Annotated in this window: 106 protein-coding genes and 1 tRNA gene (2 of these 107 only partly in view); 51 read left to right on the forward strand and 56 right to left on the reverse strand. The window is 64.0% G+C overall.

Features of this window, described 5'->3' with window-relative positions; translation table 11 throughout:
* The 10 genes from PanNE5_RS10175 to PanNE5_RS10220 all read right to left on the reverse strand — a co-directional run.
* Positions 1-215, reverse strand: partial view of a hypothetical protein gene (locus PanNE5_RS10175; protein ID WP_017231513.1) — the 5' portion only. Its footprint begins 265 nt before the window's first position; the window shows 215 of its 480 coding nt (coding positions 1-215); the start codon lies at positions 213-215; its stop codon lies off the left edge, out of view.
* Positions 216-234: 19 nt separating this feature from the next.
* Entirely contained in the window at positions 235-1170 is a 936-nt protein-coding gene (locus PanNE5_RS10180) for a carbohydrate kinase family protein (protein ID WP_017231512.1), read from the reverse strand.
* A 178-nt stretch (positions 1171-1348) separates the two neighbouring features.
* A complete protein-coding gene (gene tpx, locus PanNE5_RS10185; protein ID WP_017231511.1) occupies positions 1349-1849 on the reverse strand; it encodes a thiol peroxidase in 501 nt (166 codons plus the stop codon).
* Between the two features lie 32 nt (positions 1850-1881).
* Positions 1882-2850: a DUF3426 domain-containing protein gene (locus tag PanNE5_RS10190; protein WP_261939704.1), complete on the reverse strand. Its 969-nt coding sequence runs from the start codon at positions 2848-2850 to the stop codon at positions 1882-1884.
* A gap of 48 nt (positions 2851-2898) precedes the next feature.
* On the reverse strand, positions 2899-3792 hold the full coding sequence (gene prmA, locus PanNE5_RS10195; RefSeq protein ID WP_017231510.1) for a 50S ribosomal protein L11 methyltransferase: 894 nt from the start codon (positions 3790-3792) through the stop codon (positions 2899-2901).
* Positions 3793-3831: 39 nt separating this feature from the next.
* Positions 3832-5193, reverse strand: coding sequence for an acetyl-CoA carboxylase biotin carboxylase subunit (accC, locus tag PanNE5_RS10200; protein ID WP_017231509.1), 1362 nt, complete (start codon positions 5191-5193; stop codon positions 3832-3834).
* Positions 5194-5292: 99 nt separating this feature from the next.
* Positions 5293-5754 (reverse strand): acetyl-CoA carboxylase biotin carboxyl carrier protein, encoded by a 462-nt coding sequence (accB, locus tag PanNE5_RS10205; RefSeq protein WP_017231508.1) that lies wholly within the window; start codon positions 5752-5754, stop codon positions 5293-5295.
* Positions 5755-5823: 69 nt separating this feature from the next.
* Positions 5824-6270, reverse strand: a complete 447-nt coding sequence (gene aroQ, locus PanNE5_RS10210) for a type II 3-dehydroquinate dehydratase (RefSeq protein ID WP_017231507.1) — start codon at positions 6268-6270, stop codon at positions 5824-5826.
* Between the two features lie 132 nt (positions 6271-6402).
* Positions 6403-6927 carry a TlpA family protein disulfide reductase gene (locus PanNE5_RS10215; RefSeq protein ID WP_017231506.1) on the reverse strand — a complete coding sequence of 175 codons (525 nt, stop codon included), beginning with the start codon at positions 6925-6927 and terminating at the stop codon, positions 6403-6405.
* Positions 6928-7028: 101 nt separating this feature from the next.
* Complete coding sequence (locus tag PanNE5_RS10220; RefSeq protein WP_026131506.1) at positions 7029-7685, reverse strand: hypothetical protein; 657 nt, start codon at positions 7683-7685, stop codon at positions 7029-7031.
* A gap of 120 nt (positions 7686-7805) precedes the next feature.
* On the opposite strand from PanNE5_RS10220, the gene mpl reads away from it, so the two are divergent.
* The 6 genes from mpl to mtgA all read left to right on the forward strand — a co-directional run bounded on the left by mpl (position 7806) and on the right by mtgA (position 14933).
* A complete protein-coding gene (gene mpl / locus PanNE5_RS10225) occupies positions 7806-9188 on the forward strand; it encodes a UDP-N-acetylmuramate:L-alanyl-gamma-D-glutamyl-meso-diaminopimelate ligase (RefSeq protein WP_017231504.1) in 1383 nt (460 codons plus the stop codon).
* Positions 9189-9237: 49 nt separating this feature from the next.
* Positions 9238-9849, forward strand: a complete 612-nt coding sequence (locus PanNE5_RS10230) for a YqiA/YcfP family alpha/beta fold hydrolase (RefSeq protein WP_017231503.1) — start codon at positions 9238-9240, stop codon at positions 9847-9849.
* A gap of 77 nt (positions 9850-9926) precedes the next feature.
* Positions 9927-12146: a ribonuclease catalytic domain-containing protein gene (locus tag PanNE5_RS10235; protein ID WP_083902146.1), complete on the forward strand. Its 2220-nt coding sequence runs from the start codon at positions 9927-9929 to the stop codon at positions 12144-12146.
* The gene (locus PanNE5_RS10240; RefSeq protein ID WP_017231501.1) at positions 12140-13099 is read left to right on the forward strand and encodes an energy transducer TonB; all 960 of its coding nucleotides are present in this window, start codon (positions 12140-12142) and stop codon (positions 13097-13099) included. Before PanNE5_RS10235 ends, PanNE5_RS10240 begins: the two co-directional genes overlap by 7 nt.
* Before the next feature lie 212 nt (positions 13100-13311).
* The gene (gene aroE, locus PanNE5_RS10245) at positions 13312-14184 is read left to right on the forward strand and encodes a shikimate dehydrogenase (protein ID WP_261939705.1); all 873 of its coding nucleotides are present in this window, start codon (positions 13312-13314) and stop codon (positions 14182-14184) included.
* 8 nt (positions 14185-14192) lie between these two features.
* Complete coding sequence (gene mtgA / locus PanNE5_RS10250; protein WP_261939706.1) at positions 14193-14933, forward strand: monofunctional biosynthetic peptidoglycan transglycosylase; 741 nt, start codon at positions 14193-14195, stop codon at positions 14931-14933.
* A gap of 59 nt (positions 14934-14992) precedes the next feature.
* Here mtgA and PanNE5_RS10255 read toward each other — a convergent pair whose 3' ends face one another.
* Positions 14993-15868: a mechanosensitive ion channel family protein gene (locus PanNE5_RS10255; protein ID WP_017231746.1), complete on the reverse strand. Its 876-nt coding sequence runs from the start codon at positions 15866-15868 to the stop codon at positions 14993-14995.
* 178 nt (positions 15869-16046) lie between these two features.
* Between PanNE5_RS10255 and pyrF the strand changes: the two genes are divergently transcribed.
* A complete protein-coding gene (gene pyrF / locus PanNE5_RS10260) occupies positions 16047-16859 on the forward strand; it encodes an orotidine-5'-phosphate decarboxylase (RefSeq protein WP_261939707.1) in 813 nt (270 codons plus the stop codon).
* Between the two features lie 56 nt (positions 16860-16915).
* Here pyrF and PanNE5_RS10265 read toward each other — a convergent pair whose 3' ends face one another.
* From PanNE5_RS10265 to thiL, 3 genes are all read right to left on the reverse strand, one after another.
* On the reverse strand, positions 16916-17419 hold the full coding sequence (locus PanNE5_RS10265) for a CinA family protein (RefSeq protein ID WP_017231748.1): 504 nt from the start codon (positions 17417-17419) through the stop codon (positions 16916-16918).
* A gap of 132 nt (positions 17420-17551) precedes the next feature.
* Positions 17552-18073: a phosphatidylglycerophosphatase A gene (locus PanNE5_RS10270; RefSeq protein ID WP_017231749.1), complete on the reverse strand. Its 522-nt coding sequence runs from the start codon at positions 18071-18073 to the stop codon at positions 17552-17554.
* On the reverse strand, positions 18070-19071 hold the full coding sequence (thiL, locus tag PanNE5_RS10275; RefSeq protein WP_150564246.1) for a thiamine-phosphate kinase: 1002 nt from the start codon (positions 19069-19071) through the stop codon (positions 18070-18072). The genes PanNE5_RS10270 and thiL overlap by 4 nt, the downstream gene beginning before the upstream one ends.
* Positions 19072-19502: 431 nt before the next feature.
* Between thiL and PanNE5_RS10280 the strand changes: the two genes are divergently transcribed.
* The 3 genes from PanNE5_RS10280 (at position 19503) to PanNE5_RS10290 (ending at position 23050) form a co-directional block, all read left to right on the forward strand.
* Positions 19503-21806 carry an NADP-dependent malic enzyme gene (locus PanNE5_RS10280; RefSeq protein ID WP_017231751.1) on the forward strand — a complete coding sequence of 768 codons (2304 nt, stop codon included), beginning with the start codon at positions 19503-19505 and terminating at the stop codon, positions 21804-21806.
* A gap of 292 nt (positions 21807-22098) precedes the next feature.
* On the forward strand, positions 22099-22494 hold the full coding sequence (locus PanNE5_RS10285; RefSeq protein WP_261939708.1) for a ribonuclease: 396 nt from the start codon (positions 22099-22101) through the stop codon (positions 22492-22494).
* A gap of 49 nt (positions 22495-22543) precedes the next feature.
* Entirely contained in the window at positions 22544-23050 is a 507-nt protein-coding gene (locus PanNE5_RS10290) for a barstar family protein (RefSeq protein WP_410007573.1), read from the forward strand.
* Between the two features lie 167 nt (positions 23051-23217).
* Here PanNE5_RS10290 and PanNE5_RS10295 read toward each other — a convergent pair whose 3' ends face one another.
* The 4 genes from PanNE5_RS10295 to PanNE5_RS10310 form a co-directional block, all read right to left on the reverse strand.
* Complete coding sequence (locus tag PanNE5_RS10295) at positions 23218-23862, reverse strand: YidB family protein (RefSeq protein WP_017231754.1); 645 nt, start codon at positions 23860-23862, stop codon at positions 23218-23220.
* A gap of 48 nt (positions 23863-23910) precedes the next feature.
* A complete protein-coding gene (locus PanNE5_RS10300; RefSeq protein WP_261939710.1) occupies positions 23911-24648 on the reverse strand; it encodes a 16S rRNA (uracil(1498)-N(3))-methyltransferase in 738 nt (245 codons plus the stop codon).
* Positions 24649-24727: 79 nt separating this feature from the next.
* Positions 24728-25150: a VOC family protein gene (locus tag PanNE5_RS10305; RefSeq protein ID WP_017231756.1), complete on the reverse strand. Its 423-nt coding sequence runs from the start codon at positions 25148-25150 to the stop codon at positions 24728-24730.
* 161 nt (positions 25151-25311) lie between these two features.
* Positions 25312-26463, reverse strand: coding sequence for a polyamine aminopropyltransferase (locus PanNE5_RS10310; RefSeq protein ID WP_261939711.1), 1152 nt, complete (start codon positions 26461-26463; stop codon positions 25312-25314).
* Between PanNE5_RS10310 and tkt the strand changes: the two genes are divergently transcribed.
* Positions 26417-28429: a transketolase gene (gene tkt, locus PanNE5_RS10315; RefSeq protein ID WP_051060048.1), complete on the forward strand. Its 2013-nt coding sequence runs from the start codon at positions 26417-26419 to the stop codon at positions 28427-28429. The genes PanNE5_RS10310 and tkt overlap by 47 nt on opposite strands.
* Positions 28430-28457: 28 nt before the next feature.
* Positions 28458-29468, forward strand: coding sequence for a type I glyceraldehyde-3-phosphate dehydrogenase (gap, locus tag PanNE5_RS10320; protein WP_017231759.1), 1011 nt, complete (start codon positions 28458-28460; stop codon positions 29466-29468).
* Positions 29469-29766: 298 nt separating this feature from the next.
* On the opposite strand, the gene fur is transcribed toward gap, so the two are convergent.
* Positions 29767-30204, reverse strand: coding sequence for a ferric iron uptake transcriptional regulator (gene fur / locus PanNE5_RS10325; protein WP_017231760.1), 438 nt, complete (start codon positions 30202-30204; stop codon positions 29767-29769).
* 166 nt (positions 30205-30370) lie between these two features.
* Here fur and PanNE5_RS10330 point away from each other — a divergent pair, with 166 nt between their 5' ends.
* From PanNE5_RS10330 to PanNE5_RS10395, 13 genes are all read left to right on the forward strand, one after another.
* Positions 30371-31039: an outer membrane protein assembly factor BamE gene (locus PanNE5_RS10330; RefSeq protein ID WP_261939712.1), complete on the forward strand. Its 669-nt coding sequence runs from the start codon at positions 30371-30373 to the stop codon at positions 31037-31039.
* 27 nt (positions 31040-31066) lie between these two features.
* Positions 31067-31864 carry a 4-hydroxy-tetrahydrodipicolinate reductase gene (gene dapB, locus PanNE5_RS10335; protein WP_026131560.1) on the forward strand — a complete coding sequence of 266 codons (798 nt, stop codon included), beginning with the start codon at positions 31067-31069 and terminating at the stop codon, positions 31862-31864.
* Between the two features lie 49 nt (positions 31865-31913).
* Complete coding sequence (locus PanNE5_RS10340; RefSeq protein ID WP_261939713.1) at positions 31914-32075, forward strand: hypothetical protein; 162 nt, start codon at positions 31914-31916, stop codon at positions 32073-32075.
* Positions 32076-32179: 104 nt separating this feature from the next.
* Entirely contained in the window at positions 32180-34774 is a 2595-nt protein-coding gene (gene leuS, locus PanNE5_RS10345; protein WP_017231764.1) for a leucine--tRNA ligase, read from the forward strand.
* 95 nt (positions 34775-34869) lie between these two features.
* Positions 34870-35385 carry an LPS assembly lipoprotein LptE gene (gene lptE / locus PanNE5_RS10350; protein WP_017231765.1) on the forward strand — a complete coding sequence of 172 codons (516 nt, stop codon included), beginning with the start codon at positions 34870-34872 and terminating at the stop codon, positions 35383-35385.
* Positions 35386-35396: 11 nt separating this feature from the next.
* Positions 35397-36476: a DNA polymerase III subunit delta gene (gene holA / locus PanNE5_RS10355; RefSeq protein ID WP_017231766.1), complete on the forward strand. Its 1080-nt coding sequence runs from the start codon at positions 35397-35399 to the stop codon at positions 36474-36476.
* A gap of 206 nt (positions 36477-36682) precedes the next feature.
* Positions 36683-37951 carry a glutamate-5-semialdehyde dehydrogenase gene (locus tag PanNE5_RS10360; protein ID WP_017231767.1) on the forward strand — a complete coding sequence of 423 codons (1269 nt, stop codon included), beginning with the start codon at positions 36683-36685 and terminating at the stop codon, positions 37949-37951.
* A gap of 22 nt (positions 37952-37973) precedes the next feature.
* The gene (locus PanNE5_RS10365; protein ID WP_017231768.1) at positions 37974-38582 is read left to right on the forward strand and encodes a HutD family protein; all 609 of its coding nucleotides are present in this window, start codon (positions 37974-37976) and stop codon (positions 38580-38582) included.
* 225 nt (positions 38583-38807) lie between these two features.
* On the forward strand, positions 38808-39749 hold the full coding sequence (locus PanNE5_RS10370) for an AraC family transcriptional regulator (protein WP_017231769.1): 942 nt from the start codon (positions 38808-38810) through the stop codon (positions 39747-39749).
* 171 nt (positions 39750-39920) lie between these two features.
* Positions 39921-40364, forward strand: a complete 444-nt coding sequence (locus PanNE5_RS10380) for a (2Fe-2S)-binding protein (RefSeq protein WP_017231770.1) — start codon at positions 39921-39923, stop codon at positions 40362-40364.
* A gap of 16 nt (positions 40365-40380) precedes the next feature.
* Positions 40381-42639, forward strand: a complete 2259-nt coding sequence (locus PanNE5_RS10385; protein WP_410007586.1) for a molybdopterin cofactor-binding domain-containing protein — start codon at positions 40381-40383, stop codon at positions 42637-42639.
* Complete coding sequence (locus tag PanNE5_RS10390; RefSeq protein ID WP_261939714.1) at positions 42639-43649, forward strand: XdhC family protein; 1011 nt, start codon at positions 42639-42641, stop codon at positions 43647-43649. The genes PanNE5_RS10385 and PanNE5_RS10390 overlap by 1 nt, the downstream gene beginning before the upstream one ends.
* A 43-nt stretch (positions 43650-43692) precedes the next feature.
* Entirely contained in the window at positions 43693-44748 is a 1056-nt protein-coding gene (locus PanNE5_RS10395; RefSeq protein ID WP_261939715.1) for a porin, read from the forward strand.
* Between the two features lie 88 nt (positions 44749-44836).
* On the opposite strand, the gene purH is transcribed toward PanNE5_RS10395, so the two are convergent.
* The 7 genes from purH to PanNE5_RS10430 form a co-directional block, all read right to left on the reverse strand.
* Positions 44837-46402, reverse strand: a complete 1566-nt coding sequence (gene purH, locus PanNE5_RS10400; protein ID WP_017235194.1) for a bifunctional phosphoribosylaminoimidazolecarboxamide formyltransferase/IMP cyclohydrolase — start codon at positions 46400-46402, stop codon at positions 44837-44839.
* Positions 46403-46545: 143 nt separating this feature from the next.
* Entirely contained in the window at positions 46546-46779 is a 234-nt protein-coding gene (locus PanNE5_RS10405; protein WP_010803993.1) for a Fis family transcriptional regulator, read from the reverse strand.
* Entirely contained in the window at positions 46776-47804 is a 1029-nt protein-coding gene (gene dusB, locus PanNE5_RS10410) for a tRNA dihydrouridine synthase DusB (protein WP_026132199.1), read from the reverse strand. The genes PanNE5_RS10405 and dusB overlap by 4 nt, the downstream gene beginning before the upstream one ends.
* Before the next feature lie 108 nt (positions 47805-47912).
* Positions 47913-49247: a UbiH/UbiF/VisC/COQ6 family ubiquinone biosynthesis hydroxylase gene (locus PanNE5_RS10415; RefSeq protein WP_261939716.1), complete on the reverse strand. Its 1335-nt coding sequence runs from the start codon at positions 49245-49247 to the stop codon at positions 47913-47915.
* Positions 49247-50590 (reverse strand): aminopeptidase P N-terminal domain-containing protein, encoded by a 1344-nt coding sequence (locus PanNE5_RS10420; RefSeq protein ID WP_410007574.1) that lies wholly within the window; start codon positions 50588-50590, stop codon positions 49247-49249. Before PanNE5_RS10420 ends, PanNE5_RS10415 begins: the two co-directional genes overlap by 1 nt.
* 30 nt (positions 50591-50620) lie before the next feature.
* Positions 50621-51361, reverse strand: coding sequence for an N-acetylmuramate alpha-1-phosphate uridylyltransferase MurU (gene murU, locus PanNE5_RS10425; RefSeq protein ID WP_039830606.1), 741 nt, complete (start codon positions 51359-51361; stop codon positions 50621-50623).
* Positions 51362-51380: 19 nt separating this feature from the next.
* On the reverse strand, positions 51381-52466 hold the full coding sequence (locus PanNE5_RS10430; RefSeq protein WP_261939718.1) for an aminoglycoside phosphotransferase family protein: 1086 nt from the start codon (positions 52464-52466) through the stop codon (positions 51381-51383).
* A gap of 327 nt (positions 52467-52793) precedes the next feature.
* On the opposite strand from PanNE5_RS10430, the gene PanNE5_RS10435 reads away from it, so the two are divergent.
* Genes PanNE5_RS10435 through rsmA form a run of 4 tightly spaced genes read left to right on the forward strand, consistent with a single transcriptional unit; the run spans position 52794 to position 58324 of the window.
* A complete protein-coding gene (locus PanNE5_RS10435; RefSeq protein WP_261939833.1) occupies positions 52794-54989 on the forward strand; it encodes an LPS-assembly protein LptD in 2196 nt (731 codons plus the stop codon).
* Positions 54982-56349: a peptidylprolyl isomerase gene (locus PanNE5_RS10440; protein WP_017235201.1), complete on the forward strand. Its 1368-nt coding sequence runs from the start codon at positions 54982-54984 to the stop codon at positions 56347-56349. The genes PanNE5_RS10435 and PanNE5_RS10440 overlap by 8 nt, the downstream gene beginning before the upstream one ends.
* A 51-nt stretch (positions 56350-56400) precedes the next feature.
* Complete coding sequence (gene pdxA, locus PanNE5_RS10445; RefSeq protein ID WP_017235202.1) at positions 56401-57480, forward strand: 4-hydroxythreonine-4-phosphate dehydrogenase PdxA; 1080 nt, start codon at positions 56401-56403, stop codon at positions 57478-57480.
* Between the two features lie 10 nt (positions 57481-57490).
* Positions 57491-58324: a 16S rRNA (adenine(1518)-N(6)/adenine(1519)-N(6))-dimethyltransferase RsmA gene (rsmA, locus tag PanNE5_RS10450; protein WP_261939719.1), complete on the forward strand. Its 834-nt coding sequence runs from the start codon at positions 57491-57493 to the stop codon at positions 58322-58324.
* On the opposite strand, the gene PanNE5_RS10455 is transcribed toward rsmA, so the two are convergent.
* Positions 58299-59189 carry a DMT family transporter gene (locus PanNE5_RS10455; RefSeq protein ID WP_130027072.1) on the reverse strand — a complete coding sequence of 297 codons (891 nt, stop codon included), beginning with the start codon at positions 59187-59189 and terminating at the stop codon, positions 58299-58301. The genes rsmA and PanNE5_RS10455 overlap by 26 nt on opposite strands.
* A gap of 240 nt (positions 59190-59429) precedes the next feature.
* On the opposite strand from PanNE5_RS10455, the gene PanNE5_RS22945 reads away from it, so the two are divergent.
* Positions 59430-59867, forward strand: a complete 438-nt coding sequence (locus tag PanNE5_RS22945; RefSeq protein WP_017235205.1) for a rubredoxin — start codon at positions 59430-59432, stop codon at positions 59865-59867.
* 108 nt (positions 59868-59975) lie between these two features.
* Here PanNE5_RS22945 and gloA read toward each other — a convergent pair whose 3' ends face one another.
* The 16 genes from gloA to PanNE5_RS10540 form a co-directional block, all read right to left on the reverse strand.
* Positions 59976-60377: a lactoylglutathione lyase gene (gene gloA / locus PanNE5_RS10465; protein WP_261939720.1), complete on the reverse strand. Its 402-nt coding sequence runs from the start codon at positions 60375-60377 to the stop codon at positions 59976-59978.
* Between the two features lie 111 nt (positions 60378-60488).
* Entirely contained in the window at positions 60489-61367 is an 879-nt protein-coding gene (locus PanNE5_RS10470) for a M48 family metallopeptidase (RefSeq protein WP_017235207.1), read from the reverse strand.
* Between the two features lie 85 nt (positions 61368-61452).
* Complete coding sequence (locus tag PanNE5_RS10475) at positions 61453-62256, reverse strand: lysophospholipid acyltransferase family protein (RefSeq protein WP_261939721.1); 804 nt, start codon at positions 62254-62256, stop codon at positions 61453-61455.
* A gap of 91 nt (positions 62257-62347) precedes the next feature.
* The gene (gene gmhB / locus PanNE5_RS10480) at positions 62348-62941 is read right to left on the reverse strand and encodes a D-glycero-beta-D-manno-heptose 1,7-bisphosphate 7-phosphatase (protein ID WP_017235209.1); all 594 of its coding nucleotides are present in this window, start codon (positions 62939-62941) and stop codon (positions 62348-62350) included.
* 32 nt (positions 62942-62973) lie between these two features.
* On the reverse strand, positions 62974-65103 hold the full coding sequence (gene glyS / locus PanNE5_RS10485) for a glycine--tRNA ligase subunit beta (protein WP_017235210.1): 2130 nt from the start codon (positions 65101-65103) through the stop codon (positions 62974-62976).
* Positions 65100-66038 carry a glycine--tRNA ligase subunit alpha gene (gene glyQ, locus PanNE5_RS10490; RefSeq protein WP_017235211.1) on the reverse strand — a complete coding sequence of 313 codons (939 nt, stop codon included), beginning with the start codon at positions 66036-66038 and terminating at the stop codon, positions 65100-65102. Before glyQ ends, glyS begins: the two co-directional genes overlap by 4 nt.
* A 205-nt stretch (positions 66039-66243) precedes the next feature.
* Entirely contained in the window at positions 66244-67800 is a 1557-nt protein-coding gene (gene lnt, locus PanNE5_RS10495) for an apolipoprotein N-acyltransferase (RefSeq protein ID WP_261939722.1), read from the reverse strand.
* 48 nt (positions 67801-67848) lie between these two features.
* Entirely contained in the window at positions 67849-68724 is an 876-nt protein-coding gene (locus PanNE5_RS10500; RefSeq protein ID WP_017235213.1) for an HlyC/CorC family transporter, read from the reverse strand.
* 152 nt (positions 68725-68876) lie between these two features.
* Complete coding sequence (locus PanNE5_RS10505) at positions 68877-69563, reverse strand: gamma-glutamylcyclotransferase (RefSeq protein WP_017235214.1); 687 nt, start codon at positions 69561-69563, stop codon at positions 68877-68879.
* 11 nt (positions 69564-69574) lie between these two features.
* Positions 69575-70102: an rRNA maturation RNase YbeY gene (gene ybeY / locus PanNE5_RS10510; RefSeq protein WP_261939723.1), complete on the reverse strand. Its 528-nt coding sequence runs from the start codon at positions 70100-70102 to the stop codon at positions 69575-69577.
* Positions 70099-71160 (reverse strand): PhoH family protein, encoded by a 1062-nt coding sequence (locus PanNE5_RS10515; RefSeq protein WP_130027980.1) that lies wholly within the window; start codon positions 71158-71160, stop codon positions 70099-70101. Before PanNE5_RS10515 ends, ybeY begins: the two co-directional genes overlap by 4 nt.
* 120 nt (positions 71161-71280) lie before the next feature.
* The gene (miaB, locus tag PanNE5_RS10520; RefSeq protein WP_017235217.1) at positions 71281-72624 is read right to left on the reverse strand and encodes a tRNA (N6-isopentenyl adenosine(37)-C2)-methylthiotransferase MiaB; all 1344 of its coding nucleotides are present in this window, start codon (positions 72622-72624) and stop codon (positions 71281-71283) included.
* Positions 72625-72836: 212 nt separating this feature from the next.
* On the reverse strand, positions 72837-73766 hold the full coding sequence (locus tag PanNE5_RS10525; protein WP_017235218.1) for a metal ABC transporter substrate-binding protein: 930 nt from the start codon (positions 73764-73766) through the stop codon (positions 72837-72839).
* Between the two features lie 11 nt (positions 73767-73777).
* A complete protein-coding gene (locus PanNE5_RS10530) occupies positions 73778-74641 on the reverse strand; it encodes a metal ABC transporter permease (RefSeq protein WP_017235219.1) in 864 nt (287 codons plus the stop codon).
* Complete coding sequence (locus tag PanNE5_RS10535) at positions 74638-75453, reverse strand: metal ABC transporter ATP-binding protein (RefSeq protein ID WP_261939724.1); 816 nt, start codon at positions 75451-75453, stop codon at positions 74638-74640. The genes PanNE5_RS10530 and PanNE5_RS10535 overlap by 4 nt, the downstream gene beginning before the upstream one ends.
* Positions 75450-75572 (reverse strand): hypothetical protein, encoded by a 123-nt coding sequence (locus PanNE5_RS10540; RefSeq protein ID WP_017232876.1) that lies wholly within the window; start codon positions 75570-75572, stop codon positions 75450-75452. The genes PanNE5_RS10535 and PanNE5_RS10540 overlap by 4 nt, the downstream gene beginning before the upstream one ends.
* Before the next feature lie 1058 nt (positions 75573-76630).
* On the opposite strand from PanNE5_RS10540, the gene PanNE5_RS10545 reads away from it, so the two are divergent.
* Genes PanNE5_RS10545 through PanNE5_RS10560 form a run of 4 tightly spaced genes read left to right on the forward strand, consistent with a single transcriptional unit; the run spans position 76631 to position 81832 of the window.
* Positions 76631-78553 (forward strand): PrkA family serine protein kinase, encoded by a 1923-nt coding sequence (locus PanNE5_RS10545; RefSeq protein WP_261939725.1) that lies wholly within the window; start codon positions 76631-76633, stop codon positions 78551-78553.
* Between the two features lie 15 nt (positions 78554-78568).
* Positions 78569-79831 (forward strand): YeaH/YhbH family protein, encoded by a 1263-nt coding sequence (locus PanNE5_RS10550; RefSeq protein WP_017232878.1) that lies wholly within the window; start codon positions 78569-78571, stop codon positions 79829-79831.
* Between the two features lie 37 nt (positions 79832-79868).
* Positions 79869-81413 carry a SpoVR family protein gene (locus PanNE5_RS10555; protein ID WP_017232879.1) on the forward strand — a complete coding sequence of 515 codons (1545 nt, stop codon included), beginning with the start codon at positions 79869-79871 and terminating at the stop codon, positions 81411-81413.
* Positions 81413-81832 carry a VOC family protein gene (locus PanNE5_RS10560; RefSeq protein ID WP_017232880.1) on the forward strand — a complete coding sequence of 140 codons (420 nt, stop codon included), beginning with the start codon at positions 81413-81415 and terminating at the stop codon, positions 81830-81832. The genes PanNE5_RS10555 and PanNE5_RS10560 overlap by 1 nt, the downstream gene beginning before the upstream one ends.
* 13 nt (positions 81833-81845) lie before the next feature.
* On the opposite strand, the gene PanNE5_RS10565 is transcribed toward PanNE5_RS10560, so the two are convergent.
* Positions 81846-83213 carry a sensor domain-containing diguanylate cyclase gene (locus PanNE5_RS10565; RefSeq protein ID WP_017232881.1) on the reverse strand — a complete coding sequence of 456 codons (1368 nt, stop codon included), beginning with the start codon at positions 83211-83213 and terminating at the stop codon, positions 81846-81848.
* An 888-nt stretch (positions 83214-84101) separates the two neighbouring features.
* Between PanNE5_RS10565 and PanNE5_RS10570 the strand changes: the two genes are divergently transcribed.
* From PanNE5_RS10570 to PanNE5_RS23055, 7 genes are all read left to right on the forward strand, one after another.
* Positions 84102-84836 (forward strand): ABC transporter permease, encoded by a 735-nt coding sequence (locus PanNE5_RS10570; RefSeq protein WP_017232882.1) that lies wholly within the window; start codon positions 84102-84104, stop codon positions 84834-84836.
* Between the two features lie 20 nt (positions 84837-84856).
* Entirely contained in the window at positions 84857-85798 is a 942-nt protein-coding gene (locus PanNE5_RS10575) for a glycine betaine ABC transporter substrate-binding protein (RefSeq protein ID WP_017232883.1), read from the forward strand.
* Positions 85799-85846: 48 nt separating this feature from the next.
* Positions 85847-86494, forward strand: coding sequence for an ABC transporter permease (locus PanNE5_RS10580; RefSeq protein WP_017232884.1), 648 nt, complete (start codon positions 85847-85849; stop codon positions 86492-86494).
* A complete protein-coding gene (locus PanNE5_RS10585; protein WP_017232885.1) occupies positions 86491-87690 on the forward strand; it encodes a betaine/proline/choline family ABC transporter ATP-binding protein in 1200 nt (399 codons plus the stop codon). The genes PanNE5_RS10580 and PanNE5_RS10585 overlap by 4 nt, the downstream gene beginning before the upstream one ends.
* A 166-nt stretch (positions 87691-87856) precedes the next feature.
* Positions 87857-89104, forward strand: coding sequence for a mechanosensitive ion channel family protein (locus PanNE5_RS10590; protein ID WP_017232886.1), 1248 nt, complete (start codon positions 87857-87859; stop codon positions 89102-89104).
* 36 nt (positions 89105-89140) lie between these two features.
* The gene (locus PanNE5_RS10595) at positions 89141-89284 is read left to right on the forward strand and encodes a hypothetical protein (protein WP_017232887.1); all 144 of its coding nucleotides are present in this window, start codon (positions 89141-89143) and stop codon (positions 89282-89284) included.
* Between the two features lie 11 nt (positions 89285-89295).
* Complete coding sequence (locus tag PanNE5_RS23055; RefSeq protein ID WP_410007587.1) at positions 89296-89469, forward strand: hypothetical protein; 174 nt, start codon at positions 89296-89298, stop codon at positions 89467-89469.
* 48 nt (positions 89470-89517) lie between these two features.
* Here the strand turns inward: PanNE5_RS23055 and PanNE5_RS10600 are convergent, their stop codons facing one another.
* The gene (locus PanNE5_RS10600; RefSeq protein ID WP_017232888.1) at positions 89518-90642 is read right to left on the reverse strand and encodes an alkene reductase; all 1125 of its coding nucleotides are present in this window, start codon (positions 90640-90642) and stop codon (positions 89518-89520) included.
* A gap of 177 nt (positions 90643-90819) precedes the next feature.
* Positions 90820-92106, reverse strand: coding sequence for an MFS transporter (locus PanNE5_RS10605; RefSeq protein ID WP_017232889.1), 1287 nt, complete (start codon positions 92104-92106; stop codon positions 90820-90822).
* Between the two features lie 210 nt (positions 92107-92316).
* Here PanNE5_RS10605 and PanNE5_RS10610 point away from each other — a divergent pair, with 210 nt between their 5' ends.
* Entirely contained in the window at positions 92317-93084 is a 768-nt protein-coding gene (locus PanNE5_RS10610) for a TetR/AcrR family transcriptional regulator (RefSeq protein WP_261939726.1), read from the forward strand.
* Between the two features lie 60 nt (positions 93085-93144).
* On the opposite strand, the gene PanNE5_RS10615 is transcribed toward PanNE5_RS10610, so the two are convergent.
* Complete coding sequence (locus PanNE5_RS10615; RefSeq protein WP_369751557.1) at positions 93145-93741, reverse strand: helix-turn-helix domain-containing protein; 597 nt, start codon at positions 93739-93741, stop codon at positions 93145-93147.
* Between the two features lie 203 nt (positions 93742-93944).
* Between PanNE5_RS10615 and kbl the strand changes: the two genes are divergently transcribed.
* Together kbl and PanNE5_RS10625 are read left to right on the forward strand one after the other, a co-directional pair.
* The gene (gene kbl, locus PanNE5_RS10620) at positions 93945-95162 is read left to right on the forward strand and encodes a glycine C-acetyltransferase (RefSeq protein ID WP_017232892.1); all 1218 of its coding nucleotides are present in this window, start codon (positions 93945-93947) and stop codon (positions 95160-95162) included.
* A gap of 2 nt (positions 95163-95164) precedes the next feature.
* Positions 95165-96130, forward strand: a complete 966-nt coding sequence (locus PanNE5_RS10625; protein ID WP_261939727.1) for an NAD-dependent epimerase/dehydratase family protein — start codon at positions 95165-95167, stop codon at positions 96128-96130.
* 157 nt (positions 96131-96287) lie between these two features.
* On the opposite strand, the gene PanNE5_RS10630 is transcribed toward PanNE5_RS10625, so the two are convergent.
* On the reverse strand, positions 96288-96431 hold the full coding sequence (locus tag PanNE5_RS10630) for a hypothetical protein (RefSeq protein ID WP_017232894.1): 144 nt from the start codon (positions 96429-96431) through the stop codon (positions 96288-96290).
* Between the two features lie 441 nt (positions 96432-96872).
* Here PanNE5_RS10630 and PanNE5_RS10635 point away from each other — a divergent pair, with 441 nt between their 5' ends.
* Positions 96873-97757, forward strand: a complete 885-nt coding sequence (locus PanNE5_RS10635; RefSeq protein WP_261939728.1) for an outer membrane protein — start codon at positions 96873-96875, stop codon at positions 97755-97757.
* Positions 97758-97828: 71 nt separating this feature from the next.
* On the opposite strand, the gene PanNE5_RS10640 is transcribed toward PanNE5_RS10635, so the two are convergent.
* Together PanNE5_RS10640 and PanNE5_RS10645 are read right to left on the reverse strand one after the other, a co-directional pair.
* Positions 97829-99145, reverse strand: a complete 1317-nt coding sequence (locus tag PanNE5_RS10640; protein ID WP_017232896.1) for an AAA-associated domain-containing protein — start codon at positions 99143-99145, stop codon at positions 97829-97831.
* A gap of 10 nt (positions 99146-99155) precedes the next feature.
* Positions 99156-100895, reverse strand: a complete 1740-nt coding sequence (locus PanNE5_RS10645) for an ABC transporter permease (protein WP_017232897.1) — start codon at positions 100893-100895, stop codon at positions 99156-99158.
* A gap of 466 nt (positions 100896-101361) precedes the next feature.
* On the opposite strand from PanNE5_RS10645, the gene PanNE5_RS10650 reads away from it, so the two are divergent.
* Positions 101362-102963: a tetratricopeptide repeat protein gene (locus PanNE5_RS10650; protein ID WP_261939729.1), complete on the forward strand. Its 1602-nt coding sequence runs from the start codon at positions 101362-101364 to the stop codon at positions 102961-102963.
* Here the strand turns inward: PanNE5_RS10650 and PanNE5_RS10655 are convergent.
* A complete protein-coding gene (locus PanNE5_RS10655) occupies positions 102945-104018 on the reverse strand; it encodes an AI-2E family transporter (protein ID WP_017232900.1) in 1074 nt (357 codons plus the stop codon). The two genes, PanNE5_RS10650 and PanNE5_RS10655, sit on opposite strands and share 19 nt — an antisense overlap.
* On the reverse strand, positions 104005-104970 hold the full coding sequence (locus tag PanNE5_RS10660) for a LysR family transcriptional regulator (RefSeq protein ID WP_017232901.1): 966 nt from the start codon (positions 104968-104970) through the stop codon (positions 104005-104007). Before PanNE5_RS10660 ends, PanNE5_RS10655 begins: the two co-directional genes overlap by 14 nt.
* A 185-nt stretch (positions 104971-105155) precedes the next feature.
* Here PanNE5_RS10660 and PanNE5_RS10665 point away from each other — a divergent pair, with 185 nt between their 5' ends.
* Positions 105156-105935 (forward strand): TerC family protein, encoded by a 780-nt coding sequence (locus PanNE5_RS10665; protein ID WP_017232902.1) that lies wholly within the window; start codon positions 105156-105158, stop codon positions 105933-105935.
* Between the two features lie 173 nt (positions 105936-106108).
* The gene (locus tag PanNE5_RS10670) at positions 106109-106429 is read left to right on the forward strand and encodes a zf-TFIIB domain-containing protein (RefSeq protein ID WP_026131758.1); all 321 of its coding nucleotides are present in this window, start codon (positions 106109-106111) and stop codon (positions 106427-106429) included.
* Between the two features lie 112 nt (positions 106430-106541).
* Here PanNE5_RS10670 and PanNE5_RS10675 read toward each other — a convergent pair.
* From PanNE5_RS10675 to PanNE5_RS10690, 4 genes are all read right to left on the reverse strand, one after another.
* Positions 106542-106618, reverse strand: a tRNA-Met gene (locus tag PanNE5_RS10675).
* A gap of 180 nt (positions 106619-106798) precedes the next feature.
* Positions 106799-108457 (reverse strand): MFS transporter, encoded by a 1659-nt coding sequence (locus PanNE5_RS10680; protein WP_026131762.1) that lies wholly within the window; start codon positions 108455-108457, stop codon positions 106799-106801.
* Positions 108458-108628: 171 nt separating this feature from the next.
* The gene (locus tag PanNE5_RS10685; RefSeq protein ID WP_017232932.1) at positions 108629-110272 is read right to left on the reverse strand and encodes a HAMP domain-containing histidine kinase; all 1644 of its coding nucleotides are present in this window, start codon (positions 110270-110272) and stop codon (positions 108629-108631) included.
* 50 nt (positions 110273-110322) lie between these two features.
* A complete protein-coding gene (locus tag PanNE5_RS10690) occupies positions 110323-111012 on the reverse strand; it encodes a response regulator transcription factor (protein WP_017232933.1) in 690 nt (229 codons plus the stop codon).
* A gap of 202 nt (positions 111013-111214) precedes the next feature.
* Here PanNE5_RS10690 and recA point away from each other — a divergent pair, with 202 nt between their 5' ends.
* The 3 genes from recA to PanNE5_RS10705 all read left to right on the forward strand — a co-directional run.
* Entirely contained in the window at positions 111215-112279 is a 1065-nt protein-coding gene (recA, locus tag PanNE5_RS10695) for a recombinase RecA (RefSeq protein WP_261939730.1), read from the forward strand.
* 100 nt (positions 112280-112379) lie between these two features.
* Positions 112380-112925: a recombination regulator RecX gene (gene recX, locus PanNE5_RS10700; RefSeq protein WP_315973480.1), complete on the forward strand. Its 546-nt coding sequence runs from the start codon at positions 112380-112382 to the stop codon at positions 112923-112925.
* Between the two features lie 309 nt (positions 112926-113234).
* Positions 113235-113899 carry the 5' portion of a DUF2889 domain-containing protein gene (locus PanNE5_RS10705; RefSeq protein ID WP_017232936.1) on the forward strand. Its footprint extends 22 nt past the window's final position, so 665 of the gene's 687 nt are visible here — the first part of the coding sequence; it begins with the start codon at positions 113235-113237; its stop codon lies beyond the right edge, outside the window.

A 113899-nucleotide genomic window follows, 5' to 3' on the forward strand; every position in this document is an offset into this window, starting at 1 on the left:
CCCACCACGCCGAGAATCCCCGGATCGCCGTTGCTGCTATCGATCGTGACCGGGCGCACCGATTCGACGGTGCCCATGCGCACCACCTGCTCGCGTTGTGCTTGGCGGCTGTTGTAGACACTCGCGGAATTGCTCGGACCGAACGCCGTGCAGGCGGACAGGGAGAGCGACGCTGCGGCGGTGAGAATAAGGAAGGGTGTGGTCAGTCGTGCCATCGTTGTGTTTATCCTGAAATCAAACGAAGCGGTAGCCGAACGCGGCTTCATATTGCGCCTCGATCTCGGCGCGCGTCGGCGCGTAAGTCTGCGGACCTTGCTCGGCAATCTTGAGCGAACCCATCAGGCTCGCCAGACGGCCGGCGGTGGGCCAGTCGAGGCCCTTTTCGATACCGTACAGCAACCCGCCCCGGAAGGCGTCGCCGCATCCGGTGGGGTCGACGACTCGCTTGGCTTTGACGGCGGGAATGTCGTGTTGCTTGCCGCCGGCGAAGATCAGCGCGCCGTGTTCTCCGCGCGTCACGACCAGCGCCTCGACACGCGACTGGAGGTCGTCCATCGACCAGCCGGTCTTCGTGCAGAGGAGCTTGGCTTCGTAGTCGTTGACCGCGAGGTATGTGGCGAGTTCCACCATGCGACGCAGGGCCTCAGGCGAGAGCAACGGCAGGCCCTGACCCGGATCGAACAGGAACGGCACCCCGGCGGCGGCGAAGCCTTCGGCGTGAGTGAGCATGGCGTCGGGGGCGTCGGGGGCAACGATGCCGAGCGTCGCGCCGCTGACATCGGCCACGCGGTTGCGCGACGAGAACATCATCGCCCCCGGGTGGAAGGCGGTGATCTGGTTGTTGTCCAGATCGGTCGTGATCATCGCATTGGCGGTCATGCTGTCCGCGACCACGCGAACGAATTCCGTCGTCATGCCGAGCGACTGGAAGCGCTCGACGTAGGGCGCGCCATCTTCGCCGACGGTGGCCATGACGACCGGCGAGCCGCCCAGCAGATGCAGGCTGTAGCCAATGTTGCCGGCGCAGCCGCCGAAGTTGCGGCGCATCGTCGGCACGAGGAAGCTGACGTTCAGGATGTGTACCTGATCGGGCAGGATGTGCTCGCCGAAGCGGCCTTCGAACGTCATGATGTTGTCGTAGGCGAGCGAGCCGCAGATCACGGTAGTCACGGGGGAGATCCTTGCGAAAGGTAAGCGGGGCCAATCTGGGAGGGCAGACGGTTGGCCAGTCGCGCTGCCAGGTCATGCTAAAAACGGGCCGGTGCATTTGCCGCACCGGCACGGGAACTGCCATCTGGCGCGCACCGGTTTTACCGGGCGGGCCAGCGATACGCCGAGGGGCGATGGCTTACGACAACGCGGCCAGCGCGGCGTCGTAGTTCGGCTCGTTCTTGATCTCGGGCACGAGTTCGGCGTGGACGACGCGGTTATCGGCGTCGAGCACGACAACGGCACGGGCCGACACGCCGGCGAGCGGGCCGGTGGTGATTGCCACGCCGTAATGCTTGAGGAACTCGCGGCCACGCATGGTCGAGAGCGTGACCACGTTGTTCAGGCCTTCGGTCGCGCAGAAACGGCTCATGGCGAACGGCAGGTCAGCCGAGATCACGAGCACGACCGTGTTCTCGAGCTTGCCCGCGGCTTCGTTGAACTTGCGGGTCGAGGTGGCGCAGGTCGGCGTGTCGAGGCTCGGCACGATGTTGAGCACCTTGCGCTTGCCCGCGAAATCGTCGAGCGAGACGTCCTGCAACTTGGCATTGACCAGCGAAAAAGCCGGAGCGGTCTGCCCCTTTTGCGGGAACTGGCCGTCGACTTCTATGGGGTTGCCCCCGAGTGTGACTTGGGACATCAATATCTCCTAGGTTGAGTGCAACAGCGCTATCACGGATAGAACGCGAGCACCCGATAGTTACTGGCTAGCGCTGCCTGCGCCGTCAATCGTAACCGAATCGTGCGTTCGTTGTGTGGCGCCAGACCGGCGTCATGCTGCGCTGTATCGGTGACGTAGTCGCTCGCCGAAAACACGCGTCGCACGACCGGCTTGCCGTCGATGTCCGACAGCGTGAGTTCGAGCGACGGCCAGGCCACGGCATAGTCCGCTTGATTGCGCATGAACACGGTGAGCGTCATTGGCACGGCGTCGTCTGAGGCCGGGGCGCTCGCTGGCGTACCGGTTGTCGCGTCGCTCGCGTCGGTCGTGCCGGGCGCGTCGGTGACCAGCGTCACGCTCGAGATCTGAACCTTGTCCGGCTGACGCGGCGGCGCGATCGGCACATGCATCGGGCGTCCGAGCGTCGCGAACACGCCGCGCAACGCCGGCACGCGATCGACGAGTGCGGCGCGCTCGACCCACGCCCACTGGGCGATCAGACCGACGACGGCCAGCGCGATCAGCGCACGCCAGATCACGCGACCGACGCGGGGGCGACGTGCCTGTCCGGCAAGAGCAACGGACGTCGGCGAGTCGGCAGACGCGACGGAAGCTGACGACGTCATGGACGCAGTGGGCGCCACAAGAACTGTGGCATCGTCGTCATCGATGTAGCGACCCGGGCCATGTCGCATCTGCGCCAGGCTCTCGTCCGGCGTGCCCAGCAGTGCAGCGATCGCCGTGGGCGTGAGCATCTCGGGCACCGGGGGGCGTTCGGCGGGCGCGGCCTCCGCCTCGTTCTCCTCGCCGGGCGGCTCGCACAGGTAGGCATGTCCGTCGAATACTTCACGACAGTTGCCGCAGCGCACGAGACCGTCGCGCAGCTTGAGCTGATCCGCCACGACGCGAAAGACGGTATGGCAGTGAGGGCAGCGAGTAGCGAGAACGCGCGAGGACTGGGCCATGGGAGTCGAGGGCATCGGGGGATTCGAGGGCGAGGACCCGAAGACTCGGCGCGTCGTGGGCGACTAGCCGGCGGCCTGCCCGTGCAGGCAGACCCAGCCATCGTGAGCACGCCAGACCGACATCTTCATATAGGGGGCGTAGGCGGCGATCACCTCGTCCGCTTGCCGCTCCAACACGCCAGACAGCGCGAGCCGTCCGCCCGGTGCCACGCGCGATGTCAGCATCGACGCGAGCAGTTTGAGCGGATTCGACAGGATGTTGGCGACCACGATATTGAATTGACCGTCGCGCAGGTCGGCGGGCAGTCCGTATTCGACGCTCGCGTGATTGCGCTCACTGTTATAGCGGGCAGACTCGACGGCCTGCGGATCGATGTCGATACCGACGACCGGATCGGCGCCGCACTTGCGCGCCAGAATGGCCAGAATGCCCGAGCCGCAGCCGTAGTCGAGCAACGACTGACCCGCCTCAACGTGCTGTTCGAGCCACTCCATGCACAGCCGCGTGGTCGGGTGGCTGCCGGTCCCGAACGCGAGGCCCGGATCGAGTTCGAGGATAAGCGCATCGGCGTCCGGGGCGTCGTGCCACGACGGCACGACCCAGATACGCTGGCCGATCTGTATGGGCTCAAACTGCGATTGCGTCAGGCGCACCCAGTCCTGTTCTTCTACGTCGCGCAACGTGAACGCGGGCGACTCGGTGAGCCCCAATTCGTTGACGGCCGCCGCGAGCAGCACGGCGGCGTCCTGGTCTTCCCCCACCAGCGCGACCACGCGCGAGTGTTGCCACGCGGTGTCGGGCGGGGTCAGGCCCGGCTCGCCGAACATCGGTTGCTCGTCGGGCGTGTCGGCGTCCGCGTCTTCCACGGAGACCGACAGCACGCCCAGATCGAGCAGGGCGTCCGACAGGGCCTCGGCTTGGGCGCGGGCAACTTCTACGACGAGTTCGCGATACATGGCGAGTGATTTCCTGCTGATAAACGGCTGATGAACAGCTCAGTTGCCGCCGACGGCAGATTTCTGCGCCAGCTTGTGTTCCAGATAATGGATGCTCGTGCCGCCTTCGACAAACTTGGCGTCGAGCATCAGTTCCCGGTGCAGCGGAATGTTCGTCTGGATACCTTCGATCACGATTTCCGACAGCGCGACACGCATGCGACGGATGGCCTGATCGCGCGTTGCTCCGTAGGCGATCAGCTTGCCGATCATCGAATCGTAGTTCGGCGGCACGAAGTAGCCGTTATAGGCGTGCGAGTCGACGCGGATGCCAGGGCCCCCCGGCATGTGCCAGGCGGTAATGCGACCGGGCGACGGCGTGAACTTGAACGGATCTTCGGCGTTGATACGGCACTCGATCGCGTGACCCTGGAACTGGATGTCGCGCTGACGGAAGGCGAGCTTCTCGCCGGCCGCAATGCGGATCTGTTCCTGCACGATATCGACACCGGTGATCATTTCCGTGACCGGGTGTTCGACCTGCACACGCGTGTTCATTTCGATGAAGTAGAACTCACCGTTCTCGAACAGGAATTCGAACGTGCCGGCGCCGACGTAGCCCATCTTCTTGCAGGCGTCGGCGCAGCGATCGCCGATGCGCTCGATCAGGCGACGCGGAATCAGCGGGGCGGTCGCCTCTTCGATCACCTTCTGGTGACGGCGCTGCATCGAGCAGTCGCGCTCGCCCAGCCAGACGGCGTTCTTGTGCTTGTCGGCGAGGATCTGGATTTCGATATGGCGCGGGTTCTCGAGGAACTTCTCCATATAGACTTCCGGATTGCCGAAGGCGCGGCCGGCTTCTTCACGGGTCATGTTGACCGCGTTCACCAGCGCCGCTTCGGTGTGCACCACGCGCATGCCGCGACCGCCGCCGCCGCCGGCGGCCTTGATGATCACCGGATAGCCGACCTGGCGTGCAACACGCACGATTTCCTTCGGATCGTCGGGCAACGCGCCTTCCGAACCCGGCACGCACGGCACGCCGGTCTTGATCATCGTCTGCTTGGCCGAGACCTTGTCGCCCATCAGACGAATGGTGTCGGGGCGTGGGCCGATAAACGTGAAGCCCGATTGCTCGACACGTTCGGCGAAGTCGGCGTTCTCGGAGAGGAAGCCGTAACCCGGGTGGATGGCCTGGGCGTCGGTGACTTCCGCCGCGCTGATGAGCGCCGGCATGTTCAGATAGCTCAGCGGCGAGGGCGCCGGTCCGATACAGACGGCTTCGTCCGCGAGCTTGACGTACTTCGCTTCCTTGTCGGCTTCGGAGTAGACGACCACGGTCTTGATGCCCATCTCGCGGCACGCGCGCTGAACGCGCAGAGCGATTTCGCCGCGGTTGGCGATGAGGATTTTTTCAAACATTATGTGCAGTCCTGCCCGTAGGGGGAGAGGAGCGGGGCCGGACGCCTCGTGTCGCCGGGCGGCATTTGGCCGCGCGGGCGGGGCGTCCGACAACCGGCATTAGCCGATCACGAACAGCGGTTGACCGTATTCCACGGCCTGACCGTTCTCGACGAGGATTTCCTTGATCACGCCGGTCTTGTCCGACTCGATCTCGTTGAGCAGCTTCATCGCTTCGATGATGCACAGCGTCTGGCCTTCCTTGACCGAGTCGCCGACCTGCGCAAACGGATCGGCGCCCGGCGACGGGGCGCGGTAGAAGGTACCGACCATCGGCGACGTGACGATGTGACCTTGCGGCAGGACCGGGGCAACCGGTGCCGGTGCGGCGGGCGCTGCCGCCGGCGCTTGCGCGGCAACCTGCGGGTAGGCTGCCGGCATGGCCATCTGCATCGGGGCGGCGATCAGTTGGGGCGGCGCCTTGACGATGCGGACCTTGCCTTCGCCTTCGGTGACTTCGAGTTCGGAAATACCCGATTCGGCCACGAGGTCGATCAACGTCTTGAGTTTGCGCAAATCCATGAAGGAAGCTCCTTAATTCGGTATCGACGCGGGGGCACCCCCCGCGAGGGGAAATAGGGGATGAGACGGCTACCCGCCGGCGAGTCGCCGCAGGGCAAATTCGAGTGCGAAGGTGTAGCCGCGCCAGCCCAGGCCGCAGATCACGCCTTGCGCAATATCGGAAAAGTACGAGTGATGCCGAAAGGCCTCACGGGCATGGACGTTCGAGAGATGCACCTCGACGAACGGAATGCCCACGCCGGCCAGCGCGTCGCGCATCGCCACGCTGGTATGCGTGTAGGCGGCAGGGTTGATGACGATGAAGTCGATCGACGCGTCGCGTGCCGCCTGAATCCGGTCAACCAGTGCGCCTTCGTGATTGCTCTGGAATGTCGTCACCTCAGCACCTGCCGCCTTGGCTTGCGCCTCGAGCGCCGCGTCGATGTCGGCCAGCGTCGTACGACCGTACACCGCCGGCTCGCGAGTACCGAGCAGGTTGAGATTGGGACCGTGGAGCACAAGAATGCGGTGAGGCATCGGCGAATCAAATTTCACGAAATTGGGCGCAATTAAACGCCAGTTGGTGGATTTTGTCCAGTGGGGTGAAAATGAAGCCCCGTCGGTCACGTCTGGCGGGACTTCCCGCGCGCCCGGCTGGACGGCGCGATGTCAGCGCGTCGGCCTGAGGGCCGAGCGCACTTCATCCGACGTAATACGGCCGAGCTTCTGGTAGTGCAAGCGGCCTTGAGGATCAACCACGACGGTATACGGTAGCGCGCCCGCCTTGTTGCCCAGTGCGCGGGCGAGGTCGGTGCCTGCGTAGCCCGCCACGAGGAGCGGGTAATCAACCTTCACCTTTTGCTCGAACGCGATCATGTTCGGGGCAGTATCAATGCCGATTCCTACGAATTGGACGTTTTTTCCCTTGAATTCACTCGAAAGTGCTTGGAGATCGGGCATTTCCTCCACGCAGGGCCCGCACCATGGAGCCCAGAAGTTGATGACCAGCGTTTTGCCACGCCATTGCGAGATGGCCTGCTCGTTGCCCGCCAAGTCGGGAAGCCGCGTGGCGAGCAGTTGGGCGACAGCGGCATCGGGCGCGTTTGCAGGCGCCTGGTTTCGATGGCCGAACCAAAAGCCGGCCGCCAGCCCCACGAGCGCCAGAATCAGCAGAGGAACGATGCGTTTTACCATGATGGATGGGGCGGAAGTGGCGGGAAATAGACGTTAGACGGATGGCAATTACGGAGAATGGCGACAGGTTGATGGGCATGTTGCCGACATTCGGGCGAAGGTCAGTGGTTGGATGCCTGCTCCATGGCCTCGGCGCCGTCGATCAGTGTGCTCAGGCCGTGCGCATCGACGCGCACGGGGCGGCCATTCCCGTCGGTGGCCTTGAGTGCGCCGCGCATGTCGTCGAGGGAATACAAGGACAGGTGCACGCCGGCGGGTTCGCCGCGCTGCCCCCGCTCGCGCCACAGGAAACTCAGCGTCTCGACCATGCCGCGACCATTGAAGTGGCGACTTTCCGAGACCTCGTAATCGATACCCCGGTTCAACAGATCGATGGCGACTTCCTTTGGATTGTCGCAAAATGCCTGCAAATAGATATCAGATAGTGACGTTGCCGTGCCGTTGTACACGGCACCAGTAATATAAGGCCGGTAGCGCGCCAGTGCCGTCATGACCGTCAGCGCGACCTGACGCAAATGCGCCAGCTCAGCCGGCTGCGTGTCCGAGAGGAACGTCTGCACGTACTCGCGGACTTCCGTTTCGATTTGGTCGTTATCCGGCAGCAATTCACCCGCAATCCGCGCCTCGCCGGTCACTTGCTTCGCCGCCTTGCGTTTCGCGGTGGCATAGTCAGCGCCCTCCTCGGCGATGAGGCGGGCGGCCACCAGAGCGATTTCTTCGCGCAGGCGTTGGGCGTCGGACCAGGATTTGCGTGTCATGCGCACGATGATACCCGAAAGGCATTGCGCTTCCCGCCGCAGGTACAATGGTGATTCTGGCTGTTCGGCCTCCCCCATTTCCCGCACGGGTTCGGCCCGTCCTCACCTCGCTCCCCATCCATGCATATTCATATTCTTGGCATCTGCGGCACGTTCATGGGCGGTCTCGCGGTGCTCGCCCGGCAGGCCGGTCACACCGTCACCGGTTGCGATGCGAACGTCTATCCGCCGATGAGCACCCAGCTCGAAGCGCAGGGCATTCGGCTGATCGAAGGGTTTGACGCCGATCAGGTCTCGCTCAAACCCGACCTGTTCGTCATCGGTAACGTGGTGTCGCGCGGCAACCCGCTGATGGAAGAGATCCTCAATCGGAATCTGCCGTACACGTCGGGCCCGCAATGGCTCGGCGAGCACGTGCTGTCGAAGAAGTGGGTGTTGGCCGTGGCGGGAACGCATGGGAAGACGACGACGACATCGATGCTCGCCTGGATTCTCGAAGACGCGGGCTACCAACCGGGCTTCCTGGTCGGCGGTGTGCCGATGAACTTCGGCATCTCGGCGCGACTGACCGACAGCGACTTCTTCGTGATCGAGGCCGACGAATACGATACGGCGTTCTTCGACAAGCGCTCCAAGTTCGTTCATTACCATCCGCGCACCGCGATCCTGAATAATCTTGAGTTCGATCACGCCGATATCTTCCCCGATCTGACAGCGATCGAGACGCAATTCCACCATCTGGTGCGCACCGTGCCGGGCCAGGGCCGCCTTATCGTCAATGGTCGTGAGGCTGCGCTTGAGCGCGTGCTGGCGCGCGGCTGCTGGAGCGAGGTGGAGCGCTTCGGTGTGGCCGACGGCTGGCATGTCGCCCAGGCGAACGACACACTCGCGGCGGGGCAAGAGGCGTTCTGGGCCCACCATGGGGCGATGGCCGCCGGGGAAGTGAAGTGGTCGCTGCAGGGCGAGCACAACCGGATGAACGCGCTGGCGGCGTTGGCGGCCGCACGGCACGTGGGTGTGCCGCCGGAGCAGGGGGCGGCGTCGCTGGGCAAGTTCCAGAATGTGAAGCGTCGTATGGAGGTGCGCGGCGAAGCGGCCGGCGCCACTGTTTACGACGATTTTGCGCACCATCCGACCGCCATTCAGACGACGCTGGCCGGACTGCGACGCCGCGCCGGCACCGCCCGCATTCTGGCGGTGCTCGAGCCGCGCTCGAATACGATGAAGCTGGGCGTGATGAAGGCGCAATTGCCGGCCAGCCTTGCCGATGCCGACCTGGTGTTCGGCTACGGCGCGCCGTCCGGGAAGGACGCCCTCGGCTGGAATCTGACCGAGGCGCTCGCTCCGCTCGGCGCGCGTGCGCAGGCGTTCAGCGACATCGACGGACTGGTGCGCGCGGTGAGCGCGGCAGCGCGTCCGGGGGACCAGATCGTGGTGATGAGCAACGGCGGCTTCGGCGGCATTCACCAGAAATTGCTCGATGCACTGGCGGCGCGCGCCTGATTTGCACGCCTTGGTGTCCGGGTACTGACCAGCTTTTATCGGGGCTCACATGATTCTCTATTTGCACGGCTTCCGTTCGTCGCCGCGCTCCTTCAAGGCGCAATTGATGGCCGCGCGCATGCACCGCCTCGGCCTGGGGCGCGAGTGGGCTTGCCCGCAATTGCCGCCGTCGCCGCTGGCCGCGGTCGTCGACGCGCAGCGTCTGCTCACCGGCGTGAAGGCCGACGAGTTGACCATCGTGGGCAGCTCGCTGGGCGGCTATTACGCCACGTATCTGGCCGAGAAGCTCGGTTGCCGCGCGGTGCTGCTCAACCCGGCCACGCGCCCGTACGACGATCTGGGCAAGTGGCTCGGCGAGCAGCCGATGTGGCATGGCGGCGGCACTATCGTCGTTGAGCCGCGTCACCTGGACGAGCTGCGCATGATCGACGTGGCCCAGATCACGCGTCCCGAGCGCTACTACCTTGTGGCCGCGACCGGCGACCAGACCCTCGACTACCGAGACATGGTGGCGAAGTTTCCGGGGGCGAAGCTCACGGTGATCGACGGCAGCGACCACGGCATTTCCGATTTCGCCAACTATATGGACGACGTGCTGCGCTTCGCCGGCATCGACGTTCCCCCCTCGCCCGGTGCCGCCGGTCCGTTCGCGGGCGAATAACGCGTTTGCCCCTTCCGCCCTAAACCGCCGCAGGTTGGCGGGCTACAATGTCGCCTATTGCGATCGATGGCTGTTTCATGAATATTTTTTTTGAGGAATCCGGCGGCTTCAAGGCTGGCACGGTGTTGTCGCAGCAAGGTGAGTCGTACCAGGTGGAGCTGCCCGGTGGACGCCGCAGCAAGATCAAGGGGCGCGACGTGCTGCTGCGTTTCGAGTCGCCGTCGCCTGCGGAGCTGATGACGCAGGCGCAGGCCGCCGCACAGGACATCGACATGAGTTTCCTGTGGGAATGCGCGCCTGCCGAGGAGTTCGCGTTCCCGGTGCTCGCTGCCGAGTATTTCGGCGAAGGCGCCGGCGTTGCGCAGCAGGCCGGGCTCGCGCTGGCGCTGCAGGCTTCGCCGGTGTACTTCCGCCGAAAAGGCCGCGGTCAGTACCAACGCGCGCCGGAGGAACAACTGCAGGCCGCGCTCGCGGGACTCGCCCGCAAGCAACAGCAGGCGGAATTGCAGGCCGTGTATGCCGATCAACTGATCGCCGGCACGCTGCCCGACGCGCTCAAGGGCAAGGAACTGCTGTTGCTGTTCCGTCCCGACAAGAACACCATCGAGTGGAAGGCGCTCGACGCCGCCGCCATGGCGCTGGGCAAGACGCACGCCGAGGTGATGCTCGCCTGCGGCGGCATTTCGTCGCCGCGCGCGTATCACGAGGCGGCGTTCCTCTACGAACACTTCCCGCGCGGCACCGGCTTCCCGGAACTCGGGCCGATCCCGGTACCCGGCGACGACTTGCCGCTGGCCGACGTGCAGGCGTTCTCCATCGACGATTCGACGACGACCGAGATCGACGACGCCCTCTCGGTGCAGGTACTGCCCGATGGGCTGTTGCGTGTCGGCATCCACATTGCGGCGCCGGCACTCGGCATTACGCGGGGTGACGCCATTGATGAGATCGCGCGCGCGCGTCTGTCGACGGTCTATGCGCCGGGCGAAAAGATCACGATGCTCCCCGATGCGATAGTCGAGGCGTACACGCTTGCCGAGGGCGGCGCGCGTCCGGCACTGTCGCTGTATGTCGTGGTCAAGGCTGACACGTACGAAATCGTGGCGACGGAAACGCATGCCGAGCGGGTGCCGATCTCGGCAAACCTGCGTCACAACGAACTCGACGCGATCATCACGGCCGAGACGCTGGCCGATGGCAGCGGCGAGTATCCGCACAAGGAAGCGCTGCGGCTGTTGTGGCCGTTCGCGCAGTCGCTCTACGAGAAACGTCAGGCCGCGCGCGTGGGTTATGGCCTGCGTCCGGAAGTGCAGAACAAGACCGACTTCAATTTCTACGTCGAAGGCGAGCAGGTCACGATCAAGCAGCGTATGCGCGGCGCGCCGCTGGACCTGATCGTCGCCGAGATGGCGATTCTCGCGAACAGCCGGTGGGGACGCCTGCTGGCCGAGTGCGGCGTGCCCGGCATCTACCGCGCGCAGCGTGCTTACGGCGTGAATCGCACGCGCATGCAGACATCGCCGGCGCCGCACGAAGGTCTGGGTGTCGAGCAATACGCATGGAGCACCTCGCCGCTGCGTCGCTATGTGGATCTGGTCAACCAGTGGCAGTTGCTTGCGTGCGTGCGTCACGGCGTGACGGCCAAGCTGGCGGCACCCTTCAAGCCCAAGGATGCCGACCTGTACGTGACCGTGTCGAGCTTCGAAGCCGCCTATGCGGCTTATGCCGAGCACCAGAGCCGGATGGAGCGCTACTGGTGCCTGCGCTGGTTGATTCAGGAGAACAAGTCGCAGGTCCAGGCGAGCGTGCTCAAGGGCGACACCGTGCGCCTGAACGATATTCCGCTGACGCTGATCGTTCTGGGGCTTGGCCCGCACGCGCGCGGTACGCAGATCATGCTCGACGTGCTCTCGCTCGATGTCGTCACGCTCAGCATCTCGGTACGTGTCGCGCAGGTGTTGGGCGCCAGCCAGAACGGACTGGGCGAAGACGATGACGAAGGCGCCGGCGGTGCAGGAGACGGCGGTGGGGGGCACGATGGAGGCGATGGGGCCGAAGGTGGCGACGACGCGGGAGGGGCCGACGATGCCGATGGCGCCAACGATGCGGAGGGGGCGAACGATACCGAAAGCGACGGCCGCGACGAAAGCCAGGGTGACGACGACGTCGCCTCGGCCTTGGCCGACGTCACCGCCGCGGCGTCGCACACCGTTGATGTTGCGTCCGGCACTTCGTCGCTTGCTGCCGCGCTGATGGTGGCGGGGGGGCGCGACGCGTCTCCCGGTTCGGCGTGCTGAAACCCGCTCTCGCGGCAGGCAACCTGCGCGCGGCGCGCCGCCGCGGCGGGTCGCTGATGCGCGAGCATCCGCTTGCCACGGGCCTGGCATTTTCCGCGCTGGTCCACCTGCTCGCGCTGGCGGTGCATTTCGTCGCGCCCGACAGTTTCCGACTGCATAGTGCGGACACGCCGCTCGATGTCGTCCTCGTCAACGCGAAGTCGGCCAACGCCCCCGACAAGGCCACGGCGCTCGCGCAGGCCAACCTCGTGGGCGGCGGCGAGCACGACGGCGAGCGTGCGACATCACCGCTGCCGTCACGCGCGCTCGATCGCGACGGCGCGCCCATCGCGCAAATCCAGCGCAACGTGAGCGAACTGGAAGCGACGCAGGAAAAGCTGCTGACGCAACTGCGCAATCAATACGCCGCCACGCCGGCGTCGCAGCGGCATCGCGCCGACGCGCCGCAGCGCGGGCAAGGACTCGACGATCAGAACGTCGACCAGAAGATCGCCCGTCTGCAGGCGGAAATCGACAAGCAGTTGCGCGCTTATCAGACCCGCCCGAAACGCGGCCAGGTCACAGCCAATACCCGTGAAGTGGCGTATGCGCGCTATTTCGACACGCTGCGTCATCGCGTAGAGCGCTACGGCACGGAGCATTTTCCCCAGATCGGCAACGAGCGTCTCTATGGCGAGCTGATCGTCACGCTTAACGTCAATCAGCGGGGCGGGCTCGGCTATCACAAGGACGGCTGGAATGTCGCGGGCGTGGAAGTCACGCGAAGCTCTGGCAATCGCGATCTCGACCGCCGCGCGGTGGCGATCGTACAGGCCAGTGCGCCGTTTGGCGACTTCTCGCCCGAGATGCGGCAGCGCTATGACATTCTCGAGATCGTGACGCGGATGACCTTCTCGCGCCAGGGGGTGCAGGCCGAGACGCTTGCGTCACCGTCGGTCGCCGCGGCGCGGTAGGGCGCCACGGGCGAATCGTCGGCAAACGCCCGAAGCCACAGGGACGCTGCGTGTACTATTCGATGACATTCGCGCGGTTTGTCGGCAACGTGATATGAAGGTTTCCGGCGACCGATGCCTGCCGAGTCACGGCAAAACACCGTATCTGATGCACGTGGACGCAAGTAATTGCGGCGCCTGGGCGAAAGCCAGGCGCCGCGTCTTTGACAACGATGACAAACCAAACGCCCTCCGGGGAACTGCAGGCCGATCGCTACGCCGTGATCGGTCATCCCGTCGAACACAGCCAGTCGCCGTTCATTCACGCCGAGTTCGCGCGCGAAACCGGCCAGCATCTCACCTATGAGCGCCTGCTCGCGCCGCTCGATGGGTTTGCCGCCACCGTGCGCACCTTTATCGACAACGGTGCTCGCGGGGCCAACGTCACCGTCCCGTTCAAGCTCGAGGCCCACGCGTTGGCGGATCGTCTGACCGAACGCGCGCAGGCGGCGGGCGCCGTCAACACGCTGGTGTTCGACGCGCGGGGCATCACGGGCGACAACACTGACGGCGTGGGGCTCGTGCGCGATATCGAGGGGCCGCTGGGCGTATCGCTCAAGGGCCGGCGCGTGTTGCTGCTCGGCGCAGGCGGTGCGTCGCGCGGGGCAATGTTGCCGCTGATCGAGGCGGGGCCGGCGGCGCTGTTTGTCGCCAATCGCACGGCCGCGCGCGCCGACGAACTCGTCGCACGGTTCGCCAACGCCGCTGAGCGCCATGGCGTGGCGCTCGCCGGTGGCGGATGGGACGCGGTCCCCGCGGCGTTCGATGTCGTCATTAACGCCACGGCCGGTAGCCTTCAAGGCGACGTACCGCCGCTGCCTGCGGGCGTCTATGCGGAAGGGGCGCTTGCCTATGACATGATGTACGGCGCGCAGCCAACGGTGTTCATGACGCACGCATTGGCGGCCGGGGCGACGCGCGCGGCCGACGGTCTCGGCATGCTCGTCGAGCAGGCGGCCGAAGCGTTCGCGGTGTGGCGCGGCGTGCGGCCGTCGACCGATGCCGTGCGAACCGCCTTGCGCGCCCGGCTCGCAGCGAAAGGTTGACGTTGCCGATGGCTGCGCCGCGACGCGCTTCGCGCACGACTCGCCATCGCCGCTGGGGGGCGTGGCAGTGGACAGCCTACGTTGTCACGTTGGTCTTCGTGGGCGTGCTTGCCACGCAGCTCTATTACTTCGTGCAGATTGGCTGGTGGGTGCGTTTCGATCCGTCGTCGACGGCGTTTATGCGCGCGGCCGCCGCGCGATTGCATGAAACGGATCCGACGGCGACGCTCAAGCACCAATGGGTGCCGTACGACCAGATTTCGCGACATCTGAAGCGCGCCATCATCGCGAGCGAGGACGCGAACTTCGTCAATCACGATGGCTTCGAGATCGACGCGATGCTCGGCGCATGGGAGAAGAATCAGAAGAAGGGGCGCATCGTCGCGGGCGGCTCGACCCTCTCCCAGCAACTGGCGAAGAATCTGTTCCTGTCGAGCGAGCGAAGTTACCTGCGCAAGGCCGAAGAATTGAGCATCACGTGGATGCTCGAGTTCTGGATGACGAAGCAGCGGATCTTCGAGATCTATCTCAATTCGGTGGAGTGGGGCGAGGGCGTGTTCGGCGCGGAAGCTGCGGCACGGCACTACTACGGCATTCCGGCCTCGAAGCTCTCCGCTTGGCAGGCGGCGCGGCTGGCGGTGATGTTGCCGCGTCCGCGCTACTTCGATGCCCATCGCAATTCGCCGTACCTTGCGCAACGCGCCGGCGTGATCGCGCGTCGCATGGGGGCGGCGGAGTTGCCACAATAGGCGGATAGCCCCCCGCGCGTGGACTGTCGCACGACGAGCACGCGCGGGCGTGTGTGGGGCTAGTGTCGCGAGGGGGCCGCGTCCGGTATCGGCTGTGCTGGCACGTGCATGACAGTGCGCGTCGGATACGGGAGTGAGCAACCCACGGCCTCGACCGTCTCCTTGACGCCGCGCTGGAGGTCCCAATAGAGGCCCCAGTAGTTACCCAGCAATGACCATACCCGCACGTTCACAATCACGGCGTTGTCGCTGACCTGCTTGACCATGATTTCCGGTGCCGGCTTGTCGAGCACTCGCGCGTCTTCTGCCACGTGGGCGCGCAGTGCCGTCATGGCGGCATCGAGATCGTCGTCGAGCGCGATGCCCACGGTGACCTCCATACGACGCGTGGCGTTGCGGCTGAAGTTCGTGATCGGCTGGCCCCAGATCTGGTTGTTCGGCACGCAGACGTAGATGCCGTCAGCATTTGTGAGCGTGGTGGTGAACAGGCCGATTTCATCGACGGTGCCGGCCACCGACGCGCCGGCCGTAATGTAGTCGCCGTTGCGGAACGGGCGCAGCACCAGCAGCATCGTACCCGCCGCAATATTCTGCAACGTGCCTTGCAGGGCCAGCCCGATGGCAAGGCCTGCCGCGCCGAGCACCGCGATGATGCTGGCGGTCTGCACACCGAATTGAGCGAGCACGGCAACGAGCGTGATGATGCGCACCGACCAGAGCGCGATCGACTCGATGAGCGGTTTGAGCGTTGCGTCGAAGTGGGGCGAACGGCTCAACGTTCGGTGTACGAAGCGCGCCAGTCGCTTCGCGATCCAGAAGCCGATCAACAGAATCAACACGGCCTGTACGAGCGACAGACCGTAGCGGACGGCGTTGGCCGCGAGAAAGCCCATCACGGCGTCGAAGGACGCGAGCGGGGGGGTAACCTCAGTCATATGGGGGTTCTCCGTGTTGATGGGGGCCCGAGAGCACCGATATCAAGATTGACGCGAAGCGCGCGGATTGGTTCGACCGGCGCGCGGAGCAGGTAAAATGTCGGCCTTGCTGGAAGGAATCAGTCTCGAATCACCCGCCGTCGGAATACCGCCGCCGGAACCCCGCCGGAACCCCGTCATGACATTCACCGAAGTACTTAACGCGGCCTGGACGCGCAACAATTCTCTGCTTTGCGTGGGCCTGGATCCCGAGCCGTCGCGCATTCCCGCGCATCTGCAAGCGCAGCCGGACGCGATTTTCGAGTTCTGCCGCCAGATTGTGGATGCTACCGCCCCCTACGCGTGTGCATTCAAGCCGCAGATCGCCTATTTCGCTGCGCATCGCGCCGAGGAGCAGCTCGAACGGCTGATCGCCCATATCCACGCCGATCATCCGGGCCTGCCAGTGATTCTGGACGCCAAGCGTGGTGACATCGGCAGCACCGCCGAGCAGTATGCGCGCGAAGCGTTCGAGCGCTATCGTGCCGACGCCGTGACGGTGAATCCCTATATGGGCTTCGATTCGCTGGAGCCGTATCTGGCGCATGCCGAGAAGGGCGTCGTCGTGCTGTGCCGTACGTCGAACCCGGGCGGCAGCGATCTGCAATTCCTCGATGTCGATGGCAAGCCGCTGTATCAGACGGTGGCGCGCCTGGCCGCGGGGCCGTGGAATACGAGCGGGCAGATCAGCCTGGTGGTGGGTGCGACGTTCCCGGCAGAAATCGCTGCCGTGCGCAGCATCGTCGGCGACATGCCGCTGCTGATTCCCGGCGTGGGCGCTCAGGGCGGGGACGTCGAAGCGACGGTCAAAGCCGGTCGCACCGCGAACGGGACGGGCATGATGATCAACTCGTCGCGTGCCATCATCTACGCCGGTCGCGACGAGCACTTCGCCGCGGCGGCTGCCGCCGCTGCGCAAAACACGCGCGACAGCATCAACGCCTATCGCTGATCGGTCCGCGTGCCGATGCGCGGATCGTCGTCAAACGTCGCAGGGCGGCGCGACGATTACGTCTCGGCCTGGTCGAGGAATTCGATGACGCCGCGCAGCGCGTGCTGTGCGGCCTGACTGCGCACCTGTGTGCGATCGCCCTTGAAGCGCTTCGTCTCGACGAGGGTCGTGACGCGGTTGCTCCACGCGAAGCACACCATACCCACCGGTTTTTCGGGCGACCCGCCGCCCGGGCCGGCCACGCCGGTGATCGACAGCGAGATCTGTGCACGACTGTTCAGCAGTGCGCCTTCGGCCATCGCACGTGCCACCGGTTCGCTCACGGCACCGTGTTTGTCGATCAATTCAGGCGGAACGCCGATCATTTCGGACTTGGCTTGGTTCGAATACGTCACGAAGCCACGCTCGAACCATTGGCTGCTACCGGAAACGTCGGTGATTGCTGCCGCAACGAGGCCGCCGGTGCATGACTCGGCCGTGGTCAGCATCAGGCGTTCGTCACGCAGACGATTGCCGACTTTGACCGACAGTTGGGCCAGAAGATTTTGTTCGGAGACCACGGGACGACGCCTTCAATAAGTCAATGCAACGAATAGGTCACGGGTATCGGTGCGCGTGCCCGCGGGAACGGCGCCAGCGAGGCACCCGTCATGATGCGGCTTGCGCCATCGCGCGGCGGCAAGCCCGGTCGATCAGATCGAGCGCCACAGCGCAATGACGAGCAGCGTGCAAAAGGCGGCGACGAGATCGTCCAGCATGATGCCGAGGCCACCCTTGACCGTGCGGTCGAAATATCGGATCGGCGGCGGCTTGACGGCGTCGAAGAATCGGAACAGCACGAAGGCCACCAATTGGCCGACAAAGCTCGCCGGCGTAATGAGCAGCAGCACGATCCAGAACGCGACAATCTCGTCCCAGACGACGGGGCTCGGATCCGATGTGCCAAGCTTGCGCGCTGTGTAGGCGCAGATCCAGATGCCGCCAACGATGGACGCGACGATCAGCACGCCCCATCCCGTGACCGTCAGGTACAGATTGAGCACCAGATACGATGCCCATCCGAAAAGCGTGCCCACGGTGCCCGGCGCGAACGCCGACAGGCCCGTGCCAAAGCCGAGCGAAAAGAGGTGGGCAGGGTGCGACAGCAGGAACCGCGAGTTCGGCCGGCGCGGGCCGCTGCCCGAGTTGACGGCGGCCGGTTGATCAGTGCTCATTGGAAATGGTCGAAACTTTTGAAATCGGCAGCGACGGACGCGCCAGTCTTGTCCTGGAGGTGCAGCCGGGCGAGGCGCGCGTCGGGAAGCGCTATTGTACCGATACGCGTGAGGCGTATGCCGAGTTCGTTGCCGATCGCCTCGATATGCGGCCGTTGCGCACGGTCGGCGCAGAAGCCCAGTTGATAGTCGTCGCCGCCCGCCAGCGCACACATTCTCTGAATCACCGGCGTTTGCGCGGCCAGCAGGTCGGAGCACGGTACATCGTCGACGTTCACCGTTGCGCTCACACCGGAGCGCTCCAGGATATGGCCGAGGTCGCCCAGCAGCCCATCGGAGATGTCGAGGGCGGCGCGCGCCACGCCGCGCAGCGCCAGTCCGAGCGTCACCTGCGGCTCGGGCCAGTCCAGCGCGCGGCGCGCGAGGGCGAGATCGACGTCCGACAAGGTCCATTCCCCACGTATCGCACCGAGCGCCAGCCGGGCATCGCCGAGGGTGCCGGAGACCCAGATGTCGTCGCCGGGCTGCGCGGCATCGCGGCGCAACGCCTGGGCGCCGGGCACACTGCCGAAGACGGTCACACAAAGATTGCGTGGGCCGCGCGTGGTGTCGCCGCCGACAAGCGGGCAGGCGTAACGGTCGGCCAACGCCGACAGGCCCTCGGCAAAGGGCGCGAGCCAGGCCGGGTCGCTGTCGGGCAGGGCAATCGCCAATGTGAAGCCCATGGGCCGCGCGCCCATGGCCGCGAGATCCGACAGATTGACGGCAAGGGTCTTGTGACCGAGCGCGCGCGGGTCGACGTCGGCAAAAAAGTGGCGGCCCTCCACGAGCATGTCGGTCGAAATCGCGAGCTGCTCGCCGGTGGGGGGACGCAGCAACGCGCAGTCGTCTCCGATGCCGAGCGTCACATGCTCGCCCGGCCGGGTAGCGTGGGCGAAGAAGCGGTCGATCAGCGAGAACTCGGACAGCGGTGGAGTTGAGGCAGACGTCAGGGTCATGAGCAACGGCGCGGTTGCCCGCCTTGACCGGGCGCATCGCGTTGCGGGACCACTCCGGTGCAACGCGTGACGCCAGGGAGCATTAGGCGGTGGGCAATAAGTAAAGGGCTGCGGTGATGCACAGGCAAGCCCCTATTCTAAGAGGCGACCCGGGCTTTCCCAAGCGAACAAAGCACGGACGCCCGGAATTCAGACGGATTCCCATGCCCGTCTCGGATCCCCCCCACGGGGCTAGACGTCCGTGGTCCGAAAAGGCGGGCGATGGTGCAGCGCAGCGTTGAAATCGCCAGGAATTTTGGCCACTATCGGCGGGGAAGCCGTACCGCGCAGGTGCAGCCCCTATTCGCTTTTTGCATAAGTGGCGTGAATAAATGGGGCTACAATTTGCACTGAAAATCCGACCCCATTTTGTTCGTCAAGAGCCTCCCCTCATGCCCACGCCGATCGATCCGAAACTGCGCGAAGCTGCGCTCGAGTATCACGAATTCCCCACGCCCGGCAAAATCGCCATCGCGCCGACCAAGCAGTTGCTCAACCAGCGCGATCTGGCGCTGGCGTATTCGCCGGGCGTTGCCGCCGCGTGTGAGGAGATCGTCGTCGACCCGCTCAATGCATCGCGCTACACGGCGCGCGGCAATCTGGTCGGCGTGATCACGAACGGCACGGCCGTGCTGGGTCTGGGTGATATCGGCCCGCTGGCATCCAAGCCGGTGATGGAAGGCAAGGGCGTGTTGTTCAAGAAATTCGCCAATATCGACGTGTTCGATATCGAAATCGACGAGAAAGACCCCGAAAAGCTCGTCGACATCATTGCGGCGCTGGAGCCGACCTTCGGCGCCATCAACCTTGAAGATATCAAGGCGCCCGAGTGCTTCATCGTGGAGCGCAAGTTGCGCGAGCGCATGAAGATTCCGGTCTTCCACGACGATCAGCACGGCACGGCCATTGTGGTGGCCGCGGCGCTGATCAACGGCCTGAAGGTCGTCGGCAAGGATCTGAAGTCCGTGAAGGTGGTGACGTCCGGCGCGGGCGCTGCCGCGCTTGCGTGCCTGGACCTGCTTGTCGACATGGGGCTGTCCATCGAGAACATCTGGGTGACGGACCTGGCGGGGGTGGTGTACGAGGGCCGCACCGAATTGATGGATCCGGAGAAAATCCGGTTCTCGCAAAAGACCGATGCGCGCGGGCTGGCCGACGTGATTGGCGGCGCCGACGTGTTCCTCGGGCTGTCGGCTGCCGGCGTGCTGAAGCCGGAAATGGTCAAGACGATGGCCGACAAACCGCTGATCTTCGCGCTGGCCAACCCGAATCCAGAGATCACACCGGAACTTGCGAAGGAAGTGCGTCCGGATTGCGTGATGGCGACGGGCCGCACCGATTACCCGAATCAGGTCAACAACGTCCTTTGCTTTCCGTTCATCTTCCGCGGTGCGATCGATGTTGGCGCCACGACGATCACGCGCTCGATGGAAATTGCGGCGGTGAATGCGCTGGCGGAATTGGCGCGTCAGGAGCAGAGCGATATCGTGGCGTCGGCCTACGGGATCAAAAACCTGTCGTTCGGCCCCGACTATCTGATTCCGAAACCGTTCGATCCGCGTCTGCTGGTCAAGGTCGCGACCGCGGTGGCCGAAGCGGCGATGGCCGCCGGTGTCGCCACGCGTCCCCTCGCGGATGTGGATGCCTATGCGCAATCGCTCCAGCAGTTCGTGTACCACAGCGGCGGTCTGATGAAGCCGCTGTTCTCTGTTGCGCGCAGCGTGCCTGCGAACATGAAACGCATTGCGTTTGCCGAGGGCGAAGAGGAGCGCGTGCTGCGTGCCGTACAGGTGCTTGTGGATGAACGTGTCGCCACGCCGATCCTGGTGGGGCGCCCGGCCGTGATCGAGCACCGCGTGCAGCAATATGGCCTGCGCCTGACACCGGGTGTCGACTTCACCGTCGTGAACCCGGAGCACGACGAGCGCTATCGCGATTACTGGGAAACGTATCACCAGCTGACCAACCGCAAGGGCGTGACGGCGTCTTATGCGCGCGTCGAGATGCGTCGCCGCACGACCCTGATTGCCGCCATGTTGGTGCGCAAGGGCGAAGCGGACGGTATGATTTGCGGCACGGTGTCGACGCCGGGCCGTCATCTGCACTTCATCGATCGCGTGATCGGCAAGCGGGCCGGGGGCCATGTCTATGCGGCGATGAACGCCCTGATTTTGCCGAACCGGCAGATTTTCCTGGTCGATACGCACATCAATCAGGATCCGAGCGCAGAGGAACTGGCCGAAATCACGCTGATGGCCGCCGAGGAGATTCGCCGCTTCGGTATCCAGCCGAAGGTGGCCTTGTTGTCGCATTCGAACTTCGGTACCAGCGACGCCGCGTGCGCCCGCAAGATGCGCGAAACGCTGGCGATCCTGCAGGAACGTGCGCCCGATCTGGAAGTTGACGGCGAAATGCACGGCGACTGCGCACTAGACCCGGAACTGCGCGCACGCATCATGCCGGAATCGACGCTGACCGGTGCTGCGAACCTGCTCATCATGCCGAATATCGACGCCGCGAACATTGCGTACAATCTGCTCAAGACGGCGGCGGGCAATAACGTGGCGATCGGGCCAATCCTGCTGGGCGCTGCCAAGCCGGTGCATATCCTGACCGAGTCGGCCACGGTGCGACGCATCATCAACATGGTGGCGCTGGTGGTGGCCGATGCGGCGGCGCAACAACAGGCGCGTTGACGTCTGGCGAGCGCGCGGCGGTTCGCCACCGTTCGACACATGTTAACGACAAATCGCCGCCCCTTTTGGGGGCGGCGATTTGCATTCCGGCGAGACATTTTGCACGCTCACACCGTCATGTGTGCGCTCACTCTCTTTAAAATCCTTTATTTTCAATAATTTGTCGCGTTGTTTCGTTGCAAAATGTAAGCCGACATTGATTCTCTGGACCAATAGCGATAACCTTACGGCTTCAACCACCAGAACAAGCCCGCGGCGCAATACGACGTCGGGCGACAGGCTAGCTATGACCATGGCACGTTGGCTTCACCGGAGCATCGTGGCGCTGACGGCGGCTGGTAGTGTGTTTCTGTGGTCCAATGCTGTGGCGCGCGAAACCGCGCCATACGTCACGGGTTCAACGGTCGCAGTGTCCGTTGCCGAGTTGCCTCGCGAAGCGCAGCGCACGCTGACGCTGATTGCCCAGGGCGGGCCGTTCCCCTACGCCAAAGACGGCGTTGTGTTCGGGAACTACGAAAAGCAGCTGCCCAAAATGCGGCGTGGCTATTACCATGAATACACGGTGCCGACCCCCGGTGCCCGCAATCGGGGCGCCAGGCGCATCATCTGTGGCGGGGACCAGCGGGCGGTCGATCCTTGTTACTACACACAAGATCACTACAACAGCTTTAGACGCATAAGGGAATGACAGCAGTATGAGTGAGCCGGTTTTCGCACAGGAACGCGGGAAAGATCGTATGGCAGATCCATTCGGTGCGGGCGAGGGCAACTTGTTCAAGCAGGTGCTGGGCCTGCATGCTGTCGCGCGGGCCGGCCGCCGCCATACCTTATCGGAAGAGGGAGATATGAGTCTTTTCAAGACCGTCAGGCCGAATATCGTGCAGTCGATCCGCGCATTCCGCGTGCCGGAATTGGCCGCAGAGGCCGAGCGACTCGGGCAGCACTTCCTCTACGCCAATTGTTCGCAGGCGCAGAGCAAGGCCGAGGTGCTGGAGACGATCGCCACGTCGTTCCTGTTTCCAAAGCATTTCGGAAAGAATTACGACGCCTTGCACGATTGTCTGACCGATCTGGTGCATCACGCAGGCCAGCAGCCTGGTTTTGTCGTCGTGCTCGAGGGATTGCCGGTGGCGACGAAGTTCGATAAGGACGGTCGCGAAACCCTGCTGGACGTGTTCCGCGATGCCGCCGAGTTCTGGGCTGAGCGTCGTATCACGTTCCGCGTCTTTTACTCGTTTGCCTGACGGACCACCAAGCAAATCGTCGGTGAGTGACCTCGGAAACATCGTCTGACGTCACCGGTCTCGCCCCGACGCGAACATGCGTCACGCCAACCTCACGAAAAAGGTCCGCATTGCGGACCTTTTTACGTTTTCAGCCGGCGATTATCGGATTCCTGGATGGCCTTGCCTCAGCCGGTCCGTCCACCGAGGAATTGCTGGGCGAGGCTTGCCAGGTCGAGATGGCCTTGCGGTAGATCACCGTTCGGTGTGAGGTGATTGACCACCTCGGGCAGCAGCGACGACAGTTGCTGTGCGGCCTCATCCGGGCTGACGCCCGCCGAATCGGCCAGTTGCTGCAGATGTCCTCCCGGGCCAAGCGCCTGGGCCACCTGATCGGCCGACACTGGCTGATTGCTGCCGGTGCCGACCCACGAGCGCATCGCATCGCCCAGGCCGCCATTTTCCAGCACCTGCGTCAGTCCGCCCAGTCCGCCGAGCGCGCCCACCAGGTCGCCAGGGGACGTCGCGGGGTTGCCGGCGGCATCCTGCTGCGGTGCTTGTCCTCCGCCCAGCAACCCGCCCAGCAAACCGCCAAGACCGCCGGCACCACCGCCGCCCGCCGCCGCACCGCCCAGCATCCCGCTGAGTGCGCCCCCCAACGAGCCAATCAGGTCGCCGCCCTGACCGCCCTGTGCCTGCGCGTTGCCGGAACGGTTGGCGATCATCGCCAGCAAACCCATCAGCAGCAACATCTTGGTATTGCCGCCGCTACCGCTACCGCCATCGGCCGAATTGCCAGAAATGCCGCCGAGAATGGAATCCAGGATACCCATGGGATGACTCCTTTAGGCTTGTGAAGCCAATGTGCAAATCGTCGAGGCTTACCAACCGCCCCAGCGCGCGGCCAATGCCGCGAGGACCGCGATGCCCGCCGTTTCCGTTCGCAAGATGCGTTCGCCCAGGCGAATCGCCATAAAACCGGCCGCCCGCGCGAGGGATTCTTCGTGCGGTGCCAGTCCGCCTTCCGGGCCGAACAGCAAAACGCCTGGCTGAGACGGTGCGTGCAGCGGCAGCGAGTCGAAACCGCTGTCCGCTCTGGGTGACAATAGCACACGCCATCCGTCGTCTGTCACCGCGCCTTGCTCGCGCAGCCAAGCGCCGATCGGGCGAATCGGCAGGACGCGTGGCACGCGATTTCGGCCGCATTGCTCGCAAGCGGCCTGTGCCAGCGCCTGCCAATGCGCAACGCGCTTCGCCGCACGTTCCCCGTCGAGCCGGATCACCGAGCGTTCGGTGATCAGCGGCTGAATGTCCGCCACGCCTAGCTCGATGGCCTTTTCTATCAGCCAGTCCATCTTGTCGCCGCCGGCGATGCCCTGTGCCAGGGTGACGCGGTACGGCGTCTCCACCTCGCGCGCCTCCCGTTCGCCGAGTTGCGCCGTGGCGTGGCGCTTTTCCAGCGTCGTGAGCACGGCCGGATATTGGCCGCCCGTGCCGTCGAAAAGCGTGAGCGCATCGCCGATCTTCAGGCGCAATACCTGAGCGTGACGCACCACCGTCTCGGGAAGATCAAGCAGTGCGCCGGCGTGCAGCGGCACATCGATAAAGAAGCGAGGCATACGGACGGGAGTCGAAAGGGCGCGGTCGGGCGTGGCGCCGGGGACAGAAGCATACCCCAACGTCAGAGGGAGAAGCGGCTCAGCTTCGCGGAGCGACGGGGCGGGCGAAGCCCCAGCGATAGCCGTCCGGGTCTTCCAGTTGGCAAAAGCGGTCGCCCCAGAATTGGTCGCTGGGAGGCGTTAGCCCCTTCGCGCCGGCGGCGGTCGCCTGCGCGTATAGTGCATCGACGTCTTCCGTATAGACATAGAAGCTCTGCGACGCCTCCACACCGGAGGTGCGCGGCGTGCGCGCGGTGCTCGCGAACGCGCCTTCGGGGGCGAACATCACGATCAATTGCCCTTGATAAAACATTTCGACGTGCATGACGATGCCGTCGTCGTTCACCATGTCATGCACCGAGAAGCCGAACGCCTGCGCATAGAACGTCGCCGCCGCCTTGGCGTCGCGCACGGTCAGGTAGGGCGTCAACCACGGCACATGGGCGGGGCGGGGATCGGGCATGACGGTGCTCCGGTATGAGCGTCGGCTGTGGGTAAAGCAGTCTCGTCCTGACGCACGAATACGCGAACGGTCCGCCGCCAACGGTTGCGATGAGTTTTCAATATACAAGGAATGCGGGCTTGATTCACTTGCGTCGCGTCATCTCGTCGTCGCGCGGTTGGTTATCGATCGCCGAGCACGGCCATCAGTTCCGGCGGGATGTCGAAAAGCGCGGCACGCCGGGCCGGCGCATAGTGGCGCAGGGATTCTCGCGATAGCAGAGCCTGCGTGGCCGCGGTTGCATCGCTGCCACGCACGTCGAGCGAATCGCTGGCGAACGCGAGCGCCCACAACGTGCCGTACAGCGGCACATACGTGGTTATCGGTTGGACAAATTTGAACGCCGAGCGCAGGGCATCAAGCATGCGCGCGACTTGATCGGCCTCGAACCATGGCGCCCCGAGTTGCAGGGCGATAGCGCCGCGTGGGCCGAGTAACGCGCGGAGTTTGGCAAAGAAAGGCGCGCCGTGCAGCGTGGCCGCTTCGCCGTCAGCGTCGGTCAGGTCGAAAATCACGGCGTCGAACGCTTCTCCGCGAGCCAGCGCGGCGTCGACGAGATCCCGGGCGTCGCCGATGACAAGCGTGGTGCGCGGATCGTCGAATGCGCCGTCCGCCAACGTCGGCATGTACTTCAGGATCGTCGCAGGCACCTGGGCATCGAGTTCGGCGACGACAACCTCGCGCACGCTCGCGTGACGCAAGGCTTCGCGCGCCGAGCCGCCATCCCCCCCGCCAAGCACCAACACACGCTGGGCGTTCTCGTGTGCAAGCAAGAGCGGATGCACCATGCATTCGTGGCAGATATGCGCATCGGCGAGCGAAGCCATGAACCGGCCGTCGAGTCGATACGCTCGCCCAAGTGCCCCGAACGCAGGCAAATCCATGACCTCGATGCGCTGATAGGCCGATGTGGCGGCGAATACCGGGCGCGCGGCGAACGTATAACCGGCCCAAGGCCCGAGCGGCGCCGTGCACGGGCGCAATGCGGCGGTCGATGGGTCGTCGCTGAGGTCACGTTTGGCGTGCATTGGCGAGGCAACTTCCTCTAATGGGTGGCGATCATGCCTGTTCTTTGCATGATTCCACGTTCCCGTCATTTGGGGAAGTTCGCCGCGAGCGACCCGGGCAACGGCCGTATCTGGTAAAATCTTGGACTTTATTCCGCATTCGAATTTCGCGCGGCAGCTCGCGGCAACGGGGGCACGCCCGCTCTTCCGGCTGTTCACCATGACGAACTCCTCTTCTGCTACGCCTGCGCTGATGGCCTCTGCCATTCGCGTCCTCTCCATGGACGCGGTCCAACAGGCCAACTCCGGTCACCCTGGCGCGCCGATGGGCATGGCCGATATCGCGGTCGCTCTCTGGGGCCGTCACCTCAAGCACAACCCCGTCAACCCGCATTGGTTCGATCGCGACCGCTTCGTGCTGTCGAATGGCCACGGCTCGATGCTCATCTATTCGTTGCTGCATCTGACGGGCTATGACTTGCCGATCGAAGAGCTCAAGCACTTCCGCCAACTGCACAGCAAGACGCCGGGGCACCCGGAAGTGGGCGTCACGCCGGGCATCGAGACGACCACGGGCCCGCTGGGTCAGGGCATCACCAACGCGGTGGGTTTCGCGCTGGCCGAGGCCCTGCTCGCCAAGGAATTCAACCGCCCGGGCAACGATATCGTCGACCACTACACGTACGCGTTCCTCGGCGACGGCTGTCTGATGGAAGGCATCTCGCATGAAGCGTGTTCGCTCGCGGGAACGCTGCGTCTGAACAAGCTCATTGCGCTGTACGACGATAACGGTATCTCGATCGATGGCGACGTCGAATACTGGTTTGCCGACGACACACCGAAGCGCTTCGAAGCCTACGGCTGGAACGTGATTCGCGACATCGACGGCCACGATGTCGACGCGGTCGACGCCGCCATCGCCCAGGCCAAGACCTCGGATCGTCCGACGCTGATCTGCTGCAAGACGCTGATCGGCAAGGGCGCGCCGAACAAGCAGGGCGGTCACGATGTGCATGGTGCGCCGTTGGGCGCCGACGAAATCGCCGCCACGCGCGCGTCGCTCGGTTGGCACCTGCCGCCGTTCGAGCTGCCGGCCGATGTCTACACCGCATGGGATGCCAAGGTCGCCGGTCAGCGTGCCGAAGGCGAATGGAACGAGCGCTTTGCCGCCTACCGCAGCCAGTTCCCGGCAGAGGCTGCCGAATTTGAGCGTCGCATGAAGGGTGAGCTGCCCGGCGACTTCAAGTCGGCCGCCGCCGCGTTCATCGCCAAGACCAACGAGAAGGGCGAGACGGTCGCCACGCGCAAGGCCTCGCAGCTTGCGATCGAAGGTCTGGCCGCCGTATTGCCGGAGTTCCTGGGTGGCTCGGCCGACCTGACCGGCTCGAACCTCACGAATTGGAAGGCCAGCAAGGCGGTGCGCGCCAACGCGGAAGGCGTGCAGTTTGGCAATCACATCAACTACGGCGTGCGCGAGTTCGGCATGAGCGCCATCATGAACGGCATGGCGCTGCATGGCGGCTACATCCCGTTCGGTGGAACGTTTCTGACGTTCTCGGACTACAGCCGCAATGCGCTGCGTATGGCGGCGCTGATGAAGCTGCGCTCGATCTTCGTGTTCACGCACGACTCGATCGGCCTGGGTGAAGACGGTCCGACGCACCAGTCCGTCGAGCACGTCTCGAGCCTGCGCCTGATCCCGCAGATGGACGTGTGGCGTCCCTGCGATACGACGGAGACGGCAGTCGCCTGGGTGGCGGCCGTCGAACGTCACGATGGTCCGTCGAGCCTGGTGCTCAGCCGTCAGAACCTGCCGTTCGTCTCGCGCGACGATGCGCAGATTGCCGATATCCGTCGTGGCGGCTATGTGCTGCGCGACGTGGCGAATCCGCAGATCGTGCTGATCGCGACCGGCTCGGAAATCGAGCTGGCGCTCAAGGGCGCCGAGGCGTTGGCTGCCGAGGGCATCGCGGCGCGTGTCGTGTCGATGCCGTCGGCCAATGTGTTCGACCGTCAGGACAAGGCGTATCGCGAGCGTGTGCTGCCGCGCGGTGTGTCGCGCGTGGCGATCGAAGCCGGCGTGACGGCGTATTGGCATAAGTACGTCGGCCTGGAAGGCGGCGTGGTCGGCATCGACACCTTCGGCGAGTCGGCCCCGGCCGGCGTGCTGTTCAAACACTTCGGCTTCACCGTCGACCACGTGGTCGCGACGGTCAAGTCCGTGCTTGGCTGATTTCGTTAGACCTTACGGAGAAACCCCCATGACCATTCGCGTCGCTATCAACGGCTACGGCCGTATCGGCCGCAACGTGCTGCGTGCCCATTATGAAGGTGGTAAGAAGCACGACATCGAAATCGTCGCCATCAACGATCTCGGCAATGCGCAGACGAACGCTCACCTGACGCAATACGATACGGCGCACGGCAAGTTCCCGGGCACGGTGTCGGTCGACGGCGATTTCATGATCGTCAACGGCGACAAGATTCGCGTGCTGGCCAACCGCAACCCGGCCGAACTGCCGTGGGGCGAGCTGGGCGTGGATGTCGTGCTTGAGTGCACGGGCTTCTTCACGACGAAGGAAAAGGCCGGCGCTCACCTGAAGGGCGGCGCGAAGAAGGTCATTATCTCGGCGCCGGGCGGCAAGGATGTCGACGCCACGATCGTGTTCGGCGTGAACGAAGGCGTGCTCAAGTCGACCGACACGGTCATCTCGAACGCATCGTGCACCACGAACTGCCTGGCGCCGCTGGTCAAGCCGCTGCACGAGAAAATCGGTCTGGAAACGGGTCTGATGACGACGGTGCACGCCTACACCAACGACCAGGTGCTGACGGACGTCTATCACGAAGACCTGCGTCGCGCGCGCTCGGCCACGATGAGCATGATCCCGACCAAGACGGGCGCCGCGTCGGCCGTCGGTCTGGTGTTGCCGGAACTCAATGGCAAGCTCGACGGTTACGCCATTCGCGTTCCGACGATCAACGTGTCGATCGTCGACCTGTCGTTCGTTGCCAAGCGCGACACGACGGTTGACGAAGTCAACGCGATTCTGAAGGAAGCAGCCGAGGGGTCGCTCAAGGCCATCGCAACGTACAACACGGCACCGCTGGTGTCGGTCGACTTCAACCACAACCCGGCCTCGTCGAACTTCGACGGTACACTGACCAAGGTGTCGGGCCGCCTCGTGAAGGTCGGCTCGTGGTACGACAACGAGTGGGGCTTCTCGAACCGCATGCTCGACACGACCGTTGCACTCATGTCGGCGAAGTAATCGCGTTTGACGTCCAGTCGTAAAAAAGCCGCTGTCGTGAGACGGCGGCTTTTTCGTTGGTGCGCTACGTCGTGAGGGATGCCGGTGTTTAGGCGATAACCGCAGCTATTTCGGGCTGCGCGTACCCATCCGCAACGCTTAATGCGCTGGCACCATGGTGGTGGCATCGATTGCAGTCTCTCATCGCTGCTTACGGGGTGTTTGCCGACGATGCGTAGCCGTGCTCAGCGCTTCAAGACCCGAAGCTAGGGGGAATCCCATAATGTCTTCATCAGAAGACATTATGCCAAAACAACGCTTAATTCTTTTGGCGATGCGGGCAGGGGTTTTTCGTGCAGCTCCCGTACATCGCGAGCGAGTGGTCCTGGAGCGCGAAGCCACGTTCCTTGGCGATCATTTTCTGGCGGCGTTCGATCTCGGCGTCGAAGAACTCTTCGACACGCCCGCAGTCGAGGCACACGAGGTGATCGTGGTGGTGGCCTTCGTTGAGCTCGAAAACGGCCTTGCCGGACTCAAAGTTGCTGCGCGACAATAGGCCCGCTTGCTCGAACTGCGTCAGGACACGGTACACCGTGGCCAGACCGATATCGAGGTTTTCGTTGAGCAGATGACGATAGACGTCTTCGGCGGTTAAATGGTGCACCTCGCTCTCGCTGTTCTGGAAAATCTCCAGAATTTTGAGGCGCGGAAGCGTGGCTTTCAGTCCGATATTTTTCAGATCGGCGGGATTCGGCATCGCTCTACGTCCCTAGAGTACAATACAGCCGCAATAATAATGCCTTTTTGCCTTGCCCGGGCGCAAACCAGGGCAATCGGGACGGTTTGTGCCGTCAACGGGGGCGATGTGGCGGCGCGCCCGGCGTGCCGGATTCAAGGTCGATTTTTTTGAAAGCGAGTCAGATTTGCGTCGTTATCTCTCCCTTCCGCTCTCCGTCTGCGCTGCAGCGGCATTCCTGGCCCTGGCCGGTTGCTCGACGTATGACAGCGTGACCGACAAAGTGATCGGCGTGGTCACGCCGTATCGAATCAACATCGTTCAAGGCAACTTCGTCTCGAAAGAGGCCTATGAGCAGCTCAAAGCCGGCATGACGCGCGATCAGGTCCGTCAACTGCTCGGCACGCCGCTGCTCACGGACATCTTCCACGCGAATCGCTGGGACTATGTCTTCTATTTCAAGCGCGGCAATGCGTCGGTGGTTCAGGAGCGTCACCTGAAGGTGTACTTCGACGGCGACACGCTGGCGCGCTGGGAAGGCGGAGAAAATCTGCCGACCGAATATCAGTTGGTGCGGGAAATCGATGGTCAGAAGGGCAAGACCGTAAAGACCGACGCCTCGGCCCCGTCGACGGCGAGTGCCGCGACCGCGGAGACTGCCGCGCCCGCCGCGTCCGACGTCGCGACCGTGTCGACCGCTGCGGCGGCTACCGCTTCCGAACCGGCCCCTGCGTCCAACGCACAGTCCACCGCTGGCGACAGCGCTTCGGGCAGTGCGACGACGGCCACGGGCACGGGGCTTGTCCCGTCGCCGCGGGTGACTTCCGGCGGTGGCCTGTTCTCGATGCCCAAGTAAGCTGTCTGAAGAGTCAAGAATTCCATGATGAAGATTGCGATTGCTGGCGCCTCCGGCCGTATGGGCCGGATGCTGATTGAAACCGTACTGGCCACCGACGACGCCGAATTGGTCGGTGCGCTCGACCGCGAGGACAGCCCGGCGCTGGGACACGACGCCGGCGCCTTTCTGGGGCGCGAGACGGGTGTCAACATCACCGCCGATCTCGATGTCGCGCTCGCCAACGCACAATATCTGATCGACTTCACGCGTCCCGAAGGCACGCTGGCGCATCTGGCTGCCGCCGAAAAGCACGGTGTCAAGATGATCATCGGCACGACCGGATTCTCGGAAGCCGACAAGGCGCGTCTGGCGGCGGGTGCCGAGCGCGTGGCCGTGGTGTTTGCGCCGAACATGAGCGTGGGTGTGAATGCCACGTTCAAGCTGCTCGAAGTCGCGGCGAAGATTTTGAGCACGGGCTACGACATCGAGATTATCGAAGCGCATCACCGCCATAAGGTCGATGCCCCGTCGGGCACGGCGCTGCGCATGGGTGAAGTCGTGGCCGACGCATTGGGCCGCGATCTGAAGGAATGCGCCATCTACGGCCGCGAAGGCGTGACCGGCGAGCGCGATCCGTCGACCATCGGTTTCGCGACCGTGCGCGGCGGCGATATCGTGGGCGATCACACGGTGCTGTTTGCCGGCATCGGTGAGCGCATCGAGATCACGCACAAGTCGTCGAGCCGTCTGTCGTATGCGCAAGGCTCGCTGCGTGCTGCCCGTTTCCTCGCGCAACACAACACGGGCCTGTTCGATATGCAGGACGTTTTGGGCCTGCGCTGATTCAGCCCTTGCCGGCGTGCGGCGCGCGGATGGCCCGCCGAGGTGGCGCATGAGAGGGCAGACGGTGCGCCAGCCGGCACCGGACGCCGACATCAAAGACGCACGCCGCCACGGATCGCATGACGCATCGGGCGGCATCCACGCCAAGGCGGCCTCCAGGCCGCATCTGCTCTCCACCGTCGCGCCGAATCCGTTGCCGTCGGCGTTATAATCATCGTTTTCCCCGGATTTGCCCCCAAACGCTTGCGTGCTGCGCGCCCTTTGCCGCGCACCGGCGGGGCCGAAGCCGAGCCGAATCCTACCCGCCGACCCATCATGCAAGAAAAATACGTTCCCGCCGACGTCGAAGCCTCCGCCCAGTCTCATTGGCAGGCCATCGATGCCTACAAGACCACCGAGCGCGCGGACAAACAGAAATTCTATTGCGTCTCGATGCTGCCGTATCCGTCGGGCAAGCTGCATATGGGCCACGTGCGCAACTACACCATCAACGACGTGATGTATCGTCAGATGCGCATGCGTGGGTACAACGTGCTGATGCCGATGGGGTGGGACGCCTTCGGCATGCCGGCTGAAAATGCGGCAATGGCCAACGGCGTGCCGCCGGCCAAGTGGACGTACGACAACATTGCGTACATGAAGAAGCAGATGCAGGCGATGGGTCTGGCGATCGATTGGTCGCGCGAAGTCGCCACCTGCAAGCCGGACTATTACCGCTGGAACCAGTGGCTGTTCCTGAAGATGCTCGAGAAGGGCGTTGTCTACCTGAAGACCGGCACGGTGAACTGGGACCCGATCGATCAGACCGTGCTCGCCAACGAGCAGGTGATCGACGGTCGAGGCTGGCGCTCGGGTGCGCTCATCGAGAAGCGCGAAATCCCGATGTATTACATGCGCATCACCGAATACGCCGACGAACTGCTCGGCGACCTGGACGACCTCGGCTGGCCCGAGCGCGTGAAGGTGATGCAGCAGAACTGGATCGGCAAGAGCTTTGGCGTGAACTTCGGCTTCCCGTACGAGCTGGACGGCGAGCACAAACTGCTGCGCGTGTTCACTACGCGTGCCGACACGATCATGGGCGTGACTTTCTGCGCAATCGCCGCCGAGCATCCGCTGGCAACGCGTCTGGCCGCCGATCGTCCCGACCTGCAGGCGTTCATCGCCGAATGCAAGCAGGGTGGCGTGGCCGAAGCCGACATCGCCACGATGGAAAAGAAAGGCATGCCGACGGGCTTTTTCGTCACGCATCCGCTGACCGGCGAGAAGGTCGAGGTGTGGATCGGCAACTACGTGCTGATGGGGTACGGCGAGGGCGCGGTGATGGGCGTTCCGGCCCACGACGAGCGTGACTTCGCGTTTGCGCGCAAGTACGACCTGCCGATCAAGCAGGTTGTCGCGGTGGCCGGCGAGACCTATTCGACGCAAGCCTGGCAGGCCTGGTACGGCGACAAGGAAAATGGCACGCTGGTCAACAGCGGCAAATATGACGGTCTGGCCTTTGCGGCCGCCGTCGACGCCATTGCCGCGGATCTCAAGGCGCAGGGTGCAGGCGACAAGCAGGTCACGTTCCGTCTGCGCGACTGGGGGATTTCGCGCCAGCGTTACTGGGGCACGCCGATTCCGATCATTCACTGCGCGTCGTGCGGCGCGGTGCCGGTTCCCGAAAAGGACCTGCCGGTCGTGTTGCCCGAAGACCTCGTGCCGGACGGCACCGGCAACCCGCTGGCCAAGTCGGAAGCGTTCCTCAAGTGCGATTGCCCGAAGTGCGGCAAGCCGGCGCGCCGCGAGACCGACACGATGGACACGTTCGTGGACTCGTCGTGGTATTTCTCGCGCTATGCCTGCCCGGACGCCGACACCATGGTCGACGCGCGCACCGATTACTGGATGCCGATGGATCAGTACATCGGCGGCATCGAGCACGCGATTCTCCACTTGCTGTATTCGCGCTTCTGGACCAAGGTGATGCGCGATCTGGGTTTGGTGAGTTTCAAGGAGCCGGCGCAGAACCTGCTCACGCAGGGTATGGTGCTCAACGAGACGTACTATCGTGAGGATGCCGCGGGCAAGAAGACGTGGTTCAACCCGCTCGACGTGCAAGTGCAGTTCGACGACAAGGGCCGTCCGGTCAGTGCAACGTCGAAGGCTGACGGTGCGGACGTGACGCTCGGCGGAATCGAGAAGATGTCGAAGTCCAAGAACAACGGCGTGGATCCGCAGTCGCTGATCGATCAGCACGGCGCGGATACGGCGCGTCTGTTCGTGATGTTCGCGGCACCGCCCGAACAGCAACTCGAATGGTCGGGGGCCGGTGTGGAAGGCGCGAGCCGCTTCCTGCGCCGCCTGTGGGGCTTCGGCCAGTCGCAGGCCGCGCTGCTGCGTCAGGCGGACGCCGCCATCGATACGGCGAACCCGGCGGCCAAGGCGCTGCGTCTCGAGATTCATGGCGTGCTCAAGCAGGCCAACTACGACTATCAGCGTGTGCAATACAACACGGTCGTGTCCGCGGCGATGAAGATGCTCAACGCCATCGAGAGCGACAAGGGGGCGGCGGGCGCCGGAGCGGTGCGCGAGTGCTACGGCATTCTGCTGCGTGTGCTGTATCCGGTGGTGCCGCACGTCACCCACGGCTTGTGGGTCGAGTTGGGCTACGCGGCGCAACAGGGCGATCTGCTCGATGCGCCGTGGCCGGAAGTCGACGCCGCCGCGCTGGTGCAGGACGAGATCGAACTCGTGCTGCAGGTGGCGGGTAAGGTGCGTGGCGCCGTGCGCGTGGCGAAGGACGCTTCGCGCGAGGCCATCGAGCAAGCCGCGCTGGCGCACGAAATGACCGCCAAGTTCGGCGAAGGCAAGCCGGTGAAGAAGGTCATCGTTGTACCGGGCCGACTTGTGAACGTAGTGCTCTGAGGTGGCCGTTGCGGCCGCCGATCGATGAATTGATGACGTTTGGTGACAAGAGGGCACATCTCGTGCAAATCACATCCGGACAACGAAGCGTCGGTATGACGCGCAGGGTCTTCGGCGGCATCGCCCTGCTGAGTTGCGCGTTGATACTGTCGGCGTGCGGCTTCCAACTGCGCGGCGCGAGCGAGTATGCGTTCCACCGTTTGTATATCTCGGGCGGTGGTCAGATGGCGACCGACATCTCGCGCTACATCCGTTACGGCAGCAAGGACACCGTCGTGGTGACCGAGCCTAAGGATGCCGATGCGCGGTTGGAAATCGTGAACACTACGTCGTCGCGTACGGCCATCAGTCTCGATGCCAATGGCCAGGCACGCGAGTACGAGCTGCGTAGTGCGTTCACCTTTCAACTCGTGACACCGGATGGCACGCCGATCATCCCGTTGAGCACGATTCGCCTGACGCGCAATCTGCCCTACAGCGACAACGAAACGACGGCGCGCGATACCGAAGCCGCTCTGCTCAACCGCGACATGCAGAAAGATGCCGTCGACCAAATCATTCGTCGCATGGAAGCGGTGAAATCCCTGCCGGCGAAGCCACCGGAAGAGTAACGCCTGCCATCATGCAACTGCGTTCCGACGCGCTCGACGCGCACCTCGCCAAGACCCTCTCGCCGATCTACACGATATACGGCGACGAGAGCCTGCTCGTTCAGGAGGCGGTGGATCGCGTGCGCGCGGCGGCGCGTGCGGGCGGTTTCACCGAGCGCGATGTGCTCAGCGTCGAGCGCAGCTTTGACTGGGGCGCGCTCGCGAACGCCGGCCAGTCCATGTCGCTGTTCGGCGACCGCAAACTCATCGAGTTACGCATTCCCGGCGGAAAGCCGGGCAAGGACGGCGGCGCAGCGCTCAAGGCGCACGCCGGTGCCGCGAACGGCGACGTCCTGACCATTGTCACGCTGCCCCGGCTCGATGCGGCAGCGACCAAATCCGATTGGTTCACGGCACTCGATCGCGAGGGCGTGACGATCAAGATCGATCCGGTCGACCGGAGCCGTCTGCCGGACTGGATTGCGCAGCGTCTCGCCGCACAAGGGCAGCGCGTCGAAGCCGGTGAGCCCGGGCGACGTGTGCTGCAGTTCATCGCGGATCGCGTCGAGGGCAACCTGCTGGCGGCCCATCAGGAGATTCAGAAGCTCGGTCTGCTGTATCCGGCGGGTGCGCTTGCGTTCGAGCAGGTGCAGGATGCCGTGATGAACGTGGCGCGTTACGACGTGTTCAAACTCAGTGAGGCCGTACTGGCAGGCGATACCGCCCGGCTGGTGCGCATGCTCGACGGCCTTCGTGGCGAGGGCGAAGCAGCACCGCTGGTCCTGTGGGCGTTGACCGAAGAAGTGCGCACGCTCACCAAGATCACGCGCGGGATGGCGGCGGGCAAGCCGCTTGCGATGTTGCTGCGCGAGTATCGGGTCTGGGGGCCACGAGAGCGCCTGATGGAGCAGGCGGCCCACCGAGTCACACCCGCCAAGCTGGCGCAGGCACTGCAGTTGGCCGCGCGTCTTGACCGGCAGGTCAAGGGGCTGCGGGCCGACGGTCTGTCCGGCGACCCGTGGGACGGCATGCTGCAACTCGGGCTGCTGCTCGCCGGCGAGCGACCGCCGATGGCGCGCTCCGCTCGCGCACCCCGTCCGGTGCACGCGTAGACCGCGCCCAAGCGCTGCCAAACGCCGGAACACCTCCCGGGGCACGGGAGCCGCGCCAGCAAGATCCCCACAATTGACGGACAATCTGGCGCATGACTGGCGACGTGCCGTGTGCTGCCGTCCGAATACCGTGATGACGGCCGGCACCGAAAACCCACCGAACGTACTGGCGATTGCGTCGCCAAGAGAACTGCGAAACAGACGATATGGATATCAAAGCCTACATGCAATCGTTGGGCCAGCGCGCCCGTGAGGCGTCGCGTGCCATGGCGCGTGCCGACACCGCTGCCAAGAATCGCGCGCTGCTCGCGATTGCCGATGCCATCGAGCGCGATGGCGCGGCGTTGCAGGACGTGAATCGCCGCGATCTCGAGCGCGCCCGCGTCAATGGTCAGGACGCCGCGTTCATCGACCGTCTCACGCTGTCGGACAAGGCGCTGCGCACGATGATCGAAGGACTGCGTCAGATCGCGGGCCTGTCGGACCCCATCGGCGAGATCAGCAACGTGCGCGTGCAGCCGAGCGGTATTCAGGTCGGTCAGATGCGCGTGCCGCTGGGCGTCATCGGCATCATTTACGAATCGCGTCCCAACGTGACCATCGACGCGGCTGCGCTTTGCTTGAAGTCGGGCAACGCGACCATTCTGCGCGGCGGGTCCGAAGCCATCGAGAGCAACACGGCGCTGGCCGCCCTCATCGCGCAGGCGCTCGCGGCGAGCGGCTTGCCCGGTGACGCCGTGCAGGTCGTGAGCACGCCCGACCGTGCAGCGGTCGGCGAACTCATCACGATGACCGACTATGTGGACGTGATCGTGCCGCGTGGCGGCAAGAGCCTGATCGCGAGGTTGATGCAGGACGCGCGCGTGCCGATGATCAAGCACCTCGACGGCATCTGCCATGTCTACGTCGACGGTCGCGCCGATCCGGCGAAGGCGCTGGCGATTTGCGAGAACGCCAAGACGCATCGCTATGGCACCTGCAACACGATGGAAACATTGCTCGTCGACCAACAGGCCATCGACCAGTTGCCCGCCATCGCGCGCATGTTCCAGGATAAGCAGGTCGAGTTGCGCGGTTGCGACCGAACCCTGGCGGCGCTCAGCGAAGCCGGCATGACGGGCGTGGTGGCGGCGACCGAAGCGGATTGGTCGACGGAATATCTGGCACCGGTGCTGGCGCTGAAGATCGTCGATGGCATGGCGCCGGCCATCGCGCACATCAATCGCTACGGCTCGCATCACACCGATGCCATCGTGACCGAGGATTACTCCGCCGCCATGCAATTCCTGCGCGAAGTCGATTCCGCGAGCGTGATGATCAACGCGAGCACGCGTTTCGCCGACGGCTTCGAATTCGGTCTGGGTGCCGAGATCGGTATCTCGAACGACAAGCTGCACGCCCGCGGTCCGGTGGGTCTCGAGGGCCTGACGAGTTTGAAGTACGTCGTGTTCGGACACGGCGAAGTCCGCAAGTAAGCCAATTCGTCAGAGACGTCGCATGAAACTGCAAACGCTCGGCCCGGCCGATTTTCAGAAGATGCCGTGGAAGAACGGCCTGGGAGTCACGACCGAGCTGGCGGTGGCGCGACGTCCCGGTGAAGACGGCTTCGATTGGCGCATCAGCACGGCCACGGTCGCCAGCCCGGGGCCGTTCTCCGTGTTCCCGGGCATCGACCGCTCGCTGGCCATCGTGCGGGGCGGCACCCTCACGCTCAATGTCGAAGGCCGCCCGGACGTGACGCTCTCGACGCGCACGCCTCCATACGTCTTCGGCGGCGAGTTGACGGTGAGCAGCACACCGATGCTGGAGACGTCCGGCGTGCCCATCGACGACTTCAACGTCATGACACGTCGCGCCGCATGGCAGCACACGCTGGCGCAGCATCGGCTCGATGGAGACGCCGTGACGTGGTCGCTGCCAACGGACGCCGACGCCGTCGCCTTCCTTTACTGTGCGCAAGGGAAGGTGCGGGCGGTCTTCGCGGACGGCCAAGCCGTGAGCGTTCCCGAGGGACATGCGCTTCGCGTCGACGGTGGTGATGTCTGTGAGCTGCTGGCCGAGGCAAGCCCTGCCCACCTCTTCCTGGCGACGCTCTCGCGACGTTGAACCCCCTGGCCTGTGCCGCGCAGACGCTTACAGGCCGGTCTCCCCCATCCCGTCCGCTCGCGTGACGCCGCGCCCAACGCGCGCCCCCGTCGCCCTCGTATTTTCCCTAGGCCGATCCCGATACTTTTCCAGCGAGCGAAACGGCATACTTCGATTTATCCATATACAAATCAAAGTTCCACCCATGAGACGAACGAATCTTCACGTCGTGCAAGGTGGGGTGGCATGGATCCGCTGAGCGACGTTCTCAACGATCTGCGGGCGGATGCGGTCGTGACAGGTCGCTTCACGTTCGGAGCCCCCTGGTCGCTGCGCAAGCCCGCGATGGACGGTGCGCCGTTTCGCACGGCGACGGGAGAGCCGTTCTATCTCGTCGTGGCTGGCATGGCGCCGGTGCGCGTGGAGCCGGGCGACTGCGTGCTGTTGCCGCATGGACACGAGCACGTGATGTGCTCGTCGCTGGACGAGCCACCGGTGGTCTTCGAGCAATTGATGACGGCGCAGGGCATCGCGCCCCGGCTCGACACACCTCTCGCGTTCCGCGCGGGCGGCACGGGGCCGGTGAGCGACCTCTACACGGGTGTAGTGATGTTCCGGGAGCGCGTGCGCAATCCCTTGCTCGCGTCGCTGCCGCCGCTCATCCATATCCGCGCCGGCGATCCAGCCGTTCCCGCGCGGCTCACCACGACCCTGGCAGGCTTCATCGAAGAGTCGATGCAGTGCGGTGCGGGATGGCGCGTGGCCGTCGCGCGTCTGGCTGACGTGCTGTTCATCCAGATCCTGCGTGCCTATCTCGGTGCCAGCGGCGGCGCGACGACGCATTGGCTACGCGGCATGACCGATCCGCAATTGGGACGCGCCATCGCCTCGATGCACGACGCGCCGCAAAGGCCTTGGACGGTCGAGCAACTGGCCGACATCGCGGGCATGTCGCGCTCGAAGTTCTGCCTGCGCTTTCGCGAACTCGTGGGTGAATCGCCGATGTCGTATCTCACGACGCATCGCATGTACCTGGCTGCGGAGCGTCTGGCGGGCGCGGGCGTGCGCATCGCCGATGTGGCCGATGCCGTCGGCTACGCGTCGGAGAAGGCGTTCACCCGCGCCTTTCGTCGCTGCTACGGCTTGCCGCCGCGCGAATATCTCAGACACTGCGGCCCAGCCAACTGACGCGACTGTCGCGCCTCGCGCGTGAGGGTTTTCCCGTCTCTGGACGAACGGCATCCTTTTCGGGCCGAGCGGTCGTTGTTCGCCAATTTTCTCGTTGTGAGAATTCACTCACCTTCTGCCGGCGCGTCGTAAGACACGCCGGGGCAGACGGCAGTCACAACGGGAGAGTCAATGGAATTCCAACTCAACGGGCGGCCCTTCGTCTTCGACGGCGATGACGGCACGCCTTTGCTGTGGGTCATCCGCGATGCCGCGGGGCTGACCGGCACCAAATACGGCTGCGGTATCGGCGCATGCGGTGCCTGCACGGTACACCTCGAAGGTGTAGCCACGCGCACCTGTGTGCTGCCGGTCTCGGCGGCAGCGGGCAGGCGCATCACGACCATCGAGGCCCTGTCGCCGACACGCGCGCATCCGATTCAGCAGGCGTGGATCGCCACGGATGTGCCGCAGTGCGGCTACTGCCAGTCCGGCATGGTGATGGCCGCGGCGGCGCTGCTCGACAAGCATCCGCATCCGACCGACGCCCAGATCGACGAGGCGATGACCAACCTCTGCCGTTGCGCGACCTATCACCGTATCCGGGAGGCGATCCATGCCGCTGCCAAACGCTGAGCGCACCACGGCTGACGTGAACGAGGCTGCGTCCCATGCTCCCGCGTCGCCGTCCCGCCGTCACTGGCTCAAAGGGATGTCGCTGGCAGCGGGCAGTCTGCTGGTTCCGATTTCGGCGTCGTGGGTGGTCAGTCCCGAAGCGCGCGCGGCGGGCGAGACACTTGTCGAAATCAATGACTGGATCCGCATCGATGCCGACGGCACGACCGTGCTCGGTCTCTCGCAATGCGAAGTCGGACAGGGCGTCTACACCGGTTTGCCCCAGGTGCTGGCCGATGAACTCGACGCCGATTGGCGTCGGGTGCGCGTCGAATTCGTGACTGCGCGCGACGCCTACCGAACGGCTGCGGCCAACGAGGCGTTGCAGCAGTTCGTGGGCGCGTCGATGTCGGCCACGTTGTTCTATGAGCGTCTGCGAATCGCCGGGGCGCAAGCACGTGAAGCTTTGGTCGCCGTGGCAGCACGCCGGTTCGGCGTTCGCACGACCAACTGTGTGACGCATGAGGGCCGCGTCATTCATCCGCAATCGGGCCGCTCGCTCGGCTACGGTGAGCTGGCCGCCGAGGCCGCGACGCTGCCGCTCAATTGGCATCCGCGATTGAAGAACGAAGCTGCCCATGCATTGATCGGGAAGTCGGTGTCTCGTCTCGATACGCCGTCGAAGGTCGATGGCTCGGCCGTCTTCGGTATCGATGTGAAGGTGCCGGGCATGCTCGTCGGCGCCGTGCGCATGGCCCCGACCACAGGTGGCGTTCCGCTGTCGGTGCGCAATCGCGACGCAATCAAGGCGCGCAAGGGGGTGCAAGACGTCGTGCAGGCGAAGGACGCCATCATCGTCGTCGCTAACGATTACTGGTGTGCAAAGCAAGCGTGCGATGCCCTCGATATCGAATGGAAAGCGGGCGCCGCGGCCGACAGCGCGGCGATACTCGCGCAGCGCCGTGCCGCGCTTGTCGATGGGAAGGCGGGCGTTGCGACCGACGTCGGCGATGCCCCGGGCCTTATCGCTGCCGGTGCCTCGGGTGCCGCCGGCGGCAAGCGTGTGACGGCCGAATACCACACCCCGTACATCGTCCACGCGACGATGGAGCCGGTGAACGCCACCGTGCACGTGCGCAAGGCGCAGGGTGAGATCGAGGTCTGGGGGCCGATCCAGGGGCAGGACAAAGTTCGCTGGGCGCTAGGCGGCATCTTCAAGCTGCCACCGGAGAAGGTCATCGTGCACACGACCTTCCTCGGCGGCAGTTTCGGACGCAAATACGTGCCCGATTTCGTGATCCATGCGGCGGTGGCATCGGCGGCGGTCGGGCGTCCCGTCAAGGTGATCCGCTCTCGCGAAGACGACATACGACACGGCTTCTATCGTCCCTGCGCCTCCGGTCGTTTCGAGGCGGTGCTCGGTCACGACGGGCTGCCCACGGCCCTGCATGCACGCGTGGCGGGGCAGTCGCTTTACAACGTCATCAAGAAGGACCACTACGAGAAGGCCGGCTATGACGAGACCATGCTCGACGGGCTCTACGACCTCGCGTACGCGGTCCCGAACCTGCGCGTCGAAGGCATCGACGTGCCGCAGCCCAACATTCCCGTGAGCTTCATGCGCTCGGTCGGTTCGACGTCGAGCGTGTTCTTTCTCGAGAGCTTTATCGACGAGATGGCCGACGCCGCCGGCGTCGATCCCGTCGAGTATCGCAAACGCCTGCTCAAACACGATGCGCTCGCAACGCGGGTGATCGAGACGACGGCGGCGTCTGCCGGTTGGCACACGTTGGCGAAGCCCGGCGTGCATCGCGGGTTCGGCTACTGCGCCTATACCGGACGCGGTGCGGCCTTCTCGACCTATGTCGCGCTCGCCGTGGAGCTGCGCGTCGTAAACGAGCGCTTCAAGATCGAACGCGTTGTGTGCAGCGTCGATTGCGGCCGTGCAATCAACCCGAACCTGATCCGCGCGAACATCGAAGGCGGCATCGGATTTGCGCTCACCAATACGTTCAAGAGCCAGATTACCTTCGCCAACGGCGGCGTGGAGCAAAGCAACTTCGGCGACTATCCGCTGCTGTATCTCGTCGAGATGCCGACGATCGAGACTGTGATCGTGCCGAGCGACCGCCCACCTCAGGGGTGTGGCGAAGTGTCATTACCGCCGGTGGCGCCGGCGGTGGCGCAGGCGATCCGTCGCGCCACCGGTGTGCGGGCGCGTTCGATGCCGCTGCCGCAGACCGTCGCGCAGGCGCGTACGCTCGCCCGTGAAGCGCATGACGAGGGGCACGCCTGATGGACGCGCTCGACGCTGAAGTGCTCGATGCCGTCGCTCGCTGGCAGGCGCAAGGCGACGACGTGCTGCTCGCGAGTGTCGCGCGGACATGGGGCTCGGCGCCGCGTCCCGTCGGCGCGATGATGGCGCTCGCCACGCGCGGGCGCGTCGCCGGGTCGGTCTCCGGCGGTTGCATCGAGGACGACCTGCTCGCGAAGGTCGCCCGTGGTTTCCGGCCGGGCTTGCGACCTCACGTGCAGACGTACGGCCTTAACGCCGATGAGGCGCACCGCTTCGGCTTGCCGTGCGGCGGCACGCTCGAACTGGTCGTCGAGCGCGTGACCCCGCGCAGCGGGCTCGACGCCATGCGCGAGGCCATCGGCCACGGTCGACTCGGGGTGCGTGAGCTGGATCTGTGCACGGGGGTGGCGCGTGTGCGCAACGTTACGCAGCCGGCAGCGTTCGACTATTCGACGACGCGCCTGACGGTGCCGTTCGGCCCGCGCTGGCGAATCATCGTGATCGGCGACGGGCAACTGACGCAGCATCTGGTGACGATGGCGGTGCCGCTGGGTTATCGGGTCGTCGTCTGCGATCCCCGCGATATCCACGAGGTGACGCGAGACGCGATGGGCGGCGCCCATGTCTCGCATTCGCGGGAGATGCCGGACGACCTGATCGCGCGTTTGCATCCCGACGGCCATACGGCGATTGTCGCGCTCACGCACGATCCGAAGCTCGACGATATGGCGCTGCTCGAAGCGCTCAAGTCCGACGCGTTCTACGTCGGTGCGATCGGCTCGCGCCGCAATCAGGCGTCGCGTCGCGAGCGTCTGGCGATGTTCGATCTGAACGCGGCGCAGATCGACCGCCTGCACGGGCCGGTCGGCCTGCCGCTCGGGGCGCGCACGCCGCCGGAAATCGCGCTGGCGATTCTGGCGGAGATCACCGGGCTGCGCAACGGCGTCTCAAATGCCGTCTCGGTCGGTCACTTGCAGGGAAGTCGGGAATGTCGAACGCGTATTGCATGAGGTGCTTGTAATTCGTAGTCCAATATAAAAAATGGGGAATGTCATGAAACACAAGGTTTGGTTGGCAATGGCGTTGACGCTTGCGGCGGGCTGTGCCAAAGCGGATGGGCTGCAGATCTACGGCATTCTGGACAACAGTCTGGAATACCTCAGTAACGCAGCCGCTGGCGCGAACGGCAGCAAGGCGTCACTCTTTCGCGTGAGCAACGGATCTCAGGCAGCGAATCGCTTCGGCTTCAAGGGGGCGGAAGAGCTGGGCGGCGGGCTCAAGGCGATCATGCAGCTCGAAGCAGGGTTCAATCTCGACTCTGGACAGCTCCAGCAGGGCGGACGCATGTTTGGCCGCCAGGCGTATGTGGGTTTGCAGAATCAATGGGGGGCACTGACTTTCGGCCGACAGAAGAACCTGATTTACGATGCGTTCCTCGAACTCGATCCGCTTTCGTACTACAGCTATTCGCTGCCCGCACTCGATGCTCAGTTCGTTGGCAAGGCCGACAACTCGATCAAGTACGCCGGCAACTTCAATGGCATCAAGGTCGCGGGCCTGTTCTCGACGGGTTACGACGCCAGCATTGCCAATGGTGCGCAGGTGCCGGGGCAGTGGCGCGTGGGCAAGGAGTACAGCGTGTCGGTCGGGTACGGAAACGGTCCGCTCAATGTCTCGCTGGTGTACGACCAGCAACGTGGCACGTCGGTCATGACGCAGGGCAATACCACGCAGCGGGTGGCGGCGGGGGCGAGCTATGCCGTCGGTAACTTCAAGCCGTTCGTGGGATATCAGTGGTATCTGAGCGACGTGCCCGGCGTCGCGGGCCGCAACGAACTGATCTTCGCCGGGTTGCAGTACCGGCCCGTGACCGAAGTGATTCTCTCGGGGGCGATCTACTACAACAACATCACGTCGGCCAATCAACATCCGTTTTTGCTGGCGGCCAATGCGGCGTATCTGCTTTCCAAGCGCACACAACTGTTCGCGGAAGTCGGTTTCTCGCGCAATCAGAACGGCTCCAATCTGGGGGTGACCGGCTATGGCGCAAGCATCCTGCCGGGTAGCAATCAAGTCGGCGTGGCCGTGGGTCTCGCGCACTACTTCTGAGGCAGAGAAAAAAAGGACACCCGGGGGATCCTGGGTGTCCTCTCATATCGCCTGTCGATGACCCGGCGAGGGCCATCGCGGCGAGGGCTTAGTGACGGAAGTGACGCGTGCCCGTCATCAGCATGGCGACGTTGCGCTCGTCGGCCGCGGCGATGACTTCGTCGTCGCGCATCGAGCCGCCCGGGTGAATCACGCAGGTCGCGCCTGCGTCGACGACCACGTCGAGGCCGTCACGGAACGGGAAGAAGGCGTCCGAGGCCACGGCGGAGCCGCTCAGCGACAGGCCGGCGTTCTGGGCCTTGATGCTGGCGATGCGCGCCGAGTCGACACGGCTCATCTGACCGGCGCCCACGCCCAGCGTCATACCGCCGGCGCAGAACACGATGGCGTTCGACTTGACGTACTTGGCCACGCGCCAGGCGAAGAGCAGGTCTTCCATTTCCTTCGGCGTCGGATGACGCTTCGTCACCACGCGCAGTTCATGCGGGGCCACGTTCTTCGCATCCGGCGACTGCACCAGCAGGCCACCGCCCACACGCTTGAAATCGTACTGATTCACGCCGTTGCCGAGCGGCACTTCGAGAAGACGCACGTTCTGCTTGGCCGCAAAGACTTGCTTGGCGGCGTCGGTGAACGACGGCGCGAGCAGCACTTCCACGAACTGCTTGGCGACGGCTTGCGCGGCGGCTTCGTCGACTTCCCGGTTGAACGCGATGATGCCGCCGAAGGCCGACGTCGGGTCGGTCTGGAACGCCTTGGCATAGGCGTCGACCGGCGATGCGGCCACGGCCACGCCGCAAGGATTGGCGTGCTTGATGATGACGCAGGCAGGCGCGTCGAACGTCTTCACGCATTCCCACGCGGCATCGGCGTCGGCGATGTTGTTGTACGACAGTTCCTTGCCCTGGAGCTGGCGATAGTTCGCCAGCGAGCCTTCCGGCGTGACGATGTCGCGATAGAACGCGGCGCTCTGATGCGGGTTCTCGCCGTAGCGCATGTCCTGCACCTTCGTGTACGCGAGATTCAGCGTGGCCGGGTAGGCGGAGCGCTCGGTGTGACGCAACGACTCGCCCAGGCTCGTGAGGTAGTTCGTGATCGCGCCGTCGTACTGGGCCGTGTGAGCGAACACCTTCGTGGCCAGACGGAAGTTCGTGGCGTAGCCGACCGTGTTGCCGTTCGCCTTCATTTCGTCGAGCACCACGGCGTAGTCGGTGGGATCGACGATCACGGTGACGTCGCGATGGTTCTTCGCGGCCGAGCGCAGCATCGTCGGGCCGCCGATGTCGATGTTCTCGATGGCGTCTTCGAGCGAGCAGTCATCGCGCGCGATGGTCTGCACGAACGGGTACAGGTTCACCACGAGCAGGTCGATCGTCGGAATGTCGTGCTTCGCGAGCGCGGCCATGTGCTCGGGCAGGTCGCGGCGGGCCAGAATGCCGCCGTGAACCTTCGGATGCAGCGTCTTCACGCGCCCGTCGAGCATTTCCGGGAAGCCGGTGTAGTCGGCCACTTCGGTCACCTTGAGGCCGGCGTCAGCCAGCAACTTGGCGGTGCCGCCAGTGGAGAGGAGCGACACGCCCTGCGCAGCGAGCGACTTGGCGAAGTCGACGATGCCGGTCTTGTCGGAGACGGAAATGAGAGCTTGCTTGATCATGACGGACAGTAGTGAAGCGGCAAAAACGGGCGATGTGGGCAAATAGGGCGGGCACCATGCGTCGTCGTCGACGCAGGCGCGCCCCGCGATGGGGCTGACGGGCGGCGCGTGGGTCTAGACGGCCTCCCGTTCGCGCGCAACGGCTAGAGCAGGCCGTGCTGCTGCAACTTCTTGCGCAGCGTGTTGCGGTTGATCCCCAGGTATTCTGCAGCGAGCGACTGGTTGCCGTCGGCCTTGCCGAGCACGAACTCGAGCAGCGGCTTCTCGACGACCGAGACGACCATATCGTAGACATCGTGTGGTCGTGCGCCATCCAGATCGCGGAAATACGAATCCAGACTGTCGCGCACGCATTGTTCTATGTTTGTTTTGCTCATGCGGCTAATAGCTCCCTCGGCGATTCTTGTTCATAGCAGAGACGGTCCGAGTGCGCCTTCTGCTGTTCGAAAAACTCGTTGACCGCAGCCAACTGGTCCTGCGTGGTGTCGAGCGTATTCATACGCTGGCGGAACGTGGCTGCCCCCGGCAGGCCACGCGAGTACCACGCGATATGCTTGCGCGCGGTCCGCACACCGGTGTATTCCCCGTAAAACTCGTAATGATCCTCAAGGTGTTCGTTCATGATTTGCTGGATCTCGTCGACGCGCGGCGGCAAGGCGATCTCGCCCGTCGTGAGAAACAGCTCGATGTCGCGGAACAACCACGGACGCCCTTGGGCGGCGCGGCCGATCATGATGGCGTCCGCGCCCGTGACGTCCAGCACATGTCTGGCCTTTTGCGCCGAGTCGATATCGCCGTTGGCGACCACCGGAATGCGGGCCGCGGCCTTGACGGCGGCGATGGTTTCGTACTCTGCGTCGCCGTGGTAGAGGTCGGCGCGCGTGCGACCGTGCACCGTGAGCATGCTGATGCCGCAGTCTTCGGCGATACGGGCGACCGTGAGGGCGTTCTTGTGTTCGCGATCCCAGCCCGTGCGAATCTTCAGCGTGACCGGCACCACATCGCCCACGGCGCCGACGACGGCGGACACGATGCGGGCGACGAGCGGTTCGTTTTGCAGCAGGGCCGATCCGGCGGCGACGTTGCACACCTTCTTGGCCGGGCAGCCCATGTTGATGTCGATGATCTGGGCGCCGCGCTCCACGTTGTAGCGGGCGGCCTCGGCCATCATGGCCGGGTCGGCACCTGCGATCTGCACCGAGATCGGCGCGACTTCACCCGCGTGATTGGCGCGGCGCATCGTCTTCTCGCTCTTCCACAGCTGGGCGTTCGAGGCCACCATCTCCGAGACGGCATAGCCCGCACCGAGTCGCTTGCACAACTGGCGGAACGGCCGATCCGTCACACCCGCCATGGGGGCGACGAACAGGTTATTGCGAAGTTCGTGGGGGCCGATATGCACGATGAAGGGAAAAGGCAGGAAAAAGTTGGCATTTTACTGCGAAAACCCATTCTCGTCGCCTAAAAAATGAGCAGGCGGTCCGATCGTTGCGCCGGGCAAGCCAGACACTCAGCCGCGCTGGCCGAACATCATCTGGCGGGCGAAGGCCGTTTTGAGCGGCGGGACAAGGTCGAGGCTCGCGAGGGCCACACTGCGCAGCAGGGCGACCGGGGCCGCGTCGATGCCGAAGACGCGAGGCAACAGGTCGGTGATGCGGATCGTGAGACCCCGGTCGGCGCGGCGCCGGCGGGCGAAGGCGGTCAGCGCCGTGGGGCTCGGCACGCCGGGGTGCGGCGTGCCGCCGCGAATGTCGCGAACGAGGGCGTCGGCCAGGTCGAAGGCGTCGCGCAGGCCGAGGTTCAGCCCTTGTCCCGCCACCGGGTGGAGCGTTTGCGCGGCGTTGCCGATGGCGGCGATCCGGCCGTCGACGACGTGGCCGAGCGCGTTGAGGCCCAGCGGGAAACCCGCACGGCCGACAATCGAGGTGAACCGGCCCATGCGGTCGCCGAAGGCGGCGTGCAGCTCGCTCAGGAACTGGGCATCGCCCAGTTCGCGCCGACGCTTCGCCTCGGCGTGCGGGCAGCACCATACCAACGCGTAGCCGTTTTCCTGCGGCAGCAGGGCCAGCGGGCCGTCCGTCGTGAAGCGCTCCCATGCCCATCCGATGCGTGGACGCTCGCAGGTGACGAACCCGACGAGGGCCGTCTGGCCGTAGTCGCGCGCATGAGGGCGCGCCATCTGACGCTCGAACAGCCCCCCTTCCGCATTGACGGCGAGCGCGGCGTGCAGCGTTTGCGCGCGATCGTCGACGGACGTGCCGAGGGTCATGGTGACCTGCTGTGCGTCCTGGCTCAGGGCGATGGCCCGGTACGGGCGGAAGTGATGCAGACCCGGTCGATCCGGTGCGGGCAACGCGTTGGACCCCTCCGGCGAGGCGGACGCTGGCGGCGGCGCGTGTTCGACGCGCCCGGGAACGCGCGACATGGCGGAGTCCAGTGCGCGCATCAGGGCGCCGTATCGCACCACGTAACCGAGTGCGGGGACGCCGTGATCGAGATAATCAATTTCCGTGCTGCCGAAGCGGCGCGCTTGCGAGACGTGAATATGTTGAATCGGTGAGCTGTCGAGCCCGGCCGCGTTGTGCGGCCAGGCGCCGGCGCGCGAGAGAATTTCGCGGCTGCCATGCGAGAGCGCGAGCGTGCGCGGGTCGTCGTACCCGGCCTGCGCGCCGCGCGCGTCGACCAGCGCGATCCGTAGCTGCGGCGCGCGCTGCGCGAGCAGAAGCGCGAGTGCCGTGCCGACCGGGCCGGCGCCGACGATCGCCAGATCAAACCGTCGCGCGTGCGCGTCGTCCGCCGCGTAGGCGGCGTGTGTGGAACCAGCGGGAACCTGAGCGTCAGTCATCAGCCACGCATCAGCGCTTCGATCTCGTCGGCATCGACCGGCACGTCGCGCGTGAGCAGTGTGCAGCCGTCGGCGGTCACGACCGCATCGTCCTCGATGCGAATGCCGATGTTCCAGTAGCGCTCGTCGATGTCCGGCGCGGGACGCACGTAGATGCCCGGCTCGATGGTCGTCACCATGTTCGGGACGAGCGTGCGCCACGGACGTTCGCCGTTCGGACCCTCCTCGCGGTACTCGCCGCAATCGTGGACGTCCATGCCGATCCAGTGCCCCGTGCGGTGCATGTAGAAGCGGCTGAACGACTTGTTGGCGATTACGTCGTCGAGGCCGCCCACCGCATCGTGTTTGAGCAGACCCGTGTCGAGCATGCCTTGGGCGAGCACGCGCACGGCGGCATCGTGGGGCGCGTCGAAGCGCACGCCCGCGCGCGTTGCGTCGATAGCCGCCTGTTGCGAGGCGAGCACGATGTCATACAGCTCGCGCTGTGCCGCAGTGAACTTGCCGTTGACCGGGAACGTGCGCGTGATGTCCGACGCGTAGCCATCGAGTTCGCAAGCGGCGTCGATCAGGCATAGATCGCCGTCGCGCAGCTTGGCGTCGCCGGCGCGATAGTGCAGCACCGTCGCATTGGCGCCGGTGGCGACGATCGAACCGTAAGCGGGGAATTGCGAGCCGTTGCGGCGGAATTCGTATAGCAGCTCGGCTTCGAGATGATATTCACGCAGCCCCGGGCGCGATGCCTTCATCGCACGCACATGGGCTTCTGCCGAAATCTTGCCTGCACGCGCCATGATGTCGATTTCAACCGGGTCCTTGACCAGACGCATCTCGTCGAGGATCGCGCGGATATCGCGCGCGGCAGACGGTGCCGACACGCCCGTGCGTCCTTGTGCCCGCACGGCGTTTAGCCACTGACGGACCTGACGATCCTGCTGCGCCGAAGCGCCGAGCGCATAGAACAGCGCCGGCGCGTCGGCCAGCAGTTGCGGCACGCGCGTATCGATCTCGTCGATGGGGTAGGCGGCGTCGAAGCCGAAGGTCTCGCGCGCGGCTTCCGGGCCGTAGCGATAGCCGTCCCAGATCTCGCGTTCTTCGTTCTTCGCGCGGCAGAACAGGATGGAATGACCCGTGCGGCTGTCGAGCACCACGACCGCATCGGGCTCCGTGAAGCCGGACAGGTAATAGAAATAGCTGTCGTGACGATAGGGATAGTCGCTGTCGCGGTTGCGCGGCACTTCGGGCGCGGTCGGCAGAACGGCGACACCGCCACCGGCCTTGCGCATCTGTTCGATGACGCGCTCGCGGCGGGCGCGGTACGGGGAATTAGTCATCGCGGGCTCCATTTCGGTCGGTTCGGTCGATTGAAAACGTCGTCAGGCGATTCTACTGCCGGGGGCGCCGTCGTGCCGGGCCCGCACGTCGGCGTTCAACGCAGCGAGTTGTGCCGGGGTGCCAACGTTTTCCCACAGGCCATCGAAGCGCTCGCCACTAACACGCCCGGCGGCGATCGAGCGCTGGTACAGCGGCGTGAGCGCCATGCGCGTGCCCGAGGCGATGTCGGCAAAGAGCCGGAGGTCGTACAGCGCGATGCTGCCGAACGTCAGCGCCTGCGCCGTGGGCGGGGCGGCCTCGGGGAGATGCAGTTGGCCAGCGGGGTCGAGGGCGAAGTCGCCTTTCGGATGAAACGGCGGGTTCGGCACCATCACCAGGTGCATGCCGGGCGCAGGCTGCGCGGCCATGCGTGCCGCATGAGGTCGCAACGCCGCGTAGTCGAACGAGGTGAAAATATCGCCCGCGATCGCCAGGAACACGTCGCCGGCGCCTTCGAGCAACGGGCGTGCGCAGGCGATTCCGCCGGCGGTTTCCAGGGCTTCGCGCTCGGCCGAGTAGGCAAGCCGAACGCCAAATGCGCGGCCGTCGCCGAGCGCGGCTTCGATCTGCGCGCCCAGCCAGGCGTGATTGATGACGATGTCTGTGAACCCCGCGCGCGCCAGCGCTTCAATCTGCCAGACGATGATCGGCTTGCCGCCGACACCGAGCAGTGGCTTGGGCGTGGCGTCGGTGAGCGGGCGCATGCGCTCGCCGCGCCCGGCCGCGAAGATCATCGCCTTCATTGCGGTCATGCGGTGCGCCTCAGAACGTGTAGCCGACATCCGTGCGCTGGCCGGTCAGTGCGTCGAGCAACTGGGCGAGCGGGCGGAGCGGCGCGTAGCGGTCGGCGACCTTGCGCGCGTAGCCGAGGAAGCGCGGCGTGTCGGCCAGATAGCGCGGCTTGCCGTCACGATAGTTGATGCGCGCGAAAATACCGAGCACCTTCAGATGACGCTGCAGCCCCATCCATTCCGCCTGACGGTAAAACTCGCCGAAGTCGGCGTCGACCGGCAGGCCGGCCTTGCGGGCGCGTTCCCAGTAATACGCCAGCCAGTCGAGCTGACGTTCCTCGTCCCAGCTGAGGAAGGCATCGCGCATCAGCGAGATCACGTCGTACGTGAGCGGTCCGTAGACGGCGTCCTGGAAGTCGAGAATGCCGGGACCCGTGGTGCCCGGCAGGCCCGGCATCAGATTGCGCGGCATGTAATCGCGGTGCACGAACACCTTGGGTTGCGCGAGCGCACTGTCGATGAGCAACTGATTGATGCGGTCGAGCGTCGCCCGTTGGTCCGCGCTCAGCGTTACCTTCAGGTGCTTGCCAACGTACCAGTCCGGGAACAGATCGAGTTCGCGCTGGAGCAGCGCCGTGTCGTAGGCGGGCAGCACGTCCGGGCGGGACTGCATCTGCCAGACGATCAGCGCATCGAGCGCGGCGCGCATGAGCGGGCGGGCATTGTCCTCGGTGATGACGTCGAGATACGTCTCGCGCCCGAGGTCCGTGAGCAGCAGGAAACCCTGCGCGAGATCTTCGGCGAGCACCTTCGGAGCCTGCAGGCCCGCGTCGGCGAGCAATTGGGCGACGTGCACGAACGGACGGCAATCCTCCTGCGGCGGTGGCGCGTCCATCACGATCAGGCTCGGATGCGCAGAATCGTGACTGCCGATACGGAAGTAGCGCCGGAAACTGGCGTCCGCGGAGGCCGGCGCCCACTGCGCCATGTCCAGCGCGAACGGTTCGGCGATGCTGGCGAGCCAGTGGCCGAGGGCTTGCAGGCGAGAATCGGTGGCGTTGGAGAGCGCGTGGGAAGCGTCGGAAACACTCGCGGAGGCGGCGGGATGTGCGGTCATGATGGGGGTCGTAAACGTCTTGCCATATAATACCCGATCATGTTTTCCAGACGCCCTGTTTCTCGACCTCGATCGACCGTCCCGAATGTCCCGGCAACGCCGTGCAGACATGCGGGATTGGCTGCCTGCAAGCGGCGCCTCGATTGTCACGCTGTTTGCGTACATGCCGGATAAACAAGTCCATACGAATGATGTTTCTTCGCTGCGGCGCCTGATGCGCGCGCGCCGAAAGCCACTGGCACTCCTGCTCTCCCTGCCGGGCGTGTGGTGTTCGCTCGCCGGTGCGCAGGAAGCCCCCCTCCCGATATTGCCAAGAGCGACGGATTGGTGTTGCGCACGGTGCCGGCGCTCGTCGACAACGCGTTGGGCGCCGGAGACGACGTGCCGATGTATGTGCGCGGCATGCACCTCACCGGCCGGACCAACGTGGATGCGACCGTCGATGGCGACGCCGAGGCGCGCAAGTACCGTTCGTTCGTGAAGGGCGATCGCCTCACGTACGATCAGGACTCTGACGAGGTCGTGGCGCGTGGCAATGCGCGCCTGTCGCAAGGGGGCAATCTGTTCCTCGGCCCCGAGGCGCATATGTACACCGGTGCGGGCGACGGCTATATGCTGACGCCGACCTACAAGCTCGTGACGGGCGGAGGCGGAAAGTCGGAGCGCGCGGACGTCGAGGCGAGCAACGTGGTGACCCTGCAGCGTGGCACGTATTCCGCCTGCGCATGCACGGACGACGGCAAGACGCCGGCCTGGTACATCAAGGCGTCCGAGTTCGAGTTCGATCAGGAACAGCAGGAAGGCACGGCGTACAACGGCATCCTGTTCTTCCAGGGCGTGCCGATCCTGGCCAGCCCGTATTTGTCGTTCCCGACGTCGAACGAGCGCCGCTCGGGTTTCCTGGCACCGACCTTCACTCAGTCGAGCCGCACGGGCTTCGAACTGGCGACGCCGTATTATTTCAATATCGCGCCGAACCGTGACCTGACGCTCACACCCCGCTTCATGACCAAGCGCGGCGTGATGCTCAACGGCGACTTCCGCTACCTCGAGCCGACGTACGCAGGGTTGTTCCATTTCGAATACCTGCCGAAGGACCGAATTACGGGGGACGCCCGTTACACGTTCACATGGCAGCATAGTCAGTCGCTCGGCTATGGCGTGAACGGCTACGTCAACTTCACGAAGGTTTCGGACGACACCTATCCCGACGATTTCGGTGCCGGCACCAACTTCCAGACCGGTGTGCAGCGTGTCTACAATCGCGAAGCCGGGTTGACGTGGAAGTACGGCAATTGGTCGTTCCTCGCCCGAGTGTTGAAGTATCAGACGCTCGCGCCGACCGCGCCGCAGTACGAGTCGGTGCCGGAACTGTCGGCGACCTACAACAAGCTTGACTTCCACGGCTTCGATTTCACGATGCCGATCAAGTACAACCGGTTCCAGATTGCGTCGTCGACGGGGCAGCCGAATGGCGAGCGCCTTTATGCGCAGCCGACGTTGAGCTACCCGATCCTGACCCCTGGCTACTTTATCGTGCCGAAGGTCATCTTCAACGCGGCCGCGTACAACATCGATTATGCAAGCGACTCGACGATGCAGTCGTCGATCACGCGCACGGTGCCGACGGTCAGCCTCGATACCGGACTGACGTTCGAGCGCCCGCTGAACCTGTTCGGGTCGGCGATGCGGCAGACGTTGGAACCGCGCCTGTTCTATGTCTACACGCCGTATCGAAATCAGAGTTCCATTCCGATTTTCGACAGCGCGGTTTCCGACTTCAACCTGGCGGAAATCTTCAGCGAGAACTCGTTCATCGGCGTCGACCGGATTCAGGATGCCAATCGCGTGACGGCGGCACTGACCTCGCGCCTGATCGATGCGGAGTCGGGGGTGGAACGAGGCCGTGTCTGGTACGCGCAGCGCTACAACTTCACACGCTCGCTCGTGACGATGCCGGGCGGCACGCCGGAAGACGCTGGCATTTCCGACTTCCTGGTCGGAGGTTCGGCATTGCTTTACCGAAACATCACGTTCAGCACCGCCGTGCAATACAGCCCGAGCACGTCGCAGTTCAACCGCTCGGATGTCGGCGTGACATGGCGCCCGGGGGAGCGACGGGTGTTCAACGTGTATTACCGCTACCTGCGAAACCCTGTGCCGGTCGTGGGACAGACCGCATTGACCGTCACACCGATCAATCAGGTCGAACTTTCCGGTCAGTGGCCGATCACACCGCGGCTGGGCGTTGTGGGGCGCCTGAACTACAGCATTACCGACAAGACCTTCATCGATGCCCTGGCGGGTTTCGAGTATGATGCCGACTGCTGGGCCTTCCGGGTGGGGCTCCAGCGCTATGCGACCAATGCCACCACGACAACTTCGCGTATCTTCGCGCAGTTGGAGTTAAAAGGCTTGACGAAGTCCGGCAACAGCGCCACAGAAGCCTTCAAGGTCGGGGTGCCGGGTTATCAGGCGCCGCCGACGAACCAGATTCCTTCTCGATTCAGCAACTATGAATGACATGTTTGTGAAGCGTGCCTCGCTGCTGGCGAGCCTGTGTCTCGCCGCCGGGGTGGCGGTGGCCCAGCCGGCGCCGGTCGGTAGCCGTGTCGCGGGGACGCCTGCATCGTCCGTGCGCGCGGTCGATTCCATCGTGGCCGTGGTCAACGACAGCGTGATCACCCGGAAGGAACTCGACGCGCGTATCGAGGAGGCCAAGCACCAGCTAGTGCTCGCCAAGCGGCCGATTCCGGACGCCGATCTGCTGCAGCGCCAGGTGCTCGAGCAATTGATCGTCACGCAAGTGCAGCTTCAGCGCGCGAAGGAAGACGGCATCGTCGTGAAGGACGCCGACGTCGAGCAGGCCCTGCAACGCATCGCCGCCGACAACCATCTGAGCATCGATCAGTACAAGGCGAGACTGTCGCAGGCCGGTGTGCCATGGGACGCCTTCCGCAAGGAAGTGCGCGAACAGATCGTGATGGCACGCCTGCGCGATCGCGAAGTCGACAGCCAGGTGCAAGTCAGCGATTCGGAAGTCAACACCTTCCTCGCCGCACAGCGCGGTGCCACGGCGACGCCGTCCGAAACCGAGTACCGCCTGAGCGAAATCCTCGTGAAGGTGCCCGAGGGCGCTTCGCCCGATCAGGTCAGTGCGGCGCAGAAGAAGGCGGACGAAGCACTGGACAAGGCGAAAGCCGGCGGAGATTTCGCAGCGCTTGCCAAGCAGTATTCGGACGCCTCCGATGCCGCGAGCGGCGGCGACATGGGCTTTCGCATTCCCGAACGCATTCCCGATCTGTACCTGAGCCAGATTCAGAAGCTGCAGCCAGGGACGGTGGTTCCGCAGGTGCTTCGCAGCAACAACGGCTTCCACGTCATCAAGCTGGTCGAGACCCGCAAGCAGGGCGGTGAGCAAGGCATGACCGTGCCGCAGATCCACGCGCGTCACATCCTGATCCGGGTGGGCGATGGTGTGTCGGAAGCGCAGGCGCGTCAAAAGCTGCTCGACATCAAGGCCAAGATCGAAGCGGGCAAGGGCGATTTCGCCGACTTCGCGCGACAGTTCTCGGCGGACGGTTCGGCATCGCAGGGCGGTGATCTCGGCTGGATCTCGCCGGGCGAGACCGTACCGGCATTCGAGCGCGCCATGTCCGAACTCAAGGACGGTCAGATCAGCGACCCGGTGCGCTCGGAGTATGGCTATCACCTGATTCAAGTGCTGGGTCATCGCGAGACGCAGGTCTCGGGCGATCAGGAGCGCAATGTCGCCATGCAGGAACTGCGTGGCCGCAAGGCCGAGCAGCAGTACCGCGACTGGTTGCAGCAACTGCGTGACAGTGCTTATGTCGACTATCGTCTCAATAGCGCGCAACAGTAAGCGGCGTGTGAGACATTTCAGTCCCCCTCTCTTCTCTCTCTCGTCCCAGGCATGACTTCCGACCGGTCCTTCGTCCTCGCCATCACCACGGGTGAACCGGCGGGCGTCGGGCCGGAGCTGACGGTGCAGGCACTGGTGAAGTGCCTGTCGCCCACGGAAGGTGCCACCGACGTCAGCGTCGACGCCCCCCTTCTCCGTTGCCAGTTCGCCGTGCTCGGCGATGCGTCGCTGCTCGCGGCACGTGCGCAGGCCGTGGGGCTCGGCGACGCCTGGCAGGCATTGCTGGCCGCTGCTCGCGTGCGTGTCGTCCACCATCCGCTCGCCGTCACGGCACAGCCAGGGAAGCTCGATGCCGCCAACGGTCGTTACGTGCTGGCCCTGCTCGACGATGCCATCGATGGTGCGCTGGCCGGCACCTATGACGCCATTGTCACGGCACCGCTACAGAAGAGCACGATCAACGATTGCGGCGTGGCCTTCACCGGCCACACCGAGTACCTGGCCGAGCGCACTGGCACGCCACGTGTCGTGATGATGCTGGCCGGCGGTGGACTGCGCGTGGCGCTGGCGACGACGCATCTGCCGCTCGCGCAAGTGCCGGGTGCGATTCGTCGCGACGATCTGCTGCAAACGCTCATCATCCTCAATCAGGATCTGATGCGTCATTTCGGCGTGACGCGTCCGCGCATTCTCGTCACCGGTCTCAACCCGCACGCGGGGGAATCGGGTTACCTCGGCCGCGAGGAAATCGACGTCATTACACCGGCCCTCGACGACGCGCGCGCCGCCGGCATCGACGCCCGCGGCCCGTATCCGGCCGATACACTCTTCCAGCCACGCCACCTCGAAGGGGCCGATGCGGTTCTCGCGATGTACCACGACCAGGGACTGCCGGTGCTCAAGTACGCGAGCTTCGGCGCCGGCGTGAACATCACGCTAGGCCTGCCGATCATCCGCACGTCGGTCGATCACGGCACGGCCCTCGATCTCGCAGGCACCGGGCAAGCCGAGAGCGGCAGCCTGCTTGAAGCCTTGCGTACGGCCGCCACCATGGCAGCCAATGCCGCGACACACGCATCATTGACCGCAGGCGCGAGCGGCGATCCGCACGCCGCAAAACCGCGTTCATAAGGAATTTCACATGAGTAGCGCATCGAAGCGCACGGGCGTCCAACAGGGCCACGTGGCGCGCAAACGTTTTGGTCAGAATTTTCTCGTCGACATGGGCGTGATCGACGCGATCGTCGACGCGATCTCGCCGCGCACCGACGACCTGATGGTCGAGATCGGGCCGGGGCTGGGTGCGCTGACGACGCCGCTCACGGAGTGGCTCGGGCATTTGCATGTGGTCGAACTCGACCGCGACCTGGTTGCACGCCTTACGCGCAAGTTCGGTGAGCGCGTAAGCGTGCATGCGGGCGACGCGCTCGACTTCGACTTTGGATCGCTTGTTCCGGCAGATCGACGCGACGAAGCCCCGCTGCGCATCGTCGGCAACTTGCCGTACAACATCTCCAGTCCGCTGCTTTTCCATCTGATGCGCTACGCCGCGCTCGTGCGCGATCAGCACTTCATGCTGCAGGACGAAGTGGTCGAGCGCATGGTCGCGCCCGCGGGGTCGAGCAACTACAGCCGGCTCTCGGTCATGCTTCAGTATCGCTACTGGATGGACAAGGTGCTCGACGTACCACCGCAGGCGTTCAATCCGCCGCCGAAGGTCGACTCGGCCGTGGTGCGGATGATTCCGCGTGCCGTGGCCGATCTGCCGCAGGTCGATCTGGACGTGTTCGGTGCGGTGGTGGCGCAGGCGTTCTCGCAGCGCCGCAAGATGCTGCGCAACACGCTGCACAGTTACCGCGATCGTGTCGATTTCGATGCGCTGGGATTCGATCTCACCCGTCGCGCCGAGGACGTTCCGGTCGACGAATACGTGAACCTCTCGCGTGCCATCAGTGGCGCCGGTTCACCAGGCTGATCCCGGCGAACACGAGCACGACGGCGCCCGCAAAGCGCCAGCCGACCGATTCACCCAGCACCAGCACGCCGAACGTCACGCCGAAGAGCGGGCTTAGGAACGAGAACGACGCGAGGCGGGCGGCGCTGTAGCGCGTCAGCATCCCGAACCAGATCAGGTAGCTGGCAAACGCCACGCCAATGGACTGGTAGGCGAGGCTGACCCATGTCGTGGCCGTCATCGGGCCGACGTGCACGCTGCCTGTCCCCAGTGCCAGTGCGCACAGTAACACGGCCGAGACGGCGAGTTGGTAAAGCAGCGTCTTCGACGGCGCGGCGCTTGCCAGGCGTGATGCCCGGACGATCACCGTCGTCATTCCCCAGAACACGCCAGCGAGGAGACCGAGCAGGTCGCCGGGCCATGTTTTCGCGAGGTCCGAACCGCTGCCGTCCGAGAACGCGACCACGATGCCGCAGAAGGCGACGGCCATGCCGAGCCATTGCATCGGCCGCAGCCGTTCGCTTGGCACCGTCCAGTGAAGGCCCATGGCGGTAAAGCAGGGAGCCGAGTACAGGAAGACGGCCATGCGCGAGGCCGTCGTGTGCGTCAGGCCGACGAAGATGCAGAGGAATTCCAGCGAGAAGAGCAAGCCCGCGAGGAGGCCCGCCGGCAAGGTGCCGTCGCCGGTGAAGAGCTTCTGACGGCGCCACAGCATCCAGCCGCCGACCAGCACGGTCGCGATCAGCGAGCGCAGGCCGGCTTGCAGCACGGGAGGCACGACCGGCACGGCCAGTTTGACGGCGACCTGCTGGCCGCCCCAAACCGCACATAGGCCAAACATGATGGCGAGCGCGGCGGCATCGATCGGACGCGGAGTGGTTTTCATGGAGTTGGTTCGGATGGCGACGTATCGTGAGCCCGATACGCTGTGTGGCTCATTGTCTCCGATCCCGGTCGCTCGGGCAGCATTCTGGTGCAGGTAACAGGGGTAATCCGGGAGGCATTGTTTCGTCTCGCGACATTATGTTTCCCTGTTCCACGGGTTTATTGCACATGGCCGTGGCGATACAATGCTCCGCGCGGGCCATGGTGCCTGCCTCCGCCGTCATTTTCCGCACTATTGCGCATGTACAAGAAAGGCTCCGCCGTCGAACTTCAGTTCTCCCCGTCACGACTCAACGACGGGGCTGGCGATCCGTACTGGATCGATCTCACTCGCGACGAGGCGCAAGCATTGCTCGCCGCACTGCAATCGCATCTGAGCCGGCCAGAACCCGTTGCCTCGGGGACCGAATCGCCGCTCGTGTTCCCCCTGTTGGATCCGGCGGCACCGCAGAAGACTGAAACGACGCAGGACGACGGTGCTGTGCGCGTCGTGTCCGGCGACACGGCGCCGGCCTACCGCCAATGGGTCTGTGTGATCTGTGGCTGGATTTACGACGAAGCGCTCGGCTGTCCGGACGACGGCATTGCCCTCGGAACCCGCTGGGAAGATGTGCCGGAAGACTGGCGTTGCCCGTTGTGCGACGTGGGCAAGGAGGACTTTGCGATGGTGGAGTTCTGACGCGTCGGGCCGGTCTGCACGAAGGTAGCCGGCACGCTGTTGTGTCATCCGGGTAACGGCCGCCGCAAATGGGCGGCCGTTACCGCATGGCGCGCGGACTGGCGGGCTTTACAAGCCGCCCTTGGCCGAATGCTTCTGGATCAACTCGATCTTGTAGCCGTCCGGATCTTCGACGAAGGCGATGACCGTGGTGCCGCCCTTGACGGGCCCGGCTTCGCGGCTGACCTTGCCACCGGCCGCGCGGATCGTGTCGCAGGCGACGTAGGCGTCGTCGACTTCGATCGCCAGATGGCCGAACGCGGTGCCGATTTCGTACGTCTCCACGCCCCAGTTGTAGGTCAGTTCAAGCACCGTGTGTTCCGACTCGGCGCCATAGCCGACAAAAGCCAACGTGTACTTGTACTCGGGGTTCTCGCTCTGACGCAGCAGTTGCATGCCAAGCACACGCGTGTAGAAATCGATCGAGCGCTGCAGGTCGCCGACGCGCAGCATGGTATGGAGCATTCGCATGATGTTTTTAACCGATGGGGACAACGAGAACTCGATTGTACCCGCGCGCATGAAAATGAGCTGCATTCACGCAGCGTTGAGCCATGCTAACGATCAGACGTGACCGTGCGGTCAGAATTCCGGTAGCCACTCGGGCGCATGCGACTTGAGCGTGTCGCGTGCCGACTCGAACTCCGGGAAGATCGACGCCACGGCTTGCCAGAAACGAGGCCCGTGGTTCATCTCCTTCAAATGCGCCAGTTCGTGCGCGACCACGTAATCGATCACACCCAATGGGAAGTGGATCAGCCGCCAGTTCAAGCGGATACGCCCGTCAGCGCTGCAACTGCCCCATCGCGTCGTGGCCGATGACAGCCCCAGCGCCGAATGACGCACGCCGAGCCGCTCGCCATAGACTTCCAGCCGCGTCGTAAAGAGTTTGCGGGCCTCCTGCTGCAGCCAGCCCTGCACGCGGTCGCGCATCTGCTCCGGCGCGGCTTGCGGCGGCAAATCGAGCCACAACGTATGCGTATGGATGTCGTACTGTGCAGCGCGAGCGCTCGCGCCGAGCCGAATCGTCAGCGTGTGGCCGAGGAACGGCAGCGTGGTGGCGTCGGCCCAGATCACACGCGGAATCACACGACGTGCGGCGCGGTCGCGAAATTCGGCGATCTTGTTGAAGATCCAGCGCTTCTTCTCGACCACGGCGGCTTCGACGTCCGCGAGCGTGACCCAGCGCGGGGCCGTGACGGCCAGTCCCGATTCGTCGATCATGAACCCGATGGTGCGTCGTGACGAGCGCTTGAACCGGTAGTAGATGGCATGGCCGTCGAGCACGATCACCCGCTCGCCGGCGGCGGGCAGGCGACGCGGCCCCGGGGCCGCCGACGTGGGTTCATGGCGCGTGCTCGTGTCGCTGGCCGAGGGGCTCTGTGTGACGGAAGGGGCTGGCACGTCCGTGGCCACCCCATTCGCTTCGGCCGCCGGGTTGCCGAACAGATCGAGTTCCATCTGGGGAACAGGTGTCTCATGCCGGGAGCGAGTGTCGCGCATAGCGGATTGGACTTTCGACATGAGACGGTTCCGGGAGATGGCGTCAGGTCCGTGGCGTGGTGTCGGGCTTGTCCGACGAAGCGGGGGAATCCGCCGATTGGGACGCGGTCTTCACCGGCTTTGCCGTATAGGCACTCGGGTCGATACGCACCATCTCGCGCTCGATCCATTCGGTTACGTCGGCGTTGACGGCCTCGGCCGTGCGGCCCGCCGTCTCGATGACCGGCCCGATCGATACGATCACTTCCCCGGGTTTTTTCATGAACGTGTTGCGCGGCCAGACGCGTCCGGCATTGTGCGCGATGGGCACCACAGGCGCGCCGGTCGCCGTTGCGAGACGCGCGCCGCCCGACTTGTACTTGTTGCGCGAGCCCGTCTTCGTGCGGGTGCCTTCCGGGAACATGATGATCCACGATCCTTGGGCCAGGCGCTCGCGACCCTGCGCAACGACCGACTGAAACGCATCGGTGCCTTTGCTGCGATTGATGTGAATCATGCTGAGCAGGCCCAGCGTCCAGCCGAAGAATGGCACGTAAAGCAGCTCGCGCTTGAACACGAAACACAGCGGGCGCGGCATGAGCGCCGGCAGCGCAATCGTCTCCCAGGCCGACTGATGCTTCGACAGCAGGACCGCGGGTGTATCCGGCAGATTCTCCCATCCGATGACCCGGTAGCGCATGCCACACAGCTTGTCGCCCACCCAGATGACCACCTTGCACCAGCCTGCCGCGACCCAGTAGCGTTGCACGCGCGAGAGGAATGGGAAGGAGACGATGCACGCGATGGCGTACGGAATCGTCCAGACGATCTGGAAGATGAAGAAGAGAATCGAACGAAGTTGCAACATCGGATCTTGGCCTGAAATAGGGTGCCGGAGCGATTGTCCTACGCGCGCCGACGCGCGTCCTGGGTAATGTGGCGGGCAAGCGCCGCGCCGCTCACGCGCTCTTGGCGTCCTCTTCGGCGAGCAGGTCGTTCACAAACGCCTGCAGGCTGTCATGCACACGCGTGCCTTCGGGCAGATTACCTGCGGCGAGCGTCTTTTTGCCCTTGCCGGTCAGCACCAGATGCGGGCGTGCGCCGACCGCCGCCGCCGCCTGCAAATCGCGCAGCGAATCGCCCACGGCCGGCACGCCGGTCAGGTCGACTTCGTAGCGGCGCGCGATTTCCTGAAACAGGCCGGGCCTCGGCTTGCGGCAGTCGCAGGCGTCGGCGGCGGTGTGCGGGCAGAAGAACACGGCGTCGATGCGGCCACCGGCGGCGACGGCCAGCTTCGACATCTTCGTGTGCATTGCGCCGAGCGTCGCCATGTCGAACAGCCCGCGCCCCACGCCCGACTGGTTCGTCGCCACGACGACCCGGTAGCTGGCCTGATTCAGGCGGCCGATGGCTTCCAGACTGCCGGGCAACGGTACCCACTCATCCGTCGACTTGATGAACTGATCCGAGTCGGCGTTGATGACGCCGTCGCGGTCGAGAATCACGAGCTTGCGGGCGGCGGGGCCGGGGGTGCGGTCTTTACGCGAATCCATGACGAACAGGCTTCCGGGACATTAAGCCGCAATCAAGCGGCGAGCTTCGAGAGATCGGCCACGAGGTTCATCTTCAGATGCAGATGGCTGAGCAGGGCGAGGCGATTGTTGCGCAGTGTCTCGTCGTCGGCCATCACCATCACGTCGTTGAAGAACGCGTCGACCGCATCGCGCAGGTCGGCCAACGCCGACAGCGCTTGTGCATACTCGTGCGCCCTGAACTTTTCATCCACCACGGGGGTGACCTTGTCCAGTGCGGCGGCAAGTGCTTTCTCGGCCGGCTCGATCAGCAGCGACGCCTCGATGACGCCCTCGGGCGGCGGCGCCGTCTTCTTGAGGATGTTGCCGATACGCTTGTTCGCGGCGGCAAGCGCGTCGGCTTGCGGCAGCGCCGAGAACGTACGCACGGCCTCCAGGCGCTCGATCACATCGCTCAGGTCCAGATAGATCGACGGGGAAACCAGCACCGCCTCGATCTCGTTGGCGGCGTAGCCACGCTCACGCAGATAGCCCCGCAGGCGATCGAGCACGAACTGGTAGACGTCGTTCAGGTACGCGTCGCTGGCGACACCCGACGTAAATTGCTGGTAGGTCACGTTCAGCAGATCCGACAGCATGACCGGCAGGCGCCGCTCGACGAGCATACGCGCGATCCCGAGCGCATGGCGGCGCAGCGCGAACGGGTCTTTCTCCCCGGTCGGTTGCAGGCCGATGCCCCAGATGCCGACGAGCGTCTCGAGCTTGTCGGCCAGCGCCACGAAGAGACCCGTGTCGCTCGCGGGCAGGGCATCGCCCGCGAAGCGCGGCTGATAATGCTCCGAGCAGGCGCGCGCGACGTCTTCGGCTTCGCCGTCGTGCCGCGCGTAATACGTGCCCATCGTGCCTTGCAGTTCCGGAAACTCACCGACCATATCGGTCAGCAGGTCAGCCTTGGCCAGCAGGGCGCCGCGCTCGGCCAGCGCCACGGCGTTCTGGTCCGCGCCACGGATCATCTGCGCAATGGCACCGGCCAGTCGCACCAGACGTTGCGTACGCTCGAACTGCGAGCCCAGCTTGTTGTGATAAACGACGTTCGCGAGCTGCGGCACACGGTCCGCGAGCGGCTTCTTCTTGTCCTGCTCGAAGAAGAACTTCGCATCCGCGAGACGCGGGCGCACCACACGCTCGTTACCGGTGACGATCTGCTCGGGCGTGTCGGTGGCGATGTTGGAGACGATCAGGAAACGGTTCGTGAGACGGCCGCCCTCGGCGAGCGGCTTGTCGGTGAGCGCGAAGTACTTCTGGTTCGTCTGCATCGTGAGAATCAGACATTCCTGCGGCACCGCGAGAAATTCTTCTTCGAAGTGGCAGGCGTAGACCGCCGGCCATTCGACGAGAGCGGTCACTTCGTCGAGCAGTGCGTCGGGCATGATCACATGATCGTTGCCCGCCGCGTCAAGCAACTGCGTGCGAATCGCATCGCGGCGATCCGCGAAACCGGCAAGCACCTTGCCTTCGGAGGCGAGGGTCGAGGCGTAAGCGTCGGCGTGCGCGACGACGACGTCGCCGTTCGACAGGAAGCGATGTCCCAGCGTCTGGTTGCCCGAGGCGAGCCCAATCGCCGTGGCGGGCACGACGGTGTCGCCATGCAGCGCGATCAGGCCGTGCACCGGGCGCACGAATTGCACCGTCTCGCCGTCCGGACGCTGGTAGCTCATGACCTTCGGGATCGGCAGTTTGCCGAGCGTCTCGTCGAGCGCCCCTTGCAGCGCGTCGCCCAGTTGGGCGCCCGCCGCCGTGTAGGTGTGGAAGAATGCCTCGGCCTTGCCATCCATCGCGCGCTCCAGGCGGGCGACCGGCAGGTCGGCAAAGCCCATGGCGGCGAGCTTCTTCGCCAGCGGTGGCGTCGGATTGCCGTCGGCGTCGAGGGCGACGGAGACCGGCAGTACCTTGGCGCGGATGGTCGCGTCCGGGGCGCGTTCGAGCACGTTCGAGATCGAGACGGCCAGGCGTCGCGGCGTGGCGTACGGCGTGACGACGCTCGCGTCCGTGGTGAGGCCGCGCGAGCGCAGGCCGTTGGCAATGCCGTCGGCGAACGCGTCGCCCAGACGCGCCAGCGCCTTCGGCGGCAATTCTTCGGTCAGCAGTTCGACCAGCAGGGTGCGTTGTGCGGTGCTCATCATGCGGCTTGCGTTTGGGTTGGGGCGGCGGGGGCGTTCAGCATCGGGAAGCCGAGCTTCTCGCGCGAAGCGTAGTAGGCCTGTGCGATCAGGCGCGACAACGCCCGGATACGGCCGATATACGCGGCACGCTCCGTCACCGAGATGGCGCCGCGCGCGTCGAGCAGGTTGAACGTGTGGGCGGCCTTCAAAATCATTTCGTAGGCGGGCAACGCGAGCTCGGCTTCGATGAGGCGCTTGGCTTCGCTCTCATAGTTATCGAAGAAACCGAACAGCATCGGTTGATTCGAATGCTCGAAGTTGTACGTCGACTGTTCGACTTCGTTCTGATGGAACACGTCGCCATAGGTCAGGCGACGCGTGACGGGGCCCTCGGCCGTTTGTTCTTCCCATTCGGTCCACACGAGGTCGTAGACGTTCTCGACCTGTTGCAAATACATGGCCAGACGCTCGATCCCGTACGTGATTTCGCCGAGCACCGGCTTGCAGTCCAGCCCGCCGACTTGCTGGAAATACGTGAACTGGGTCACTTCCATGCCGTTGAGCCACACCTCCCAGCCCAGGCCCCAGGCGCCGAGCGTGGGGTTTTCCCAGTCGTCTTCCACGAAGCGCACGTCGTTTTCGGTCAGATCGAGGCCGAGCGCGCGCAGCGAACCCAGGTACAGGTCGAGAATGTTCTCCGGCGCCGGCTTGAGCACCACTTGGTACTGGTAGTAGTGCTGCATGCGATTCGGATTCTCACCGTAACGGCCGTCCTTGGGACGGCGCGACGGCTGCACATAGGCGGCGCGCCACGGCTCCGGGCCGATCGCGCGCAGGAACGTGGCAGTGTGCGAGGTACCGGCGCCGACCTCCATGTCGTAAGGCTGGAGCAACGCACAGCCTTGCTTGTCCCAGTAATCCTGCAAAGTCAGGATGACTTGTTGAAAGGTAAGCATGATGAATTCGCGCGGACGAACAGAAAAAATGCGGATTTTGCGCAGTCTTTTGGCCCGGCCGCGAGCGCGGCCAAAAGACTAAAACATTGAATTTTAGCGGGAATTCGACCCGAACGGGGCGTCGATGCCCTTCGGGTAGCCCGACAGGGGGATTTTCACGGTCCCCCGCGTCATTTCGATGTCGCCGGTGCGACGTCGGCTCGACTCAGCGCGCCCGGCGCGACATGGCCAGTCCGAGGCCCAGCGCGATCAGAGCGAGCCCCAGCGCGGGCAGGTTGCCGAAGCGGACGTATGGCGTGAGGCCGCTGTAGGGCTGTACGCTGCCCGTGAGAGCGCCCGTGGTCATCGTTGGCAGACGGCCCTGTACGCGGCCGTGGGCATCGATGATTGCCGTCGTGCCGGTGTTCGTCGCCCGCAGCATCGGACGTCCCGTTTCGAGCGTGCGCATGCGCGCAATTTGCAGATGCTGGTCGAGCGCGATGGTGTCGCCGAACCACGCGAGGTTGGTCGAGTTGGCGAGCACCGTCGCGGGCTCGGGCATGCTGCGCAGCGTCTGGGCGATTTCCTCGCCAAACAAGTCTTCGTAGCAGATGTCGAGCGCCACGCGCTGGTCGGCGACCGCGAAGCCGCTCGGTGTGGCCGTGCCGCGCAGAAAGTCGCCCAGCGGGATGTGCATCATGTCGACGAACCAGTGAAAGCCCCACGGAACGAATTCGCCGAATGGCACGAGATGGTGCTTGTCGTAGCGGTGCAGCGTCGCGTCGCGCGGTGTGACCCCGAACAGGCTGTTGGTCAAGTCCGTCGGGCCGCGATCGGTGAGCGTGGCGCCGACGGCCCCGAGCACCACGTGCGAGCCAGTGCGATCGGCGAATTCGCGGATCGGGCCGGCCACATCGGGCGGTATGCCTTGCAGCAACACGGGGAAGGCCGTCTCCGGCGTGATGATGAGGTCCGCCGGTGCGGCCACGATCATGTCGCGATACAGGGCCATCGCATGATCGATCCCCGCGCGCTCGAATTTCATGTCCTGCGCGATATTGCCTTGCAGCAGCCGAACGGTGAGCGGCTTGCCCGACGGGGTGGTCCAGGCGTGGCGCGCGAGCCCGGCACCCGCGCCGAGCAGCGCCAGCACACCGACGACCGCCGCCAGCCGCCGGGCGGGCCCAGGCTGTGGTGTCGTGCCGGCGACGGGAAGCACTGCGCGGGCGAGCCAAGCCGCCGCGAGTGCGGCGAGTCCGCCAATGCCGTAGACCCCGATGAGCGGCGCAAAGCCTGCCAGTGGGCCATCGACATGGGCGTAGCCGGGCGACAGCCACGGGAAGCCCGTGAAGACGGTGCCGCGCAGCCATTCCGCGAGCGTCCATGCCCCTGCGAACGCGAGGGTACGCCACAGGCCGCTGGGGGACACCCCACGCGTGATGAACGTCGCCAGCGCCGGATAGATTGCGAGATAGATCGAGAACAGCAGCACGGCTGCACCGGCCATGATGCCGGGCATGCCGCCGTACGTATGCATGCTGATATAGAGCCACCAGATGCCCGACGCGAACGACGCGACGCCGAAACTGCCGCCCAGCCAGAGGGCGTCGCGGCGCGACGCGCTGCGCTCGACGAGCGCGAACAGCCCGGCCATGGCAAGCAGTTGCAGCCACCAGACGTCGCGCGGCGCGAAGGCGAGGGTCTGGGCGATACCGGCCAGGCCGGCGAGCGCGCGGGCACGCCAAGCGGGCCACGAGCGCCGCTCGGGCGCGTGGAGGGTCATTTCCTGCATGGGTCGATGTAGACGTTGATCGGAGCGTGAGTCAAGACGTCAGGCAGTCGGATCGGCGCCAGCCGTTTCCATGCGCCGCAACAGCAGCACGTGAATCTGACGGCCGTCGGCACGCAGCACTTCGAACACGAGATTGCCCAAACGCATGCGCTCGCCACGACGCGGCACTCGGCCGAACTGGTGCGTGATCATACCGCCGATCGTGTCGTTCTCGGCGTCAGTGAACTGCGTGCCGAACGCCTCGTTGAACTGCTCGATCTCGGTGAGGGCACGAATGCGATATGTGCCGTCGGGCGCGGCAATGATGTTGTCTTCTTCCTCGTCGAAGTCGTACTCGTCCTCGATATCGCCGACGATCTGTTCGAGCACGTCTTCAATGGTGATGAGGCCGGCCACGCCGCCATATTCATCGACGACGATGGCGATGTGATTGCGATTGACGCGGAAATCGTGCAGCAGCACGTTAAGACGCTTCGACTCGGGAATGAACACCGCCGGGCGCAGCATGTCGCGCACGTCGAAGTCGTGATTGGCGTAGTAACGCACCAGATCCTTCGCGAGCAGAATGCCGATGATGTTGTCGCGATTGCCTTCGTACACCGGATAGCGCGAGTGCGCCTGTTCCAGCACGAAGGGGACGAACTCGTCGGGTGTCTGTTCGATGTTGATGGCGTCCATTTGCGCGCGCGGCACCATGATGTCGCGGGCACACAGGTCGGCCACCTGGAATACGCCCTCGATCATCGCCAGCGAATCGGCGTCCATCAGGTTGCGGGCGTGGGCGTCTTGCAGAATTTCAAGCAGCTCCGCACGCGACTCCGGTTCCGGGGAAATCAGATCGGTGAGGCGTTCGAGCAGCGAGCGGGGTTTATCGGTGTTTTTTCGACCGGGTCGACTGGGATATGGGTCGTTCATGACGGCGCGTCCAAGGTGGGCGGACGCCGAGCTGTTACAGGAAGCTCAAGGATACACCAGATGTACGGCAACTCTGCGTCAGTACCGCCGCGTCGCGTGGCGCCGACGTCGTGTCCACGCGATGCGGCGGATTTCAGGACGCACAGACGACGTCAGCGCGCACCGCAGCGGTGCAGCACGGCTTCCAGCGCCGGATCGGGCATGCCGGCGTCGCGCAGCGCCTTGACCGTGCGGGCAACGTAATCGTGCGTTGTGCCGTAGCGACCCTGCGCCTGTTCGAAGACCTTGCGGATGATGTCGTCGGGCAGGCGGCCGGCGTAGCTCTTTACATCGCGTCGCATGACAAATGCGAGCGCGGGCGCGCTGCGGCCGTCGGCGAGGGCGCAATTGAGCCATGCCGGACGATACGAGCCCATCGCCATCTCGCGATACCAGAGCGTTTCGAGTTCGGCGCGCGCCTTGGCTGCCGAGAGCCGCAGCGCCACCCCTGCACACGAGCCGCCACGGTCGAGGGCCAGCACGAGTCCCGGTTGCTCGGGGGTGCCTCGATTGACGCGCGACCACAGATACAGACCTCGGTGATAACCGAAGACGCGAGCGTGCAGGCTCTCCTCGACGGGCAGGCCCGGATTCCAGATGAGCGAGCCGTACGCGAAGATCCACAGATCCTCGCGGCCATCCCAGTGGGCGAGCGCGGTATCCAGCGAGCCCGCGAGTTCTTGCTGGCTCAGATGACGGGCGTCGCCGAGATCCGGCGGGTACTGGTTGCACCCGGGACCGCTCGACACACTGGCCGGTGGCGTCTCGGGGGCCGACGGGCGATTGGGGAAGCGGTCCATGCGATATCGGTTCAGGCGCGGCGCGCGTTGGCCGGTGTGCGGGACTTCGGGAGCTTTTCGACCAAGTAAGGGTCGGCGTAGCCGAGACCGGTGAGAATCTCCGTTTCGAGGCCTTCCATCTCCTGTGCCTCATCGTCCGCTTCGTGGTCGTAACCTTGCGCGTGAAGCACGCCGTGCACGATCAGATGGGCGTAGTGCGCTTCGAGCGTAATACCCTGTTCGTTCGCTTCGCGCTCGACCACCGGGCAGCACAACACGATGTCGCCTGTTACCGGGTCGCTGTCGTGCTGCGCATAGGCAAACGTGAGCACGTTGGTCGCGTAGTCTTTGCCGCGATAGCCGCGGTTCAGCGTCTGTCCTTCTTCCGCGCCGACGAAGCGCAGGGTCAGTTCGGCGTCGGCGAGCAGCGCGGCCTGCACCCAGCGGCGCAGCGTGGTGCGCGTGAGCAATGCCTTGTGCGTGGCGAACGCCGGACCGGCCACGAACTGGTGCGTCAGCGTGAGTGCATGACGCGGCGAACGCGAGGCCGGCTCGCTCATGCCTTGCCTCGCGATGCGCGGGCGGCGCGCGGGGCGCGTTCGGCCGACACGCGCGCCTCGAGGCTGGCTTCGTCAAGCTGCGCGTGGGCGTCGTATGCATCGACGATGCGGGCGACCAACGGGTGACGCACCACGTCCACGCTGGTAAAGCGGGTCACGGCGATGCCGCGAACGTTCTTCAGGATCACCTGCGCTTCCATCAGGCCGCTCTTCTGGCCACGTGGCAGGTCGACCTGCGTGGTGTCGCCGGTCACGACCGCCTTGCTGCCGAAGCCAATGCGCGTCAGGAACATCTTCATCTGCTCGGGCGTAGTGTTCTGCGCCTCGTCAAGAATGATGAACGCGTGGTTGAGCGTGCGCCCGCGCATGTATGCGAGCGGCGCGATCTCGATCATCTGCTTCTCGAAATACTTTTGTGTCTTGTCGAAGCCGAGCAGATCGTAGAGTGCGTCGTAGAGCGGGCGCAGGTACGGGTCGACCTTCTGGGCCAGATCGCCGGGCAGAAAGCCCAGGCGCTCGCCCGCTTCCACGGCGGGGCGCGTCAGGACGATACGCTTGACGGCGTCGCGCTCCAGGGCGTCGACGGCGCAGGCCACGGCCAGATAGGTCTTTCCGGTGCCCGCCGGGCCGATGCCGAATGTCACGTCGTGCGACAGGATCTGCTTGAGATAGTCGCGCTGCGCCGGCGTACGACCGTGCAGATCGCTGCGGCGCGTGTGCAGTACGGGCGACCCGTCTTCCGTCTCGCCGGCGGCAAACGGGTTGTCGTCGCCGTGACGCACGCTCGGTACGAGCCCCTGACGCGACTCCACGAGGCCCAGCTGGATATCGTCGACCGACAGCGGCTCGGTCGCGCGGTTGTAAAAGCTCTCGATGGCCTGGGTGGCGATCGCGGCGCTCTTGCCGCGAACGGCGAAGCGATGGCCGCGGCGGGAAATGGAGACGTCGAGCGCCTGTTCAATCTGACGCAGGTTCTCGTCGAGCGGGCCGCAGAGGTTGGCCAGACGGCGGTTGTCGTCGCGCGGTGCGGTGAATTCTTGGACGGGTGCTTTCAAGATGATCCGGTCGGGTGCCTGTTCAGATCGTTCGATGGAGTCGCCGGGGGCAGGCTCGGGCACGCGATGCATGAGGTGGGTGCGCCCGAATCTGCCGGATCCGATCATAGTCGCAAATTTCGGTCAGTGCGTGGTGAGCAATTCACCACGCAGCGAGTGCGGGTAGGCGAGCGTGATCACGACGTCGGTCATCTGGCCGATCAGGTGGGCGCGCTGGGCTTCGGTTGCCGGGAAGTTCACCACCCGGTTGTTCTCCGTGCGGCCTTGCAGCTCGTTGGGGTCCTTGCGCGACACGCCTTCGACGAGAATACGCTGACGCGAGCCGACCATGCGCTGGCTGATGCGCGCGGCGTTCTCCTCGATCACCGCCTGCAAATGTTGCAGACGGCGCAGCTTGACCTCGCGCGGCGTGTCGTCCGGCAGGTTGGCGGCCGGCGTGCCCGGGCGCGGGCTGTAGATGAACGAGAAGCTCGTGTCGTAGCCGATCTCGTGAATCATCGCCATGAGCTTGTCGAAATCCTCTTCCGTCTCGCCGGGGAAGCCGACGATGAAGTCCGACGACATCGACATGTCCGGGCGCACCTGACGCAGGCGGCGGATGATCGACTTGTATTCCAGCGCGGTATAGCCGCGCTTCATCGCCGAGAGCACGCGGTCGGCGCCGTGCTGCACGGGCAGGTGCAGATGGCTCACGAGCTTGGGCACCTTGGCGTAGGTGTCGATCAGGCGTTGCGTGAATTCCTTCGGATGGCTGGTCGTGTAGCGAATGCGCTCGACGCCAGGCACCTCGGCCACGTATTCGATGAGCAGCGCGAAGTCGGCGATCTCGCCGTCGGCCATCGACCCGCGATAGGCGTTCACGTTCTGACCCAGCAGCGTGATTTCGCGCACGCCTTGCTCGGCCAGGCCGGCAATCTCGGTGAGCACGTCTTCGAATGGGCGCGAGACTTCGTCCCCTCGCGTGTAGGGCACCACGCAATAGCTGCAGTACTTCGAGCAGCCTTCCATGATCGAGACGAAGGCGGTCGCTCCCTCGACCTTGGCGGGCGGGAGGTGATCGAACTTCTCGATTTCCGGGAACGAGATGTCGACCTGCGAGCGCCCGGTGGCGCGACGCGCTTCGAGCATCTGCGGCAGACGGTGCAGGGTCTGCGGGCCGAACACCACGTCCACATAGGGGGCGCGCTGCACGATGGCGGCGCCTTCCTGGCTGGCGACGCAGCCGCCGACACCGATGACCAGGTCCGGCTTGATTTCCTTGAGCGCGCGCATGCGGCCCAGATCCGAGAACACCTTTTCCTGCGCCTTTTCGCGTACGGAGCAAGTGTTGAACAGGATGACGTCGGCGTCTTCGGGCGTGTCCGTCTTTTCCAGACCTTCGGCGGCGCCGAGTACGTCCGCCATCTTGTCGGAGTCATACTCGTTCATCTGACAGCCGAACGTCTTGATATAAATCTTCTTTGCCATTGAGTGTGCGCCGTTCGCAGTGGTTGACCTGGGGGCGTCCGTAATGAATGTTTCAGGGGTTCAGTCTTGCCCGGCCGCGAGAGAGATGCGGCGGCCCAAACGCAAAAGCCGGCGTGGCCGGCCTGTCCGGACCTCCTTGGCGGGGCCGGTGTGTGGTGCACGCATTATAGCGCGTATAGCGCGTGCACCGCGGAGGGCGGGGCGGTGACCGACTAGCGGTTGTCCTTCATCGCGGCGGCGATGGCGCGCACGTTGTGCTGGAACAACTGAAGGTAAGTCGTGGCTTCCGGATTCTGCGACAGGGCGTCGGAATACAGTTTGCCGTCGACCGTCACCTTGGCGTCGCGGGCGATGCGCTGGATCAGGCGCGGATTGGAGATGTTTTCCATGAAAACGGCCTTGATACCCGTGCGGCGAATCACGCGGATCAGGTTCGCCACGTCCCGGGCGCTGGCTTCGCTTTCGGTCGACACGCCTTCCGGGGCAAGGAACCTGACGCCGAAGCGCTGGCCGAGGTAGCCGAAGGCGTCGTGCGACGTGAGCACAACGCGGCGGGCCGGCGGAATCGGGGCGAACTGCTTGTTGGCCCAGGTGATCAGGTCATCGAGTGCGCCGCGGTAGTTCCTGGCGCGTTCCGCGTAATAGGCGCTGCCGGACGGGTCCGCTTGCGACAGGGCGGCGGCGATGTTATCGACCATCGTTTTGACACGTTCGGGATCCTGGAACATGTGCGGGTCGGGCACGGTCCTTCCCTCGTCGACCATCGTGCGCGCTTTGAGGCCCTGGGTGACGGTGACGAGCTTGCCGGGATAGTGGCTCGCCTTCATCAAGCGAGGCATCCAGCCTTCGAAGCCCAGGCCATTGACGAAGAAGAGCTTGGTTCCCGAAATCTTGGCGACATCCGCCGGCGTGGGCTCGTAGACATGCGTGTCCTGGTCGGGACCGACGAGCGTCGTCACGTCGACCCGGTCGCCACCGACGGACTTGACGATGTCGGACAGGATGCTGAAGCTTGCGGCAACGGGCAGGTGCGTGTCCTGCGCGCGTGCCGGGCTGGCGAGCGCCAGCGCCATGGCGAGCAGTGCGGCGAGGCGCGCCGCGCCAAACCACGATTTGCCAGCCGATTGACCCAATCCGAACATGTTTTCCTCTCTCAAAGCGCCGGGGCCTTGGCCGCATTGGCGTGGCCCGGCGTGGCAAGCAGCGCGCCCAGGTAGGCGATGCCCGCCGTCAGAATGATGGCCGGTCCCGAAGGGCAGGCCAGGTAATACGAAAGCAGCAATCCGATGACGCTTGACGCGCTCGCGACCAGCCAGGCCACGAGCAGCATGCCCGGCAGCGTGCGGGCGACGAGCCGGGCGGTGGCCGCCGGCAGCATCATCAGTCCCACGGCCATGAGCGTGCCCATCGCCTGAAATCCCGCGACGAGGTTCATCACCGTGAGCACCGTAAAGCCCAGGTGATAGCGCATGACGCCCCTGCCGTGGTCGTGACCGAGAAACGCCGGATCGGCGCTGTCGAGCACGAGACCGCGATAATGCCATCCGAACCATAGGAGCGTCACGGATGCTATCGCGGCCACGAGAATCAGCGACGGATCGTCCACCGCGAGCACCGAGCCGAAGAGCAGGTGCATCAGGTCGACGCTGTTGCCCCATTTCGAGACAATCACCACGCCACCGGCCAGCGCCAATAAATAGAAGCCCGCGAACGATGCTCCCTCGTCCAGCCGCGTGCGGCGGCTCGACAGTCCGGCGAGCAGGGCCACCAGCAAGCCCGCCACCATCCCGCCGCCCGCCATCCAGGGCAGCGACAGGCCGCCAATCAGGTAGCCGATGGCGGCGCCCGGCAACACCGCATGCGAGAGCGAATCGCCCATCAGGCTCATGCGCCGCAGCAGCAGGAAAACCCCTACCGGCGCGCAGCCGACCGACAGCGCGAGACTGCCGACCAACGCGTGGCGCATGAAGTCGAACTCCGAGAACGGGCCGACGATCAGATCGAGAACCCCGCTCATCGGTGGCCTCCCCCCGAGGTCGTGATCGCGCCCGGCGCGCGCGAACCCCCGTGGGGCGGCAAGCCATAGGCTGCCGACGCGGGGCCGGCAACGCGGGCGGTGTAGCCGCCCGCGCCGGACAAGCCCGCATGCGCGCCGCCAGCCGCACTGTCGGCAGACGGCAGCCCGCCGTGCAGACACTCGGCCGGCGTGCCCGTCGACACCAGCCGACCGGCCATCACGGCGACGTGCGCGAAGCGCTCGCGCACGAGCGGCAGATCATGGAGCACCGTCACCACCGTGCGTCCCTCGCTGCGCCATTGATCCAGCAAGGTGAGCAACAGTTCCGCCGAAGGCAAGTCGATGCCGGTAAGGGGTTCATCCAATAAAACGATCGGGGCGTCTTCCACAATCAGCCGCGCGAAGCGGGCGCGCTGCCATTGCCCGCCGGACAAGGCCTCCAGCGCTTGCGTCCGTTTGTCGGCAAGACCGACGCGTGCAAGGGCCTCGTGAGCGCGCTCGACTTCGTCGCGCCCGAGACGTCGTGCGTCGCCCGTGCGCCGCCATGTGCCGGTCAGCACGTACTCTTCGACGCACATGGGGAATCGGTGGTCAGTCTCGGGCCGTTGCGACAGGTAGGCGACCGGCCCATCGCAGACGATCTTGCCCGTCGAGGGCTTTTGAAGGCCCGCGAGTGCGCGCAGCAGTGTGGTCTTGCCGCCGCCATTGGGGCCGACGACCGCGCAGAGCACGCCGGGCGCAAAGGTTGCGCTGACGCGATCGAGCGCCACGTTCGGCCCGAAGTGAACCGAGAGATCCTGGCAGCCGATCACGGGGCGACCCCCTGCAGAGCCCAGTACACGAGTGCCCAAAGCGGCAGGAGCACCAGCAACGACAGGACGGTGCGTTCCCAGCCAGCCAGGCGGTAGAGCCAAACGGAAAAACGAATCATGGACGACGCGTGGATGGATTAGGCGTCGGCGCGGCGACGCTCAGACACAGTTTGCAACTGTGTAATAAATGCAACAAGGTTGCATTATGGCACGAATCGATGCGTGTCGCTGTGCTCATGGATCGTCGGCCCCCTTGGGCTCGAGCGGTCTGCGAGGTGCGCCGGGACACAGCACGTTACATATCGGCGCAGCAGAGTCGGGCGAACCGGCGTAACATGGGTTCAAGCTCGGGTCACTGGCACGCTGTTCGCTTCATTCCAGAGATCGGCAATTTGCAAGGCATTGATGAGACGGTGGCATGGCGGGGTGCAACGGCCCGGGTCGGAACCTTCCGACCGACGGTAGGGCAAGCGCCGCAGGCATGCCGAAATCGCCCAGGAGGTTCGCTCGTTCAGACATCCGGCCGTCGTCGACTTTCCGCTCGCGACACCATGCTTCGCAGCATGACGATCGCACGACCTTCGCGACTTCGCGCAGTCGCGTCGACTCGACAGGAAAGCACTCCATCACGCGCCCACGTCTTCGCGTTCGTCGACGTCGTCGGGCCGCCCACTTTTTTCTGCAAACGCGTGCGCACGGCGCGCTGAATGTGCGTGGAAAAATCTATCGGATAGATAGCATTCCTTAGTAAACGTCGACGAATTCAAACACGGTCGAATGCAGATAAACCCGAGTGCGCAATGCGTGGGAAATTTGCCGAAAAATCGCGCGGTTTGTGAGGCGGCTCCGCTGACGTGCGCAATGCGTAGATGAGGCGCAAACCCGCGTGGAATATGGCGGATAGACGATGCTTAGCGCTGCGGAAAATATCTAGCGACAGTTTTTTTGTTTTGTGCATATGATGAGGTAACGGTTGCAATTTTCAGCGACAAGTTTAAAGTCAACCTAAACCTATTTTGAGTCGTTCATGTGAGGGAGGGGACCGTGCGAAAGGTTTCGCGACAGTCGCTCCGGCATGCAGTGAGCCAGGTCGAAACCTTTGCGCAGTCATCCAGGTCTTAGGCAACAGAGCGGACATCGCGTCGCGATGTTTTCCGATGAGGCGGGGGTGAGGCATATGGATATTTTCAGCCACTACACGACACGTTTCGAAGCACGCAAGGAAGAGGAATACAGCATCCAGGAGTATCTGGAAATCTGTAAGAAGGACGCGACGGCTTACGCATCGGCTTCCGAGCGGATGCTGCGCGCCATCGGTGAGCCTGAACTCATCGACACGCACCACGACCCGCGCCTTTCGCGGTTGTTCTCGAACAAGATCATCAAGATCTATCCCGCCTTCCGTGACTTCTACGGCATGGAAGACACGATCGAGCAGATCGTGTCGTTCTTCAAACACGCCGCGCAAGGGCTCGAAGAGCGCAAACAGATCCTGTACCTGCTGGGCCCCCCGGGCGGCGGCAAGTCGTCGCTGGCAGAGAAGCTCAAGGCGTTGATGGAAGACGTGCCCATCTATTGCCTGAAGGGATCGCCGGTGCACGAATCACCCCTGGGCCTTTTCTCACCCGAAGAAGACGGCAAGATTCTGGAGGAGGACTTCGGCATTCCGCTGCGGTATCTCAATACGATCCCGTCGCCGTGGGCCACCAAGCGCCTGAACGAATTCAACGGCGACATCACCAAGTTCCGTGTGGTCAAGGTGCGCCCGTCGGTGCTGCAACAGATCGCCATTGCCAAGACCGAACCGGGCGATGAAAACAACCAGGACATTTCGTCGCTGGTCGGCAAGGTCGACATCCGCAAGCTCGAGGAATTTCCGCAGGACGACCCGGATGCCTACTCGTATTCGGGGGGCTTGTGCCTGGCCAACCGCGGCCTGCTCGAGTTCGTGGAAATGTTCAAGGCGCCGATCAAGGTGCTCCACCCGCTGCTGACCGCCACGCAGGAGGGCAACTACAAGGGCACGGAAGGTTTCGGTGCGATTCCGTTCGACGGTATCGTGCTGGCGCACTCGAACGAGGCCGAGTGGCAAAGCTTCAAGGGCAACCGCAACAATGAGGCTTTCCTCGACCGGATCTACATCGTGAAGGTGCCTTACTGCCTGCGGGTGACCGACGAGGTGAAGATCTACGAGAAGCTCGTCAAGAACAGCTCACTCTCCAACGCGCCACGCGCGCCGAATGTGCTCAAGATGCTCGCCCAGTTCGCGGTGCTCACGCGTCTGAAAGAGCCCGAAAACTCCAACATCTTCTCCAAGGTCCGAGTCTACGACGGTGAGAACCTCAAGGACATCGACCCGAAGGCCAAGTCGTACCAGGAGTATCGCGACTACGCCGGGGTAGACGAGGGGATGACGGGGATGTCCACGCGCTTCGCCTTCAAGGTGCTCTCCAAGGTCTTCAACTTCGACAACACGGAAGTGGCTGCCAACCCGGTGCACATGCTGTATGTGCTTGAGCAGCAAATCGAGCGCGAACAGTACCCGGGAGAAGTCGAGAAGCGGTATCTCGCCTACATCAAGGAGTATCTGACGGCACCGTTCGTGGAGTTCATCGGCAAGGAGATTCAGACGGCGTATCTGGAGTCGTATTCGGAGTACGGTCAGAACATTTTCGATCGCTATGTGAACTTTGCGGATCTCTGGATTCAGGATCAGGAATATCGCGATCCGAACACCGGCGAGATCCTCGACCGCACCGCGCTCAACGACGAACTGGAGAAGGTCGAGAAGCCGGCCGGGATCACGAATCCGAAAGACTTCCGCAACGAGATCGTCAACTTCGTCCTGCGCGCGCGTGCCAACAACGCGGGCAAGAATCCGCTCTGGACGAGTTACGAGAAGCTGCGCGCGGTCATCGAAAAGCGCATGTTCTCGACCACCGAGGACTTGCTGCCGGTGATCTCGTTCAACGCGAAGTCGTCCAAGGAGGATCAGGAAAAACACGCCAACTTCGTCAACCGTATGGTGGAAAAAGGCTATACCCCGAAGCAGGTCCGCCTGCTCGTGGAATGGTATCTGCGCGTGCGCAAATCCTCGTAAGCAATCGGGGCCACTATGTCAGCAATCATCGACAGACGGCAAAACGGCAAGAACAAAAGCGCCATCAACCAACAGCGCTTCATCAAGCGCTATCGCGATCAGATTCGACGCGCGGTAGCGAAGGCGGTGGCTGGGCGCAAGATTACCGATATCGATGGCAGCGGACAGGTCTCGATCCCGGTCAAGGACATTTCGGAGCCGTTGTTCCACCATGGACCCGGCGGGCGGCGGGAGATGATTCATCCCGGCAATCGCGAGTTCGTGGTGGGCGACAATTTCGAGCGTCCGCCGTCGGGCGCGGGGGGCGGCGGCAGCCGCGCCAGCGACTCGGGAGAGGGCGAGGACGATTTCGTCTTCAACCTCTCGCGCGAGGAGTTCCTGAAATTCTTCTTCGAGGACATGGCCCTGCCGGACCTCGCGAAACGCCGGCTCGCGCAGATTCCGGAATTCCGCAAGGTTCGCGCGGGCTATTCCGTCGACGGCACGCCGTCGAACCTCAACGTCATTCGTACGATGCGCAGCTCGCTGGGTCGCCGCATCGCGCTCACGGCGCCGTACCGCAAGCAGTTGCGTGAGCTGGAGGCCGCGTACGCGGACATTGTCTCGCGTGAGGGCGACACGTCGCCGCGCGCGCTGGCGATGTTGCCGGAGATGTCGCGACTTCGCACGCGCATCGAAGCCATTCCGTACATCGAGAAGCTCGACCTGCGTTATTCGAATCGGATCATGCAGCCTCGGCCGCAGGCGCAGGCTGTCATGTTCTGCCTGATGGATGTCTCCGGGTCGATGGACCAGAGCCGCAAGGAGTTGGCCAAGCGCTTCTTCATGCTGCTCTATCTGTTCCTGCGGCATAACTACGAGCGCATCGATCTGGTGCTCATCCGGCACCACACGACGGCGAAGGAAGTCAACGAAGACGACTTCTTCTATGCCCGCGAGTCCGGAGGGACCGTCGTCTCCAGCGCACTCAAGCTGATGACGGAAATCATCGCGGATCGTTATTCGCCGAGCGATTGGAATATCTACGGGGCGCAGGTGTCCGACGGCGATAACTGGGACGGCGATTCGCCCATCTGCCGCGATATTCTGATGCAGTCGATCATGCCTGCCGTGCAGTACTTCGCGTACGTGGAGGTGGCCAGCGCCGAGCCGCAGAACCTGTGGAACGAATACTTGTCGGTCAAGCAGCGGCATCCGAATTTCGCGATGCAGCGCATCATGGAGGCGGCCGAGATCTATCCGGTGCTGCACGACCTGTTCAAGAAGAAGGCGGCCTGAAAACCGCCCGGCGTCGGCCCCGCAACGAGGACGCATCATGGCGTATATATCCACCGGATCGGAATGGACGTTCGAGCTGATTCAGCGCTACGAGCATGAGATCGCGCGCATCGCGGCGAACTTCAGACTCGACACGTATCCCAACCAGATCGAGATCATCACCGCCGAGCAAATGCTCGACGCCTATGCGACCGTGGGGCTGCCCATCGGCTATCACCACTGGTCGTACGGCAAGCACTTCCTGTCGTCCGAGCGCGGCTACAAGCGCGGACAGATGGGGTTGGCGTATGAGATCGTCATCAATTCGAACCCCTGCATCGCGTATCTGATGGAGGAGAACAGCATGACCATGCAGGCGCTAACCATCGCGCACGCCAGCTACGGTCATAACTCGTTCTTCAAGGGCAATTATCTGTTCCGCACCTGGACGAGCGCCGACGCCATCGTCGACTACCTGCTGTTTGCGCGCAACTACATCACCGAGTGCGAGCAGCGCTACGGCGAACAATCGGTCGAACTGCTGCTCGACTCCTGCCATGCGCTCATGAACTATGGCGTCGACCGCTACAAGCGACCAAAACGCCTGTCGCTGGCGCAGGAACAGGCGCGCCAGAAAGAGCGCGAGAACTATCTGCAAATGCAGATCAACGATCTGTGGCGCACGTTGCCTCATCACCCCCTGCACGATGACGACGAGGACGACGGGCTCGATCCCACCGAGTCCGAAGAGGCACCGTTCCCGGGGGAGCCGCAGGAAAACCTGCTGTATTTCTTCGAGAAGAACGCCCCCAAGCTGGCCCCCTGGCAGCGCGAGATCGTGCGCATCGTGCGCAAGCTCGCGCAGTACTTCTATCCGCAGCGTCAGACCAAGGTGATGAACGAGGGCTGGGCAACGTTCTGGCACTACACGATTCTGCAGCAGCTCTACCAGGAGAAGCTCGTCAACGACGCGTTCATGATGGAGTTCCTGCATGCGCACACGAACGTGGTGTACCAGCCGTCCTTCGATAGCCCGTACTACAGCGGTCTGAATCCGTATGCGCTGGGCTTTGCGATGTTTCAGGACATTCGCCGCATGTGCGAAGCGCCGACCGAGGAAGATCGCCAATGGGCGCCGGACATCGCCGGCACCGACTGGTTGACGACGCTGGACTTCGCCATGCGCAACTTCAAGGACGAGAGCTTCATCCAGCAGTTCCTGTCGCCCAAGGTCATTCGCGATCTCAAGCTGTTCTCCGTGCTCGACGACGACCGCGACAGCCGCCTGCGCGTGACGGCCATTCATAACGACGCCGGCTATCGTGAAATTCGCGAGATGCTCGCGCAGCAATACAACCTCAGCCAGTTGGAGCCGAACATCCAGGTCTCGCACGTCGATCTGCATGGCGATCGATCGCTCACGCTGCGCCATGTGCAGAGCGAACGCAAGCCGCTCGACGATAGCTTCGAAGAGGTGCTCAAGCACGTGGCGCGCCTCTGGGGCTTCACGGTGCGGTTGGAGACGGTGTTCGAGGATGGCCGCAACGAGATGACGCATGAGACCAAGGTCGAGAAGCGGCGGCGCTATGCGCTGAGTGCCTGATGAGGATTCCGTTCGTTGCGCTCGATCACGTGGTGCTGCGCACCAACGACGTCGAGCGGCTCCAGCACTTCTATATCGACGTCCTGGGCTGCACGCTGGAGAAGGTGCAGGCCGACATTGGGCTGGTGCAACTTCGTGCGGGCGACGCGTTGATCGATCTGGTCGACGTCGCCGGCGAAATCGGCCGCCGGGGCGGGGCGGCACCCGGCCCCGAGGGGCGCAATCTCGATCACTTCTGTCTGCGGGTCGAACCGTTCGACGCGGTGGCCATCCGTCAGGAACTGGCCTCGCATGGGGTGACGCTCGGTGAGGTCGTGCCGCGCTATGGGGCGCACGGCGAAGGGCCGTCGTGCTACGTCGACGATCCAGACGGCAATACCGTCGAACTCAAGGGGCCGCCGTTCCGTCCGCTTCGTTGAGTCGGGCGTGGCATCAGGCCGCCAACTGCCCCAGCACGCTTTGATCGCGTCCCTTGTGCTTGGCTTGATAGAGCGCCCTGTCGGCACGCTCGAGCATCGCGCTGATGACGAGCGGCTCGCCGGGTTGCCACGTTGCAATGCCCACGCTGATCGTGATGGCCTCGCCTCTGTCGCGCGCCTTCTCGGGAAGTAGCTCGGTGCTCGCGCGCTTGACCGATTCGCGAATACGGTCGGCCACGCGCAGGGCGGCCTGTTGATCTATTTCCGGCAACACCACCGCAAACTCCTCGCCGCCCAGGCGCACCGCGAAATCGCTCGGCAGCCGAATGCAGTGCTGGATCGTGCTGGCGATACGTTGCAGCACGGTGTCGCCGAACGGATGCCCGTAGCGGTCGTTGACCTGTTTGAAGAAGTCGATGTCGATCAGCAGCAACGACAGGGGTATCGCACGTTGCTGAACCCGGTCGGCAACGAGGCGGATGCGATTGTCGAAATAGCGGCGATTGTAGATGTGCGTGAGCGGATCGACGAAGACCTTCTCGACCAGGTCCGTGTTCGTGAGCGCGAGCGACTGATACTGGCGCGTGATTTCCCAGACCAGGGCAAGCGTTGCCACACCGGGCGATGCCAACGCCAGCAGGCGTGCGGCATACCATTGATACGACGCGTCGTTGGGCGCTGTGAGCGAAAGCAGCAACTGGCACAGCGAGATGGTGACGACCACCCACACGAGCAGAAACAGCTTGTGAGACAGGCGCGTGACGGCCGCGACACGCCACCATAGCGCGACATAAGCGACGAAAAGCCCGTATAGGGCGAGCGTCTCGACGCCGATGCCACCGACCGGAGGCGCCACGATGAGCGGGCGGCCGGTGCCGATCAGCGCCAGTGACACCGTCGCCCAGATGACGAGCACGGTGGCGCCATACCACGCGGCTTCCTTATAGCCGGGACGGATGTGCGGATCGCTGCGCGTGCGTGTATAACTGTGCACGCTCAGCATCACGTACGCTGCGAAGCTCGCTTCGGCCATGAACCAAAGCCAGAAGGGCGCGTGCGTGACATGCGTTGCAATGCCGGCGAGCTGGTTCGCGAGCAACACCCCCTCGGTAAACATGAAGAGTCCGCGCAGCAGGAAGGCGCATCCGAATTGCGCGAAATATCGCTTGCCGTTGTAGAGGTACTGCACGCCGAGCAGACACGCGGTCGACAGGTTAAGAATGCCGCCGGCCGAGACGAGGAAGAACGTCAGTAAGGGGTTGACCTCGCCCTGGATGGCGCGCGCGAAAAATCCGGCGAGCGTGAGTGCGGCGCACGCGACCAGGATAGTGGTTGCGGCGACACGATTGCCGGGTTCGGTACGGCTGATGGTAGTTTTCATAGTTCTTATTCGCCAATCAACGACCTCGTGCTTCGCGCACGATCGCCCTTTTGCCGTTCAACCATCGCGCCCGAGACTGGCCGCAAGATCGTTGCCTCACGTGACAGTCCCGTTTCCCCGATTCTTCGCTAAATAGTTGAAAACTAAGATAAACGTCGGAGAATACACGAGTTTCTTCGGGTTGGCATCCGTTTCGAATGGCGCGCGTTGCATTCCCGTTCGACCCTCGCCGAGGCGCGGATTTCGGACCGCCTGCGCAACGTTTTCGGGCGCGCGAAAGCGCGATGCCGTCGTCGCGGAAAATAAATCGGCGCGGCACGCTGATCCGCTGTGCGGAACTTGGCGTCGACGAAATTCGGAGCGCGCGCGGGGGAATTCCCGCAACGCCAGTGATGACGGTGAATTGAAGCGCGTGCAATTGATTTGTAATCCGACGCATTGTGCGCGATAAGAGCGGATGTTGCACAGAAATGCATGGGATTTCACTCGTAAGGTGGGCGGCGGCTTGGCAGCGACGCACTATCTGTACTAGAATAAAAAAAGCCAATCGCCGCGATTGGCCCATAGAAGCAGAAGTCAGAGGGTTGTCGGTGTTCCTCGTTGCGCCGACATTCCGTTCCATCACGCAATGAGTTTGTGCCGTAGAACATTCGCGCGTTTTCAATAAGCGTGCACCGAGAGGCCCAGGCGCTCATGGCGTCGAAAGCTTGTCTCTCATGTCGCATTTCGCGACGCCTGGTTCGTCACCGTCGTCTTCCACAGACCCTCGGAGCGAACACTTCACAATTCGCAAGGCAGCTAACAGTTGTCATGCTTGTTTGACCGCGTTGTCACGCGGGGCGATTGCTATTGCCCTGCGCCAGCGCTGCCAACCCATTCAAAGGGAGCATGAACGTGGCGAAGCAGTACCGCATTTTCTATTTGGCAGGCTTCGGACTGCTCGGCGTTGCCGTCGCAGTCACCGGTCTGCTGTATTGGCTGGGCGTCGATGCGCTCGTCAAATACCGGGGCGACCTGGTCTATTACACCCAGCAGCACCTCAAACTCGTAGCGATCTCGATGACGATGGCAATCGTGGTCGGCGTGCCCGCGGGCATGCTGATCTCGCGCCCGACGTTCGAGAAGCACGCCGAGCGCGCGGTGCAGATCTTCAATATCGGCAACACGCTGCCGTCGCTCGCCGTGCTGGCGTTGTCGATGGCCGTGCTGGGTATCGGCGATCGGCCCGCCATTCTCGCGCTTTGGCTCGCATCGCTGCTTCCCATCGTGAGAAATGCGTACGAGGGCCTGCGGCAGGTGCCGCCCGCATTGCGGGAATCGGCGCGCGGTATGGGCATGACGCCCGCGCAAGTGCTGTTCCGCGTCGATCTGCCCAACGCTATGCCGGTCATTGTCGGCGGCATTCGCACCGCGCTTGCGATCAACGTCGGCACCGCGCCGCTCGCGTTCCTGATCGGCGCGGACAGTCTGGGACAGCTGATCTTCCCCGGCATCTATCTGAACGACCCGACGAAGCTGCTGCTCGGCGCCGGCGGGACCGCAGTGCTTGCGCTCGTGCTCGACGGCATCGTCGCCTTCGCCAGCGGCCTCTGGTTCGCGCGCCACGGCGCCCCTGCCCGCTAAGGCAAAGGAGACCCCTACTTATGCAAGTTTCATTTTCTCGTCCGCGCAAGGGCATGGCGCCGCGCTGGTTAAAACGCCTCGGTGCGGCCTGTCTGGCGCTTGGCGTGATCGTCGCGGGCGCCGCGAGCGGCACCGCGCATGCCGAGACCCTCACGGTCGGCGGCAAGAACTTCACCGAGCAGTTGATCCTCTCGGAAATGACGACCCAGTATCTGCGCAGCCTGGGGTACGACGTCGAACTCAAGAATGGTCTGGGCAGTGTCGTCATGCGTCAGGGCATGGAGAGCGATCAGCTCGACATCGTCTGGGAGTACACCGGTACCTCACTGATCGTCTACAACAAGGTCACCGAGAAGCTCGATCCGCAGCAGACCTATGCGCGCGTGAAGGAACTCGACGACAAGATCGGCCTCGTCTGGCTCAACCCGTCGGCGCTCAACAATACGTATGCGTTTGCCATGCCCGGCAATATCGCGCGCGAAGCGGGCATCGAGACGGTGTCGCAACTCGTGGACCGATTCCGAGCCAATCCGAAGATGCAGTTCGCCTTCGATTTTGAGTTTGTCGGCCGCTCGGACGGGCTTGTACCGATGGAGAAGCTCTACGACTTTCATCTCGCGCGACGCAACATCAAGCAGATGGATCCGGGCCTCGTTTATACGGCGCTCAAGAACGCGCAGATCGACGCCGGCCTCGTCTACACGAGCGACGGACGCAACAAGGGGTTCGATCTGAAGGTGCTGGCCGACGACAAGGGCTTCTTCCCGGCGTATGCGGCCACGCCCGTGGTGCGTCAGGCGGTGCTCGACGCCCATCCCGACCTCGCCGACGAACTCAACGCGCTGTCCGCGAAGATCAACAACGAGAACATGCGCGACATGAATGCGATGGTCGACATCGATCATCGTGCCGTTTCGCGTGTGGCGAGTGACTTCCTCAAGCAGGAAGGACTGGTGCAGTGACGGCGATCGCCCGTTGCTTGCCCTGAAAGTGACTGACCGAGGAGTCCCATGATTGAATTTCTCACCTATAACTGGCACCGTATTCTGATTCTCACCGGTCAGCATGCGTGGCTGGTGGCCGCGTCGGTAGGGGCGGCCATTGTGGTTGGCGTACCTCTGGGTGTGCTGGTCACGCGTTTTCGCTGGCTGTCGGGCGCCGTGCTTGGCCTGGCCACCGTCGTGCTCACCATTCCGTCGATCGCGCTGTTCGGCCTGATGATTCCGGTGCTGTCGGTCTATGGCATGGGGATCGGGCCAGCGCCGGCCGTTGCCGCCGTGTTCCTGTATTCGCTGCTGCCGATCATGCGCAACACGAGCCTCGCGTTGCAGCAGATCGACCCGAGCATTCGCGAAGCGGGCATCGGCATCGGCATGACCTTCTGGCAGCGCCTGCGCCTGGTTGAATTGCCGCTCGCCGTGCCGGTCGTGCTGGGCGGCGTGCGCACGGCCGTCGTCATGAATATCGGCGTGATGGCCATTGGTGCCATCGTCGGGGCCGGCGGTCTCGGGGTGTTGATCACTCAGGGAATCAGTCAGAGCGATACCCGGCAGCTTGTCGCGGGTGCGGTCATGGTGAGCCTGCTCGCCATCGTCGCCGACACCCTGTTGCACCGCCTGCAGCGCGTGCTGACACCCAAAGGAATCCGAACCGTATGATTACACTCGACAATCTCACCAAGCACTTCGTCCAGAAGGACGGCACGCCCATGACCGCCGTGAATTCGGTCAGCCTTGACGTGCCGCCGGGCGAGATCTGCGTCTTCCTCGGCCCGTCGGGCTGCGGCAAGACGACCACGCTCAAGATGATCAACCGGCTCATCAAGCCGACGTCCGGGCGCGTTCTGCTCAACGGCGAAGACACCGGCAACATCAACGAAATCGAACTGCGTCGCCACATCGGCTATGTGATCCAGCAGATCGGCCTGTTCCCCAATATGACCATCGAGGAGAACATCACCGTCGTGCCGCGTTTGCTCGGCTGGGACAAGACACGTTGCCGTGCCCGCGCAACCGAGCTGATGGCGATGGTGGCGCTCGATCCGAAGCGCTATTTGTCGCGTTACCCGCGCGAGCTGTCGGGCGGTCAGCAGCAGCGTATCGGCGTGATTCGCGCGCTGGCCGCCGATCCGCCCGTGTTGCTGATGGACGAACCGTTCGGTGCGGTCGATCCGATCAACCGCGAATCGATTCAGAACGAGTTCCTGCAGATGCAGCGTCAACTGGGCAAGACCGTCATCATGGTCAGCCACGATATCGACGAAGCGATCAAGCTGGCGGACCGCATCGCGATCTTCCGTCAGGGGCGTCTGGTGCAGTGCGCGCAACCCGATGCGTTGCTGGCGCGTCCGGTCGACGAGTTCGTGGCGAGCTTCGTGGGACATGACCGAATTCTCAAGCGCCTGTTGCTGGTGCGCGCAGAAGACGCGGCCACGCCGCAGCCGACCGTCAAGCCCCAGACAACGCTGGCCGAGGCCTACGGCATGATGGACGAACTCGACACGCGCTCGTTGGTTGTCGTTGACGAGAATGCGCGCGCGTTGGGTTACGTTGCGCGTCGCGACACGCGTCATGCGCTCGGGGCGTGCGGTGAGCGGGTGCGCGAATTCAAGGCGTCGGCGGTGGCGGGCGACAACCTCCGGGTGCTGCTCTCGCGCATGTATGAGCACAACCTGGCGTCGTTGCCGGTGCTGGGCGACGACAACCAGTACCTCGGCGAGGTCACGCAGGATTCCATCGCGGACTATCTGAGTTCAGGCAGGTCGCGTGGCAACGGGGGCGGAACGATCACGGTGCCGCCGCCGTCAGGTGCGCCGCATGTGATCGCGAGTGTTCCGTTCGGTGCGACGGTGTAACCTGGCGCCTGATTCGAGACGATGGCTTGCGCGGTCGTCGACGGGTGAGCGTCACTGACATTCGCCCGGCAAGTCAACGAATGACGGCCCGATGTCTGGCCGTCTTTTTTTGTATTCACCTGCGCGGCGCAACGCTCGGGACAATCAGCAGGCAAGGAGTTGCAGGATGACGTGGGAAGCAATGATGGCATGGTTCGACAACGCGCCATGGGCACGGTTGGCCGGGGCGTTGGCGATACTGCTCATGGTGGCGCTGTTGGTGCAAGCGGTGGCGCGGTGCCTGATCGTTCGCGTGGTGCGCATCGTCGTACAGCGTACGGCGAATCGTTGGGACGACGCCTTGCTCGCACATCGCGTTTTTCACCGCGCGGCGCGGATCTTGCCGTACCTCGTGATTCAGTTCGGCATCGCGTGGGTGCCGGATCTGCCGGCGAAGGCGCTCATGATCATCGGCAACGTCGCGCTTGCGATGACGCTGCTCTACGCCACGCTGGCCATCGCAGGCATTCTCGACGCCGCACAAACGGTCTACGCGCTCTCGGAGCACGCGCGCACGCGCTCGATCAAGGGATATGTGCAGTTAGGCAAGATCGCGCTGTATGTGGTCGCGGCGATCGCGATCGTGGCGACGATCATCGACCGTTCGCCATGGCTGCTGCTCTCCGGTCTGGGGGCGATGTCGGCGGTGCTGCTGCTGGTGTTCAAGGACACGATCATGTCGTTCGTCGCCAGCGTGCAACTTACGTCGAACGACATGCTGCGCGTGGGCGACTGGATCGAAATGCCGCAAGTGGGCGCCGACGGCGATGTGGTCGACATCGCCCTGCATACCGTGAAGGTGCAGAACTGGGACAAGACGATCACCACGATCCCGACCTGGCGGTTGATTGCCGAGAGCTTTCGCAATTGGCGCGGCATGCAGCAGTCGGGCGGCCGCCGCATCAAGCGCACGCTGTGTGTCGATGCGGGTAGCGTCGGGTTTCTCGACGAAGCGGAGATTGCGCGCCTGTCGCGGCTGCATCTGCTTGGGTCGTATCTGACGGATAAGCAGCGTTCGTTGGCCGATGCGAATGCGGCGCTGGGCGCGCTGGGCATTGCCGCGGCGGTGCCGGCCAACACCCGGCGGCTGACGAACATCGGCACCTTCCGCGCGTATGCGTTGGCGTATCTGAAGGCGCATCCGAACATTCACGAGGGCATGACGTGCATGGTGCGCTCGCTCGAGCCGTCCGCCACGGGCATCCCGGTCGAACTGTATTGCTTCACCAACACCACGGTGTGGGCCGAGTACGAACGCGTGCAGGGCGATGTCTTCGATCATCTGCTCGCGATCCTGCCCGAGTTCGGCTTGCGCATGTACCAGAATCCGGCGGGTGCGGATCTGGTGCGTTGGCAAGGGCAGCGGGCGGCGTAACCGCGCAGTGACGGGGGAATGACATCGGAGTGGGATATGGATGAACGAGACGAACCGGGTTGTGTGGGGAGTGAACAGAGCGAAATGCCGCCGATTGAACTGGGCGACATGGTCAACGACGAGGAGCGGCAGTTGTGGAGTTTCGGCAACGACTTCGATGAGGAGGAGTGGACGCGGTGAAACGAGGCGAAGTGTGGGCCGTTTCACTGGACCCCGCCATTGAGTGTGAGATCAGGAAGACGCGGCCATGTGTCGTGATTCTTCTCGTACGACTCGCACGACGCATGACGCACGACGCACGACGCACGACGCGATTGATATTGCACTCGCCAGACAGAAAGGGCTCCCGCAGGAGCCCTTTCTGACGTAGCGCAACGATCCGACGCGAGGGCGTTGCGAGGCGCTACGGCGCGTTATGCCGCCGATTCGTCAAGCGTCGGATAGTCGAGATAGCCGTGCGCGTCGCCGCCGTAAAGCGTGGCGCGATCCAGGTCGTTGAACGGGCCGCCGCGCTGGAGGCGCTCCACCAGATCCGGATTGGCGATGAACGGTTTGCCGAACGCGATGAGATCAGCGCGGTTCTCCTTGCGCGCCTCGATCGCCAGCGCGAGGTCGTAACCGTTGTTGGCCATGAAGGTGCCAGTGAAGCGTTGACGAAGCTTCTGCAGATCGAAACCGTTCTCGACCTCACGGGGACCGCCCGTCGCGCCTTCGACGATGTGCAGATATACGAGGCCGAAACGGTTGAGCTGTTCAACCGCGTACGTGAATACCGGTTCCGGATGGCTGTCGCCGCAATCGTTCGCCGGGCTGACCGGCGAGAGGCGAATGCCGACGCGATCGGCGCCCCACACATCGACGACGGCCTGCGTGACTTCCAGGGTCAGACGCACGCGATTCTCGATGCTGCCGCCGTATTGATCGGTGCGGTGGTTCGTCTTGTCGCGCATGAACTGATCGAGCAGATAGCCGTTCGCCGCGTGGATTTCCACACCATCGAAACCGGCGCGCTTCGCGCACTCGGCAGCATGACGATACTGCTCGACGATGCCCGGGATCTCGGCGGTCTCCAGCGCGCGCGGCGTCGGGTGCGGCTCGAAACCGTGCTCCGTGAAGGCCTTGCCCGCCGGTTGAATCGCCGAAGGCGCGACCGGCAGCGCACCGTCAGGCTGCAGCGACGTGTGCGAGATACGGCCGACGTGCCAGAGCTGGCAGAAGATCTTTCCGCCCTTGGCGTGGAGCGCGTCCGTCACCCCTTTCCAGCCGGCGATCTGCGCTTCGGTGTAGATGCCCGGCGTGAAGGCATAGCCCTTGCCTTGCTGCGAGATGTTGGTGGCTTCGCTGATGATGAGTCCGGCCGACGCGCGTTGCACATAGTACTCGGCGTTCATCGAGCCCGGCACGTCGCCGGCACCGGCGCGGCTGCGCGTAAGCGGTGCCATCACGATACGGTTGCGCAGTTCGAGCGGACCCAGCCGGTACGGCGAGAAAAGGTCCGTGTCGAGCGCGGTGAGTTGAGGGTGTTGCGAGTCCGTCATTGTTCAGGGTCCTGTGAAAATGGGGGATGCTGTCCTGCACAAAACTTGAATAGGTTACGGCAATTGCTGAAATCTCGCCGACGTCACCAAAGGCGACGCCTGTCGATGCAAAAACGCGTCTCGATGCTCGGCAATACGTGTACCGGTGCGAGGCATCACGGCGGCCCGATGGCGGGATTACGCGCCGGCCGGGACGGGCTGACTCGGTGCGCGCCGGTTAATGCGCAGCACCATGAGCGCGCCGATAATGCACACGCCGCCCGAGAGCATCGATGCCATTGTGTAGTTGCCGAGCGTGGCGCGCAGCGAGCCGGCGACCAGGGCGGCCGTTGCTGCACCGAGCTGGTGCCCCGCCACGATCCAGCCGAACACGATGGGGGCCGCGGTTTTGCCGAACACATCGGTCGTCAGGCGCACGGTCGGCGGCACGGTCGCGATCCAGTCCAGGCCGTAGAACAGCGCAAAGAGCGGCAGGCCGAAGAAATCGAAGCCGAACGCATACGGCAGGTAAATCAGCGACAGCCCGCGCAACCCGTAATACCAGAACAGCAACACGCGACTGTTGTATCGATCGGAGAGCCAGCCAGAAAGCGTGGTGCCCACGAGATCGAGCATGCCCATCGCCGCGAGAATGCCGGCTCCCTTGACTTCGGAGAGCCCGTAATCGCTGCACATCGCGATGAAGTGCGTGCCGATGTAGCCGTTGGTGCTCGCGCCGCAGATGAAGAAGCTGAAGAACAAGAGCCAGAAGTCACGCTTGCCGGCCGCCACGCGCAGTACCGACAACGCGTGGGTCAGCGGATTGCCTTGCGCGAGCGGGATATCCGGCGCGTCTTCAGGGGCGCCGACCGGGCGCAGGCCAACCGACCCCGGACGCTCCGGCAGGAGGAACGCGACGAGCGGCAGCACCAGCGCCGCGACGATCGCCACGATCAGCACCACCGGTCGCCAGCCGTGACGCTCGATGATCGCGGCCATCATCGGCAGAAAGACCATCTGACCGGTGGCCGAACTCGCCGTCAGGATGCCCATCGCCAGACCGCGATGCGTGTGGAACCAGCGGTTCGCCACGGTGGCGGCCAACGTGATGGCCGCCACACCCGTGCCGCCGCCGACCATCACGCCCCAGATCAACACCATCTGCCAGGGGGCGGTCATCAGCGACGAAAGGGCCGTGCCAGAGGCGAGCAGCAGCAACGCCACCATGACGGTCGGGCGAATGCCAAAACGCTGCATTGCAGCGGCGGCGAACGGGCCGGTCAACCCGTATAGCGCCAGATTCACCGAAATGGCCAGCGAGATGGTCGCGCGGCTCCAGCCGAAGTCGTGCTCGAGCGGCACCATCATCACGCTGGGCGTCGCGCGAATGCCCGCCGATGCGAGCAGAACCAGGAATATCACCCCGACCACGATCCAGCCGTAGTGGAAGTGACCGTTGATGCGCCTTGCGATGGCTGCCTTCATGGCGGAAATCCTTGCGGGGGATCGGTCTCGTCAGCCGTCCCGGGAACGTTTGCGGGAACCGCGCTGTCTATGGTCAATCGTTAGCATGTGACAGATCGGTAACATTAGGTTGCCATGGTATGAACCGATCGGTAACATGTCAAGTATTCGTTTGCGACGTCCGGGTGCTGCTCGACATCGCGAATCACCGCTTTAGGGGAGTGCCGGATCATGGCCAAATCGACAACGCCTGTCATGCCCGATGTGCCTGGGACGCCGGATCCGGCGACATCAGGGGGAGAAACGACCGCGGTCGCGAAGGCCACGAAGGACGCCAAGCGCAAAGGCACGGTTGTCCCTGCGCGCCGAGGCCGAACGGCGCCGCGCTCGGGCAAGACCGAGCGGCATGTGACGCCAGCGTCCGTCGCGCATCAGTATCTGCTCAATGCGGCCGTGGAACTGTTCCACACTGAAGGGGTGCGCGCCGTGGGCGTGGACGCCGTCGTCAAACGCGCCGGCGTCAACAAGATGTGCCTCTATCGCCAGTTCGCGTCGAAGGACGAGCTGATTCTGGCGTATCTCGATCACATGCAGACGGCGAGTCTGGCGCGTATCGACGAAAGTATCGCAAAACGGCGCGGCGAGCCGCGCGCACAATTGCTGCAAATCTTCGTGGATCTCTCCGAGCGGGCGAGTCGGCCCGGCTATCGCGGGTGCCCGTTCGTGAACGTGGCCGCTGAATTCCCCGACCCGGCGCATCCCGCGCGCCAGTCGGTGGTGAATTACAAGGCGGAAATGGTGCGGCGTTTCACCGAACTCGTCACGGCCGCGGGTTTGCGGGAGCCGGCGCCGTTGGTCGATGCGCTCTCGCTGATTCTCGAAGGCGCTTATGCAGCGAGTCAAACCTTCGGACCCGGTTCGCCGCCGCTCCGCATTTTGCCGACGGTGGCGCGTCAGATCATCGACGCCGGCATGTCGGGTGCGCTGGCCGCCGACTGAGTGCCTTCAGGCCGCTGCTGCCGTAGCGGCCTGCGCCACGCGCGGGTGTTCCGCCCGCGCTTATCCGTGGATCACCACGAGCAGACCACGTGCGACGGATTTGCCGACATTGCGGATCGCGTGGGCGCGGTCGGCGGGATAGCGGGCGGTCTCGCCCGGCTTGGCGCGTCGCGCGAAGTGTTCGACCTCGATGTCGACCTGGCCGTCGAACACCGTGAAGTGTTCGCGCGTGCCCGGATCGTGCGGCTCGGAGACGAGTGCGGCGCCGGGTTGCAGCGTCAGTTCATACCACTCGTATTTGCCCGCCAGCTCCATCGGTCCAAGGATCTTGAGCTGATACGCGTGCTCCGCGCCCGCCAGTGTCGGAATTTCATGCTTGCCGATCACGCGTACCGGCTCGGGGTCGCCCGCCGGGGCGCCCAGCAGTTGGTCGAGGCGCACACCCAACGCATTGGCCAGCCGCCATGCCACGGCAATGGTCGGATTGGCCTTGTCGCGCTCGATCTGCGACAGCATCGATTTGGAGACGCCGGACGCGCGTGAGAGCGTCTCCAGCGTCATGCCGCGCTCTTTGCGCAGTTGCTGAATCATGTCGCCGACCGGCGGCGGGGCGACCGGTGACATCGCCGATGCTGCGGGAGTACTTGCCATATGCATTCCGGGATATTAGAATTTTTCAATATATTGAAATTAGTTCAATATAAAGTATAGTTTCCGATAAGGTGAATGGCTGCATGGTAGCAGAGCAAGCGCTCGATGCCGGCTGCCCTTCGCGACCGGCCGGTACCCACCGATGCCGCTGGATTCCCGCGACGGCGCTGCGCAATGGCGCCGTCGCCCGCACCAAGGAGAGGCGCACGATGACCGCACATACCCCGGAAGCCCGCGAGGGCTTCTACCGTCAACTGACCGAACGACTCGAAGACACGCGCCGGCAGGGCCTTTTCAAACAGGAACGCGTGCTGATGTCGCGGCAGGGGCCGGAGGTCATGTGCGACGACGGGCAGGCGCGTATCAACCTGTGCGCCAACAACTACCTCGGGCTTTCGGGCAGTGAAACGCTCGTCAAGGCCGCGCAGCAAGCGCTGGAAGACTTTGGTTTCGGTTTGTCGTCGGTGCGCTTCATCTGCGGCACGCAAGGTCCGCACAAGGCGCTTGAGGCTCGCATCGCCGCGTACCTCGGCACGGAAGACGCCATCCTGTACGCCGCAGCGTTCGACGCCAATGGCGGCGTCTTCGAACCGCTGTTCGACGAGCAGGACGCGATCATCTCCGACGCCCTCAATCACGCCTCGATCATCGACGGTGTGCGTCTTTGCAAGGCGCAGCGTCTACGCTATGCCCACAACGACATGGACGACCTGGAGCGCCAGTTGCAGTCGGCGATGGGGGCGCGTCATCGCATCATCGTGACCGACGGTGTGTTCTCGATGGACGGCACGATTGCTCAGCTCGATCGCATCGTGGCGCTGGCCGAGCAATACGGTGCGCTCATCATGATCGACGAGTGTCACGCGACCGGCTTCATGGGGCCGACGGGGCGCGGCACGCACGAGCATCACGGTGTGCTCGGCAAGATCGACATCATCACCGGCACGCTGGGCAAGGCGCTCGGCGGTGCGATGGGGGGCTTCACGGCCGGGCGACGCGAGGTCATCGAAACGCTGCGTCAGCGCTCGCGCCCGTACCTGTTTTCGAACAGCCTGGCGCCCGCCATTGTCGGCACGTCGCTCGCTGTGTTCGACGAACTCGAACACTCATCGGCGCGACGTGAGCAATTGCACGAGAACACCGCGTTCTTCCGCCGCGAAGTGGCGGCGCTGGGCTTCACCATCAAGCCCGGCACGCACCCGATCGTGCCGGTCATGCTCTTCGACGCGACGCTCGCGCAGCGTTTCGCGCAGCGGCTTTATGAGCTGGGCGTGATCGCCACCGGCTTCTTCTATCCGGTGGTGCCGCACGGACAGGCGCGCGTGCGCGTGCAACTCTCGGCGGCCCACACGCGCGATCAACTGAACCGGGCGCTGACGGCGTTCGCCCAGGCCGGCAACGAACTCGGCATTCTCAAGCAAGGTTGAACATGGAACGCATCCTCATCATCGGCGCCAACGGTCAAATCGGCAGCGAACTCGTCGACGCGCTGGCCGCGCAGTATGGCAACGAGAACGTCATCGCCACGGACATCGCACCCGGACCGTCACGTCACGCGGTGCATTACGAGACGCTCGACGTGCTCGACGGCGCACGACTGGCCGCGCTGGTCGAGCGCTTCGGCATTACCCAGATCTTCCATTTGGCGGCGCTGCTCTCCGCAACGGGCGAGACCCGGCCGCTCCAGGCCTGGACGCTCAACATGAACGGCTTGCTCAATGTGCTCGAACTGGCGCGCGAACGCCAGGGACTGCGCGTGTTCTGGCCGTCGTCGATTGCCGCATTCGGTCCGCATACGCCGGCCGTCGAAACACCCCAGCTCGCCATCATGGATCCGACCACGATGTACGGCATCAGCAAGCAGGCGGGCGAGCGGCTGTGCGAGTACTACTTCACGAAGTTCGGCGTAGACGTGCGCAGCCTGCGCTATCCCGGCGTGATCAGCTACAAGACGCCCCCGGGCGGCGGCACGACCGATTACGCCATTGAGATCTTCCAGGCGGCGCGTCGCGGCGAGACGTACACGTGTTTCCTGAAGGAAGACGCGACGCTGCCGATGATCCACATGCCCGATGCGGTGCGTGCCACGCTGGCGTTGATGAATGCCGACGCCTCGCGCCTGCGCGTGCGTTCCTCGTACAACGTGGCGGGGGTGAGCTTCGACCCGGCCACGCTGGCGGCGGCAATTGCACGTCGTGTGCCGAGCTTCACGGTGAAATACGCCCCGGACTTCCGCCAGGCGATTGCCGAGACCTGGCCGCATACGCTTGACGATACCCATGCCCGCTACGATTGGGACTGGCAGCCGGCCTTCGGACTGGACGCGATGGTCGACGACATGCTCGCCAACGTGCCACTCGACTGGCATGCGCCGGTCCTGGGCAACGCGGCTTGATCGGGAGCGGGGAGGTGACGGCGGCGCTGAGGAGGAGGTGATGGCGCCGAAAGGCGAGCCGGTGACTGCGAGGGAGATCAGGACAAGCCGAGCAAGGCGCGTGCGATATCGAGTCGTACGCGCCTTGTTGCGTTGCGCGCGGGGATTGCCGTGAACCTTACTTCGGGTGGTGCACGGCGTAGTACGCCAGTGCGGCGATGACCGCACAGGTCACAGCAAAGGCACGTCGGCGCCAGCGGTACGCGGGGGTCAAGCTGATGGCCCGCCCGCGGACGGCTTCTTTCGAATGGTAATAGCTCATATTGCGTCTTCTCGGGTCTGATGCACGGTCTTCGCCGCGGAAAGAACCTGCATGACTGCGCGTCGCTGCGCCCCCCGGTGCATGACCAGCAGGTTCCGCATTCATTATGCGACCGCATAAAAACGACCGCGAATCAGTATCTATACCGATACGTGTGGCCTTTTTGACACGGTCGGATCGCTCGATTCTCCTCAGCGACGACCGCTTCGGCCGGGGAAAATTTCCCGCCGTTTGCCCATCTGCCAATCGTCACGGCCATGCAGCCGATTTTCCCGTCTCGATCGCTCGAGCCGCGTGAATCTCAATTGGCTAAGGATCCGAAGAATCCACATTTCTCCGCTTGCATGCCACCTCACGCGCTGAAACAATGCCGAAAAACGGTGGCCACGCCGATGGCCATCTTCGAGTCGTCTTAGAGAACACGCCTGGGAGGGACGTGCAATGACGCCTAGCACCCGCCGCACCATCGCTTGCGGCCATCGCGGAAGCGCCATCAAGTGCGCCGCGTTCGTCTTCGTTGCCGCCAGCGTGTGTGCGGCCAACGTCTCCGCGCAGGAAGCCATGCTGCGCGCCAACAATCAGGTCTGGGTCGACGCGGGTGCCCAGCAATTGCATTACTGGGAAAATATCGCGCCCGGCAAGAGCGACTCCGAACGGGGAACGATCGCCGCGTTCGCGCTGGGGGCATCGACCCAGCGAGAGCTGTTCAGCGTGTCCAACCTCTATTTCGCTGGCTCGGTGCGTGTCTCGCACGGCAACGTCGATTACGGCGGTTATCTGCAAGATCTGGCGGGCCGCGTTGTCCAGCCGAACTATCAGATGAGCACGCGCTCGACCGCGACGGACGTCACGCTCAAGGCCGGCAAGGCGATTCCATTCCAACTCGGCACCTGGCATGCGCAGGTGATTCCTTACCTGAGCTATAGCTACCGGGACTGGATTCGTGACAGCAGTCGCGACCCGAACGGCTTTTACGAGCGCTATCGCCATCATGTGGTCGGCGGCGGCCTGATGGGGCAGCTCGAAGTCACACCGAAGCTTGTGGCGACCGCAGACGTTCGCGCGGGCGCGATGGTGGGCGCCTCGATGACGCTGGCGGGCTCGCAGAACACGTTCAGCCTCGGCAACAAGCCGGTCGTCGTGGCTGGCTTCGGGCTCGACTATGCGATCGCGCGCAACTTCCACGTGAACGCGAGCTACGAGTGGTCTCGCTTCCAATATGGGCGCTCCAGCGTCACGCAGGTCGCGCCGGGCACGAACGCCTACGAACCCGATTCGAAGACGATCAACCAGACCTGGATGGTCGGCGCGGGCTACGCCTTCTAAAAATGACAACGCCGCGCGCTCAGTCGAGTCGCGCGGCGTTGGATTTCCGGCCGGACGCCGGCGGACGATGATCAGGTCGCGCCTTCCACGTCTTCCAGACTGAACGTCTCCGTGTGGTCGTTGTATGAGAAGATCTCGGCGTAACGTCCCCAGTTGATGGCGGTATCGAGCGTTTCCTGCGCGAGATCGTCCGACATCGAATCTTCCAGCTCCTGCTCGAACCGTACGCGCGGGGCGCGTTGCCCGCGGCGTTCCTGCAGCACGGCGCGAATCTTCGCGGCGAGCGGCACGTGACGCAGCAGATGCTCGGCAAACAGCACCTTGCGTTCCTGCGTGCTCACGTCCACGAAACGTTTGCCGGCGACGGTCAGCAGGATGTCGCCCTCCTTGAGTTCCGCAAAGCCCAAATGGTCGAGGATTTCGGCCACGGGGAAGAGGTCGTCGACCTCGAGCAGCAGCGTCTGTGCGATTTCCGGCAAGTCGGCGCGGCCGTTGTAGGGCGGGCCGGCCAGCGCTTCGAGCAGACCGGCCATCAGGTTGGTCGACACTTCGTGCAGCGGGCTCGACAACTCCAGCGTCATCTTCTGCGTGGTGTGCGCGCTGCGACGCGACGTCATCAGCGCATAGATGTCGTCGACCATCTTGCGGAAGGCCGGGTCGAGACGGTTGCGTCGATGTGGGAACGGTACCTTGATCTCGGCGACCACGCGGCCGGGATTCGACGACAGCACCAGAATCCGGTCGCACATGAACACGGCTTCTTCAATATTGTGTGTGACGATCAGGATCGACTTGATCGGCAACTGCCGCTGGCTCCACAGGTCGAGCAAGTCAGTACGCAGCGTCTCGGCGGTGAGCACGTCGAGCGCGGAAAACGGCTCGTCCATGAGCAGCAGCGTGGGATTGACCACGAGCGCCCGCGCAAAGCCCACCCGCTGGCGCATGCCGCCCGAGAGTTCGCGCGGATAGGCGTTCTCGAAGCCGTCCAAACCGATCAGGTCGATGGCGGCGAGGGCACGGCGGCGACGCTCCTTCGGCTCGACGCCAAGCGCTTCCAGTCCGGCTTCCACGTTTTGCAGCACGGTCAGCCACGGAAACAGCGCGAAGGTCTGGAACACCATCGCCACCCCCTCGGGCGGCCCTTCGAGCGGTTCGCCGAGATAGCGGATGTCGCCCGCGCTCGGCTGAATCAGGCCGGCGATGATACGCAGCAGCGTCGACTTGCCCGAGCCCGAGCGGCCGAGCAGGCCGACGATTTCGCCTTCGTGCAGTTGCAGATTCACACCGTCGAGCACTTGCCGCTCGTCGCTGCCCTTGCGGAAGCCGCGGCCGACGTTGGCGAGCGAGAAGATCTCTTTTCCGGCAATCGGTTGGGTATCGTTCGGCATCACGGTCCCTTTAATTCAGGCGAAGCTTGTTTTCAGCAATGGCGTACATCGGACGCCACAGCAAGCGGTTGAACAGTACAACGAACAGCGCCATCACGGCGATGCCCAGCAAAATGCGCGGATAGTCGCCCGCTTCCGTCATTTGCGCGATGTACGCGCCCAGGCCGTGCGCGGCAACCTTGTCGTTGCCCCACTGCACATATTCCGAGACGATCGACGCGTTCCACGCGCCGCCCGACGCCGTGATCGCGCCCGTCACGTAGTAGGGGAAGATGCCCGGCAGCATGATCTGACGCCACCACTGCCAGCCGCGAATGCGGAAGTTGGTGGCGGCTTCCTTGAAGTCGTTGGGAAACGTCGTCGCACCGGCGATGACGTTGAACAGGATGTACCACTGCGTGCCCAGCACGATGAGCGGCGAGAGCCAGATGTCCGGATTGGCGTGGAAATGGACGATCGCCACCACGAAGACCGGGAACAACAGGTTGGCCGGGAAGGCCGCGAGGAACTGGGCAACCGGCTGGATGCGTTCGGCAAGCTTCGGGCGTAGCCCGATCAGCACGCCCAGCGGCACCCACACCACCGAGGCGATGCCAATGAGCACTACCACGCGAACCAACGTGACCAGACCCAGGCCGAACACGCGAAGCACTTCGGCGACGCCGACTTCGGCCGTCACGAAGGCGCAGATCTTCCAGGCGGCGACCCCGCCCAGCACTACCAGCAGCGCGGCCCACACCCAATCGATCACGCGCGAGAGCGGGGTCTTCGATTCGGAATGGATCGCGGCGGGCAGCGAGAGCGGCATGCGTGCACGCGCGAGCGTACGCAGCAGCTTGCCGAACGGGCGGAGCAGAAACTGAATCGCTCGGGTGCGTTGAATCAGGTTGAGCACCCACGACTCGGGCGCGGCCTGCGAGACGGTGTCTTCCAGACGGAATTTGTCGGACCAGGCGACCATTGGCCGGAACAGGAACTGGTCGTAGATCACAATGACGACGACCATCGCCAGAATCACCCAGCCCACGGCATGCAGATCGCGCTGCACGATCGCCGTGGCGAGATACGCGCCGATGCCCGGCAGCGTCACCGTCTTGTCGCCCACGGTGATCGCCTCGGACGCCACCACGAAGAACCAGCCGCCCGACATGCTCATCATCATGTTCCAGATGAGGCCCGGCATCGAGTACGGTACGTCGAGTTTCCAGAAGCGTTGCCACGGCGAGAGCCGCAGATTCACCGCTACTTCCGAGAGATCGCGCGGCTGGGTGCGCATCGACTGGTAGAACGAAAACGTCATGTTCCACGCCTGGCTCGTGAAGATCGCGAAGATCGCGGCGCATTCGGCGCCGAGCACGCGTCCCGGGAACAGGGCGAGGAAGAAGGTGACCGTGAACGAGATGTAACCCAGCACCGGCACCGACTGGAGGATGTCGAGCATCGGCACGAGCAGCTTCTCGGCCCGGCGGCTCTTGGCCGCAAGCGTCCCATAGACGAGCGTGAAGACGAGCGAGGCGACCATCGCTGCGAGCATGCGCAGCGTGGTGCGCAACGCGTACTCGGGCAGGTTGGCCGGATCGAGCGAGATGACCTCGGTCTGCAGGTTGGCCAGCGGGGCCAACGTCTGACGAATGCCCGACGAGCTGACCATCAGGAAACCGATGATGATCGGGAACGCAATGAAATCCCAGCGGTTGGGAAGCAGGCGTCGCGCAGTGGCGGGGATGAACGGACGGGCTACGCGCGTCATCAAGACCTCTTGAGGATGAGGGGTCGGACGGATAACAGGATTTGGCGTCGGCATGCAGCGCGGCAGCGACGTTGCGCGCGCGCAGGGACGGCAGCGGATGCTACCAGATTGCCCCGTAAAAATATGTTAAAGCGCGTGTCATACGCTGGCAAACCGGATCTTCCAAGAGGAATTGTGGTTTTTATGTTGCACTGCGGGAAAACAAGATTTCGACAGATGATACCCGAGGTGTGTGCGGAGACCGTTTGCGCCGACGCCGGGCCGCAAAATGAGGCTGGGATGATGTGAACTTTATGGGCGTTGCGCGGACCAATTCCCGCGGCTTGCTTCGCGCCGTGCGGTCGTGTAGTGTGCACCGCTCGATCGGGCCACGGCGCCAGTGGCCGGTGGCGCAAGGCGCCCCCGGTGGTCGTGTTGCTTGCCGGCCCGACTCCCTCTCATTCCAAGACAAGCAAGGATGCGCCGCATGACGACGCCATTAGACGCGCGTTGCGAGCGTGCACGACAACTGAGTGCCGCCGGCCGGCTCGACGAGGCGATCGCCGAGTTGCGCCAAGTACTGAAACAATCCCCCGAATTCCTGCCGGCCCTCGAGGGCCTCGCCTACGTCTCGTTGCGCACCAACGCCTTCGAGTCGGCCGCCGACGCCTTCGACCGCCTGATCGCGCTCGTGCCGCAGCCGGGCGCGCAGGCGAGTTTCGACGCCGCGATGGCCAGCCTCCAGGCCGGGCGTCAGATGCGTGCCGAGGCGCTGTTCGACGCCACCGTGCAGCAGTCGCCGGACGTCATCGGCACGATGCACACCATTGGCCTGACCTGGGCGCAGGCGGGCGACAACGCGCGTGCGCTCGGCTGGTTCGAGCGCACGTCGGCCAAGGCGCCGGCGTTGTGGCAGGCGCACTTCAACCGTGGCCGCGCGCTCGGTGCCTTGGGCCGCTACGACGAAGAGATCGACGCATACCGGCTGGCCAACGCCATCGCCCCGCAGCAACCCGATCCGCTGGTGAACCTGGGGGTGGCGCTGCGTGAGCAACACGCGTTCGGCGAAGCGCTGCAATGCTTGCGCGAGGCGGTAAAGCTCGCGCCGGACCATGCGGGCGCGCGCACTAACCGGGCGCAGACAAATCTGCTGCTGGGCGACTTCGAGCATGGCTGGCATGACTACGAGTGGCGCTGGCAGGAAGGCGGTCAGCGGCGGCGCTTCAGCGACCGGCTCTGGGACGGCCGCGCGCCGCTCGCGGGCAAGACGGTGTTCGTCCATAGCGAACCGGGCCTGGGCAATACGTTGCAGTTCGTGCGGTTTGTGCCGCGTCTGGTCGAGAGGGGGGCGAACGTCGTGCTGTCGGTGCAAGCGCCGCTTGTCACGTTGCTGGGCGGCTTCGCGCGCGGGGTGACGGTGCTTGCCGAGCACATACCGGTGCCGTCGTTCGACTGGCAGCTGCCGCTGCTCAGCCTGCCGCATCTGTTGAAAGCGGGGGGCGATGTGGCAACCGTTTTGCCCTACGTGCGCTCGAGCGCAGGGCGGGAGATGATCTGGCGGTCGATGCTGGGCAAGCCGCCGGAAGGCGCGTTGCGGGTGGGCTTCGTGTGGCGCACCGGGCCGTTTCCGCCGCATCGCGACGTGGCGCTTGCGCATTGGGCGCCGGTCTTCGGTGCCGACGCGCATTTCTACGCGTTGCAGGTCGATGTGACCGACGACGAGCGCGCCGAACTGGCCCGGTATGCCAATGTGCATGACATCGGCGCGAAGCTCAGCGATTTTGCCGAGACGGCGGCCGTCATGGCGCAGATGGATCTCGTGATCTCAGTGGACACGGCGGCGCTGCACTTGGCCGGAGCGCTGGGAAAACCGGTCTGGGGACTCGTCGGCTTTACGCCGGACTGGCGCTGGCAGTTATCGCGTCGGGACAGCGACTGGTATCGGTCGCTCACGCTTTATCGCCAGTCGCCGCGCGGCGACTGGGATGGCCTGATGGCGCAGGTCGGGGCCGATCTCGCTACCCTCGTGCATGAAGCGCGGGCGGCTGTGCCGATGGAGGCCCACGGATATCACCCGGCGTCGGCCTGATCGCTGTCGTCGTCGCGCAGGCGCGTATAGATATTCCAGCTGGAGATGAACAGGGCGGCGATGAGCGGTCCGATCACGAAGCCCGTCAGGCCGAAGAGCGACATCCCGCCGAGGGTGGCGATCAGCACGACCCAGTCGGGCAGCTTCGTGTCCTTGCCCACGAGAATCGGACGCAGCACGTTGTCGACCAGGCTCACAATGGTGCCGCAGAACGCAAACAGCACCACGCCCTTCCAGACTTCCCCGGAGAGCAACAGCCAGGTCCCCACGGGCACCCACACGACGGCTGCGCCCACGGCGGGTAATAGCGACAGGAAGGCCATCACCACGGCGGCGAGCACGTAGCCCTGGATGCCGAGGACGGCGAAGATGAAGCCGCCGAGTACGCCTTGCACCACGGCGACGGCGATGTTGCCCTTGACGGTGGCGCGCACGACCGTGGTGAACTGCCGGATCAGTTGGGTTTTGTGACGTTCTTCGAGCGGCAGGGCGCGTCGGACCATCACGCCGAGCACGGTACCGTCGCGCAGCAGAAAGAACAGCAGGTAGAGCATTACGCCGAAGCTCACGAGCAGTTGCGCCGTGTTCTGACCGATGCTCACCAGATAGACCGCGACCAGGCGGCCGATTTGCGCGGCGCCGTCGCCCAGCTTTTGCTGGATCGCGGCGACGTCCTGCACACCGGCCAGATCCATCACTCTATGCACACTCGCGGGCATCCGGTCGAGCAATTGCTGGAAGGCTACCGTGAGTTGGGGAAGATCGGCGCGAAAACGCACGAGTGCCGTGCTGATTTCCTGCGTCAGCATGCCGATCACGAGCGTGAGCGGCAGGATCACGATGAGCAGGATCAGCGCCAGCGTGGCGAGGGCGGCCAGATTCGGCCGGCCGCGCAGACGAGTGAGGATGCGGCGCTGCACTGGCTGGAACAGCACGGCGAGAATCGTGCCCCAGAAGACGGCGCCGAATAGCGGAAACAGAATCCACCCGAACACGATCGTCACGACGAACAGCATGAGGTGGAAGAACTTGCGCTGATCGCTACGACTCGACATGAGGTTTCCTCGCAGATGACGGCGGCGCAGACGGAGACGGCGTGCCAGTCGTTCTTATAGCAGAACCGGCCGTCGGGCCGATTTCACGGATGATTTGTGTCACGAGCGGATGGCCTTCGCCACGTCGCGAGCGAATGGCGTGGATGTCCTCGAAAACCTCGCTAGGGCGGCCCAGCCAGCGCAGGCCGCGCAGCAGCGAGACGTCGCCCGCGCCCGCCTCGCTCAGCGGAAAGACGCCCATGCCGCGTGTGGCAAAGACGGCCATGAGCGCGCTGTCTTCGAATTCGCCGACGATATTCGGGCGAATGCTCTGTGCCTCAAACCATTGATCGAGCCGGGCGCGCAGGGCCGAGTGACCGGTTGGCAGCACGACGGGGAGGTCTGCCAGGCATTGAGGAAACGCGGCTCGCGCGGATTGGCGTACCAGCGATGCCGGCCCATACCAGTCGACCGGCGACGCGACCAGACGTTCGCTTGAGAGTCGCAGCGTAGGGTTATACGGGGCGGGCTGGCTCGCGAGCACGAGGTCGAGCTTGTGTAGCGCAAGTTCGGCGAGCAACTGCTCGTGTTCGCCTTCATGGCAGACGAGCCGCAGCGAGGGCGTGTCGAGCACCGGCGCGAGAATCGCGTGCGCGGCCAGTTTGGAGATACCGTCGGCCAGCCCGATGGCAAGCCTTGCCACACGACCGCTGGCGGCCTCGCGAACGTCGTCGGGGATCGACTGGCCGAGGCGAAAAATCTCTTCTGCACGCCGAAACGCCGCCTGCCCCGGGTCGGTCATTGCGACGCCGCGTCCGGCGGGCTTGAGCAACTGGTGGCCGAGTGATTTCTCGAGCTCGCGCACCTGGGCGCTGATCGTCTGCACGGCCATGTCGAGACGCTCCGCCGCGCGAGCAAAGCCCCCTTCCTTGACGACGACCCAAAAATAGTAAAGATGACGGTAATTCAACATATCGAATGGACTTCGGAAAAACCGAACTATTTTGAAGTATATAACTGGTTTTTGCGAAACATGAGTTCGGGGATCATGCTGTCCTGGACCCGCACCTCGCGTTAGGTGCGGGATAACGAAGGGGCATGGCCGCTGTCGACTGGCGGTGAATGTTCCGATAACCCTAGGGAATCTCTGGCGCACATATGGACTATCTGCTTGCTTTGACGGTTGACCCGGCGGTATGGGCGGCGCTTGTCACGTTGGTGGTCATGGAAGTCGTGCTTGGCATCGACAACCTGATCTTCATCTCTATCCTGACCAACAAGTTGCCGTTGTCGATGCGGGCGCGCGCGCAGCGTATGGGCATTGGTCTGGCGCTGGTCATGCGTCTGGCGCTGCTGGGTACGGTGGCATGGATCGCCAAGCTGACGACACCGCTCTTCGAGTTGTTCGGTCACGGCTTTTCGTGGCGCGACCTGATTCTGATCTCCGGTGGTCTGTTCCTCGTGTGGAAGGCGACGAAGGAGATGCATCAGCATGTGGCGTCGGACACGGACGATGCCGAACACGGCGAGGGCGCATCGACGGCGGGAACGATGGCGACGATCACTGCGCGTGCCGCCGTGGTTCAGATCCTGATGCTGGACCTCGTGTTCTCGATCGACAGCATCGTGACGGCCGTGGGCATGACCGAGCACATCCCGATCATGTTCGTTGCGGTGATTGCCGCCGTGACGGCAATGTTGTTCATGGCGGGGCCGCTCTCGCGATTCATCGAGGCGAATCCGACGGTCGTGATGCTGGCGCTGGGCTTTCTGCTTGTGATTGGCATGACGCTGATCGCGGAAGGTTTCGGGTCACATATCCCGAAGGGTTACATCTACGCGGCGATGGCATTCTCGGCCTTCGTGGAGGGGCTGAACATGTTGACGCGTCGTGCCAAGGCGCGCCGTAAGGCAGAGCAGGGGCGCGTGCTTCACTAGGGGGTGCGGTAACGAAAGCGTAAGTGAGGCGGCGGCGGTCACCACCGCCGTCACTTTTTTTGTCTGACCGCTTCGGTTTTTACGAACATGGATGAACGGAAAAGCAGGTTTTTCCGTGGTGCGACAGCCGATACATTAAGGGCGTTGTCTCATTTACGTGATGGAGCGAAACGATGAAATGTCCTGTATGCGGTACCCCGGATTTGCTGATGGCGGAGCGTCAGGGGGTGGAGATCGACTATTGCCCGAGCTGTCGTGGTGTGTGGCTCGATCGTGGGGAGCTGGACAAGCTGATCGAGCGAACGGAGGGAGGTGGGGCGAGGCCGGCACCTGCGGCGCTCGGCGGCGATGATCAAGGGAATCGTCGCGACTCCCAAGCGTCTTGGCGCGATCATGCTCATCGCGATAGATCTCGTGGGGACGATGACCGAAGTCGCCAGTACGACCAGCCACGCAAGAAGAAGTCGCTGTTCGAGATGTTCGACTTTGACTGACGCCGGCGGGTAACTGACGTTTGCGCCCTTTGGCGTGGGATGCAAAACGTCAGCAGCGCTTTTGTGCGAACCCAAAAAAAACGGCTCCCATCGCTGGGAGCCGTTTTAAATTTGGTGGCGAATCAGGGACTCGAACCCCGGACCTGCGGATTATGATTCCGTCGCTCTAACCAACTGAGCTAATTCGCCGTAGAAGAAAGAGTATAGGTAAGCCCCCATGGGCTGTCAACATATTTTTGCGGAACAACGCAAATAGTCGCCACGACCGCTCGTCCCGCGTCGCCGCCCCGGGTTCCGGAAACGACAACGCCGAGACCCGAAGGCCCCGGCGTTGTTGATCCGTTTCAACCTGTCGGGCAGGTCACCCCATCAATCGTTGGCGTAGATGTCGACGTCCTTGGTTTCCTTGATGAAGAGCATGCCGATCACAAAGGTCGCCAGGGCGATGATGATCGGGTACCACAGGCCGGAGTAAATGTCGCCCTTGGCGGCCACGATCGCGAACGCCGTGGCCGGCAGGAAGCCGCCGAACCAGCCGTTACCGATGTGATACGGCAGCGACATCGACGTGTAGCGAATGCGCGTCGGGAACATTTCCACCAGCATCGCGGCAATCGGCCCGTACACCATCGTCACGAAGATCACCAGAATCGTGAGCAGTACCACGACCATCGGCTTGTTCATCTGCGCCGGGTCAGCCTTCGGCGGATATCCGTCGGCCTTGAGCGTACCGGACATGTCGGCCTCGAACGCCGCAGTCTTTTCCTTCGCATCCGCCGCTTTGCCGTCGACCGACGAAATCACCTTGTCGCCGATCTTCACCGTGGTCATCGTGCCCGCCGGCGCTGCCTGGTTCTCATAGTTCAGGCCGGAGCGCGACAGGTAGCTCTTCGCGATGTCGCACGAACTCGTGAACTTCGACGTGCCCACCGGGTTGAACTGGAACGAGCACTCGTTCGGATCGGCGATCACCGTGATCGGCGAGCGAGCGGTTGCCGCCTCCAGGGCCGGGTTGGCGTAGTGCGTGAGTGCCTTGAAGATCGGGAAGTACAGCAGCGCGGCGATCAGACAGCCCCCCATGATGATCGGCTTGCGCCCGATCTTGTCCGAGAGCGCGCCGAAGAACACGAAGAACGGACTGCCGATAAGCAAGGCCACCGCGATCATGATGTTCGCGGTATTGCCATCGACCTTCAGCACCTGCGTCATGAAGAACAGCGCATAGAACTGGCCGGTGTACCACACGACCGCCTGACCGGCCGTCAGGCCGACGAGCGCCAGGATCACGATCTTCAGGTTCTTCCACTCACCGAACGACTCCCTGAGCGGCGCCTTGGAGGCCTTGCCCTCGGCCTTCATGCGCTGGAACGCCGGCGATTCGCTCAATTGCATGCGGATCCACAGCGACACCAGCAACAGCAGGAGCGACAGAACGAACGGCACGCGCCAGCCCCAGTTGGCAAACGCTTCTTCGCCAATCACCGTGCGGGTGCCAAGAATCACCAGCAGCGAGAGGAAGAGACCCAGCGTGGCGGTCGTCTGAATCCACGACGTGTAGAACCCGCGGCGGCCATGCGGCGCGTGTTCGGCAACGTACGTGGCGGCACCACCGTATTCGCCACCGAGCGCCAGACCTTGCAACAAACGCATGGCGATGAAGATCACCGGGGCGGCGATCCCCCACGACGCGTAGCCCGGCAGCAAACCGACAACCAGCGTCGACAGCCCCATCAGCGTGATGGTTACCAGGAACGTGTACTTGCGACCGACCAGGTCACCGATGCGGCCGAACACGATGGCGCCGAACGGACGCACCGCGAAGCCTGCAGCGAATGACAACAATGTGAAGATGAAAGCGGCCGTCGGGTTGATCCCCGAGAAGAACTGCCGGCTGATGAAAACGGCCAACGACCCGGCCAGGTAGAAGTCGTACCATTCGAACACCGTGCCCAGCGACGACGCGAAGATGACCTTTCTTTCTTCGGCGGTCATCGGCGCATGGGAGGTGGCTGTCGTTGTAGTAGCCATGCGGTTGTCTCCTGTAATGTAAGCACGCCCCTGGGTCGTGCCCGGGCCGCTGCCACTGATTATTGGAGGACAACCTTACCGACGTCTGACGCCAAACTGACTCGAAGCTTACGTTGCTAGGGACTTACCCTCGACTTTGGCTCGATATTGAACGTATTTCGCGTGAATTCGTCACGCATGCGGGTTTTCGATAGGCGCATCGGCGAGGGGGAACGTGACACGAATGAGCGTGCCGGTTGCTTCGGGGTGCTGCGCGTCAACATGGTCGAGCACGCTCACGTCGCCGCGATGGATCTGCACGATCTCGCGCACGATGGCCAAACCCAGGCCGCTGCCGTCGCTGTCACTGCCGAGAATGCGATAAAAGCGCTCGAACACCCGTGGACGCTCAGACGCCGGAATGCCCGGCCCGGTGTCTTCGACTTCGAGATGAACGAAGCCGTCGGACGCCTCATGCCGCAGACGTACCGTCACCTTCCCACCCGTCGGCGTATACCGGATCGCGTTATCGATCAGGTTGTTGAGCAATTCGCGAAGCATCACCGGTTGACCCGACAGATGCACCGAAAACGGCGGCTCCTCGAAGCCCAGATCGATCCGCTTGGCGAAGGCGGCCTGGAACCAGTCCTGCATGGCGCTTCGGGCAAGCACGCTGAGATTGACCGGCGTGAAGGCGGCGGCGTCGTTCGCGCTGTTCTCCGCGCGGGCCAGCGCCAGCAACTGGTTGACGAGGCGCGCCGCCTGCTCGGAACTTACGGCGATCTGCGACAGCGAACGGCGTAATTCGTCGGGAGACGTCTGGCGCAAGGCAAGTTCGGCCTGCATGCGCAGCCCCGCGAGCGGTGTTTTCAGCTGGTGCGCGGCATCGGCGATGAAACGCTGTTGAAGTTTCATATTCTGCTCCAGCCGACTGAGCAGATCGTTCAGCGAACCCACGAGCGGTGCAATCTCTGGCGGGGCCTGGCGCGCTTCGAGCGGCGATAGATCGTCGGGACGCCGCGCGCGGATGTGTTCCTGCAACGCATGCAGCGGCGCGAGGCCGCGCGACAGGCCGAACCACACGAGCACGATAGCCAGCGGCAGGATCACGAACTGCGGCAGGATTACGCCCTTGATGATTTCGTTCGCCAGTTGGCTGCGCTTGTCGAGCGTCTCCGCGACCTGCACGAGCGCCATGCTGCCGGCGGGCGTCACCCGCGGCAAGTCGACGTAGGTGAACGCCACGCGGATGTCGTTGCCGCCCACGGTTTCGTCGCGAAACTGTACGACGCCGGGTTGCGGACGGTCGTCTTCGTGCGGTAGCGGCAGGTCGGGCGTGCCGCCGACGAGTTCGCCCTTCGCCCCCAGCACCTGGAAATAGACGTTGTCGGTGGCGTCGGCGCGCAGCAGATCGCGTGCGGGCATGGGCAGCGTCAGGGTGACTTGGCCGCGGTCCGAATGGACTTGCTGGGCGAGAACATAAGCGTTGGTCTCGAGCGCCCGGTCGAAGGGGCCGTTGGCAATGGATTTCGCGACGAGGTACGTCACGGCAATGCTCATCGGCCAAAGCAGCAGCAGTGGCGCGAGCATCCAGTCGAGGATTTCGCCGAAGAGCGAGCGCGGGGGCGGCTCCGCCTCGTGCTCGAGCGGCGCGCCAAAGCCGGGCCGTACGAACGGATCGGTGTAAGGGTCGAGCCGGTCGAACGGTTCGTCGGCACCGGGCGGCGAGGGAGTGTGCCGTCGTGAGGGGGCGCCCTCAGGTGATGAGGGCGAGTGCGACGACGCGTCCGGGTCCGCAGGCGTGGCGCGATGATGGTGGCGAAAGCTCAGACGCATCGGACGGAGAGGCTAAAGAGGCAGGGGCGGCCGCGGCCGCATTCGGCGGACTATGCCGCATTGGCAGGCGCGGCGGCCGGCTTCTCCAGACAATACCCCAACCCGCGGATCGTGGCGATGCGCACCCCGCTCGGCTCGATCTTCTTGCGCAGCCGGTGCATGTACACCTCGATGGCGTTGTTGCTCACCTCTTCGCCCCAGCCGCACAAGTGGTCTACGAGCTGCTCCTTGGAAACGAGCCGCCCGGTACGCAGCAGCAGGACTTCGAGCAATTCCAGTTCGCGGGCGGACAGGTCGAGCATCTGCTCATTGATATAGGCGGTTCGTCCGACCTGGTCGAAGCTGAGCGGGCCGTGACGGATGACCGTCGAGCCGCCGCCCGCGCCGCGCCGCGTCAGCGCCCGCACGCGCGCTTCGAGCTCGGCCAGCGCGAACGGCTTGGCCATATAGTCGTCGGCACCGAGATCGAGCCCCTTGACGCGGGCGTCGACGCTGTCCGATGCGGTCAGGATCAGTACGGGCAGATGGGAATTGCGCGCGCGCAAGCGGCGCAGGACCTCGTGACCGGGCAGGCGCGGCAGGCCGAGGTCGAGAATCAGCAGGTCGAACGTCTGGGCGCAGAGCGCGGAATCGGCTTCGAGCCCCGTCTTGACGTGATCGACGGCATAGCCCCCCTGGCGCAGCGAGCGGGTCAGGGCGTCGGCCAGAATGCTGTCATCCTCTGCGATGAGAATTCGCATGGGCGTGATAGGCTCGTATTGGCACCGTCGCCTGACGGCTGCGGTGTGTCTCCTGTGATGTTGCGGCGCGTGGTTCGCGGCTTTTTTTGTCGTTTCGGCGCTTTCGGACAACAGGCACTTGCAAACAGCACTGGTTTTTTATACAGTACTGGCATTCACGCCTCACCCGAGCCGTCTCGCTCATCATATCAAAGGACGATTCATGGAAGAAAGCAAGAAAGGGTCTGCCAATCTGTCGGCCGAGAAAGGCAAGGCGCTGGCCGCCGCCCTCGCGCAGATCGAAAAGCAATTCGGCAAGGGCTCGATCATGCGTCTGGGCGACAGCGAGGTCGAAGCGGACATCCAGGTCGTCTCGACCGGCTCGCTGGGCCTGGACATCGCGCTGGGCGTGGGTGGCTTGCCGCGTGGGCGCGTGATCGAAATCTACGGTCCGGAATCGTCGGGTAAGACCACGCTCACGCTGCAAGTCGTGGCGGAAATGCAGAAGGTCGGTGGCACTTGCGCGTTTATCGACGCCGAGCACGCCCTCGATGTCGGCTACGCCAACAAACTGGGCGTGTCGGTGCCGGAACTGCTGATCTCGCAGCCGGACACGGGCGAACAAGCCCTCGAGATCGCCGACGCGCTGGTGCGCTCGAGCTCGATCGACCTCATCGTCATCGACTCGGTGGCGGCGCTGGTGCCGAAGGCCGAAATCGAAGGGGAAATGGGCGATTCGCTGCCGGGTCTGCAGGCGCGTCTGATGTCCCAGGCCCTGCGCAAGCTGACCGGTACCATCAAGCGCACGAACTGCACGGTGATCTTCATCAACCAGATTCGGATGAAGATCGGTGTGATGTTCGGTAACCCGGAAACTACTACGGGCGGAAACGCACTGAAGTTCTACTCATCGGTGCGTCTCGACATTCGCCGGATCGGCTCGATCAAGAAGGGTGACGAGGTCGTCGGCAACGAAACCCGCGTCAAGGTCGTCAAGAACAAGGTGTCGCCGCCGTTCCGCGAAGCGATTTTCGATATCCTTTATGGCCAGGGGATTTCGCGCGAAGGCGAAATCATCGATCTGGGCGTGAACGCGAAGATCGTCGAGAAGGCTGGCGCCTGGTACAGCTACAACGGCGAGAAGATCGGCCAGGGCAAGGACAACGCGCGTGAATTCCTGCGCGAAAATCCGGATATCGCCCGCGAGATCGAAAATAAGGTACGCGCATCGCTCGGCGTCACGGCAATCAACGAGACCGGCGAGATCGAAGCAGACGACGAGGTCTGAGGACCTCTCGCCTGTTCCGGAGCGGCAACGCGAGGCCAGTCGGCGCCGCGTTGCCGTTTTGCTTTTCCGGCCCCCGCTTTGATGGCATCACGATGACGTCATGATCACTCGCCGTCCTCCCCGAGATCCGAACGCGCCGCCACCTCCGCCGGGCGACGCCGCCGTTGCGGCCAAGCCGTCGCGCAAACCCGTGCTGAGCCTCAAGGCGCGCGCGCTGTCCTATCTCGCGCGTCGCGAACACAGCCGAGCCGAGCTGCGTCGCAAGCTTGCGCCGTTCGCCGACGCCGACGATCCCGAGGCGCTCGATCGCGTGCTGGACGGTCTTGAGCAGGAGCGCTGGCTGTCCAATGAGCGATTTGCGCAAAGCGTCGTGCATCGGCGTGCGTCGCGCATGGGGACGACGCGTATCGTCAACGAACTCAAGCAGCATCAGGTCGACGCCGATACCGTGACGGCCCTCGCGACACAACTGCGCGAAACGGAACTCGCCCGGGCCCGCGCCGTATGGCAGAAGAAGTTCGGCGAGATTGCCACGACGCCCGAGGCGCGCGCCAAACAGATGCGTTTTCTCGCCTCGCGCGGTTTCTCGCGTACCGTTATCAGCAAAATCGTGTGGGGTGCCGACGAATACTCGGACGACTTTTGACGCGACATCCATCATTTTCCTGATGGATGTCGCACCATTCATCGGGGAAGGGCGGGTGACGCGCGTGGGCTCGCAAGCCGCATGAATACTGGCGTGACATGGCGCGGTATCTCGCGTGTCGCGTCATGCCACAGTTATCGCGATATGGCGTTGCACCATACGCCCAGCACCTGCAGAATTTTGATTACCCGACCCATTGGTCGGGTAATTCGACCTTATGCGGCGGGCTTCTGTTGCGCTGCGGCAATCGCCGTCGCTGCCTATGCTAGAATTCAGATCTTTCCGCGTTCATGCATTGCACACTCTCGCATGCCGCTCTCTGAGCCCGCCTCTCGTACCCTGCGTCACCGCCGCGCGATCGCTGTCGAAGCGTTTTCGCGCGACGATGGCCTATGGGACATCGAAGCCTGTCTAACCGATCACAAGGATCGCGATTTTGCATTGGCAACGGGCCTTCGAAAGGAGGGCACGCCGATTCACTCGCTGTGGCTGCGTCTGACGATCGACGAGAGTTTCGAGGTGCGTGACGCCGAGGCCGTCTCCGACTGGGTGCCTTATCCCGGCATTTGCGACCAGATTGGCCCAGACTACCGTCAATTGATCGGACTTAACCTGCGGCGCGGGTTCCGCCATGCGGTGCGCGAGCGCCTCGGCGGCGCGGCGGGCTGTACCCATCTGACCGAACTTTGCAGTGTCCTGCCCACGGCAGCGATTCAGGCCTTCGCCGGCGAGGTGATCCACACCCCCGACACGGCGCTCAAGGCCGCCCACGAGGCCGATGTTTCGGCGCCTCCTTTCCAACTCGGACATTGTCACGCCCTGCGGTTTGATGGCGAGGCGGTGCGCCGGTTTTACCCGCGCTGGTTCAACGGCCGCGCAAACGATCGAGCGAACGAGCCCACGACGCCCGCCACAACCGAAGCGGTGCGCGATGGTGCCTCGACTCGCCAGCTCGAACCCAAACTTCCAACTCA

Origin of the sequence: Pandoraea sp. NE5, from assembly GCF_024363545.1 — a bacterium.
GTDB lineage: Bacteria > Pseudomonadota > Gammaproteobacteria > Burkholderiales > Burkholderiaceae > Pandoraea > Pandoraea cepalis.

Coding starts and splice junctions, on each gene's coding strand:
- tpx (WP_017231511.1), bottom strand. CDS start 1,849: ATGTCCCAAGTCACACTCGGGGGCAACCCCATAGAAGTCGACGGCCAG.
- PanNE5_RS10190 (WP_261939704.1), bottom strand. CDS start 2,850: ATGCCCTCGACTCCCATGGCCCAGTCCTCGCGCGTTCTCGCTACTCGC.
- prmA (WP_017231510.1), bottom strand. CDS start 3,792: ATGTATCGCGAACTCGTCGTAGAAGTTGCCCGCGCCCAAGCCGAGGCC.
- accC (WP_017231509.1), bottom strand. CDS start 5,193: ATGTTTGAAAAAATCCTCATCGCCAACCGCGGCGAAATCGCTCTGCGC.
- accB (WP_017231508.1), bottom strand. CDS start 5,754: ATGGATTTGCGCAAACTCAAGACGTTGATCGACCTCGTGGCCGAATCG.
- aroQ (WP_017231507.1), bottom strand. CDS start 6,270: ATGCCTCACCGCATTCTTGTGCTCCACGGTCCCAATCTCAACCTGCTC.
- PanNE5_RS10215 (WP_017231506.1), bottom strand. CDS start 6,927: ATGGTAAAACGCATCGTTCCTCTGCTGATTCTGGCGCTCGTGGGGCTG.
- PanNE5_RS10220 (WP_026131506.1), bottom strand. CDS start 7,685: ATGACACGCAAATCCTGGTCCGACGCCCAACGCCTGCGCGAAGAAATC.
- mpl (WP_017231504.1), top strand. CDS start 7,806: ATGCATATTCATATTCTTGGCATCTGCGGCACGTTCATGGGCGGTCTC.
- PanNE5_RS10230 (WP_017231503.1), top strand. CDS start 9,238: ATGATTCTCTATTTGCACGGCTTCCGTTCGTCGCCGCGCTCCTTCAAG.
- PanNE5_RS10235 (WP_083902146.1), top strand. CDS start 9,927: ATGAATATTTTTTTTGAGGAATCCGGCGGCTTCAAGGCTGGCACGGTG.
- aroE (WP_261939705.1), top strand. CDS start 13,312: ATGACAAACCAAACGCCCTCCGGGGAACTGCAGGCCGATCGCTACGCC.
- mtgA (WP_261939706.1), top strand. CDS start 14,193: ATGGCTGCGCCGCGACGCGCTTCGCGCACGACTCGCCATCGCCGCTGG.
- PanNE5_RS10255 (WP_017231746.1), bottom strand. CDS start 15,868: ATGACTGAGGTTACCCCCCCGCTCGCGTCCTTCGACGCCGTGATGGGC.
- pyrF (WP_261939707.1), top strand. CDS start 16,047: ATGACATTCACCGAAGTACTTAACGCGGCCTGGACGCGCAACAATTCT.
- PanNE5_RS10270 (WP_017231749.1), bottom strand. CDS start 18,073: ATGAGCACTGATCAACCGGCCGCCGTCAACTCGGGCAGCGGCCCGCGC.
- thiL (WP_150564246.1), bottom strand. CDS start 19,071: ATGACCCTGACGTCTGCCTCAACTCCACCGCTGTCCGAGTTCTCGCTG.
- PanNE5_RS10280 (WP_017231751.1), top strand. CDS start 19,503: ATGCCCACGCCGATCGATCCGAAACTGCGCGAAGCTGCGCTCGAGTAT.
- PanNE5_RS10285 (WP_261939708.1), top strand. CDS start 22,099: ATGGCACGTTGGCTTCACCGGAGCATCGTGGCGCTGACGGCGGCTGGT.
- PanNE5_RS10290 (WP_410007573.1), top strand. CDS start 22,544: ATGGCAGATCCATTCGGTGCGGGCGAGGGCAACTTGTTCAAGCAGGTG.
- PanNE5_RS10295 (WP_017231754.1), bottom strand. CDS start 23,862: ATGGGTATCCTGGATTCCATTCTCGGCGGCATTTCTGGCAATTCGGCC.
- PanNE5_RS10300 (WP_261939710.1), bottom strand. CDS start 24,648: ATGCCTCGCTTCTTTATCGATGTGCCGCTGCACGCCGGCGCACTGCTT.
- PanNE5_RS10305 (WP_017231756.1), bottom strand. CDS start 25,150: ATGCCCGATCCCCGCCCCGCCCATGTGCCGTGGTTGACGCCCTACCTG.
- tkt (WP_051060048.1), top strand. CDS start 26,417: ATGACGAACTCCTCTTCTGCTACGCCTGCGCTGATGGCCTCTGCCATT.
- PanNE5_RS10310 (WP_261939711.1), bottom strand. CDS start 26,463: ATGGCAGAGGCCATCAGCGCAGGCGTAGCAGAAGAGGAGTTCGTCATG.
- gap (WP_017231759.1), top strand. CDS start 28,458: ATGACCATTCGCGTCGCTATCAACGGCTACGGCCGTATCGGCCGCAAC.
- fur (WP_017231760.1), bottom strand. CDS start 30,204: ATGCCGAATCCCGCCGATCTGAAAAATATCGGACTGAAAGCCACGCTT.
- dapB (WP_026131560.1), top strand. CDS start 31,067: ATGAAGATTGCGATTGCTGGCGCCTCCGGCCGTATGGGCCGGATGCTG.
- PanNE5_RS10340 (WP_261939713.1), top strand. CDS start 31,914: ATGAGAGGGCAGACGGTGCGCCAGCCGGCACCGGACGCCGACATCAAA.
- leuS (WP_017231764.1), top strand. CDS start 32,180: ATGCAAGAAAAATACGTTCCCGCCGACGTCGAAGCCTCCGCCCAGTCT.
- lptE (WP_017231765.1), top strand. CDS start 34,870: ATGACGCGCAGGGTCTTCGGCGGCATCGCCCTGCTGAGTTGCGCGTTG.
- holA (WP_017231766.1), top strand. CDS start 35,397: ATGCAACTGCGTTCCGACGCGCTCGACGCGCACCTCGCCAAGACCCTC.
- PanNE5_RS10360 (WP_017231767.1), top strand. CDS start 36,683: ATGGATATCAAAGCCTACATGCAATCGTTGGGCCAGCGCGCCCGTGAG.
- PanNE5_RS10365 (WP_017231768.1), top strand. CDS start 37,974: ATGAAACTGCAAACGCTCGGCCCGGCCGATTTTCAGAAGATGCCGTGG.
- PanNE5_RS10370 (WP_017231769.1), top strand. CDS start 38,808: ATGGATCCGCTGAGCGACGTTCTCAACGATCTGCGGGCGGATGCGGTC.
- PanNE5_RS10380 (WP_017231770.1), top strand. CDS start 39,921: ATGGAATTCCAACTCAACGGGCGGCCCTTCGTCTTCGACGGCGATGAC.
- PanNE5_RS10390 (WP_261939714.1), top strand. CDS start 42,639: ATGGACGCGCTCGACGCTGAAGTGCTCGATGCCGTCGCTCGCTGGCAG.
- PanNE5_RS10395 (WP_261939715.1), top strand. CDS start 43,693: ATGAAACACAAGGTTTGGTTGGCAATGGCGTTGACGCTTGCGGCGGGC.
- purH (WP_017235194.1), bottom strand. CDS start 46,402: ATGATCAAGCAAGCTCTCATTTCCGTCTCCGACAAGACCGGCATCGTC.
- PanNE5_RS10405 (WP_010803993.1), bottom strand. CDS start 46,779: ATGAGCAAAACAAACATAGAACAATGCGTGCGCGACAGTCTGGATTCG.
- PanNE5_RS10415 (WP_261939716.1), bottom strand. CDS start 49,247: ATGACTGACGCTCAGGTTCCCGCTGGTTCCACACACGCCGCCTACGCG.
- PanNE5_RS10420 (WP_410007574.1), bottom strand. CDS start 50,590: ATGGAGCCCGCGATGACTAATTCCCCGTACCGCGCCCGCCGCGAGCGC.
- murU (WP_039830606.1), bottom strand. CDS start 51,361: ATGAAGGCGATGATCTTCGCGGCCGGGCGCGGCGAGCGCATGCGCCCG.
- PanNE5_RS10430 (WP_261939718.1), bottom strand. CDS start 52,466: ATGACCGCACATCCCGCCGCCTCCGCGAGTGTTTCCGACGCTTCCCAC.
- PanNE5_RS10440 (WP_017235201.1), top strand. CDS start 54,982: ATGAATGACATGTTTGTGAAGCGTGCCTCGCTGCTGGCGAGCCTGTGT.
- pdxA (WP_017235202.1), top strand. CDS start 56,401: ATGACTTCCGACCGGTCCTTCGTCCTCGCCATCACCACGGGTGAACCG.
- rsmA (WP_261939719.1), top strand. CDS start 57,491: ATGAGTAGCGCATCGAAGCGCACGGGCGTCCAACAGGGCCACGTGGCG.
- PanNE5_RS10455 (WP_130027072.1), bottom strand. CDS start 59,189: ATGAAAACCACTCCGCGTCCGATCGATGCCGCCGCGCTCGCCATCATG.
- PanNE5_RS22945 (WP_017235205.1), top strand. CDS start 59,430: ATGTACAAGAAAGGCTCCGCCGTCGAACTTCAGTTCTCCCCGTCACGA.
- gloA (WP_261939720.1), bottom strand. CDS start 60,377: ATGCGAATGCTCCATACCATGCTGCGCGTCGGCGACCTGCAGCGCTCG.
- PanNE5_RS10470 (WP_017235207.1), bottom strand. CDS start 61,367: ATGGAACTCGATCTGTTCGGCAACCCGGCGGCCGAAGCGAATGGGGTG.
- PanNE5_RS10475 (WP_261939721.1), bottom strand. CDS start 62,256: ATGTTGCAACTTCGTTCGATTCTCTTCTTCATCTTCCAGATCGTCTGG.
- gmhB (WP_017235209.1), bottom strand. CDS start 62,941: ATGGATTCGCGTAAAGACCGCACCCCCGGCCCCGCCGCCCGCAAGCTC.
- glyS (WP_017235210.1), bottom strand. CDS start 65,103: ATGATGAGCACCGCACAACGCACCCTGCTGGTCGAACTGCTGACCGAA.
- glyQ (WP_017235211.1), bottom strand. CDS start 66,038: ATGCTTACCTTTCAACAAGTCATCCTGACTTTGCAGGATTACTGGGAC.
- lnt (WP_261939722.1), bottom strand. CDS start 67,800: ATGACCCTCCACGCGCCCGAGCGGCGCTCGTGGCCCGCTTGGCGTGCC.
- PanNE5_RS10500 (WP_017235213.1), bottom strand. CDS start 68,724: ATGAACGACCCATATCCCAGTCGACCCGGTCGAAAAAACACCGATAAA.
- PanNE5_RS10505 (WP_017235214.1), bottom strand. CDS start 69,563: ATGGACCGCTTCCCCAATCGCCCGTCGGCCCCCGAGACGCCACCGGCC.
- ybeY (WP_261939723.1), bottom strand. CDS start 70,102: ATGAGCGAGCCGGCCTCGCGTTCGCCGCGTCATGCACTCACGCTGACG.
- miaB (WP_017235217.1), bottom strand. CDS start 72,624: ATGGCAAAGAAGATTTATATCAAGACGTTCGGCTGTCAGATGAACGAG.
- PanNE5_RS10525 (WP_017235218.1), bottom strand. CDS start 73,766: ATGTTCGGATTGGGTCAATCGGCTGGCAAATCGTGGTTTGGCGCGGCG.
- PanNE5_RS10530 (WP_017235219.1), bottom strand. CDS start 74,641: ATGAGCGGGGTTCTCGATCTGATCGTCGGCCCGTTCTCGGAGTTCGAC.
- PanNE5_RS10540 (WP_017232876.1), bottom strand. CDS start 75,572: ATGATTCGTTTTTCCGTTTGGCTCTACCGCCTGGCTGGCTGGGAACGC.
- PanNE5_RS10545 (WP_261939725.1), top strand. CDS start 76,631: ATGGATATTTTCAGCCACTACACGACACGTTTCGAAGCACGCAAGGAA.
- PanNE5_RS10550 (WP_017232878.1), top strand. CDS start 78,569: ATGTCAGCAATCATCGACAGACGGCAAAACGGCAAGAACAAAAGCGCC.
- PanNE5_RS10555 (WP_017232879.1), top strand. CDS start 79,869: ATGGCGTATATATCCACCGGATCGGAATGGACGTTCGAGCTGATTCAG.
- PanNE5_RS10560 (WP_017232880.1), top strand. CDS start 81,413: ATGAGGATTCCGTTCGTTGCGCTCGATCACGTGGTGCTGCGCACCAAC.
- PanNE5_RS10565 (WP_017232881.1), bottom strand. CDS start 83,213: ATGAAAACTACCATCAGCCGTACCGAACCCGGCAATCGTGTCGCCGCA.
- PanNE5_RS10570 (WP_017232882.1), top strand. CDS start 84,102: ATGAACGTGGCGAAGCAGTACCGCATTTTCTATTTGGCAGGCTTCGGA.
- PanNE5_RS10575 (WP_017232883.1), top strand. CDS start 84,857: ATGCAAGTTTCATTTTCTCGTCCGCGCAAGGGCATGGCGCCGCGCTGG.
- PanNE5_RS10580 (WP_017232884.1), top strand. CDS start 85,847: ATGATTGAATTTCTCACCTATAACTGGCACCGTATTCTGATTCTCACC.
- PanNE5_RS10585 (WP_017232885.1), top strand. CDS start 86,491: ATGATTACACTCGACAATCTCACCAAGCACTTCGTCCAGAAGGACGGC.
- PanNE5_RS10590 (WP_017232886.1), top strand. CDS start 87,857: ATGACGTGGGAAGCAATGATGGCATGGTTCGACAACGCGCCATGGGCA.
- PanNE5_RS10595 (WP_017232887.1), top strand. CDS start 89,141: ATGGATGAACGAGACGAACCGGGTTGTGTGGGGAGTGAACAGAGCGAA.
- PanNE5_RS10600 (WP_017232888.1), bottom strand. CDS start 90,642: ATGACGGACTCGCAACACCCTCAACTCACCGCGCTCGACACGGACCTT.
- PanNE5_RS10605 (WP_017232889.1), bottom strand. CDS start 92,106: ATGAAGGCAGCCATCGCAAGGCGCATCAACGGTCACTTCCACTACGGC.
- PanNE5_RS10610 (WP_261939726.1), top strand. CDS start 92,317: ATGGCCAAATCGACAACGCCTGTCATGCCCGATGTGCCTGGGACGCCG.
- PanNE5_RS10615 (WP_369751557.1), bottom strand. CDS start 93,741: ATGCATATGGCAAGTACTCCCGCAGCATCGGCGATGTCACCGGTCGCC.
- kbl (WP_017232892.1), top strand. CDS start 93,945: ATGACCGCACATACCCCGGAAGCCCGCGAGGGCTTCTACCGTCAACTG.
- PanNE5_RS10625 (WP_261939727.1), top strand. CDS start 95,165: ATGGAACGCATCCTCATCATCGGCGCCAACGGTCAAATCGGCAGCGAA.
- PanNE5_RS10630 (WP_017232894.1), bottom strand. CDS start 96,431: ATGAGCTATTACCATTCGAAAGAAGCCGTCCGCGGGCGGGCCATCAGC.
- PanNE5_RS10635 (WP_261939728.1), top strand. CDS start 96,873: ATGACGCCTAGCACCCGCCGCACCATCGCTTGCGGCCATCGCGGAAGC.
- PanNE5_RS10640 (WP_017232896.1), bottom strand. CDS start 99,145: ATGCCGAACGATACCCAACCGATTGCCGGAAAAGAGATCTTCTCGCTC.
- PanNE5_RS10645 (WP_017232897.1), bottom strand. CDS start 100,895: ATGACGCGCGTAGCCCGTCCGTTCATCCCCGCCACTGCGCGACGCCTG.
- PanNE5_RS10650 (WP_261939729.1), top strand. CDS start 101,362: ATGACGACGCCATTAGACGCGCGTTGCGAGCGTGCACGACAACTGAGT.
- PanNE5_RS10655 (WP_017232900.1), bottom strand. CDS start 104,018: ATGTCGAGTCGTAGCGATCAGCGCAAGTTCTTCCACCTCATGCTGTTC.
- PanNE5_RS10660 (WP_017232901.1), bottom strand. CDS start 104,970: ATGTTGAATTACCGTCATCTTTACTATTTTTGGGTCGTCGTCAAGGAA.
- PanNE5_RS10665 (WP_017232902.1), top strand. CDS start 105,156: ATGGACTATCTGCTTGCTTTGACGGTTGACCCGGCGGTATGGGCGGCG.
- PanNE5_RS10670 (WP_026131758.1), top strand. CDS start 106,109: ATGAAATGTCCTGTATGCGGTACCCCGGATTTGCTGATGGCGGAGCGT.
- PanNE5_RS10680 (WP_026131762.1), bottom strand. CDS start 108,457: ATGGCTACTACAACGACAGCCACCTCCCATGCGCCGATGACCGCCGAA.
- PanNE5_RS10685 (WP_017232932.1), bottom strand. CDS start 110,272: ATGCGTCTGAGCTTTCGCCACCATCATCGCGCCACGCCTGCGGACCCG.
- PanNE5_RS10690 (WP_017232933.1), bottom strand. CDS start 111,012: ATGCGAATTCTCATCGCAGAGGATGACAGCATTCTGGCCGACGCCCTG.
- recA (WP_261939730.1), top strand. CDS start 111,215: ATGGAAGAAAGCAAGAAAGGGTCTGCCAATCTGTCGGCCGAGAAAGGC.
- recX (WP_315973480.1), top strand. CDS start 112,380: ATGATCACTCGCCGTCCTCCCCGAGATCCGAACGCGCCGCCACCTCCG.